The 113,099-nt window shown below is 72.5% G+C and carries 99 protein-coding genes, 1 other RNA gene and 2 pseudogenes (1 of these 102 running past the window's edge); 48 read left to right on the forward strand and 54 right to left on the reverse strand.

The window, feature by feature from the left end; all coding sequences use genetic code 11:
- Positions 1–103 precede the first annotated feature (103 nt).
- Both AB0M76_RS28745 and AB0M76_RS28750 read right to left on the reverse strand, forming a co-directional pair.
- Positions 104–697: a hypothetical protein gene (locus tag AB0M76_RS28745; RefSeq protein ID WP_365955631.1), complete on the reverse strand. Its 594-nt coding sequence runs from the start codon at positions 695–697 to the stop codon at positions 104–106.
- Complete coding sequence (locus tag AB0M76_RS28750; protein WP_365955632.1) at positions 694–963, reverse strand: hypothetical protein; 270 nt, start codon at positions 961–963, stop codon at positions 694–696. Before AB0M76_RS28750 ends, AB0M76_RS28745 begins: the two co-directional genes overlap by 4 nt.
- A 309-nt stretch (positions 964–1,272) precedes the next feature.
- On the opposite strand from AB0M76_RS28750, the gene AB0M76_RS28755 reads away from it, so the two are divergent.
- Positions 1,273–2,514 (forward strand): ROK family transcriptional regulator, encoded by a 1,242-nt coding sequence (locus AB0M76_RS28755; RefSeq protein WP_365955633.1) that lies wholly within the window; start codon positions 1,273–1,275, stop codon positions 2,512–2,514.
- On the opposite strand, the gene AB0M76_RS28760 is transcribed toward AB0M76_RS28755, so the two are convergent.
- Positions 2,450–3,514: a hypothetical protein gene (locus AB0M76_RS28760; RefSeq protein WP_365955634.1), complete on the reverse strand. Its 1,065-nt coding sequence runs from the start codon at positions 3,512–3,514 to the stop codon at positions 2,450–2,452. The two genes, AB0M76_RS28755 and AB0M76_RS28760, sit on opposite strands and share 65 nt — an antisense overlap.
- Before the next feature lie 338 nt (positions 3,515–3,852).
- Between AB0M76_RS28760 and AB0M76_RS28765 the strand changes: the two genes are divergently transcribed.
- The 3 genes from AB0M76_RS28765 to AB0M76_RS28775 are packed head-to-tail and all read left to right on the forward strand — an operon-like array spanning position 3,853 to position 6,781.
- Positions 3,853–4,710 carry a Nif3-like dinuclear metal center hexameric protein gene (locus AB0M76_RS28765; RefSeq protein ID WP_365955635.1) on the forward strand — a complete coding sequence of 286 codons (858 nt, stop codon included), beginning with the start codon at positions 3,853–3,855 and terminating at the stop codon, positions 4,708–4,710.
- On the forward strand, positions 4,707–5,450 hold the full coding sequence (locus AB0M76_RS28770) for a C4-type zinc ribbon domain-containing protein (protein ID WP_365955731.1): 744 nt from the start codon (positions 4,707–4,709) through the stop codon (positions 5,448–5,450). Before AB0M76_RS28765 ends, AB0M76_RS28770 begins: the two co-directional genes overlap by 4 nt.
- A complete protein-coding gene (locus tag AB0M76_RS28775; RefSeq protein ID WP_365955636.1) occupies positions 5,450–6,781 on the forward strand; it encodes a bifunctional RNase H/acid phosphatase in 1,332 nt (443 codons plus the stop codon). Before AB0M76_RS28770 ends, AB0M76_RS28775 begins: the two co-directional genes overlap by 1 nt.
- An 86-nt stretch (positions 6,782–6,867) precedes the next feature.
- Here AB0M76_RS28775 and rnpB read toward each other — a convergent pair.
- An RNA gene (gene rnpB / locus AB0M76_RS28780) (RNase P RNA component class A) lies at positions 6,868–7,269 on the reverse strand.
- Between the two features lie 79 nt (positions 7,270–7,348).
- On the opposite strand from rnpB, the gene AB0M76_RS28785 reads away from it, so the two are divergent.
- Together AB0M76_RS28785 and yaaA are read left to right on the forward strand one after the other, a co-directional pair.
- Entirely contained in the window at positions 7,349–8,083 is a 735-nt protein-coding gene (locus tag AB0M76_RS28785) for a MerR family transcriptional regulator (protein ID WP_365955637.1), read from the forward strand.
- 382 nt (positions 8,084–8,465) lie between these two features.
- On the forward strand, positions 8,466–9,266 hold the full coding sequence (gene yaaA / locus AB0M76_RS28790) for a peroxide stress protein YaaA (RefSeq protein ID WP_365955638.1): 801 nt from the start codon (positions 8,466–8,468) through the stop codon (positions 9,264–9,266).
- A gap of 55 nt (positions 9,267–9,321) precedes the next feature.
- On the opposite strand, the gene AB0M76_RS28795 is transcribed toward yaaA, so the two are convergent.
- Positions 9,322–10,068: a bifunctional DNA primase/polymerase gene (locus AB0M76_RS28795; RefSeq protein ID WP_365955639.1), complete on the reverse strand. Its 747-nt coding sequence runs from the start codon at positions 10,066–10,068 to the stop codon at positions 9,322–9,324.
- A 205-nt stretch (positions 10,069–10,273) separates the two neighbouring features.
- The gene (locus AB0M76_RS28800; protein WP_365955640.1) at positions 10,274–10,903 is read right to left on the reverse strand and encodes a TetR/AcrR family transcriptional regulator; all 630 of its coding nucleotides are present in this window, start codon (positions 10,901–10,903) and stop codon (positions 10,274–10,276) included.
- Positions 10,904–11,014: 111 nt separating this feature from the next.
- Here AB0M76_RS28800 and ddaH point away from each other — a divergent pair, with 111 nt between their 5' ends.
- Positions 11,015–11,845: a dimethylargininase gene (ddaH, locus tag AB0M76_RS28805; protein ID WP_353962356.1), complete on the forward strand. Its 831-nt coding sequence runs from the start codon at positions 11,015–11,017 to the stop codon at positions 11,843–11,845.
- A gap of 3 nt (positions 11,846–11,848) precedes the next feature.
- Here the strand turns inward: ddaH and AB0M76_RS28810 are convergent, their stop codons facing one another.
- A complete protein-coding gene (locus AB0M76_RS28810; RefSeq protein WP_365955641.1) occupies positions 11,849–12,856 on the reverse strand; it encodes a small ribosomal subunit Rsm22 family protein in 1,008 nt (335 codons plus the stop codon).
- Between the two features lie 129 nt (positions 12,857–12,985).
- Complete coding sequence (locus tag AB0M76_RS28815) at positions 12,986–14,323, reverse strand: Bcr/CflA family multidrug efflux MFS transporter (protein WP_365955642.1); 1,338 nt, start codon at positions 14,321–14,323, stop codon at positions 12,986–12,988.
- A 108-nt stretch (positions 14,324–14,431) separates the two neighbouring features.
- On the opposite strand from AB0M76_RS28815, the gene AB0M76_RS28820 reads away from it, so the two are divergent.
- Genes AB0M76_RS28820 through AB0M76_RS28830 form a run of 3 tightly spaced genes read left to right on the forward strand, consistent with a single transcriptional unit; the run spans position 14,432 to position 16,689 of the window.
- Positions 14,432–15,193 (forward strand): SDR family oxidoreductase, encoded by a 762-nt coding sequence (locus AB0M76_RS28820; RefSeq protein WP_365955643.1) that lies wholly within the window; start codon positions 14,432–14,434, stop codon positions 15,191–15,193.
- 60 nt (positions 15,194–15,253) lie between these two features.
- The gene (locus AB0M76_RS28825; protein ID WP_365955644.1) at positions 15,254–16,114 is read left to right on the forward strand and encodes a PhzF family phenazine biosynthesis isomerase; all 861 of its coding nucleotides are present in this window, start codon (positions 15,254–15,256) and stop codon (positions 16,112–16,114) included.
- Positions 16,111–16,689 carry a GNAT family N-acetyltransferase gene (locus AB0M76_RS28830; protein ID WP_365955645.1) on the forward strand — a complete coding sequence of 193 codons (579 nt, stop codon included), beginning with the start codon at positions 16,111–16,113 and terminating at the stop codon, positions 16,687–16,689. The genes AB0M76_RS28825 and AB0M76_RS28830 overlap by 4 nt, the downstream gene beginning before the upstream one ends.
- 59 nt (positions 16,690–16,748) lie before the next feature.
- Here AB0M76_RS28830 and efeU read toward each other — a convergent pair whose 3' ends face one another.
- The 6 genes from efeU to AB0M76_RS28860 form a co-directional block, all read right to left on the reverse strand.
- On the reverse strand, positions 16,749–17,618 hold the full coding sequence (gene efeU, locus AB0M76_RS28835; protein ID WP_365955646.1) for an iron uptake transporter permease EfeU: 870 nt from the start codon (positions 17,616–17,618) through the stop codon (positions 16,749–16,751).
- A gap of 25 nt (positions 17,619–17,643) precedes the next feature.
- Positions 17,644–18,960, reverse strand: coding sequence for an iron uptake transporter deferrochelatase/peroxidase subunit (gene efeB, locus AB0M76_RS28840; protein ID WP_365955647.1), 1,317 nt, complete (start codon positions 18,958–18,960; stop codon positions 17,644–17,646).
- A gap of 21 nt (positions 18,961–18,981) precedes the next feature.
- Positions 18,982–20,130, reverse strand: a complete 1,149-nt coding sequence (efeO, locus tag AB0M76_RS28845) for an iron uptake system protein EfeO (RefSeq protein WP_365955648.1) — start codon at positions 20,128–20,130, stop codon at positions 18,982–18,984.
- Between the two features lie 190 nt (positions 20,131–20,320).
- Positions 20,321–21,214, reverse strand: coding sequence for a heme ABC transporter ATP-binding protein (locus tag AB0M76_RS28850; RefSeq protein ID WP_365955649.1), 894 nt, complete (start codon positions 21,212–21,214; stop codon positions 20,321–20,323).
- On the reverse strand, positions 21,211–22,212 hold the full coding sequence (locus AB0M76_RS28855) for an iron ABC transporter permease (RefSeq protein WP_365955650.1): 1,002 nt from the start codon (positions 22,210–22,212) through the stop codon (positions 21,211–21,213). Before AB0M76_RS28855 ends, AB0M76_RS28850 begins: the two co-directional genes overlap by 4 nt.
- Before the next feature lie 133 nt (positions 22,213–22,345).
- Positions 22,346–23,383 (reverse strand): ABC transporter substrate-binding protein, encoded by a 1,038-nt coding sequence (locus AB0M76_RS28860; protein WP_365955651.1) that lies wholly within the window; start codon positions 23,381–23,383, stop codon positions 22,346–22,348.
- 125 nt (positions 23,384–23,508) lie between these two features.
- Here AB0M76_RS28860 and AB0M76_RS28865 point away from each other — a divergent pair, with 125 nt between their 5' ends.
- The 3 genes from AB0M76_RS28865 (at position 23,509) to AB0M76_RS28875 (ending at position 27,150) form a co-directional block, all read left to right on the forward strand.
- Positions 23,509–24,969, forward strand: coding sequence for an HtaA domain-containing protein (locus AB0M76_RS28865; protein ID WP_365955652.1), 1,461 nt, complete (start codon positions 23,509–23,511; stop codon positions 24,967–24,969).
- 80 nt (positions 24,970–25,049) lie between these two features.
- On the forward strand, positions 25,050–26,459 hold the full coding sequence (locus AB0M76_RS28870; RefSeq protein WP_365955653.1) for an HtaA domain-containing protein: 1,410 nt from the start codon (positions 25,050–25,052) through the stop codon (positions 26,457–26,459).
- A 19-nt stretch (positions 26,460–26,478) separates the two neighbouring features.
- Positions 26,479–27,150: a PhzF family phenazine biosynthesis protein gene (locus AB0M76_RS28875; protein WP_266667536.1), complete on the forward strand. Its 672-nt coding sequence runs from the start codon at positions 26,479–26,481 to the stop codon at positions 27,148–27,150.
- 60 nt (positions 27,151–27,210) lie between these two features.
- Here AB0M76_RS28875 and AB0M76_RS28880 read toward each other — a convergent pair whose 3' ends face one another.
- Both AB0M76_RS28880 and map read right to left on the reverse strand, forming a co-directional pair.
- The gene (locus AB0M76_RS28880) at positions 27,211–27,858 is read right to left on the reverse strand and encodes a biliverdin-producing heme oxygenase (RefSeq protein ID WP_365955654.1); all 648 of its coding nucleotides are present in this window, start codon (positions 27,856–27,858) and stop codon (positions 27,211–27,213) included.
- A 173-nt stretch (positions 27,859–28,031) separates the two neighbouring features.
- A complete protein-coding gene (gene map, locus AB0M76_RS28885) occupies positions 28,032–28,889 on the reverse strand; it encodes a type I methionyl aminopeptidase (RefSeq protein ID WP_365955655.1) in 858 nt (285 codons plus the stop codon).
- An 82-nt stretch (positions 28,890–28,971) separates the two neighbouring features.
- Between map and AB0M76_RS28890 the strand changes: the two genes are divergently transcribed.
- Positions 28,972–29,211: a hypothetical protein gene (locus AB0M76_RS28890; RefSeq protein ID WP_365955656.1), complete on the forward strand. Its 240-nt coding sequence runs from the start codon at positions 28,972–28,974 to the stop codon at positions 29,209–29,211.
- Between the two features lie 18 nt (positions 29,212–29,229).
- Here AB0M76_RS28890 and AB0M76_RS28895 read toward each other — a convergent pair whose 3' ends face one another.
- On the reverse strand, positions 29,230–29,835 hold the full coding sequence (locus tag AB0M76_RS28895) for a hypothetical protein (protein WP_365955657.1): 606 nt from the start codon (positions 29,833–29,835) through the stop codon (positions 29,230–29,232).
- 115 nt (positions 29,836–29,950) lie between these two features.
- Between AB0M76_RS28895 and npdG the strand changes: the two genes are divergently transcribed.
- Positions 29,951–30,679, forward strand: coding sequence for an NADPH-dependent F420 reductase (gene npdG, locus AB0M76_RS28900; RefSeq protein ID WP_365955658.1), 729 nt, complete (start codon positions 29,951–29,953; stop codon positions 30,677–30,679).
- A 182-nt stretch (positions 30,680–30,861) separates the two neighbouring features.
- Here npdG and AB0M76_RS28905 read toward each other — a convergent pair.
- Positions 30,862–31,530: pseudogene (locus AB0M76_RS28905) on the reverse strand (TerD family protein); the annotation flags it as partial.
- 190 nt (positions 31,531–31,720) lie between these two features.
- Here AB0M76_RS28905 and AB0M76_RS28910 point away from each other — a divergent pair.
- The gene (locus AB0M76_RS28910; protein WP_365955659.1) at positions 31,721–31,906 is read left to right on the forward strand and encodes a hypothetical protein; all 186 of its coding nucleotides are present in this window, start codon (positions 31,721–31,723) and stop codon (positions 31,904–31,906) included.
- 23 nt (positions 31,907–31,929) lie between these two features.
- Here AB0M76_RS28910 and AB0M76_RS28915 read toward each other — a convergent pair whose 3' ends face one another.
- Positions 31,930–32,730 carry a site-2 protease family protein gene (locus tag AB0M76_RS28915; RefSeq protein ID WP_365955660.1) on the reverse strand — a complete coding sequence of 267 codons (801 nt, stop codon included), beginning with the start codon at positions 32,728–32,730 and terminating at the stop codon, positions 31,930–31,932.
- A 73-nt stretch (positions 32,731–32,803) separates the two neighbouring features.
- Between AB0M76_RS28915 and AB0M76_RS28920 the strand changes: the two genes are divergently transcribed.
- On the forward strand, positions 32,804–36,136 hold the full coding sequence (locus AB0M76_RS28920) for a BTAD domain-containing putative transcriptional regulator (RefSeq protein WP_365955661.1): 3,333 nt from the start codon (positions 32,804–32,806) through the stop codon (positions 36,134–36,136).
- Between the two features lie 59 nt (positions 36,137–36,195).
- On the opposite strand, the gene AB0M76_RS28925 is transcribed toward AB0M76_RS28920, so the two are convergent.
- The 3 genes from AB0M76_RS28925 to panB form a co-directional block, all read right to left on the reverse strand.
- On the reverse strand, positions 36,196–37,047 hold the full coding sequence (locus tag AB0M76_RS28925; RefSeq protein WP_365955662.1) for an ABC transporter permease: 852 nt from the start codon (positions 37,045–37,047) through the stop codon (positions 36,196–36,198).
- On the reverse strand, positions 37,044–38,078 hold the full coding sequence (locus AB0M76_RS28930) for an ATP-binding cassette domain-containing protein (protein WP_365955663.1): 1,035 nt from the start codon (positions 38,076–38,078) through the stop codon (positions 37,044–37,046). The genes AB0M76_RS28925 and AB0M76_RS28930 overlap by 4 nt, the downstream gene beginning before the upstream one ends.
- Before the next feature lie 112 nt (positions 38,079–38,190).
- Entirely contained in the window at positions 38,191–39,051 is an 861-nt protein-coding gene (panB, locus tag AB0M76_RS28935) for a 3-methyl-2-oxobutanoate hydroxymethyltransferase (RefSeq protein WP_266629775.1), read from the reverse strand.
- Positions 39,052–39,391: 340 nt separating this feature from the next.
- Between panB and AB0M76_RS28940 the strand changes: the two genes are divergently transcribed.
- Complete coding sequence (locus AB0M76_RS28940) at positions 39,392–40,420, forward strand: endonuclease/exonuclease/phosphatase family protein (protein WP_365955664.1); 1,029 nt, start codon at positions 39,392–39,394, stop codon at positions 40,418–40,420.
- 63 nt (positions 40,421–40,483) lie between these two features.
- Here AB0M76_RS28940 and AB0M76_RS28945 read toward each other — a convergent pair whose 3' ends face one another.
- The 4 genes from AB0M76_RS28945 to AB0M76_RS28960 form a co-directional block, all read right to left on the reverse strand.
- A complete protein-coding gene (locus tag AB0M76_RS28945; protein ID WP_365955665.1) occupies positions 40,484–42,238 on the reverse strand; it encodes an NAD+ synthase in 1,755 nt (584 codons plus the stop codon).
- A gap of 64 nt (positions 42,239–42,302) precedes the next feature.
- Positions 42,303–43,526, reverse strand: a complete 1,224-nt coding sequence (locus tag AB0M76_RS28950; protein WP_365955666.1) for a DUF4190 domain-containing protein — start codon at positions 43,524–43,526, stop codon at positions 42,303–42,305.
- A 125-nt stretch (positions 43,527–43,651) separates the two neighbouring features.
- On the reverse strand, positions 43,652–45,271 hold the full coding sequence (locus AB0M76_RS28955; protein WP_365955667.1) for a multicopper oxidase family protein: 1,620 nt from the start codon (positions 45,269–45,271) through the stop codon (positions 43,652–43,654).
- Positions 45,272–45,384: 113 nt separating this feature from the next.
- Positions 45,385–45,921 carry a hypothetical protein gene (locus AB0M76_RS28960; RefSeq protein ID WP_365955668.1) on the reverse strand — a complete coding sequence of 179 codons (537 nt, stop codon included), beginning with the start codon at positions 45,919–45,921 and terminating at the stop codon, positions 45,385–45,387.
- A gap of 71 nt (positions 45,922–45,992) precedes the next feature.
- Between AB0M76_RS28960 and AB0M76_RS28965 the strand changes: the two genes are divergently transcribed.
- Together AB0M76_RS28965 and AB0M76_RS28970 are read left to right on the forward strand one after the other, a co-directional pair.
- Complete coding sequence (locus tag AB0M76_RS28965) at positions 45,993–46,721, forward strand: DUF998 domain-containing protein (protein WP_365955669.1); 729 nt, start codon at positions 45,993–45,995, stop codon at positions 46,719–46,721.
- Positions 46,718–47,680, forward strand: a complete 963-nt coding sequence (locus AB0M76_RS28970) for an alpha/beta hydrolase (RefSeq protein WP_365955670.1) — start codon at positions 46,718–46,720, stop codon at positions 47,678–47,680. Before AB0M76_RS28965 ends, AB0M76_RS28970 begins: the two co-directional genes overlap by 4 nt.
- Here the strand turns inward: AB0M76_RS28970 and AB0M76_RS28975 are convergent.
- The 4 genes from AB0M76_RS28975 to AB0M76_RS28990 all read right to left on the reverse strand — a co-directional run bounded on the left by AB0M76_RS28975 (position 47,665) and on the right by AB0M76_RS28990 (position 50,044).
- Positions 47,665–48,084, reverse strand: a complete 420-nt coding sequence (locus AB0M76_RS28975) for a CBS domain-containing protein (protein WP_365955671.1) — start codon at positions 48,082–48,084, stop codon at positions 47,665–47,667. The two genes, AB0M76_RS28970 and AB0M76_RS28975, sit on opposite strands and share 16 nt — an antisense overlap.
- A 122-nt stretch (positions 48,085–48,206) precedes the next feature.
- Positions 48,207–48,938 carry a DUF305 domain-containing protein gene (locus tag AB0M76_RS28980; protein ID WP_365955672.1) on the reverse strand — a complete coding sequence of 244 codons (732 nt, stop codon included), beginning with the start codon at positions 48,936–48,938 and terminating at the stop codon, positions 48,207–48,209.
- Positions 48,935–49,588, reverse strand: coding sequence for a DUF3105 domain-containing protein (locus AB0M76_RS28985; RefSeq protein WP_365955673.1), 654 nt, complete (start codon positions 49,586–49,588; stop codon positions 48,935–48,937). Before AB0M76_RS28985 ends, AB0M76_RS28980 begins: the two co-directional genes overlap by 4 nt.
- A 72-nt stretch (positions 49,589–49,660) precedes the next feature.
- Positions 49,661–50,044: a hypothetical protein gene (locus AB0M76_RS28990; protein ID WP_365955674.1), complete on the reverse strand. Its 384-nt coding sequence runs from the start codon at positions 50,042–50,044 to the stop codon at positions 49,661–49,663.
- Between the two features lie 218 nt (positions 50,045–50,262).
- Here AB0M76_RS28990 and AB0M76_RS28995 point away from each other — a divergent pair, with 218 nt between their 5' ends.
- Positions 50,263–51,624 (forward strand): glutamine synthetase family protein, encoded by a 1,362-nt coding sequence (locus AB0M76_RS28995; RefSeq protein ID WP_266629799.1) that lies wholly within the window; start codon positions 50,263–50,265, stop codon positions 51,622–51,624.
- A gap of 86 nt (positions 51,625–51,710) precedes the next feature.
- The gene (locus AB0M76_RS29000; protein ID WP_365955675.1) at positions 51,711–52,379 is read left to right on the forward strand and encodes a histone deacetylase; all 669 of its coding nucleotides are present in this window, start codon (positions 51,711–51,713) and stop codon (positions 52,377–52,379) included.
- Between the two features lie 62 nt (positions 52,380–52,441).
- Here the strand turns inward: AB0M76_RS29000 and AB0M76_RS29005 are convergent, their stop codons facing one another.
- Positions 52,442–54,541 carry a PIG-L family deacetylase gene (locus tag AB0M76_RS29005; RefSeq protein WP_365955676.1) on the reverse strand — a complete coding sequence of 700 codons (2,100 nt, stop codon included), beginning with the start codon at positions 54,539–54,541 and terminating at the stop codon, positions 52,442–52,444.
- A gap of 207 nt (positions 54,542–54,748) precedes the next feature.
- Positions 54,749–56,788, reverse strand: a complete 2,040-nt coding sequence (locus tag AB0M76_RS29010; RefSeq protein WP_365955677.1) for a PIG-L family deacetylase — start codon at positions 56,786–56,788, stop codon at positions 54,749–54,751.
- Between the two features lie 577 nt (positions 56,789–57,365).
- Between AB0M76_RS29010 and AB0M76_RS29015 the strand changes: the two genes are divergently transcribed.
- Positions 57,366–60,353 (forward strand): bifunctional [glutamine synthetase] adenylyltransferase/[glutamine synthetase]-adenylyl-L-tyrosine phosphorylase, encoded by a 2,988-nt coding sequence (locus AB0M76_RS29015; protein ID WP_365955678.1) that lies wholly within the window; start codon positions 57,366–57,368, stop codon positions 60,351–60,353.
- 43 nt (positions 60,354–60,396) lie between these two features.
- On the opposite strand, the gene AB0M76_RS29020 is transcribed toward AB0M76_RS29015, so the two are convergent.
- Positions 60,397–61,839: a hypothetical protein gene (locus tag AB0M76_RS29020; RefSeq protein ID WP_365955679.1), complete on the reverse strand. Its 1,443-nt coding sequence runs from the start codon at positions 61,837–61,839 to the stop codon at positions 60,397–60,399.
- Positions 61,840–61,910: 71 nt separating this feature from the next.
- Positions 61,911–62,708 (reverse strand): helix-turn-helix domain-containing protein, encoded by a 798-nt coding sequence (locus AB0M76_RS29025; protein ID WP_365955680.1) that lies wholly within the window; start codon positions 62,706–62,708, stop codon positions 61,911–61,913.
- A 409-nt stretch (positions 62,709–63,117) separates the two neighbouring features.
- Here AB0M76_RS29025 and AB0M76_RS29030 point away from each other — a divergent pair, with 409 nt between their 5' ends.
- The 5 genes and pseudogenes from AB0M76_RS29030 to AB0M76_RS29050 all read left to right on the forward strand — a co-directional run.
- Positions 63,118–63,966 (forward strand): helix-turn-helix transcriptional regulator, encoded by an 849-nt coding sequence (locus AB0M76_RS29030; protein ID WP_365955681.1) that lies wholly within the window; start codon positions 63,118–63,120, stop codon positions 63,964–63,966.
- A complete protein-coding gene (locus tag AB0M76_RS29035; RefSeq protein WP_365955682.1) occupies positions 63,963–64,220 on the forward strand; it encodes a DUF397 domain-containing protein in 258 nt (85 codons plus the stop codon). Before AB0M76_RS29030 ends, AB0M76_RS29035 begins: the two co-directional genes overlap by 4 nt.
- Complete coding sequence (locus tag AB0M76_RS29040; protein WP_365955683.1) at positions 64,217–65,392, forward strand: hypothetical protein; 1,176 nt, start codon at positions 64,217–64,219, stop codon at positions 65,390–65,392. The genes AB0M76_RS29035 and AB0M76_RS29040 overlap by 4 nt, the downstream gene beginning before the upstream one ends.
- A gap of 28 nt (positions 65,393–65,420) precedes the next feature.
- Positions 65,421–66,020 (forward strand): hypothetical protein, encoded by a 600-nt coding sequence (locus AB0M76_RS29045; RefSeq protein WP_365955684.1) that lies wholly within the window; start codon positions 65,421–65,423, stop codon positions 66,018–66,020.
- An 82-nt stretch (positions 66,021–66,102) separates the two neighbouring features.
- Positions 66,103–66,360: pseudogene (locus tag AB0M76_RS29050) on the forward strand (amidohydrolase family protein); the annotation flags it as partial.
- Between the two features lie 7 nt (positions 66,361–66,367).
- Here AB0M76_RS29050 and AB0M76_RS29055 read toward each other — a convergent pair.
- The 3 genes from AB0M76_RS29055 to AB0M76_RS29065 all read right to left on the reverse strand — a co-directional run bounded on the left by AB0M76_RS29055 (position 66,368) and on the right by AB0M76_RS29065 (position 70,080).
- Positions 66,368–67,258 (reverse strand): phosphatase PAP2 family protein, encoded by an 891-nt coding sequence (locus AB0M76_RS29055; RefSeq protein ID WP_365955685.1) that lies wholly within the window; start codon positions 67,256–67,258, stop codon positions 66,368–66,370.
- Between the two features lie 93 nt (positions 67,259–67,351).
- Complete coding sequence (locus tag AB0M76_RS29060; protein ID WP_365955686.1) at positions 67,352–68,425, reverse strand: LacI family DNA-binding transcriptional regulator; 1,074 nt, start codon at positions 68,423–68,425, stop codon at positions 67,352–67,354.
- A 26-nt stretch (positions 68,426–68,451) separates the two neighbouring features.
- Entirely contained in the window at positions 68,452–70,080 is a 1,629-nt protein-coding gene (locus tag AB0M76_RS29065) for a glycoside hydrolase family 13 protein (RefSeq protein ID WP_365955687.1), read from the reverse strand.
- Between the two features lie 222 nt (positions 70,081–70,302).
- On the opposite strand from AB0M76_RS29065, the gene AB0M76_RS29070 reads away from it, so the two are divergent.
- From AB0M76_RS29070 to AB0M76_RS29090, 5 genes are all read left to right on the forward strand, one after another.
- Positions 70,303–71,574 carry an extracellular solute-binding protein gene (locus AB0M76_RS29070; RefSeq protein ID WP_365955688.1) on the forward strand — a complete coding sequence of 424 codons (1,272 nt, stop codon included), beginning with the start codon at positions 70,303–70,305 and terminating at the stop codon, positions 71,572–71,574.
- Between the two features lie 8 nt (positions 71,575–71,582).
- Positions 71,583–72,611, forward strand: a complete 1,029-nt coding sequence (locus AB0M76_RS29075) for a sugar ABC transporter permease (protein ID WP_365955689.1) — start codon at positions 71,583–71,585, stop codon at positions 72,609–72,611.
- Entirely contained in the window at positions 72,608–73,480 is an 873-nt protein-coding gene (locus AB0M76_RS29080; protein WP_266667613.1) for a carbohydrate ABC transporter permease, read from the forward strand. The genes AB0M76_RS29075 and AB0M76_RS29080 overlap by 4 nt, the downstream gene beginning before the upstream one ends.
- 75 nt (positions 73,481–73,555) lie before the next feature.
- Positions 73,556–75,166, forward strand: coding sequence for a glycoside hydrolase family 13 protein (locus AB0M76_RS29085; RefSeq protein WP_365955690.1), 1,611 nt, complete (start codon positions 73,556–73,558; stop codon positions 75,164–75,166).
- On the forward strand, positions 75,154–76,170 hold the full coding sequence (locus AB0M76_RS29090) for a LacI family DNA-binding transcriptional regulator (protein WP_365955691.1): 1,017 nt from the start codon (positions 75,154–75,156) through the stop codon (positions 76,168–76,170). The genes AB0M76_RS29085 and AB0M76_RS29090 overlap by 13 nt, the downstream gene beginning before the upstream one ends.
- Positions 76,171–76,306: 136 nt before the next feature.
- On the opposite strand, the gene AB0M76_RS29095 is transcribed toward AB0M76_RS29090, so the two are convergent.
- A complete protein-coding gene (locus tag AB0M76_RS29095) occupies positions 76,307–77,194 on the reverse strand; it encodes a hypothetical protein (RefSeq protein WP_365955692.1) in 888 nt (295 codons plus the stop codon).
- Between the two features lie 54 nt (positions 77,195–77,248).
- On the opposite strand from AB0M76_RS29095, the gene AB0M76_RS29100 reads away from it, so the two are divergent.
- A complete protein-coding gene (locus AB0M76_RS29100; protein WP_365955693.1) occupies positions 77,249–77,479 on the forward strand; it encodes a hypothetical protein in 231 nt (76 codons plus the stop codon).
- 20 nt (positions 77,480–77,499) lie between these two features.
- Here the strand turns inward: AB0M76_RS29100 and AB0M76_RS29105 are convergent, their stop codons facing one another.
- A complete protein-coding gene (locus AB0M76_RS29105) occupies positions 77,500–78,576 on the reverse strand; it encodes a gluconolaconase (protein ID WP_365955694.1) in 1,077 nt (358 codons plus the stop codon).
- 520 nt (positions 78,577–79,096) lie between these two features.
- On the opposite strand from AB0M76_RS29105, the gene AB0M76_RS29110 reads away from it, so the two are divergent.
- Both AB0M76_RS29110 and pulA read left to right on the forward strand, forming a co-directional pair.
- Positions 79,097–80,806: a carbohydrate-binding module family 20 domain-containing protein gene (locus AB0M76_RS29110; protein ID WP_365955695.1), complete on the forward strand. Its 1,710-nt coding sequence runs from the start codon at positions 79,097–79,099 to the stop codon at positions 80,804–80,806.
- A 96-nt stretch (positions 80,807–80,902) separates the two neighbouring features.
- Positions 80,903–86,245, forward strand: a complete 5,343-nt coding sequence (pulA, locus tag AB0M76_RS29115) for a pullulanase-type alpha-1,6-glucosidase (RefSeq protein WP_365955696.1) — start codon at positions 80,903–80,905, stop codon at positions 86,243–86,245.
- On the opposite strand, the gene AB0M76_RS29120 is transcribed toward pulA, so the two are convergent.
- The 8 genes from AB0M76_RS29120 to AB0M76_RS29155 form a co-directional block, all read right to left on the reverse strand.
- Entirely contained in the window at positions 86,232–86,768 is a 537-nt protein-coding gene (locus AB0M76_RS29120; RefSeq protein WP_365955697.1) for a GNAT family N-acetyltransferase, read from the reverse strand. The two genes, pulA and AB0M76_RS29120, sit on opposite strands and share 14 nt — an antisense overlap.
- Before the next feature lie 61 nt (positions 86,769–86,829).
- The gene (locus AB0M76_RS29125) at positions 86,830–87,558 is read right to left on the reverse strand and encodes a TetR/AcrR family transcriptional regulator (protein WP_365955698.1); all 729 of its coding nucleotides are present in this window, start codon (positions 87,556–87,558) and stop codon (positions 86,830–86,832) included.
- A gap of 30 nt (positions 87,559–87,588) precedes the next feature.
- Positions 87,589–88,635, reverse strand: coding sequence for a PDR/VanB family oxidoreductase (locus AB0M76_RS29130; protein WP_365955699.1), 1,047 nt, complete (start codon positions 88,633–88,635; stop codon positions 87,589–87,591).
- Positions 88,632–89,528 carry a metal-dependent hydrolase gene (locus AB0M76_RS29135; protein WP_365955700.1) on the reverse strand — a complete coding sequence of 299 codons (897 nt, stop codon included), beginning with the start codon at positions 89,526–89,528 and terminating at the stop codon, positions 88,632–88,634. Before AB0M76_RS29135 ends, AB0M76_RS29130 begins: the two co-directional genes overlap by 4 nt.
- Before the next feature lie 121 nt (positions 89,529–89,649).
- Complete coding sequence (locus tag AB0M76_RS29140; protein ID WP_365955701.1) at positions 89,650–91,116, reverse strand: hypothetical protein; 1,467 nt, start codon at positions 91,114–91,116, stop codon at positions 89,650–89,652.
- Positions 91,117–91,273: 157 nt separating this feature from the next.
- Positions 91,274–93,226, reverse strand: a complete 1,953-nt coding sequence (locus tag AB0M76_RS29145) for a hypothetical protein (protein ID WP_365955732.1) — start codon at positions 93,224–93,226, stop codon at positions 91,274–91,276.
- A gap of 88 nt (positions 93,227–93,314) precedes the next feature.
- A complete protein-coding gene (locus AB0M76_RS29150) occupies positions 93,315–94,112 on the reverse strand; it encodes a tyrosine-protein phosphatase (protein ID WP_365955733.1) in 798 nt (265 codons plus the stop codon).
- Between the two features lie 95 nt (positions 94,113–94,207).
- A complete protein-coding gene (locus tag AB0M76_RS29155; protein ID WP_365955702.1) occupies positions 94,208–94,810 on the reverse strand; it encodes a rhomboid-like protein in 603 nt (200 codons plus the stop codon).
- A gap of 65 nt (positions 94,811–94,875) precedes the next feature.
- Between AB0M76_RS29155 and AB0M76_RS29160 the strand changes: the two genes are divergently transcribed.
- A complete protein-coding gene (locus AB0M76_RS29160; RefSeq protein ID WP_365955703.1) occupies positions 94,876–95,646 on the forward strand; it encodes a hypothetical protein in 771 nt (256 codons plus the stop codon).
- 85 nt (positions 95,647–95,731) lie between these two features.
- Positions 95,732–97,252 carry a PepSY domain-containing protein gene (locus AB0M76_RS29165; RefSeq protein WP_365955704.1) on the forward strand — a complete coding sequence of 507 codons (1,521 nt, stop codon included), beginning with the start codon at positions 95,732–95,734 and terminating at the stop codon, positions 97,250–97,252.
- Between the two features lie 93 nt (positions 97,253–97,345).
- On the opposite strand, the gene AB0M76_RS29170 is transcribed toward AB0M76_RS29165, so the two are convergent.
- Together AB0M76_RS29170 and glnII are read right to left on the reverse strand one after the other, a co-directional pair.
- Positions 97,346–97,942, reverse strand: coding sequence for a winged helix-turn-helix domain-containing protein (locus AB0M76_RS29170; RefSeq protein ID WP_365955705.1), 597 nt, complete (start codon positions 97,940–97,942; stop codon positions 97,346–97,348).
- 513 nt (positions 97,943–98,455) lie between these two features.
- The gene (gene glnII, locus AB0M76_RS29175) at positions 98,456–99,475 is read right to left on the reverse strand and encodes a glutamine synthetase (RefSeq protein ID WP_365955706.1); all 1,020 of its coding nucleotides are present in this window, start codon (positions 99,473–99,475) and stop codon (positions 98,456–98,458) included.
- 236 nt (positions 99,476–99,711) lie between these two features.
- Here glnII and AB0M76_RS29180 point away from each other — a divergent pair, with 236 nt between their 5' ends.
- A complete protein-coding gene (locus AB0M76_RS29180; RefSeq protein WP_365955734.1) occupies positions 99,712–100,656 on the forward strand; it encodes a Gfo/Idh/MocA family oxidoreductase in 945 nt (314 codons plus the stop codon).
- Between the two features lie 48 nt (positions 100,657–100,704).
- Here the strand turns inward: AB0M76_RS29180 and AB0M76_RS29185 are convergent, their stop codons facing one another.
- From AB0M76_RS29185 to AB0M76_RS29195, 3 genes are all read right to left on the reverse strand, one after another.
- Entirely contained in the window at positions 100,705–101,313 is a 609-nt protein-coding gene (locus AB0M76_RS29185) for a hypothetical protein (RefSeq protein WP_365955707.1), read from the reverse strand.
- A gap of 45 nt (positions 101,314–101,358) precedes the next feature.
- Positions 101,359–102,894, reverse strand: a complete 1,536-nt coding sequence (locus tag AB0M76_RS29190; protein ID WP_365955708.1) for a PLP-dependent aminotransferase family protein — start codon at positions 102,892–102,894, stop codon at positions 101,359–101,361.
- A 191-nt stretch (positions 102,895–103,085) separates the two neighbouring features.
- Positions 103,086–103,451, reverse strand: a complete 366-nt coding sequence (locus AB0M76_RS29195; RefSeq protein ID WP_266994073.1) for an ArsC/Spx/MgsR family protein — start codon at positions 103,449–103,451, stop codon at positions 103,086–103,088.
- Between the two features lie 107 nt (positions 103,452–103,558).
- Between AB0M76_RS29195 and AB0M76_RS29200 the strand changes: the two genes are divergently transcribed.
- Positions 103,559–103,816, forward strand: a complete 258-nt coding sequence (locus AB0M76_RS29200; protein ID WP_266629880.1) for a hypothetical protein — start codon at positions 103,559–103,561, stop codon at positions 103,814–103,816.
- A gap of 157 nt (positions 103,817–103,973) precedes the next feature.
- Here the strand turns inward: AB0M76_RS29200 and AB0M76_RS29205 are convergent, their stop codons facing one another.
- Positions 103,974–105,062: a PP2C family protein-serine/threonine phosphatase gene (locus AB0M76_RS29205; protein ID WP_365955735.1), complete on the reverse strand. Its 1,089-nt coding sequence runs from the start codon at positions 105,060–105,062 to the stop codon at positions 103,974–103,976.
- A 164-nt stretch (positions 105,063–105,226) separates the two neighbouring features.
- Between AB0M76_RS29205 and AB0M76_RS29210 the strand changes: the two genes are divergently transcribed.
- The 3 genes from AB0M76_RS29210 to AB0M76_RS29220 all read left to right on the forward strand — a co-directional run bounded on the left by AB0M76_RS29210 (position 105,227) and on the right by AB0M76_RS29220 (position 108,457).
- Positions 105,227–105,928, forward strand: a complete 702-nt coding sequence (locus tag AB0M76_RS29210; RefSeq protein ID WP_365955709.1) for a VIT family protein — start codon at positions 105,227–105,229, stop codon at positions 105,926–105,928.
- Between the two features lie 166 nt (positions 105,929–106,094).
- On the forward strand, positions 106,095–106,988 hold the full coding sequence (locus tag AB0M76_RS29215; RefSeq protein ID WP_365955710.1) for a TIGR01777 family oxidoreductase: 894 nt from the start codon (positions 106,095–106,097) through the stop codon (positions 106,986–106,988).
- A 212-nt stretch (positions 106,989–107,200) separates the two neighbouring features.
- The gene (locus AB0M76_RS29220) at positions 107,201–108,457 is read left to right on the forward strand and encodes an FAD-dependent oxidoreductase (protein WP_365955711.1); all 1,257 of its coding nucleotides are present in this window, start codon (positions 107,201–107,203) and stop codon (positions 108,455–108,457) included.
- 77 nt (positions 108,458–108,534) lie between these two features.
- Here AB0M76_RS29220 and AB0M76_RS29225 read toward each other — a convergent pair whose 3' ends face one another.
- Complete coding sequence (locus AB0M76_RS29225; protein ID WP_365955712.1) at positions 108,535–109,998, reverse strand: regulator; 1,464 nt, start codon at positions 109,996–109,998, stop codon at positions 108,535–108,537.
- A gap of 173 nt (positions 109,999–110,171) precedes the next feature.
- Between AB0M76_RS29225 and AB0M76_RS29230 the strand changes: the two genes are divergently transcribed.
- From AB0M76_RS29230 to AB0M76_RS29250, 5 genes are all read left to right on the forward strand, one after another.
- Entirely contained in the window at positions 110,172–110,477 is a 306-nt protein-coding gene (locus AB0M76_RS29230; RefSeq protein WP_365955713.1) for a hypothetical protein, read from the forward strand.
- 77 nt (positions 110,478–110,554) lie between these two features.
- Complete coding sequence (gene lipB, locus AB0M76_RS29235) at positions 110,555–111,352, forward strand: lipoyl(octanoyl) transferase LipB (RefSeq protein ID WP_365955714.1); 798 nt, start codon at positions 110,555–110,557, stop codon at positions 111,350–111,352.
- A gap of 112 nt (positions 111,353–111,464) precedes the next feature.
- Complete coding sequence (gene lipA / locus AB0M76_RS29240) at positions 111,465–112,412, forward strand: lipoyl synthase (protein WP_266667683.1); 948 nt, start codon at positions 111,465–111,467, stop codon at positions 112,410–112,412.
- Positions 112,413–112,693: 281 nt separating this feature from the next.
- Positions 112,694–112,891, forward strand: coding sequence for a hypothetical protein (locus AB0M76_RS29245; RefSeq protein WP_030291684.1), 198 nt, complete (start codon positions 112,694–112,696; stop codon positions 112,889–112,891).
- Positions 112,892–112,901: 10 nt separating this feature from the next.
- Positions 112,902–113,099 carry the 5' end (the start) of a DUF4191 domain-containing protein gene (locus AB0M76_RS29250; RefSeq protein WP_365955715.1) on the forward strand. The gene runs 501 nt beyond the window's last position, so 198 of the gene's 699 nt are visible here — the first part of the coding sequence; it begins with the start codon at positions 112,902–112,904; its stop codon lies off the right edge, out of view.

Genomic DNA, 113,099 nt, shown 5'->3' on the forward strand with positions numbered 1-113,099 from the left:
CGAGATACGACAAACTCGCCGTCCGCTACGAGGCAACCGTGCTGGTCGCAGCCATCAACGAGTGGCTGTGATCAGCACTTTCGCAACAGACCCTAGTGCAGCACTAGCCGGTGGGGCGGAGGGGCCGCTTGTAGTACCGCCACGGAAACCATCCCACGCCGACCGGAATCCAACCTTCCGATTCCATCCGCCGGTGTCGCGCGATGGAGGGGAGCGTCACCCGGCAGTGCTCCCAGGGGTGGGTGGAAGCCTCCACCTCGTGGAAGAAGGGGCCGTAGCCGACCATGTGCCAGCCGTCGCGGCCGGCCTCGTCCAGGGCGGCCATCTCGTTGAACGCGGTCAACCCGCTGAGGGTGCGGCGCTTCGGGGCGTTCGGTCCCTCGGCGGGCGGCGGCGACGAGCCCGCACCCGCAGCCTTGCCCGCGAAGCGCTGCTGGGCGGCCTGGCGGCTCACTCCCAGGACGCGGCCCACCGTGTCCCAGCTGTGGCCGGCGGCCCTGGCGCCCTGGACGGCCTCGCGCAGCAGCCGGCTCGCCTCCTCGGCTCCGACGCGCGAGGCGTCCACCAGGCGCAGGTAGCCGTGCGCGTCGTGCTCGAGCGAGTCGGCCAGTCCCTCGGGCGCGCCGAGGACGGCTGCGGCGATCCCTTCCCGGATCCGGGCGGTCTCCACCGGGTGGAGCAGCGGTTCGTTGCTCATCGGTGCAGTCCGGCAAGGGGTTCGAGGGCGTCGAGGACTTCCTCGTCGCGGCGCACCTGCTCGGCTTTGCGGGCGGTCAGGCCGGCCGTGCAGGCGATGAGTGCGAGGCCCGCGACGATCAGGGCGACGGTGGCGGAGGTACCGAGCCCGTCGCCGAACATCACCGTCACGGCCGGCAGGCTCAAGGCGAGCGGCAGTACGGCGGCCATGGATGGGGTGGTGGGAAAGGCGACCCGGTGCCGGGCCTTCGAATTCAAGATCGACATGCGTCAAGGAAACCTTGACACGGTCGAGTTGTCAAGAATTCCTTGACACCCTTCCCGGGTCCGCCGCACCGCCGCACCGCCGCACCGCGCTGACGCTCTGCGGCGTCCCCGCCGCCCGCTCCAGCTCGGCCGGCGCGTCGGGTCGTAGAAGCGGATCACGTTGTCGAGGTCGCACAGCGCCGCGTCGAAACGCCGCCCGGCGGTGGAACTCCTGGAAGTCGTCACCACCCCTGAACAGCACGGCAGATGTCGCCCGTCCCCTGGACCCGCAGATCCGTCACAGCGCCCCCGCTGCGCGAGAATGGCCTGATGACCAGCAGCGACGAGGGCGCCGAGCAGCCCTGGAACCCCCAACGGCAGCGCAGTGCCAACGAGCGGCTGCTGTGGGACCGGCTGCGGTCCGGCGGGGCCGCCTCGCGGGCCCAGCTCGCGCGCGAGACGGGGCTGTCCAAGCCCACCGTCTCCAGCGCGCTCGCCGCCCTCGAACAGGCCGGCCTGGTCCGGGAGGCCGGTACGCACGCACCCGAGCGGGGCCGGATCGCCGTGCTCTACGCCCCCGATCCGACGGCCGGTTACGCCCTCGGACTCGACATCGGCCGGAGCTGGCTGCGCGTCGCCCTGGCCGACCTCGACGGCACCGTCGTCGCCCGCTCCGACGTCCGCAACCAGGCCCGCACCGCGAACAGCATGGCCGACCTCGCCGTGTCCGCCGCCCGCGGGCTCGTCGCCGACTCCGCACTGGACCCGGGCAAGGTCACCCAGGCCGTCGTCGGCACGCCCGGCGTCTACGACGAGGACGAGCGCCGGGTCCGGTACGCCCAGCAGCTGCCCGGCTGGGGCCGCCCGGGGCTGCTCGACAGGATCCGCGACGGGCTCGGCCTGCCCGTCGCCGTCCAGAACGACGCCAACCTCGCGGCGCTCGGCGAGTACACGTACGGCGTCGGCGCGGGCAGCCGGCTCTTCGTCTACGTCATGATCGGGACCGGCCTCGGCATGGGCATCGTCAATGAGGGCCGGCTGTTCACCGGGGCGCACGGCGGCGCCGGCGAGATCGGCTTCCTGCCGTGGGCGGGCCACCGGGAGCCGGAGCCCGAGGCCGACAGCATGGAGGACGCCGTCTCCGCCGGGGCCGTGGTCCAGACGGCCCGCGCCCACGGGATGACCGGTCCCCTCACCGCCAAGGACGTCTTCGACGCCGCCCGAGCGGGAGACGCGGCGGCCGCCCGGGCGGTGGAACTCGAGGGCGAACGCCTCGCCCACACCGTCGCGGCGGTCTCCGCCGTCCTGGACCCGGACCTCGTCGTCCTCGGCGGCGGGGTGGGCCACAACGCCGACCTGCTGCGCACGGTCCGGCGGACGCTGCGCACCCTCACACCGCTGCGGCCGAAGGTGGCGCCCAGCAGCCTGGGGGAGGACGCGGTCCTGCTGGGCGCGGTGGCCACGGCGCTCGACGCGGCCCGCGACCTGGCCTTCGAAGGCCGCCGAGTTACAGCGGAGCCTGCTGCAGCGGTACGGGCCGCGGCGCCGCCGCCGGCGGCGGGTCCAGCCTGACCGGGGGCGGCGGGGCCACCGGCAGGGTCAGGCTCGTGATCCCGCACGGGACCTCGGGGGTGGCGTACGGGAGGTGCAGACGGCCCTCCCGGCTCCACAGCCCCGTACCGAGCCAGCCGTCGGGGGCCCCGAGGCGGAAGACGTGCCGGTCGGCGGGCCGCCACAGGCCGATCCCACCGTCCTCCAGCCGGAGCGCGACCCCGCAGGTCTCCGGCATCAGGGCCTGGCCCGGCTGCACCGCGAACGGGGTCCCCGCCTCCCCGCGCAGGCACTCCGGGAAGCGCACCGGGAGGGAGCTGCCCAGCACCCCCCAGCCCAGGCGCGGTTCGCCCGGGGCGTCCGAGCGGATCAGGAGCAGCCCGCTGTCGGGGTCGGCCAGCAGCAGCCGGTCGTCGCTGCCCTCCGCGATCTGGAGCAGCGGGGACACCTCGCCGCCGCGGCCCAGGTCCACCGCGACGGCCTTGGTGGTGCCCTCCAGCTCGCGGTCCAGCGCCAGCATCCGGCCGGCCCGGTCGAGCCAGACGCCGCCCGAGCACCGGCCCGGGATCCGGGCGACCTGTCCGAAGACGCCCCCGGCCACCCGCCAGACCGTGGTCCCGGCGTCCGAGGCGGCCAGGGCGAAGGCGCCGCATCCGTCCGGCGGCGGGGGCAGCAGGGACACCCGTACGCCGTCGTCCCCCGGCTCCACCGAGCCCAGCGGGAGCTCCCCGGTCCGGGGCCCGGCCGCGGCGCCGCCCGTCGGGTACAGCAGCGCGAAGGCGTGCCGCTGCGCGACCCGACGGTGGATCAGCACCCGCCCGTCGGCCAGCGCCAGCACCTCGCTGTCGGCCTCCTCGGGCTGCGCGAGCGGCAGCGGCACCGCGTACGGCTCGGGCCCGGCCAGCGTCCAGCGCTCGGGGTAGCGGGCCTCACCGTCCCCGGCCAGCCGGGCAGCGTACGACCCGTCCGCGGCGATGGTGAACGGGGCCGTCGTCGTGATCTCGATGGCACAGACAGTCATCCGTGCGTCACCTCCGGGGAGGAAAGCTAGTTATCGCAGTTCGGCCCGAACAGCGCGACCTTCCCCGCTTCACACATACGGGTGGCCGCCCGGCGGTTCGGCTGTGGTGGCGGGGGCGGTTGTGCTGTGCGATACCGGGGCGTTTGGGGTGAGTGGGGTCGGTTAGGTTTACCTAACTGACCTCGTGCCCCCCACCCAGGAGATCCGGCGGCAGGTCGAGGACCTCGCCGAGTAAGTCGTCGGGCAAGCCGTCGGGTAAGTCGTCGGGCAAGTACGGAGCAGACGTACGGGGTCCCGTACGGACTCTGCCGCTCCCGTACGGACGGTAGCCTTGGCCTGTGCCCCGTCTCTCCGAAGTCATCGCCGCGCTGGACGCTCTCTGGCCCCCCTCGCGGGCCGAGCAGTGGGACGCCGTCGGAACCGTCTGCGGCGATCCCGACGCCGAGGTCTCCCGGGTCCTGTTCGCCGTGGACCCCGTGCAGGAGATCGTCGACGAGGCCGTGAAGCTGGGCGCCGACCTGGTCGTCACCCACCACCCCCTCTACCTGCGCGGCACCACCACCGTCGAGGCCGGCACCTTCAAGGGCCGCGTCGTGCACACGCTGATCAAGAACGACATCGCGCTGCACGTCGCCCACACCAACGCGGACACCGCCGACCCCGGCGTATCCGACGCCCTCGCCGGCTCCCTCGACCTGCGGATCACCGGCCCGCTGATCCCCGATCCGAGCGACCCCGAGGGCCGCCGCGGCCTCGGCCGGATCTGCGAGCTGGACCACCCCGAGACCCTGCGCGCGTTCGCCGCCCGCGCCGCCGCCCGGCTGCCGCAGACCGCGCAGGGCATCCGCGTCGCCGGCGACCCCGACATGCTCGTCCGTACCGTCGCCGTCAGCGGCGGCTCCGGCGACGGCAACTTCGCGGCCGTCCGCGCCGCCGGCGTGGACGTCTACCTCACCGCCGACCTGCGCCACCACCCCGTGTCCGAGGCCCGCGAGCAGAGCCCGCTCGCCCTCGTCGACGCCGCGCACTGGGCCACCGAGTGGCCCTGGTGCGAGCAGGCGGCCGCGCAGCTCGACGCGATCTCCGAGCGCCACGGCTGGGGTCTGCGCACCCACGTCTCGCGCACGGTCACCGACCCGTGGACGGTGCACGCGCCGTCCGTCACACCCCCTTCTATCTCTGGAGCCCCCAACTGAACGCCGAGCCCGCCGACCAGATCCGACTCCTCGACATCCAGGCCCTGGACGTCCGGCTGTCTCAGCTCGCCCACAAGCGCAAGTCGCTGCCGGAGCACACCGAGGCCGAGTCCCTGAGCAAGGACCTGACGCAGCAGCGCGACCTGCTCGTGGCGGCCCAGACGCAGGCGAGCGACGCCGCCCGCGAGCAGACCAAGGCGGAGCAGGACGTCGACCAGGTGCGCCAGCGCGCGGCCCGCGACCAGCAGCGGCTCGACTCCGGCGCCGGCATCTCGGCCCGCGACCTGGCGAACCTGCAGAGCGAGGTCGTCTCCCTCGCCAAGCGCCAGGCCGACCTGGAGGACGTCGTCCTCGAGGTCATGGAGCGCCTGGAGGGCGCGCAGGAGCGGGTCACCGAGCTCACCGAGCGGGTCTCCGCCCTCGAGGCCAAGCTGACGGACGCCACCGCCCGCCGTGACGCGGCCACCGGCGAGCTCGACGCCGAGGCTGCGAAGATCACCAAGGACCGCGAGGTCATCGTCGCCTCGATGCCGGCCGACCTGATGGCCCTGTACGAGAAGATCCGCGTCAAGCAGGGCGGCGTCGGCGCAGCCCGCCTGTACCAGCGCCGCTGCGAGGGCTGCCGCCTGGAGCTCGACCTGGCCGAGGTCAACGAGATCAAGGCCGCGGCCCGCGACCAGGTCGTACGTCACGAGAACTGCGGCCGCATCCTGGTCCGTACGGCCGACTCGGGCATCTGATGCAGAGGCCTGTCCGGTTCGTCGTGGAGGCGGACGGGGGCTCCCGGGGCAACCCGGGGCCCGCCGGCTACGGCGCCGTCGTCCTGGACCCGGCGACGGGCGAGACGCTGGCCGAGCGCGCCGAGTACATCGGCGTGGCGACGAACAACGTGGCCGAGTACAAGGGGCTGATCGCCGGCCTCAAGGCCGCCCGCGAACTGGCCCCCGACGCCGTGGTCCAGGTCCGCATGGACTCCAAGCTGGTCGTCGAGCAGATGTCGGGCCGCTGGAAGATCAAGCACCCGGACATGAAGCCCCTCGCGGCGGAGGCGGCAACGATCCTGCCCCGCTCGCAGGTCACGTACGAGTGGATCCCGCGCGAGCGGAACAAGCACGCGGACCGGCTCGCCAACGAGGCGATGGACGCGGGCAAGCGCGGCAAGCAGTGGGAGCCGTCGGCTTCCTCGGCCGCCCTGGACACCTCGGCGGCCCGCGCCCTGGCCACCCCGCCGGCGGGCCCTCCGGGAGATGCCGCGAAGGGTGCCGCGGCCGTACGCGCCGCCCTCGCCTCCACCTCCCGTACGTCGGCCACCGCACCGGCACGCGAGGAGGCCGGAGCCGACGCCCTGTTCGCGGAGCCCGGCGCCACCGCCCCGGGACAGGTCCCCGCCCCGGCGGCCACCGCGGCCCAGGCCCCGACCGCCACGCCGGGCTGGGGCCCCGACATGGGGACCCCGGCGACCTTCGTCCTGCTGCGCCACGGCGAGACGGCTCTGACTCCGCAGAAGCGCTTCTCCGGCAGCGGCGGCGCCGACCCGGAGCTGTCCCCGGCCGGCCGCCGCCAGGCTTCGGCGGTGGCCGAGGCGCTGGCCGCGCGCGGCACCGTCCAGACGATCGTCAGCTCCCCGCTGCGCCGCTGCCGGGAGACCGCGCAGGCCGTCGCGGACCGCCTCGGGCTGGAGGTCACCGTCGAGGAGGGCCTGCGCGAGGTGGACTTCGGCGCCTGGGAGGGCCTGACCTTCGCCGAGGTGAAGGAGCGCTTCCCGGACGACCTCCAGGCCTGGCTCGACTCCCCGAGGGCAGCCCCGACGGGCGGCGGCGAGAGCTTCACGGCGGCCACCCGCCGGATCTCGGCGACCCGGGACCGGCTGCTGGCCGTGCACACGGGCCGTACGGTGCTGCTGGTCACGCACGTGACCCCGGTCAAGATGCTGGTGCGCCTCGCGCTCGGCGCCCCGCCGGAGTCACTGTTCCGGATGGAGCTCTCCGCGGCCTCCCTCTCGGCGGTGGCCTACTACGCCGACGGCAACGCCTCGGTCCGCCTCCTGAACGACACCTCGCACCTGCGGTAGCCGACGGGAAAGCCCCCGCCCCCCGGATTCGCCGGGGGCGGGGGCTTTTTCGCGGCGCCGCGCATGCGCGGATCGAAGAGGTACGGCAGACGAGCCGGCCTGTACGCCGGGTTCTGTCTCCCGGTGACCTCGCGGTCGCCGGGGAGACGGCCATCCATCTAGGACCGGCGTTGCCGCCGGCCTCGTGCGGTCTACCCGCGAACTCGGGCGAGCAGCCCTCAAGCGTTCGCGCAGAGCCGTCCGAAGACGGCTCCTCTTGACCTTGCTCCGGGTGGGGTTTACCTAGCCGCCTGGGTCACCCCAGGCGCTGGTGGTCTCTTACACCACCGTTTCACCCTTACCGCGGACCGAAGTCCCCGGCGGTCTGCTTTCTGTGGCACTGTCCCGCGGGTCACCCCGGGTGGCCGTTAGCCACCACCCTGCCCTGTGGAGCCCGGACGTTCCTCGGCGGGATCCGGAGATCCCGACGCGGCCGCCCGGCCGACTCGTCTGCCGTGGCGACCATGTTACCGGCTGTGCCACCCGCGGCTTGACCTTGACGCAGCGGCAGGGTTTCTACTGGACGGCATGCGGATCGGAGAGATCGCCGCGCTGGTCGGGGTCACCACCCGGGCCGTCCGGCACTACCACCATGTCGGCCTGCTCCCGGAGCCGGAGCGCAGGTCCAACGGCTATCGCGCGTACAGCGTGCGCGACGCCGTCCTGCTGGCGCGCGTACGCCGGCTCACCGAGCTCGGGCTCAGCCTCGACGAGGTGCGCGACGTCCTCGCGGACGACGCCGGGCGCGAGCCGGCCGACGTACTCGAGGAGCTCGACGCCGACCTGGCCCGGCAGGAGGCGGAGCTGGCCGAGCGCCGGCGCCGGCTCGCCGTGCTGCTGGCCGCGCCGCCCGGGGAGACCGAACCGGTCTCGCCCGCGCTCGCCGCGCTGCTCGCCAAGGCGCCGAAGACCGCCTCGCCGAGCGCCGCGATGGACCGCGAGCACCTGACGCTGCTCGACGTGTCCGGCGCCGCCGGCGAGGAGCTCTACGCCGCTTCCACGCCGACGACCCGCACACGCTGGTGGCCGCGCTGCGCCGGTCCGGCCCGGACGGGGCCCCGCCACGGGCGGGCGCCCGGGGCGAAGCCGGCGCCGAGGCCCGGTGACGCCGGGGCCTACTGCACCACGAAGTGGCAGGTCACGGAGGGTTGGCCGCGTACCGGCAGGCGCCGTTCGCGGCGCCGCCCGCCACGCCGGCCGCGGTCAGGGCGCTCACACAGCCCTGCAGGTCACCGTGCACACCCTGGACGCAGGCCGACGTGACGGCGTCCGAGACGTCGACTCCCGACTTCGCGACCAGGTTCGTGCAGGCCGGGATGTCCGCGTGGGCGGCGAAGGCCCCGCCGCCGAGTGCGAGGGTCAGGCCGGTGAGGACACCGGCGATACGAACCGACATGCGCATGGGAGGCACCTGCTCTCCGGGCGGTCGGGGGACTCGCGGATCCGGTCGCTCGCGGGTCCGGCAGGGGGCGCCGGACGGCTGCCCCTCTCCTATCGACGCTAGGGCAGCCCGCCGCCGCACGCACGCCGGCCCCGCGCAGGGCCGTGCACCCTGGGGCCGGTGGCTCGGGGTGGCATGGCGAGAGCCTTACCCTGGCTCGGGGGCCGCACCCCCTGCGCCGTGTCGTACTGAAGGAGAACCGCCGTGCTCGTGCTGCTGCCGCCGTCCGAGGGAAAGGCCGCCGGCGGCTCCGGCGCGCCCCTGGAGCCGGAGACGCTGTCACTGCCCGGACTGGCCGAGGCGCGGGCAGCCGTGCTGGCGGAACTGGTCGAGCTGTGTGCGGGGGACGAGCTGAAGGCCCGCGAGGTGCTCGGCCTGAGCGAGGGGCTGCGCGGCGAGGTGGCGAAGAACGCCGGGCTGCGGACCGCGGTGGCCCGGCCGGCGGGGGAGATCTACACCGGCGTGCTGTACGACGCGCTGGGCCTGGCGGACCTGCCGGCGGGCGCGCGGGCGCTGGCGGAGCAGTCGCTGCTGGTGTTCTCGGGCCTGTGGGGCGCGGTCCGGGTGACGGACCGGATCCCCTCGTACCGCTGCTCGATGGGCGTGAAGCTGCCGGCGCTGGGTGCGCTGGGGGCGTACTGGCGGGAGCCGATGGCGGCGGTCATGCCGGCTGCGGCGGGGGACGGGCTGGTGCTGGACCTGCGGTCCTCGGCGTACGGGTCGGCGTGGAAGCCCAAGGGCGAGGTGGCGGGGCGGACGGCGACGGTGCGGGTGCTGCACTCGCAGGTCGTGGACGGGGTGGAGAAGCGGTCGGTGGTGAGCCACTTCAACAAGGCGACGAAGGGGCGGCTGGTGCGGGACCTGCTCGTCGCGGGCGCCGTTCCCTCGACCCCGGCGGATCTGGTCACGGCGCTGCGCGACCTGGGCTACGCCGTCGAGGGCGAAGCCCCCGCAAAGCCGGCCAAGGCCTGGTCCCTGGACGTGGTGGTCACCCAGATCCACTGACAGCCGCCGGTCCGTGACCCGGGCCCGCTGCGCTTCGCGCAGCGGCTCGCCCGGGTCAGCGGCTCAGGGGCCAGGCCGCTGAAGGGGTCCGGTCGGACGCGCCCGCGTACGTGGCGCAGGCGTCCGTCAGCGTTTCCAGGAGGGTGAGGGGATCCGGGAGCGGGTGCTCCATACCGCGGATCCAGCTCACCGCGAGGTCGCCGGGGAGGGCGGCCGGGGGAACCAGCACGTAGCTGCCACGGCAGTGCCACCGCAACCCCGGGTGCTCGTCCATCGTCTCCGGGTGGCAGTCCAGCTCGCACGGCCACCACTCGTCCTCGTCCTCGGGGGTGCCGCGCGTCGCCGTGAAGAAGAGCATCCGGGCCTGGTCGCCCGTGCCGCCCGATTCCGCGACCGGGCCGACCTCGACGCCCGCCGCCAGCAGGCGGGCCAGTGCGCTCGCCCCGGCTTCGAGGGGGACGTCCAGTACGTCGTGGACCATGCCCGTCGCGGTGATGAAGTTCGCCTGCGGCTGGTTGCGTGCCCAGCGTTCGATCTGCGCGCGGTCGGTCGACGACTGCGTCTGCCAGGCGAAGGAGAGGGGGTGCCGCGCGGGCGTGGGACAGCCGATCCGCTCGCACGAACACCGGTAGCCGGCGGGGTGGGCGGCGGGGGCGAGCGGCAGGCCTGCGGCGGCCACGGCCAGGAGAAGGGCCTCGCGTGCGCGCTCGGGATCTTCGGGGGAGGGTTTGGGCCGCCGGCGCAGCCACTGGGAAATCCTGCTCTGCTCGCCGCGTTTGACGCGGCCGGACTCAGACCCCATCTATCCCCTCACCTCACCGTTTCCCCGGCAGACCCTCACATGGTCCCACCATCCTGCGGTCCGGGTGACCGCACTCCCCAACCGGGGGGTGGTGGAGAGGTGCACGGAGCGTGCGGAACGGTAGGCGGAATACCGTCACATTCCAGTTAAATTCGGCCAATTGTCCCCGCCGCCACCCGCCGACCACCGGCCGGTCACCCTCCCGTCAGCCGGCGGTGACCTTCGCCACCCCGCCCAGCACCCGGTCCACCAGTGCGTCCGTATAAGCGTGCGTCAGCGGCGCCGTCCGCAGCAGCCAGCGGTACGTCAGCGGCCCTACCAGCATCTCCACCGTCAGGCGCAGGTCCACGTCCGCCGCGAGCTGCCCGGCCTCCCGGGCCGCCCGCAACCGCGCCTCGTACAGGGCGAGCTGCGGCTCCAGCAGCTGCTCGGTGAAGCGGGCGCTCAGCTCGGGGTCGGTCGCCCCGGCGGCGGTCAGGGCGCGCGTGGGGGCTTCGTACTTCTCGTCGTTGAACTGGTCCACCGTCACCCGCAGCACCAGCTTGAGGTCCGCCGCGAGGTCCCCGGTGTCCGGGAAGCCGGTCCAGCCGGCCTCGGTCTCCGCGTCCCCGTAGAGCGCGAGCGAGGCGTCCAGCAGGACCGCCGCCTTCGACGGCCACCAGCGGTAGATCGTCTGCTTGCCGACGCCCGCGCGGGCGGCGATGGCCTCGATGGTCAGCTTGCCGTAGCCGACCTCGCCGACCAGTGCGAGCGCCGCGTCGAGGATGGCCCGCCGGGAGCGGTCGCTGCGGCGGGCGGGGTCGGGGGCTTTACCGTCGGACGTTCTGCTGCTCATTCGGACAAATTATCAACGCGAGACGTCTCGTCTTTGTGTCATTCCGTAAATCACCCCATCAGTTCACTGCGCGGTCTCCGCCGAGGAGAGACGATTCTCTCCACATCTCCCGTGAGTCGTGAGGAGCCTTCTTTGCGCAGAGACGCCACACCCCGGCGCTACTTGATGTGCCCACCCGCACACTTCAAGGTCACGTACTCCATCAACCCGTGGATGGATCCCACGAAACCGGTGGACCTGCCCCTCGCACACGCCCAGTGGGAAGACCTCCGGGACCGCTACCGCTCCCTCGGCCATACCGTCGAGACGCTCGTACCGGACCCCGAGCTGCCCGACATGGTCTTCGCCGCGAACGGCGCCCTCGTCGTCGACGGCCGGGTGCTCGGCGCCCGGTTCGCCTACCCGGAGCGCGCCGCCGAGGCGGAGATCCACCTCGACTGGTTCCGGACCCACGGCTTCCAGGACGTCCACGAGCCGTCCCATGTCAACGAGGGCGAGGGAGATTTCGCGGTCACCGCCAGCTACATCCTGGCCGGCCGGGGCTTCCGCTCCAGCCCGCTCTCGCACGACGAGGCGCAGGAGTTCTTCGGCCGGCCGGTCATCGGCCTCGACCTGGTGGACCCGCGGTACTACCACCTGGACACGGCGCTGTGCGTGCTCGACGGCGACGAGGTCATGTACTACCCGCCGGCTTTCTCGCCCGGCAGCCAGGCGGTGCTCGGGCGGCTGTTCCCGGACGCGCTGATCGCCGGCGCCGAGGACGCGGCGGCCCTCGGCCTGAACGCCGTCTCGGACGGCCGGCACGTCCTGCTCCCGCAGGCGGCGGCCGGGCTGTTCGCACCCCTGCGGGACCGGGGCTTCGAGCCGGTCCCGATGGACCTGGGCGAGCTGCTCAAGGGCGGCGGCAGCGTGAAGTGCTGCACCCAGGAACTGCGGATGTAGCGGCTACGGGGTGGCCGGCGGCCACTCATGGCCCCAGTCGGCGTCCCGCGCCGCCTTGTACAGGTCACCGTGGCGCTTGGTCACGTTGACCCGGGTCAGTCCCTCGCTCTCCGGACCGCACAGGTCCAGCAGGACGAGCCCCTTCCGGATCTGCGGCCTCCGCGTGATCCGGGAGGTGGCCGGCTCCACCGGGAAGCGGGTCGCGGCCACGTAGCTGAACTTCTCGTCCTCGTACGGGAGGGACCCGCCCTTGACCTGCCGGTGCAGGGAGGACCGGCTGACCCGCGCAGAGAAGTGGCACCAGTCCTGCCCGACCTCGATCGGGCAGGTGCCGTCGTGCGGGCACGGGGCGGCGACCTTCAGTCCCGCCCCGATCAGCTGGTCGCGGGCCTCGCGGATGCGCAGGTACCCCTCGGGCGTGCCCGGCTCGATCAGCACCACCGCCTGCCCGGCGCGGGCCGCCTCGGCGACCACGGCCCGGCGGGCCTCCGGCGTCAGCTCGCCGAGTACGTACGACACCGTCACGAGGTCCGCGTCGGGGAGGGCCAGCCCGGATCCGATGACGGCCCGCCGCCACTCGGCGGTGCGCAGCACCTCCGAGCCGGAGGACGCCGCGAGCTCCTTGCCGAGGGCCAGCGCCGGCTCCGCCCAGTCCAGGACCGTGGTGCCGCGCGGGCCGTCCCAGATGGCGTCCACCGCCCAGGTCGCCGCGCCCGTGCCGCCGCCCACGTCGACGTGGGAGGCCGGGGACCACTGCGGCGCGGCCTCGGCGAGCGCGTCCAGGGCGGACCGTACAGCCTCGAAGGTGGCCGGCATCCGGTACGCCGCGTACGCCGCCACGTCGGAGTGGTCGCGCAGGACGGGCGCGTCGGTCGGGGTCCGGCCGCGGTAGTTGGCGATCAGCCGGTCGACGGCGGCGGTGGCCTGCTTCGGCGGGAGCCCGTCGAGCAGCCCGCCGAGTGCGGACCGCAGGGTTTCGGCGCTGGTGGGGACGGAGGCGAAGGCGTTCACCTGCGAAGTTTACGGCGCCCGGGACACCCCGGACGCCGTGCCGACGCCCCCGCCCGAGCCCCCGCCTCCGCCCGGGCCCGGGCCGTCCGGCTCACACCCTGCCGTCCGGCCGGGGCCCGGGCGTCCGGCTCAGACCGCGGACTCCCGGTTCTGCCAGGGCCGGCACATGCCGGCGAAGCAGGCGGCCGCCAGCAGCGAGCACACCAGCTGGACCACCGCCATCGGCACCGCCGTGCCCTCGCCCGCGATGCCGACCAGCGGCGAGGCGATCGCCCCGACCAGGAAGGAGGAGGTGCCCAGCAGCGCCGAGGCCGACCCGGCCGCGTGCGGGGTGCGCATCAGCGCCAGCGCGTTGGTGTTCGGCAGCACCACGCCCATCGCCGACATCAGCACGAACAGCGCGGCGGCGATCGGGACCAGCCCGACCTCCCCGAACACCCCGGCCGCTATCAGCAGCAGCGCCACCGAGGCGGCGGTGATGACGGCGATCCCGCCCGCGAGCACCTTGTCCAGGCGGACCCGGCCGACCAGCAGCTTGCCGTTGACCTGTCCGGCGGCGATCAGGCCGACCGAGTTGAGGCCGAACAGCAGGCTGAAGGCCTGCGGTGAAGCCCCGTAGATCTCCTGCACCACGAAGGGCGAGGCGGAGATGTACGAGAAGAGCGTGGCGAAGGCGAAGCCGCCGGCCAGGGTGTACCCGGCGAAGACCCGGTCGGCGAGCAGCCTGCGCATGGTCCGCAGCGCGGAGCCCACGCCGCCGGTCTGCCGCTGCTCGGGCGGCAGGGTCTCGCCGAGGCTGCGCCAGACGACGAGGGTGAGCAGGGCGCCGACGGCCGTGAGGACGACGAACACCCCGCGCCAGTCGGAGAAGCGGAGCACCTGGCCGCCGATGAGCGGGGCGACGACCGGGGCCACGCCGGATATGAGCATCAGTGTGGAGAAGAACCGGGCCATCTCGACCCCGTCGTACAGGTCGCGTACGACGGCCCGGGCGATGACGACCGCGGCGGACCCGGCCAGGCCCTGGAGCAGCCGGAAGCCGATCAGCAGCTCGGCGGTCGGGGCGAGGGCGCAGATCGCGGTGGCGAGTACGTAGACGACCATGCCGAACAGCAGGGGCCGGCGGCGGCCCCACTTGTCGCTCATCGGGCCGATGACGAGCTGGCCCAGCGCCATGCCGGCGAGGCAGGCGGTGAGGGTGACCTGGATGGTGGCGGCCGGGCTGTCCAGGGCGTCGGTGACCTCCGGCAGGGCCGGCAGGTACATGTCCATGGACAGCGGGGGGAGGGCGCTGAGCCCGCCGAGTATGAAAGTGACGAGCAGTCCGGTACGGCGGGCGGACGTGAGCGGGGCGGAAGCGGGCCCCGGTACGGAAGGGGTCTGCGGTGCGGAAGCGGTCTGCGGTGCGGAGGGCGTCTCGGGCGACGGCTCGTGCGAGGGGGCCGTCGCGGGGCCTCTCTCCGGCATGCGGAACTCCAGTCTTTTCGTCGTCTTTTCACACCCCCGGCCGACCCATGCTCTCAGCTGTCGGAACGTCCGTGGACCGATGCGACATGTGACGTAGCCTGCGGCCCCATGAACGCAAGTGGGAAGAAGATCGCCCTGGTCACCGGGGCGGGCTCCGGCATCGGCCGCTCCGTGGCGCTGACCCTGGCGGCCGCCGGCTGGTCGGTGGCCGTCGCAGGCCGCCGGAGCGAACCGCTGGAGGACACGGCGAAGGCGGCCGGGGCCGGCGCGGACGTGCTGGGCGTACGGGCGGACGTGAGCGATCCGGACGACGTGGCCGCGCTGTTCGCCGCGGTCCGCGAGCACTACGGGCACCTCGACCTCCTCTTCAACAACGCCGGGACCTTCGGCCCGGGCGGCGTCCCGCTGGAGGACCTCACGTACGAGGCCTGGCGCTCGGTGGTCGACGTCAACCTGACCGGGTCCTTCCTGTGCGCGCAGGCAGCCTTCCGGCAGATGAAGGCGCAGGACCCGCAGGGCGGCCGGATCATCAACAACGGCTCGATCTCCGCGCACGTGCCGCGGCCGAACTCGGTCGCCTACACCGCGACCAAGCACGCGATGACGGGCCTGACGAAGTCGCTCTCGCTGGACGGGCGGCCGTACCGGATCGCCTGCGGGCAGATCGACATCGGCAACGCGGCCACCGAGATGACCGAGCGGATGCAGACCGGGATCCTCCAGGCGAACGGGCAGCTGGCGGTGGAGCCGGTGATGGACGCCGCCGACGTGGCGCGCACGGTGCTGCACATGGCGGAGCTGCCGCTGGAGGCGAACGTGCAGTTCGCGACGGTGATGGCGACGACGATGCCGTACATCGGGCGCGGCTGATCCCCTGGCCGGGGTCGGGGCAGTGGGAATGCGGGCGGCGGGCCGGGAGTTGGGGTGATCATGACTGACGTGCTGCGTTACACGGCCTTCTCCGACGACCCGGCCGGGGGCAATCCCGCCGGGGTCGTGCTCGATGCGACCGGGCTGGACGAGGCCGACATGCTCGGTATCGCCGCCGAGCTGGGCTACAGCGAGACGGCCTTCCTCACCGCCCCGCCGGAGGGCCTCGGCGGGGAGGCCGGACGGGCCTTCACCGTGCGGTACTTCAGCCCGAAGGCGGAGGTCCCCTTCTGCGGGCACGCCACCGTGGCCACCGCCGTCGCGCTGGGCGAGCGGATCGGGCCGGGCGAGCTGGTCTTCGCGACCCGCGCGGGCACGGTGCCGGTGTCGGTGACCCGGGACGGGCAGGGCGGCCTGCGGGCTGTCCTGACCAGCGTCGAACCGCACGTCGAGGACGTCGACCCGGCCGACCTCGCCGAGGCGCTGGCCGCGCTGGACTGGCCGGAGGCCGACCTGGACCCGGCCATCCCGCCGCGGATCGCCTATGCCGGAAACCGCCACCTGGTGCTCGGCGCCGCCACCCGGGCCCGGCTCGCGGACCTTGCGTACGACTTCCCCCGGCTGGAGGCGCTGATGCGGCGCCTGGACCTGACCACCGTCCAGCTGGTGCACCGGGCGGGCCCGGCGCTGTTCGACGTACGGGACCCCTTCCCGGTCGGCGGCGTCGTGGAGGATCCGGCGACCGGAGCCGCCGCGGCCGCCTTCGGGGCGTACGCGCGCGAGCTCGGCCTGGCCCCGGCGGACGCCGTCCTCACCCTCCACCAGGGCGAGGACATGGGCCGCCCGGGCGTCCTCACGGTGGAACTCCGCGCCGGCGACCCCCGGGTGCGGGTGGGCGGCAGCGGGGTCCGCATCGCATGAGCCCCGCCCCACATGCGGCGACGGTGCTGACGTACGCGGAAGCCGAGCTGCCGGCCGGGCTCGCCGCGCAGGTCGCGGCGCTGGAGGCGCAGGCCTGGCCCGGCGCCGGCGCCGGGCACGACCCCGCGCTGGCCCCCCGGGTGATGCTGCTGCTGGACGAGGACGGCACGGTGGCCGCCTCGTTGGCGCTGCTCCACAAGCCGGTCCGGCACGCGGGGCGTACGTACCGCGCCGCCGGGCTGAGCACGGTGGTGACCCGGGACACCGCGCGGGGCCGCGGGTACGGCGGCCGGCTGGTGGCGGCGGCCCGCGCGGCGCTGGCCGCCGACCCGGCGGTGGACCTGGTGCTGTTCAGCTGCGACAGGCCGCTCGTCCCCTTCTACGAGGCGGCCGGCTTCACCCGGCTGCCCGGGACCGTACTGGTCGGCGGGACGCCCGAAGAGCCGCTGGCCACGGACGCGCCCGGCTTCGCCAAGGAGGTCCTGGCCGACTTCCCCTGCCCGGACACCGATGCCGCGGCCTTCGCGGGAGCACGGATCGCCTTGTACCCGGGGCTCGTCGACCGCCTCTGGTGACCCGGCCCGGACATGCCGAAGGGGCCCGGATCATGTCGATCCGGGCCCCTCCGCATGCCTTACGGGCCGCTGGTCCCGGCCTCCGCGGAGACCGCCTTCGGCGTGGCCGCCGGGGCCGCCGGGGCCGCCGTACGGCCGAGCACCCCGAGGAACAGGAGCAGCGTCGGGACCAGGTACGCCGCCCACACCGCGACCTGGAGCCAGGTCGGGTCCGGCTGGAAGTTGAACGTGCCCTTCAGCAGCGTCCCGTACCAGCTGTCCGGCGGGACCACCGAGGTGACGTCGAAGGCCTTGCTCATGAGGCCGGGCAGGAACTCGGCCTCCTGGAGGTCGTGGACCCCGTACGCGAGCACGCCCGCGGCGACCACGACCAGCATCCCGCCGGTCCAGGTGAAGAACTTGGACAGGTTGATCTTCAGCGCCCCGCGGTAGAACAGCCAGCCCAGCAGGATCGACGAGCCGATCCCGAGCAGCACGCCCACCAGCGGACCCGCGCCGTTTCCGGCCGCGTGCACCGACCGCCACACGAACAGAGAGGTCTCCAGGCCCTCCCGGCCGACGGCCAGGAACGCCGTCGTGACCAGGGCGCCCGTGCCCATCGCGAGGGCCGCGTCGAGCTTGCCCTGCAGCTCGGTCTTCATGTGCCGCGCGGTGCGCTTCATCCAGAAGACCATCCACGTCACGAGGCCCACCGAGACGATCGACAGGCTGCCGCCGATCGCCTCCTGCGCCTGGAACGTCAGCTCCGAGGTGCCGAATTCGAGGCCCGCGCCGAAGGCCAGGCTGAGCGCGGCCGCGAGGCCGACGCCGAGCCACAGCGGCCCCAGCTTGTCCTTGTTCCCGGTCTTCACCAGGTACGCGATGAGGATGCAGACGACCAGGCTGGCCTCGAGCCCCTCGCGCAGGCCGATCAGATAATTGCTGAACACGTCGGTTCCTTTCCGTGCCGCGGAACTACGCGAACAGCGCCCGGCCCCACCAGTCGTCCTTGTCGCGGACGCCCGGCGGGACGGCGAAGAGGGCCGAGCTCACGTGCTGGATGTACTCGTTGAGCCCGTCGTTCTTGGACAGGTTGCGCTGGATCGGGACGAAGCCCTTGCGGACGTCCCGCTGGTAGGCCAGGAAGAACAGGCCGGCGTCGAGCCTGCCCAGTCCGTCCGAACCGTCGGTGAACGAGTAGCCGCGGCGCAGGATCGTGGCACCGCTGTTGGTGTCCGGGTGCGCGAGGCGGACGTGCGCCTCCGGCTTCATCGCCTTCAGGAACGGCTCGTCGCGCTCCTTCGACTTGCCGACCGGCGCGCCCTCGGCCTTGTCCCGGCCGAAGATGTCCTCCTGCTCCTGGAGCGGAGTGCGGTCCCAGGTTTCGATGTGCATGCGGATCCGGCGGGCGACCAGGTACGAGCCGCCGGCCATCCACGCCGAGCCGTCCTTGGCCTCGTCCCCGACCCAGACGTGCTTGTCGAGGGCGGCGTTGTCGGTGCCCGCGACGTTCCGGGTGCCGTCCTTGAAGCCCATCATGTTGCGCGGGGTCTGCTCGTCCGGGGTGGTGGACGAGGTCTTGCCGAAGCCGAGCTGCGACCAGCGCACCGCCGTCTTGCCGAAGCCGATCCGGGCGAGCTGGCGGATCGCGTGCACCGCGACCTGCGGGTCGTCCGCGCAGGCCTGCACGCAGAGGTCGCCGCCGCTCTTGGCCGGGTCCAGGTTGTCGCCGGGGAACTGCTCCAGGTCGACCAGGGCCTCGGGGCGCCTGCCCTCCAGGCCGAACCGGTCCTTGGCGAAGAGCGAGGCGCCGAAGCCGATGGTCAGCGTCAGCCGGGACGGCTTGAGACCGAGGGCCTCGCCGGTGTCGTCCGGCGGGGCCTCGGGGAGTCCGCCGACGGCGCCCTCGCCGACGGGGAGTCCTGCGGTCATCCGCTCTGCGGCCCGCGTCCAGTCCTTGAGGAGCTGGACGAGCTCGGCGCGGTCCTTCGTCTTCACGTCGAACGCGGCGAAGTGCAGCCGGTCCTGGACGGCGGAGGAGATACCGGCCTGGTGCTTGCCGTGGAAGGGCACGGCGGAGCCGCTGAGCGCAGCCGGAACGGCGTCCGTGGTGTCGGTGAGTGCGGCGACCGTACCGCCCGCCGCGGCGGCGCCGAGCGCGAGCCCGGCACCGCCCCAGCCGAGCACGGCCCGGCGGGACGGCCCGCCGGTTGCCTCACCGGTGGCGGCCTCGGCGGTGTCCAGGGCAGCGGCCTCGGTGGCCGCGCCGGTGGTGCTGGTGTCGTCAGACATGTCGGTTACCCCTGATCCGCGTTACTTGGCGACGGCGGCGGCAAGCTTGGACAGCGGCTCCCCGAGGGCGCTGACCGCGTCCGAGAGCTCCTTGCGCTGGTCCTGGCCGACGGTCTCGTACGACGTGAAGTCGTAGGTGTTCTTGTCGGCGCGGTACTTGTCGAGCAGCGTGTTCATCGCGGCGAACTGCTTGTCCAGCTCAGCGGACAGGGCCGGGTCGTTCTTCGCGGCGACCGGCTTGAGCAGCTCGTACGCCTTCTGGGCGCCCTCGACGTTGGCCTTGAAGTCGACCAGGTCGGTGTGGCTGTAGCGCTCTTCCTCACCGGTGACCTTGCCGCTGGCGACCTCGTCCAGCAGCTCCTTGGCACCGTTCGCCATCGAGGTGGGGGTGATCTCCGCCTGACCGACCTTCTTCTGCCAGTCGTTGAGGTCGGTGATCAGCTGGTCGGCGAGCTTCTTCTCGTCGTCGCCGATCTTGTTGTCGGCCCACAGGGCCTTCTCCAGGCGGTGCCAGCCGGTCCAGTCCTTCGCCGGGTCCTGGCCGGCCTCCAGGCCGTCCTCGCGGACGTCGACCTTCGGGTCGATGTCGCCGAAGGACTCGGCGACCGGCTCGGTGCGCTCCCAGCCGATGCGGGACGCGGCGTACGCCTTCTTGGCGGCCTCGACGTCGCCGGCCTTGACCGCGTCCGCGAAGGCCTGGGCCTTGGGGAGGGTCTGGTCGGCCTGCTCCTGCACGTACTTGCGGTACTCGGCGACCGCGGCGTCCAGCTCGGGGCTGCGCTTCTCGGCGGCGCCGTTGCCCGTGGCCTTGACCTTCTGGCGGATGCCGTCGCCCTTCATGCCGGGCTTGCAGGCGATCTCGTACTCGCCGGCCTTGATCTCCGCGGTGATGGAGGCCTTGGTGCCGGGGCCGATGTTCTCGCGCTCGGCGACGATGCGGTCGTCCGGGAAGAGGACGTAGACCTCGGTGACCTTGGAGCCCTTGTTCTCGACCTCGAGGGTGACCTTTCCGGCGGGGAACTCCGTCTTGGAGACCTCGCAGGCGCTGTCGGAGGCTGCGACCTTGACCGCCCCGTCGCCGGCGCCGCTCTTCTCGGCGCAGCCGGTGACGGCGGTGAGCGCGGCCACGGCGGCGACCGCGGTGAGGACGGTGAGGCGGGCGGGACGCATGCGGGCTCCTGGCTGTCTGGCGTTCGGCAGACGGCCGCCCCGATCAGGAGGGCGGCCGGTGAGGCGGACCTAACTTAACCGAGGCTTACCTGACCCATACCCGCGCGTCCAGTGATTCAGCCCACACGTACGGCCGCCGGACACGGGGCCGTCACGGGACCTTCAGGAGCAACCCATGGGACGGTCAAGCCTAGGTCAAACCGAGGTCCACCCTTCCGTGCGGCGGAAGGGCCGTCGCCATGGCGGAACGGCCGTCGTCCCGTACGGGGACCACGAGCGGGACCCCGGTCCGCGGATGCGGGAGGACCTCGACGGCCTGCCGGTAGACCCGGCTCAGCAGCTCGTCCCCGAACACCTCCGCCGGCGGTCCGTCCACCGCGATGCGCCCCTCGTGCAGTACGGCGGCCCGGTCGGCGTACGCGGCGGCCAGGCCCAGGTCGTGCAGGACGACCACCACCGCGTCCCCGGCCGCGGCCCGCTCCCGGCAGATCCGCAGCACCAGCTCCTGGTGGCGCAGGTCCAGGGCGGCGGTCGGCTCGTCGAGCAGCAGCAGCGGGGCCTGCTGGGCCAGCACCCGGGCCAGCGCGACCCGGGCCTGTTCGCCGCCGGAGAGCGCGGAGAAGGGGCGGGCGGCGAAGCCGGCCACCTCCGTCGCGGCCATGGCGGCGGCCACCGCCTCCTCGTCGGATTCGGCGAGCGGGGTGCCTGCCCAGGGGGCGCGGCCCATCCGAACGACGTCCCCCACCGGGAACGGGAAGGACATCTCCGCGGACTGGGGGAGCACGGACCGGCGCAGGGCCAGATCCGGGGCCGCCCAGTCGCCCACCGGGCGCCCGTCGATCCGTACGAGGCCCTCGGCGGCGGGCAGATCGGCCGCGAGGGCGGCCAGCAGGGTGGACTTGCCGGCGCCGTTCGGGCCGACCAGGGCCAGCACCTCGCCGGCCCGCGCGGTCAGGTCGATCCCGGCCAGCACCGCGCGCTCGCCGAGCCGGACACGGAGGCCGACGGCCTCGGCGAAGGCGGCGCCGGGGGACGGCCGGGCGGGGACACTGCGCCTGCTGCGCCGGAAGAAGGGGATGCTCACGCCCAGCCTCCCTGCTTGCGGCGGGTGCGACGCAGCAGCCAGAAGAAGAACGGGCTGCCGATCAGGGCGGTCAGCACACCGAGCGGCAGCTCGGCGGGCTGGGCGATGGTCCGGGCGGCCAGATCGCCGCCGAGCAGGACCACGGCGCCGGCGAGGGCGCTGCCCGGGACCAGGAAGCGGTGGCCGGGGCCGTTCGCCATGCGCAGCAGATGCGGGACGAGCAGCCCGACGAAGGTGATGACGCCGGCCACGGCGACGGCGGCCGCGGTGAGCAGCGCGACGACGAGGATGAGCGTGAGGCGCAGCCGCTCCACGTCCACGCCGAGATGGCGGGCGGGCCGCTCGCCGAGCGAGAGCAGGTCCAGCTTGCGGGCGTAGAAGGGGGCGACCAACAGGCCGGCGAGCGCGCAGGGCACGACGGCGAGCACCTTGGGCCAGGTGGCCTGGGCGAGGGAGCCGAGCTGCCAGAAGGTGATCTGGTTGACCTGGCCGCTGTCCGCGAAGAAGACGAACAGGCCGATCAGGGCGCCGGCGAAGGCGTTGACGGCGATGCCCGTGAGGATGAGGGTGACGACCTCGGTCTTGCCGCCGTTGCGGGAGAGGAGGTAGACGGAGCCGACGGTGACGAGCCCGGCGACGAACGCGCAGGCGGTGACGGTCCAGTTGCCGAAGAAGCTGAGCCCGAGTCCGATGGCGGCCACCGCGCCGACGGCGGCGCCCGCGGAGATCCCGATGACGCCGGGCTCGGCGAGCGGATTCCCGAACACCCCCTGCATCAGGGCCCCCGCGCAGCCCAGGCTCCCGCCGACGAGCAGCGCGAGAACCACCCGGGGGAGCCGTACGTTCCACAGCACGCTCTCGCCGACCCGGTCGAGCGCGGCTCCGCCGAGCCCCAGCCGGTGCTGCACGGAGCCGAGCACGTCCCCGACGGGAATCCCGTAGGCGCCTACCCCGGCGGACACCAACGCCAGCCCGCCGAGCACGAGGACCAACGCCACGATCAGCCAGTCACCGGTGCGGCGGGGTGCTTTGCCCGCCTGCGGCAGATCCGGCTCCGCCGGCGTTTGCGGCGCGGCCGTTCGGGGGCCGGCCCCCGACAACCCGGCCGCACCTGTGTTCCGTCCCGTCACGTCACGCGGTCTTTCCGTACAGCTGGGAGATCAGCGAGCTCAACACCTGGTCGGTCCGGGGGCCGTAGTTCAACAGCACGCCGTCGTCGACGGTGACGACCCGCCGGTCCATCCCCGCCGGGGTCTGTGCGACGCCCGGGATCTTCACCAGGCCGTCCGTACCGCCCACGGACTCCAGCCCCTTGGACATCACCAGGATCGCGTCGGGCGCGGCAGCCGCCAGCGCCTCGCTCGTGATCGGCGTGAAGTCCTTGCCGAGCCCCGACTCCTTGCCCGTGTCCACGGCGCCGGCCGCTTCGAGCAGCGAGGCCGCGCCCGAGTCGGAGCCACCCATCAGGTACACGGAGGCGGTGCCGCGCAGGTACAGGAAGGCCACCCGCGGCTTCTTACCGGTGGCCGCATCGGCGGGGATTCCCTTGCGGGCGGCGGAGATCCGGTCCGCGGTGCGCTGGTTCAGCTGCGTCCCGGCGTCTTTGACGCCCAGCGCGCCGGCTACCGTCCCGATCCGCTTCGGTACGTCCTCCAGCGACTTGGCCGGAGCCACCACCAGCAGCGGGATGCCCGCGTCGCGGATCTGCCCGATCGCCTCGGCCGGGCCGGAGGTGGTCTCGGCCAGTACCAGCGTCGGGCGGAGCGACAGCACGCTCTCCGCCGAGACGTCGTGGCCCCGGGTCACCACCGGCAGCTGCGCGGCCTGTTCGAACGTGGCCGTGATGTCGCGGGCGACGACCTGGGGGCCGAGGCCCAGCGTCTGGACGATCTCGTTGAGGCTGCCCGTCAGCGGGACCACCCGCTCCGCCGAGGTCACCGTCACCTCGCGGCCGTCCGCGGAGGGCACGGTCACCGGGAGCGCCGGCAGTGGCGCCGGGGAGAGCGGCTCCACGCGGTCCGGCGCGGCGGCCGGGCGGGCGGCGGCGCCGGGTCCGGTGCCGGACGTGCCTGCGCAGCCCGTCAGGGCGGCCAGGGCCAGCGCGGAGAAGGTGAGCGCGAGGGCAAGGGTGCGGCGGGGGGCGCGGGTTGACGCGGCGGGCGTAGGCACGAAGGCACCGTCCTGATCGTCCGGCTGGAGGTCGGGCTGAGGTTCCGGGGAGTCGGGGGTTCCCCTCCGACTGGAGGTAGCTTAGGTTAGCCTAACCTTATTAACCAGACCCGGAAGGGGCATTCATGCCCTCGCGACCCGCCCGCGCATCCGCAGTCGCCCTGTTGGCGGCCCTGGCGGCCCTGTTGGGCGCCTTGCTCCCGGCCACCGCCGCCCATGCGGCCGGCCGCACCGTGCAGGGGGGCCGGCTCGACTGGGGCGTCAAATCGTCTTTCCAGAGTTATGTCACCGGTCCGGTCGCGAAAGGCTCTTTCAAGCTGAAGAACGGTGCCGCCACGGTCGGCGGCAGCCTGTTCCGCTTCCACTCGGCCACCGGTTCCTACGATCCGGACACCGGCGCCTTCGAGGCCGCCTTCACCGGCGGCGTCGGCTTCCAGGGCCACCAGAAGCCGGACGGCTCGTATGAACTGGACCTGACGGTCAGCCGCCCGACCATCAAGATCAACGGCGGCAGCGGCACCCTCTACGCGGACGTCTCCAGCAAGGCCAAGGACACCGGCGCGGTCAGCACCCAGACCCAGGTGCCCTTCGCCACCCTCGGTCTCGGTGGCGTCGACATGAAGGGCGGCGGCAGCCCGATCGCCCTGACCAACATCCCGGCCACCCTCACCGACCAGGGCGCCAAAGCCTTCGCGGGCTACTACTCGGCGGGCGCGCAGCTCGACCCCGTCTCGCTCTCCGCCGACGTCAAGGCCGCCCCGGCCGCCGAGACCCCGCCGTCCCCGAGCGCCCCGGCCCAGGCCCCGCAGGACCCGCAGGCCGCCCAGGGCGCGTTCGCCGACGCCGCCGTCGACTGGGGTGTCCGGCGCACGTTCCGCGAGTACGTCACCGGTTCCGTCGGCCAGGGCAAGTGGGTCCTCGCGGAGGGGGCCCAGGACGGCGGCGCGCTGTTCCGCTTCCCGCAGGGCAAGGGCGCGTACGACGGCCGGAAGGGGACCCTCGACGCCGCCTTCGCCGGCACGGTCCACTTCACCGGCGCCCATCTGGACCTGAAGCTCGGCAAGCTGGGCGTCAAGGTGGAGAACGGCAAGGGCGTCCTGTCCGCCGACGTCACCACCGGCGGCGAGACGAAGAACGCCGTCGCGCTCGTCGAGTTCGACGCCAAGGGGCTGAAGACCGAAGGCGCCCTCGCCACCCTCACCGAAGCCCCGGCCACCCTCACCGAGGGCGGCTCGCAGGCCTTCAAATCCATGGCCATTTCTTCTGTGTATGCGGCGGGCACCGAGATGGACCCCGTCTCGCTCGCCGTCGCACTCGACGCCACTGCCAAGCTGCCGGCCCTGCCCGACCTGGGCTCCACGGCCTCGCCCGCCGCGCCTGCGGCCCCCGGAGCGTCCGCCGCTCCCGCCGCGAGGGAGGAGGAGTCCTCGAACACCGGGCTGTACGCCGCCCTCGGGGTGGCCGTCCTGGTCCTGGCCGGCGGCGCGGCCTACCTCGTGCTGCGCCGCAACCGCCGTACGGAGGCCGCACCGGCCGCACCGGCCGGCCCGGCCGAGTCCGCGGACGCGCAGCAGCCCAAGCCCTGACCGCCTGCTCGCCCGCCCCGACAGCCCTTGCACCTCACCCCCGTCAGCCACCCCCCGTCGCCTTTCAGGAGGCTCCTGCAATGTCCTCGTCCCACCGCCGTCCGCTCGTCCTCGCGGCCGCCGTTGCCGCCGCCACCGCACTCGGCGCCACCGCCTTCGTCCTGCCCGCCACGGCGGCGGACGGTCCCCCGACGTCGCCGGTGAAGATCGTCGGCGGCACCCTCGACTGGGGTGTGCTCGCCGGCTACCGCGCCTACGTGACCGGCATGGCCAAGGGCACCATCACCGTGGCGGACGGCGCCAAGCAGAACGAGGACGGCAGCCTGCGCCTCGGCGAGCCGACCGGACAGTACGAGCCCGCCGCCGGCCACGTCGTGAAGGCCGCCTTCAAGGGCAGCGTCACCTTCTCCTCGCCCGCCCCGCCGGCCGGCCACGGCTTCGAGGTCAAGCTCTCGGACTTCCGCATCGACACCGGGACCAAGAAAGTCACCGCGGACGTCACCAAGGGCAGCGCCACGACCCAGGACGTGCCGCTGGCCGCGGTGGCCTTCGCCGGCCAGTCGATGAACGGCCTCGCGACCACCCTCACCAAGGAGGCCGCGGACGCGCTCGGTTCGGCCTCGTACGAGAACAAGGCGGGTGACCCGCTCACCGCGAAGCTGGAGTTCGAGAAGCCCGCCCCGACCGCCCCCTCACCGACCCCCACGAAGTCGGAGTCCCCCTCCCCGACCCCGACGAAGTCGGCAACCCCCTCCGCAACGCCCACGGTTCCGGCCGACGGCCCGCAGAAGATCCTCAGCGCCAAGCTGACGTGGGGCGTGAAGGAGTCCTTCCGCAAGTACGTCCTGAGCACGGGCTCGATCACCCCGGCCGGCGGCGCCGCCAAGAACGGCGATCTCTTCGACTTCGCCCTCGGCAAGGGCGAACTCGACGCGAAGAAGCAGACGCTGAACGCCTCCTTCGAGGGCAGCCTCCGCTTCCAGTACGCGGCCCACGGCATCGACATGACCTTCGCCAACCCCCGCGTCGCCGCCGTCGGCAAGACCGGCACCCTCTACGTGGACGTCAAGAACGCCTCCGGCAGCAAGACGGACGTCCCGTTCGCCACGCTCGACCTGTCGAAGACGGACTACAAGACCAAGGGCGGCGTACTGGCGCTGAACGCGGTTCCGGCCGCCTTCACCGCCGAGGGCGCGGCCTCCTTCGCCAACGACACCACCGGCTCCATGTACAAGGCGGGGGACGCGGTGGACCCGCTCAACCTCTCCGTGGCGGTGGACAAGGACGCCACCCTCCCGACGGGCGGCCCCACCCCGAACACCGGCAGCACGGGCGGTACGGGGGTCGCGGCCGCCACCGTCGGCGGGAGCCTCGCCAGCACCGGCGCCGAAGTCCCGGCCGGAGCCCTGCTCGCCACTTCGGGTGCGGTCGTCGCGGCCGGTGCCGGCGCGGTCTTCCTCGCACGCAGGCGGCGCGCCGTCCAGATCTGAACCGTGTTTCAATTTCAGCGTGAACGATCTCGATGTGCTCAAGGTCTTCTGCGCGGGGGACGGGCGGCACGGCAACCTGCTCGGCGTCGTCCGTGACGGCCGGACCTGCCCCGACGACGCGTCGCGGCAGGCGCTGGCCGCCGAACTCGGCTACAGCGAGACGGTGTTCGTCGACGACCCCGAGCGCGGGGTCGTCGACATCCGCACACCCGGGACGCGGATGTCCTTCGCCGGCCATCCGCTGGTCGGGGTCGCGTGGCTGCTCGACGTAGAGGAGCTCCAGCCGCCGGCCGGCTCCGTATGGGCCCGTGACGACGGGGAGTTCACCTGGATCACGGCCCTCCCCGAGTGGGTCGAGGGCAAGCGCACCGAGCAGTACGCGAGCCCCGCCGAGGTCGACGCGCTGCCCGCGCCGCCGCCCGGCGAGGGCTGGCTGTACGCCTGGGCCTGGGAGGACGAGACCGCGGGCCGCATCCGGGCCCGCGGCTTCCCGCGCCGCCCCGACGGGGTCATCGCCGAGGACGAGGCCACCGGATCGGCCGCGATACTGCTGACCGCCGAGCTGAACCGCGCCCTGAACATCACCCAGGGCGCGGGCTCCCAGATCCTCACCGCGCCCGGCCCGGACGGCACCGTCGAGATCGGCGGCCGCGTCCGCTTCGCGAAGCTGCCCGAGGCGCGGACCGAGTAGGCACGCACCGCGGGGTCCGCACCGAGTCGGTGCGGACCCCGCGGTGGAAACCGGAGCGCGTCAGGCGCTCAGCGGGAACTCCCTGCCCAGTTCGCGGAAGACCGCGCCGTTGAAGTCGAAGGCGCGCTTGCACTCGTCGATGATGCGCTGCTTCTCCAGGTCGTCCGCGGCGATCGCGTCCAGCAGCTCGCGGTAGGTCCGCTTGAAGGCCGCGGGATTGGCGATGTCCGCGAAGACGTAGAACCGGACACCGTCGCCCTTGCGCGTGAAGCCCCACGTCCGCTCCGCCTTGTCGCGGATGATCTGGCCGCCGGAGAGGTCGCCCAGGTAGCGGGTGTAGTGGTGCGCGACGTACCCGCCGGGCCAGGTGGCCGCGCACTGCGCCACGCGGGCCGCGTAGGACTCGGTGGCGGGCAGCGCGATCAGGGTCTCGCGCCAGGACGGCCCGCGCAGGTGCGCCAGGTCGCGCTCGATCTCGGCGACGCGCATGAGCTCGGGCTGTATGAACGGGCCGGCCACCGGGTCGTCCTTCAGGGCCTCGGCCGCGTCCTCCAGGGCCCGGTACACGAACCACAGCTGCTCGGTGTAGCGGGTGTACGCGTCCACCCCGAGCCGGCCGCCGAGCAGGTCGCTCATGAAGGTCGAGGTCTCTGCCTCGGTGTGCTGCTCGTGCGACGCGACGCGGATGACCGTAGAGAAGGCGTCCAAGACAATCCTCCGGAGACGGGACGAGGAGGCGGGCGGGCCCACCGGGCGTGACGGCACGTCCGTCACGCCCGATCCTCGTGCTTAGGCTTACCTAAGTCAATGTCTTCCCGACGCCTTGTCGGTAAAACACATCCGGCGAAGATTCTCCGACGGGTACTCCGGCTCTCCGGTGTTTACGGCAGGGTGAGGATCTCGGCTCCCGTGTCCGTCACCACCAGTGTGTGCTCGAACTGCGCGGTGCGCTTGCGGTCCTTCGTCACGACGGTCCAGCCGTCGGCCCACATGTCGTACTCGTGCGTGCCCAGGGTCAGCATCGGCTCGATCGTGAAGGTCATCCCGGGCTCGATGACCGTCGTGGCGTGCGGGCTGTCGTAGTGCGGGATGATCAGGCCGGAGTGGAAGGACGAGTTGATGCCGTGCCCGGTGAAGTCCCGGACCACGCCGTAGCCGAAGCGCTTCGCGTACGACTCGATGACCCGGCCGATCACGTTGATCTGGCGGCCCGGCTTCACGGCCTTGATCGCCCGGTTCAGGGCCTCGCGGGTGCGCTCCACCAGCAGCCGCGACTCCTCGTCCACCTCACCGCACAGGTACGTGGCGTTGTTGTCGCCGTGCACGCCGCCGATGAACGCGGTGACGTCGAGGTTCACGATGTCGCCGTCGCGCAGGACGGTGGAGTCGGGGATGCCGTGGCAGATGACCTCGTTGACCGAGGAGCACAGGGACTTCGGGAAGCTCCGGTAGCCCAGCGTCGACGGGTAGGCGCCGTGGTCGCACATGTACTCGTGCGCGACCCGGTCCAGCTCGTCGGTGGTCACCCCCGGGGCGATCAGCTTGGCGGCCTCTTCCATCGCCTGGGCGGCGATCCGGCCGGCGGTGCGCATGGCCTCGATGGTCGCGGCCGACTGCACCTCCGGTCCGGTGTACGGAGTGGGCGCGGGCCTGCCCACGTACTCGGGCCGGCGGATGTTTCCGGGAACGGAACGGGCGGGAGAGAGCTCGCCTGGTACGAGCAGCGACTGGCCAGACATGCAAGCGAGTGTATCCAGCGGGGATGGGGCAGCATGGCGGCAGAGAGCGGTATCGAGAGGTATCGAGAGGAGCCCGAGGACGATGGCCCTGTTCAAGAAGCGTCAGGTGGGCAAACCCGGCGAGTGGTACTACTGCCTGGTCCACCACAAGGTCGAGGAAGGCCCGGAGTGCCCGGCGAAGGACCGTTTCGGCCCGTACGAGTCGCCGGAAGAGGCGGCCCGCGCCATGGAGACCGCGCAGGAACGCAACCTCGAATGGCAGACCGACCCCAAGTGGAACGACAAGTCCCGCGACGAGGACGAGGGCACGGCCGCCCCCTAGGGCCGGGGGCCCGAAGGTCTACCAGCGGCTGGGCGGCGGCGCGGTCAGCTGGTCGGCCAGCCGCGCCAGCCGGTCCCGCAGCCGCCGCGGCCCTCGCTGCACCGGCGGGCCGTTCTCCCCGGCCGCCGCGCTGACCAGGTGCTGCACGGTGTCCAGGTCCAGCTCGCCGGCCCCTTCCCGTACGGACAGGGCGTCGTGCGCGAGCGCGGCGAGATCCGGATCCCCACCGTCCAGGGACAGTACGGTCGCCCCCGAGCGCCGGGCGTCGTGCACCCGCTCCAGCAGCCCCGCCCCGGGCTCCTCCGGCGCCACCACCAGCAGGGTGTGTCCGCGCCGGGCCGCCTCCAGCCGGCCCAGGCCCACCGACAGGTGCGCCGGCTCCCCGGGCAGCACGCGGTGGCGTACGAGCGTGGGCGCCAGCTCCGGCAGCCCGGACCAGGCGGCCTCGTCCACCAGGTGCGCCGCCAGGTGCCAGGGCTCGTACTGCTCGGTCCCCACCAGCAGCAGATTCCCGCCGGCCGGTGCGACGGAGCGCCGCAGCGATCCGGCGAAGCGGCGCGCGGCACCGGGCCACTGCGTACCGGCGAGCACCTCACGCAGCAGCGCGACCCTCACGGCGTCCATATCGGCATCCTGCCGCACGGAGGGGACATACGGGAGTGCTTCGCCCCGCTTCGCCCGGCCGGGTGCGGCCCCGTTCCCGTTCGACTCTGCGGATCCCGGCATTACCCTCGCCCCCATGACCTCCTCAGACAGCACTCAGACTTCCCCCGCGACGGCGCCGGCCAAGGCGCCGGCCAAGGACCCGTGGGACCTGCCGGACGTCTCCGGCCTCGTCGTCGGCGTCCTCGGCGGCACCGGCGACCAGGGCCGGGGCCTGGCCTACCGGCTCGCCCGGGCCGGCCAGAAGGTGATCATCGGCTCCCGCGCCGCCGACCGCGCGCAGAGCGCCGCCGACGAACTGGGCCTCGGCGTGGAGGGCACGGACAACGCCGAGTGCACGCGCCGCAGCGACATCGTGATCATCGCGGTGCCGTGGGAGGGCCACGCCAAGACCCTCGAAGCCCTCCGCGAGGACCTCGCGGGCAAGCTCGTGGTGGACTGCGTCAACCCGCTCGGCTTCGACAAGCAGGGTGCGTACGCCCTCCACGTCGAAGAGGGCAGCGCGGCCCAGCAGGCCGCGGCCCTGCTCCCCGACTCCCGGGTGACGGCGGCCTTCCACCACCTCTCGGCGGTCCTGCTCCAGGACGAGTCCGTCGAGGAGATCGACACCGACGTGATGGTCCTCGGCGAATCCCGCGCCGACACGGACATCGTGCAGGCCCTGGCCGGCCGTATCCCGGGCATGCGCGGGGTCTTCGCGGGCCGCCTGCGCAACGCCCACCAGGTGGAGTCCCTGGTCGCCAACCTGATCTCCGCCAACCGCCGCTACAAGGCCCACACGGGCCTGCGCGTCACGGACGTCTGAGGCGGCCGCCCCTGTGCCGGGCGGCCTTTGAAGCGGCCGCCGGTCACAGGGGACTCCGTCAGCCCCGGCTGCTGCCGGCGCGCGCCTCGACGGGGCCCAGGTGCGCCACCACCCCCTGGTAGAAGCGGTCCACGGCCTCGTCGACGCTGCGGATGAACCCGGACTCGGTGTTGCCGCGGGTGCTCCTTGTCGCTCTTCAGCGTCGGGACGGGGAACAGCCGGGCCGGGCGCCAGGAGTCGTTCTCGGCGAGCGAGTTCCTGGCCACCTTGGGCAGGGTGACCTTCTTCCTGGTCGTACGGGGGCTCCGGCCACGGGTCTGGGCGGGCACGGCGGCGGTGCCCTCGGCCGCCGGCGCGACGGGCCCGGCCGGGGCTGCGGGCGGCACCGGCCCGGCCTTCGCCGCAGGCGCGCCCTGGGCCGCGGGTTCGGCATCGCCGTCGCCCGCACCTTCGCCCTTCGCGCTCTCCCCGCCCTCCCCGCCCTCCCCGCTGTCCTCGGTCTCCTCGAGGACGGAGATGCCGAAATCCGTGGCCAGACCGGCCAGTCCGGTCTCGTAGCCCTGCCCGACCGCGCGGAACTTCCACTCCTCGCCGCGGCGGTACAGCTCACCGAAGATGAACGCGGTCTCCACGCCCGCGTCGTGGATGGAGAACCCGACGAGCGGTTCGCCGGCCCGGTCCGCGACCGTCATCCGCAGGTCGTCCAGGTCACCGAAGCGTGCGCCGCCGTACTGACTGGCCGCCACCACGATCCGGGCGACCCCCTCGGGGACGGCGGTGAGATCCACACTGATCCGGTCCTCGTCACCGCTGCCGGTCGGCGTCTTCCCCAGCAGCTGCACGCTGCTGTTCCGTCGTGCTTGTCGCGCGAGATGTGCGGCGCGCCCCCGGCGAACCGTAGCGGCGTGCTGCGCGGGAGATGGGGAAACGACGAAAAAGGGGTCGGAAGCGGAATGCGCGGGGCTTTACGGGAGCACTGCAGGGCATGGGGGACACTGGAGGGGCTCGACCCCGTACCGTGTCGCCGAGGAGCTGTTCCCCATGCCCCGCCTTGCCCTGTTCGCCATCGTCGTCTGCGCGCTGTCCGTGGCCGCGGCCGTGGTCGCCTTCGTGGAGGGCAGCTTCCTGGGGATCATCTGGGTGCTGCTGGCCGGGCTCACGTCCAACATGGCCTGGTACTACCTGCGCAAGGCGAAGGCCGAGAAGGCCGCGCGCTCCGTGGGCTAGGCAACGGCTAGGCAGGCGCGGTCCTACGACTGCGGGGCCGTGCAGAAGCCGTTCGCGTCCTGCCAGAAGCGGTAGAGGTCGCGGCCGCAGTAGGTCTCCAGGTCGGACACGCCCAGCGTGGACAGCAGATTGCGCACCACGTCGAAGAAGGACTCGTTGACCTCCGGGATCCACAGCAGCGCGAAGACCGCGATCAGCCCGAACGGCGCCAGCGGCGCCACCTCGCGGCGGATCCGGTACGAGAGCCAGGGCTCGATGATCCCGTAGCCGTCCAGGCCCGGGACCGGCAGGAAGTTCAGGATCGCCGCCGAGACCTGGAGCAGCGCGAGGAAGGCGAGCGCGAAGCGGAACGGCAGCGGGACGCCGTCGAGGGCGTTCAGCCAGAACGGCGCCGTGCAGACGATCGCGAAGGCCACGTTGGTCAGCGGGCCCGCCGCCGAGATCAGGCTGTGCTTCCAGCGGCCCTGGATCCGGTCGCGCTCGATGTACACGGCGCCGCCGGGCAGGCCCAGTCCGCCCATGATCACGAAGATCACCGGCAGGACGATGCTGAGCAGCGCGTGCGTGTACTTCAGCGGATTCAGCGTCAGGTAGCCCTTGGCCCCGACCGAGAGGTCGCCGCTGTGCAGGGCCGTGCGGGCGTGCGCGTACTCGTGCAGGCAGAGCGAGACGATCCAGGCCGAGGTGACGAAGAGGAACACGGCGAGCCCGGTGCTCGTCGAGTACCCCGTCCACACGGCCCAACCGGTGACCGCCATGACGGCGAAGATGCCGAGGAATACGGAACTGATCTGCCGCTCGCTGCGGACGCCCTGATGACCCATGCGGCGAAACCTACCCCGGACACGGGGCCAAAAGGAGTACGGGGCCGGGGGCGAGGCCAGCGACAATGGGCCGGTGCGTTACGCGATTCTCGGCAAGGCCCAGGCCATCCGCGACGACGGGACCCCCGTCGCCGTCGGCGGAGCGCGCCTGCGGGCGCTGCTGACGGCGCTCGCGCTGCGCCCGGGGCGGGCGGTGCCGGTGCACCTGCTCGTGGCCGAGGTGTGGGACGGGGACCGGCCGGCGGATGCGCCGGCCGCGCTGCAGGCACTGGTGGCCCGGCTGCGGAAGGCGCTGGGACACGGGGCGGTGCGGTCGGCGGAGGGCGGATACCTGCTGGTCGGGGCGCGCGAGGACGTCGACCTGTACCGCTTCGAGCGGCTCGCGCGGGCCGGAGCCGCGGCGCAGGACCCGGCCGAGGCGGCCGCCCTGTACGACGAGGCCCTGGCGCTGTGGCGCGGCCCGGCACTGGCGGATCTGCCGGACCCGGCGGCCGAGTCCGCCCGGTGGGAGGCCGTATGCCTGGACGCGCGCCGGGGCCGGCTTGCGGCGGCCCTGGCCCTGGGCGAGGCCGAGCGCGTCCTCCCGGAGCTGACCGCCCTGTGCGAGCAGCACCCGCTGGACGAGCCGCTCCAGGTCCTACGGATCCGCGCAATGCAGGACGCGGGCCGCCCGGCGGAGGCACTGGCCGCCTACGACACCGTCCGCCGCACCCTCGTCACCCGCCTGGGCACCAACCCGGGCCCCGCCCTCCAAGCCCTCCACGCATCCCTCCTGGCCCCGGCCCCGAGCCCTGCACCGCCCTCCGCCCCGCGCGGCGCGCAGCATCCGGCCGCCGGCCCGGCGCAGCCGGGCCAGGGGCCGGGCGCCGAGCCGGCCGGTGGCCCCGTACCCCCCGGGCAGGGGAACCTGCGGGTGCGGTTGACCAGTTTCGTGGGGCGGGAGGGGGATATCCGGGTCATCCGGGAGGATCTGGCGCGGGCCCGGCTCGTGACGCTGCTCGGGCCCGGTGGGGCCGGGAAGACACGGCTGTCCCAGGAGGCCGCCGAGCGCGCCGCCGTGGCCTGGCCCGACGGCGTGTGGTTCGTGGAGCTGGCTCCCGTGGACGATCCCGAGGACGTCGCCGAGGCCGCGCTCACCGCGCTCGGCGCGCGGGAGACCAAGCTGCGCGGCGCCGCCGCCGAGGAGCTGCGGGTGCTGACCGACCGGGCCGGGGACCAGCCCCTCGACCGGCTCGCGGAGCACTGCGCGCGGCGGCGGATGCTGATGATCCTGGACAACTGCGAGCACGTCGTCGGCGCCGCCGCCGAGCTGGCCGAGGAACTCCTCGCGCGCTGCCCCGGCGTCCGGATCCTGGCCACCAGCCGCGAACCCCTCGGCGTGCCGGGGGAGTTGCTGCGGCCGGTGGAACCGCTGCCCGACCCCGTCGCGCTCCGGCTCCTGGGGGACCGGGGTGCCGCCGCCCGGCCCGGGTTCAGCGTCGAGGACGACCCGGCCGCCGCCGCAGAGATCTGCCGCCGCCTCGACGGGCTGCCGCTCGCCATCGAGCTGGCCGCGGCCCGGCTGCGGCTGCTCACCCCGCGCCAGATCGCCGACCGCCTCGACGACCGGTTCCGGCTCCTGACCAGCGGCGCCCGTACCGTCCTGCCCCGCCAGCAGACCCTGCGCGCCGTCGTCGACTGGTCCTGGGACCTGCTGGACGAGCCCGAGCGCGCCGTCCTGCGCCGGCTCTCCGTCTTCGCCGGCGGCTGCGACGTGGCCGCCGCCGAAGCCGTGTGCGCCGACCCCGACACCCTCGACGTCCTCGGCTCCCTCGTCGACAAGTCCCTCGTCGTCGCCGCCCCCGGCCAGGGCGCCGGCATGCGCTACCGGCTCCTCGAGACCGTCGCCGAGTACGCCGCCGAGCGGCTGGCCGAGGCCGCCGGGGACCGTGCCGACACCGAGCGCCGCCACCTCACGTACTACCGCGAACTCGCCCGCACCACCGAGCCGTTGCTGCGCGGCCGCCGCCAGCGCGAGGCCACGGAGCGGTTCGCCGCCGAGTACGAGAACCTCCGTACCGCCCTGCGCCGCGCCATCGCCGCCCGCGACACCGGCGAGGTGCTCTGCCTGGTCCACTCCCTCACCTGGTACTGGCAGATGCACGAACTGCGCGCCGAATCCCGGCACTGGTCCGATGCCGCCGGCGCGCTCGGCCCCGACCCGTTCCGAGCGCCGGTCACCCCCGCCGAGCCGGTGTACGCACGGCTCGTGGACACGCCCCCGCCGTACACGGGGGAGCTGCTCACCGAGGCCTGGCGCGGCATCCGACTGATCCAGCTCGCCTCCCGCGACCAGACCAACGAGAGCTGGAACGCGCCGGAGATCCGGGACCGGGTCGAGGGGGTCCTCGCCGCCTACCGGCCCGGCCTGCCGCAGACCTGCCGCTACCCCGCCGGCCTGTGGATCTACGCCGTGATGATCGCCGGGGACTCCGGCCTGCTCCAGCAGGTACTCGACGCCAGCGTCGGCACCGCCCGGGAGCTGGACTACCGCTGGGAGCTGGCCGGCGCCCTCGGGGTACGGGCCAACTGGCTGGCCAACCGGGCCGCCTGGTCCGGAGACGCGGCCCGCGACGCCGATGAGAGCCACGCCCTGTTCGAGTCGCTCGGCGACGACTGGGGCTGCGCCGAGGCACTCTCCGCCCGCGCCGAATCCCGCGAGAAGCGGGGCGAGTACGCGGCGGCCGCCGACGATTTCCGAGCCGCGATCGAGCACGCCGAGCGGCTCGGTGCCCTGTCGCAGGTCACGATCCTGCGCGTGCGGATGGCCGGGACCCTCGTCGAGAGCGGCGCGGTCGCCGAGGCCGAGGAGATCCTCACCGGGATCGTGAGCACCCCCCTCGGCTACGCCAACGAGGCCATGCCGGCCGCCCGGATGTTCCTCGCGGGCGTCTACGGCCGCACCGGCCGCATCCCCGAGGCCCGCCGCCAGCTCCAGCTGCTGCGCGAGGAGTTCGCGTTCGGCGCGTTCGCCATCTTCGACGGGTTCCTGCTCGGCACGATGGCCTGGCTGGAGAACCGGGAGGGCAAGTACGCGGACGCCCTCGCCCTGCTGCGGCAGGCCATGGAGACGGCCCACGACCCCCTCGCCCTGATGGTCGCCCCGCAGATGCCCGCCGTGTACCTGATGACGGCAGCCCTCTCCCACGCCGGCCTCGGCGGCCCGCAGCACGCGTACGACGCCGCCCGGCTGCTCGGCGCGTACCGAGCCCTGCTGCCGTCCCAGCACTTCCCGGTCAGCATGGAACGCGAGGACGCCGCCCGGGCCGAGGAGCTGACGCGCGCCGCGCTCGGGGACGCCGCGTACGCGTCCGCATACGCCGAAGGCGGCGGCCTCACCCTGGAGGAGGCCACCGCCCTCATCTGACCCACCCCCCGTGCGGGGCCCGTCCGGGACGCGATCCGGAACGGACCGGTCGTCCCGGATCAGGTCTTCTGGCGGAACTTTCGGACCGCGAGCGGCATGGTGACCGCCGTGATGGCCACCGACCAGATCAGGGTCACCGTCACCGGGTGGGCGACCGCACCGCCGTTGATCAGGCCACGGGCCGCGTCCGCCAGGTTGGACAGCGGGTTGTAGTCCGTGAAGGTCTGCAGCCAGCCGGGCATCGTCGAGGGCGGGGCGAAGATCGAGCTGCCGAACTGCAGCGGCATCAGGACCAGCATCGCCATGCCCTGGACTGCCTGCGCGGTCTTCATCGTGAGACCGAGCAGGATGAAGATCCACATCAGCGAGGCGCCGAAGACCGCCGACAGGCCGATCGACAGCAGCAGGTCGAACACCGAGGTCTTGATCGACAGGCCGAGCATGAAGCCCACGGTGAGCAGGATCGCGATGGCGACCATCATGCGGCCGAGCTCGACGACGATCTTGGCGATCAGGACGGACGACCGGGCGATCGGCATGGACCGGAAGCGGTCCATCACACCCTTCTTGAAGTCGTCATTGACGCCGGTGCCGACGCCCATGGCGATGTTCATGCCCATCATGGCCATCAGGCCCGGGACGACGTAGTTGACGTACGCCTCCTGCTGGCCCTTGCCGGAGATCGCACCGCCGAAGACGAACACGAACAGCAGCGTGAAGATGATCGGCATGAACAGGACGTCGAACATCGACTCGGGGTCCTGCTTGATCTGCAGGGCGTTGCGGCGCACCAGGGCGCCGATGTGCCGCAAGTTGGCGCGCAGGCCGATCCGGCCCTCGCCGGAGCGGACGTCCACCGGGGCCGGAGCGGGCGCGGTGGGAGCGGGCTTCGTCGTGGTTACGGTGCTCATGCCGCGACCTCCTCGGTCTGCTCGGTGGGAACGGAGTCCTCGACGGAGGTGGGCCGCTGGCCGGTGATGGCCAGGAACACCTCGTCCAGGCTGGGCAGGTACGTGCCGAGATCGGCGATCGCGTACCCGCGGGCGGCCAGCAGGCCGACCACGGCGGTCAGCTGCTCGTCGCTCAGGATCGGGACCAGCAGCACGCCCTCGTCGGGCACGGCCTGCGAACCGGCCACGCCGTCGAGCCCGGCCTCCGCCAGCGCACGGGCCATGCCCGGCAGGTCGGACGCGGCGACGGGGCGGATCTTCAGGGTCCGGCCGCCGACCCGGGCCTTCAGCTCGTCGACCTTGCCGTTGGCGATGACCTTGCCCTTGTCGATGACCGTCAGCTCGCTCGCGAGCTGCTCGGCCTCCTCCATGTACTGGGTGGTGAGCAGGACGGTGGCCCCCTCGGCGACCATCCGCTGCACCTCGTCCCACACCTCGTTGCGGGTACGGGGGTCCAGGCCGGTGGTCGGCTCGTCCAGGTACAGCACGGCCGGGCGGCCGATCATGGAGGCGGCCAGGTCGAGCCGGCGGCGCATGCCGCCGGAGTAGTTCATCGCGGCCTTCTTGGCGGCGTCGGTGAGCGAGAAGCGCTCCAGCAGCTCGTCGGCGCGCGACCGGGCGTCCTTGCGGGACAGGTCGAGCAGCCGGCCGATCATGTAGAGGTTCTCCCAGCCGGAGAGCTTCTCGTCGACCGAGGCGTACTGGCCGGTCAGGCCTATGGTGCGGCGCAGCTGCCGCGGCTGGCGGACCACGTCGTAGCCCGCGACGGTCGCGGTCCCGGCGTCCGGGACGATCAGGGTGGAGAGGCAGCGTACGAGGGTGGTCTTGCCGGCGCCGTTGGGCCCGAGGACCCCGAGGACGGTGCCCTCGCGGACGTCCAGGTCGACACCGTCCAGGGCTTTGGTCTCGCCGTAGTGCTTGACCAGTCCCCGTACCTCGACGGCGTTCGAGCCGTTCAGGGGATTCTTGTCGTTTCGCGTCATGGGCACCATGGGACCACCCGCCACCGACAACGCACCGACAGCGGACCGACAGGCAACCGACAGGAAGCCGACAGCCCGCCGACGACGCGTCGGCGGGCTGTCGGACAGGGCGCTTATTCGATCAGTGGAAGCTGTGCTCGGCCTGCGGGAACGTTCCGCCGACCACGTCCTCGGCGAAGGCCTTCGCCGCGTCGCCCATGGTCGCGCGGAGGTTCGCGTACTGCTTCACGAACTTCGGCATCTTCCCGCCGGTCAGGCCCATCATGTCGGTCCACACCAGCACCTGCGCGTCGCACTCCGCGCCCGCGCCGATGCCGACCGTCGGGATGTGCAGGGACCGGGTGACCTCGGCGGCCAGCTCGGCCGGAACCAGCTCCAGCACGACCGCGAAGGCGCCCGCGTCCTGCGCCGCCTTGGCATCGCGCAGCAGCTGGTGCGCGGCCTCGTCGCCGCGGCCCTGCACCCGGTAGCCCATGGCGTTCACGGACTGCGGGGTCAGGCCCAGGTGGGACATGACGGGGATGCCGGACTGCACGATCAGCTCGGTCTGGTGCAGCGAGCGCTCGCCGCCCTCCAGCTTCACGGCCCCGACGCCGGCCTCCTTCACGAGGCGGGTGGCACTGCGCAGCGCCTGCACGGCGCCTTCCTGGTACGAGCCGAACGGCATGTCGCCGATGACCAGGGCCCTGCTCGTGCCGCGTACGACGGCCGCCGAGAGCATGGTCATCTGGTCCATCGTCACCGGGACCGTGGAGTCGTAGCCGAGGTGACAGTTGCCCATGGAGTCGCCGACGAGGATGACCGGGATGCCGGCCTCGTCGAAGACGGACGCGGTCATCGCGTCGTAGGCGGTGAGCATGGGCCACTTCTCGCCGCGCTCCTTGGCGAGGGTGAGGTCGCGGACGGTGATCCGCCGGGTGCCCGTGCCTCCGTACAGGGTGGGGGAGGCGGCTTCGCGGGCAGGCGAAACGGCATGCGTCATTGCAACTGCTCCTTGATGTCATCTCGAGGCGCCCTTACGGCGTCCCCGGACTCACCCACCATGGTGGCACCTGCCCGGGCCGTGGCGAAAGTGGCGCGAAGACCTGTGCGTCACACTCCTGGCTCACACCAGGACCACTCCTGGCCCCTTCATGGTCCCCTCTGCGGCGGTTCGACGCGCGCGAGAGCCAATGTACGCGTTTCGTGACAAGCGGAACCTCGGCCACACGGCCGTTCGTCCTCCCGGACGTACGGCCGGAACAACGGCACGGAAGGCTGCGTCCATCGCCTAGGGTCAAGGAGCGGGGACGGAGCGCAAGCACGGCAGCGAGGGCAGTGGCATGGCACAGGCGTACATGACGGAGACGGGGAACGGCGGCTCGGAGCCCGAGCCCTCCGGATCCCGCCTCCGGCGCCGACTGGCCGGGCTGCGCAGAGACCGGGGCATCTGGCGGCGCGGGATCGTGACCGCGGCCCTGGCCGCCCTGACCTCGCTCGTCATGATCTTCCACGCCGAGCTGCCGAACGACGTGGGCAACCTCGGCAGCCTCACCGAGACCTTCCTGCCCTGGCTGGGGCTGGCCGTGCCGCTCCTGCTCGTCGCCGCCGTCGTCCGCAAGTCCGCCACCGCGCTGATCGCGATACTGCTGACGGCCGTCGTCTGGGTGAACCTCTTCGGCAGCCTGGTCCTCGACAAGTCCGGCTCCGGCGGCAACCTGATGGTCGCCACCCACAACGTCGACGCCGACAACCCCGACCCGCGCGGCACCGCAGCCCGGGTCGCGAAGTCCGGGGCCGACATCCTGGCCCTGACCGAGCTCAAGGGCAGTGTCGTCCCCGTCTACGAGGAGGCCCTGGCGGGCACGTACAAGTACCACTCGGTCGAGGGCACGGTCGGCGTGTGGAGCAAGTACCCGCTGAGCGCCGCCTCGCCCGTCGACATAAAGATGGGCTGGACCCGCGCCATGCGCACCACCGTGGACAGCCCGTACGGCCAGATGGCCGTCTTCGCCGCCCACCTGCCCTCCGTCCGGGTCAAGCTCAACGCCGGATTCACCGCCAACCAGCGCGACAACAGCGCCGGGGCCCTGGGCGCCGCGCTCGCCGCCGAACCGCTGAAGAAGGTCATCCTGCTCGGCGACCTCAACGGCACCATGAACGACCGCTCCCTGTCCGAGGTCACCTCGCAGATGCGCTCCACCCAGGGCGCGGCGGGCGACGGATTCGGATTCAGCTGGCCGGCCCGGTTCCCGATGGCCCGCATCGACCAGATCATGGTCCGCGGGATCACGCCGGAGGGCTCCTGGACCCTCCCGCGCACCGGCAGCGACCACCTGCCGGTCGCTGCGCGGCTGACGGTGAAGAAGTAACCCGCACCTGTTCCGGAAGGGGCCTCGCCGCATCGGCGGCGGGGCCCCTTCGCCGGACACCCCTTACGCCTGTTCGCGCCAGCCGTTCGTGATGGGCAGCCGGCGGTCCTTGCCGAAGCCCTTCGCGGAGATCTTCGTGCCCGGCGGGTACTGGCGGCGCTTGTACTCCGCCGTGTCCACCATCCGCAGCGTCCTGGCGACCAGCTCGCGGTCGAATCCGGCCGAGACGATCGCCTCCATGCCCTGGTCGCGGTCCACGTACAGCTCCAGGATCGCGTCCAGCACCGGGTAGTCCGGCAGTGAGTCCGTGTCCACCTGGCCCGGGCGCAGTTCGGCGCTCGGCGGCTTCACGATGGAGTTCTCCGGGATCGGCGGGGTCTCGCCGCGTTCGGCCGCGGCCCGGTTGCGGTACTGCGCGAGCCGGAACACGTCCGACTTGTAGACGTCCTTGATCGGGCCGTACGCGCCCACCGAGTCGCCGTAGAGGGTGGAGTAGCCGACGGCCAGCTCCGACTTGTTGCCCGGGGCCAGCACGATGTGGCCCTCCTGGTTGGAGACCGCCATCAGCATCGTGCCGCGCAGCCGGGACTGGAGGTTCTCTTCCGCCAGGCCGGTCAGGCCCAGCGAGCCCATGTACGCGTCGAACATCGGCTCGATCGGCACCGTACGGAAGTTCAGGCCGGTCCGGTCGGCCAGATCGGCCGCGTCGCCCTTGGAGTGGTCCGAGGAGTACTTCGAGGGCATCGAGATGCCGTACACGTTCTGCGCGCCGATCGCATCGCAGGCGATGGCGGCGACCAGCGCGGAGTCGATGCCGCCAGAGAGCCCGATCAGGACGGAGCGGAATCCGTTCTTCTTGACGTACGCGCGCAGGCCCACGACCAGCGCGTCGTAGATCTCCTCGTCATCGTCGAGGCGGTCGGCGTAACCGCCGGTGACCACCGGCTCGTACGGCTCCACCGGCTCCTCGGAGAGGACCACGCGGTCGATCCGCAGGCCGTCGTCGACCACGCCCTCGGGGGCGTCGGCCCGCGCCGCGGGCAGGTCGAGGTCGACGAGGACGCAGCCCTCCGAGAACTGCGGGGCGCGTGCGATGACCTCGCCGCTGCCGTCGACGACGATCGAGTCGCCGTCGAAGACCAGCTCGTCCTGGCCGCCGATCATGGCCAGGTAGGCGAGGGTGCAGCCGGCCTCCTGGGCGCGCTTCCGGACCAGTTCGAGGCGCAGGTCGTCCTTGTTGCGCTCGTACGGGGAGGCGTTGACGGAGATCAGCAGGCCGGCCCCGGCGGAGCGGGTGGCCGGGACGCGGCCGCCCTCCTGCCAGAGGTCCTCGCAGATCGCCAGGGCCACGTCGACGCCGCGTACCCGGATCACCGGCTGGGTGTCGCCGGGGACGAAGTAGCGGAACTCGTCGAACACGCCGTAGTTGGGGAGGTGGTGCTTGGCGAAGCGGAGGACGACCTTCCCTCCGTACAGCACGGCGGCCGCGTTCTCCGGGGAACCGGCGGGGCGGCCGAGCCGCGGGGCGGCCTTCTCGGAGCGGTCGAGGTAGCCGACGACGACCGGCAGTTCGCCGAAGCCCTCGGCAGCCAGCCGCTCCGCGAGTTCGAGCAGCGCCGTGCGGGAGGCGTCGACGAAGGAGCTGCGCAGGGCGAGGTCCTCGACGGGGTACCCGGTCAGCATCATCTCCGGGAACGCCACCAGGTGGGCGCCCTGCTCGGCGGAGTGCCGGGTCCAGTGGACGACCGAGTCGGCGTTGGCGGCGATGTTGCCGACCTGCGAGTCGATCTGATTCAGAGCGAGGCGAAGTTGAGGCACGGGGCCCAGTCTAATCGTCTTTCTGACGCGATGTCCTGGGCCCCGCACTTCTCGTGCGTTTCCGTCAGCCGATCGAGCCGCTGAACTTCGCGTTCGGCATCATGATTCCGGGCGAGATGTCGGCGCTGATGCGCTCGGTGCCCTCGGGCACCTCGAAGGCCACGACCCCGCTGGCGGACTCGCCCGGCAGGATGTCGCCCTTGATCATCTTCGGGACGTCGCCGTCGAAGACGAGCTTGGCGGTCATGCCCTTCTCGTCGCGGACGTTGGGCATCGCGTAGATGACGTTGTGCGCGGCGGACGAGCCGTTGGTGATGGTGAGCGTCATCTCGACCGCGTTGCCGACCTGGGAGTACTTGCTCTTCGTGACGTACTTCTTCGGCGTCGAGAGGGTCACCTTGATGCCGTTCGGGTACGTGTACGTCTCGCCGAACGGCAGCGGGGTCGTGATGCCGGGGACCTGCGAGGGCGAAGGCGTGGGCGAGGCCTTCGGGCTCGGCGGCATGCTGCGGCGGAGGTCGGCCGGCGGGTCCCAGTCGTCGTCGAACCGGCCGCCGGCCCTTTCGAGGACGAGGCCGGTGAGGAGGAAGCCGCCGACGGAGGCGCCGAACCCGAGTACGGCGAGGACGGTGCCGACGACGGCCATCGTCTTGCGGCCGGCGCCGTCCGAGGCGCGGACGAGGGCGCCGATGCCGATGCCGATGCCGACCACGGCGAGGAGGGAGCCCGCCCAGAAGACGAACGGGATGAGCCCGACGACCACGGCGGCGATGCCGATGACGAGGGCGGCGACGGCCAGGCCGTTGGTGGCGGACCCGGCGGGCGTGCCCCACGGGTTGCCGGGGCCGGCACCGGGGCCGGCGTGGGCACCCCAGGGGTTGGCGGGCGGCACGGGCGCACCGGGACCGCCGGGCGGCACGGGCGCACCGAAGGAGGGGGCCGGGGGAGCCGCGTGCAGGGGCGCGGTCGGCGGCGCGAAGCCGTCGGTGGGCGCGGGCGGCGCGAAGGCGTCGACGGGGGCGGGCGCGGGTATGGGCTCGTGCTCGGGCTGCGGCGCGGGGGCCGCGGCCGGCTCGGGCTGCGCTTCGGGTTCCGGCGTCGGCGCGGGCTCCGGGGCCGGCTGCGGCGTCGGCTCCGGGGACTTCTGGAGCGAGAGCGGCTGCGCCGGCTCGGGCGTGGAGGGCGTGGAGGGCGCGGAGGGTGCGGAGGCCGGCTCCGGTATGGGCGTGCCCGCGGGCTCCGTCGGCGGACCGGACGGGTTGCTGGGCGGGTTCGGGGGCGTGCTCATACCTGGCGGAAGTCCTCACGGGGGGTGGTGTGCGCGGTGATCACCAAGCGTGCCATGTGCCCCGCATCGCTCCAAGGGGGTTTGGCCCCCGGCCCGCAGGCCGGGGGCCAGACCCCGCGCAGCGGCTACCGCCGATACCCGAGCACCGTCATCATTCCGGCCTCCGCGTGGTACACGTTGTGGCAATGCACCATCCACAGACCGGGGTTGTCGGCGTCGAAGTCGACCGTCAGACTCCTGTTCGGCAGGATCAGCGCGGTGTCCTTGCGCGCGCCGCCCCGGCCGCCGCCGAGCGCGAAGGTGTGCCCGTGCAGGTGCAGCGGATGCCACATCGTTGTCGAGTTGTTGAACTCCAGCCGGACCCGCTCGCCCGCCTTCACCGGGTGCCGCTGGTCCGCCGTGTACGGCTTGCCGTCGAAGGCCCAGTCGTACTTCTCCATCCCGCCGGTCAGCTTGATCCCGATCGTGCGGTCCGGCTCGCGGGCCGCCAGTACGGCGGGCTCGGCGGCGCGCAGCCGGTCCGCCGTCAGCGGCTTCCCGGCCAGCTCGGCGGGCCGGGTCGCGGTGGTGGGCGCGGCCCCCGCCCCCGTGCGCAGCAGGGCGAGCGCGGATGCCGACCCGCCCTTGCCCTCCTTGCCCTCGGCGAGCGCGGTCAGCGGGAACACCCCGTCCTGCGCCGTGACCAGTACGTCGTACCGCTCGCCCATGCCGAGCAGCAGCGAGCCGGTCTTCGCGTGCTCCACCGGGTAGCCGTCGGTGTGGGTGACCGTCAGCTCGTGGCCGCCGAGGGCGATCCGGAAGGCGGTGTCCCCGCCCGCGTTGACGATCCGCAGCCGGATGCGGTCGCCGGGCCTGGCCGTGAAGACCGACGGGTCCTGCGCCGTCCGGCCGTTGACCAGGTAGTGCGGGTACGCGACATCGCCCGGGTCCTTGCCGAGGACGTCGCTCTCCCCGCCCATGAGCAGGCGCGAGGGCCCGCCGCCGGCCGGGGGCTGCGAGGCCGCGCCGCCGTGGCCCGCGTGCCCGCCGCCCGACCGCATGTCCATGCCCTTGCGGAGTTCGGCGAGGACCGCGTCCGGGGTGGAGCCATCGACTCCGTCGAGCCAGTCGTCCAGGACCACCACCCACTCCTTGTCGTACGCGAGGGGCTCCTTCGGGTCCTCGACGATGAGCGGGGCGTACAGGCCGCGGTCCTGCTGGACGCCCGAGTGCGGGTGGAACCAGTACGTCCCCGGGTTCGGGACGGCGAACCTGTACGTGAAGGACCCGCCCGGCGCGATGTCCCGCTGGGTCAGGCCCGGGACCCCGTCCATGTCGTTGCGCAGGGCGAGGCCGTGCCAGTGCAGGGAGGTGGCCTGCGGGAGGTTGTTGGCCAGGGTCAGGGCGAGGGTGCCGCCCGCGGTGACCCGGACCTCCTGGCCGGGCAGCCGGTCCCCGTACGCCCAGGAGCGGACGGTGAGCCCGCCGCCCAGGTCGAGCGGGGTGGCGGTGGCCGTCAGCTTGACCTCGGAGACCGGTCCGGCGGCCTTGCGGGCTGCCTCGGCGGCCTGGACCTCGGGCCCGGCGGGGTCCACGTAGCCGCCCGGCGAGGCGGCGGGGGAGGAGCCGCCGTGGTTCATGGAGCCGTGGTCCGGGCCGGAGCCGTCGGAGCCGTCGGAGCAGGCGGCGAGCAGCGCCGAACCGGCGAGGGCGGCGGAGGCGCCGAGAACGGCGCGGCGGGTGGGACGGCTGGGAAGAGAGCGCATGGAAGCACCTCGTGGTGTGGTCGTACGAGCAGATGGGCGCCGTCTGCTGCCGCCGCTCGGGCCCGGCGCGCGGGGCGCGTGCGGGCATGCGGGAGGCGGCAGCGGGCCCGTCGCTATACGCGCAGTACCGCCAGCCTCGTGAGGAGTTCGCGGGGCGAGGGCGGGTCCGGCCCGCCGGACCGGCCCGGCCCGCGGGCCGCGCCCCCGAGCGGCGCGGCGTCGCGGAGGCCGGCCGGTCCGGCGCCCAGGATCAGCAGGGTGAGTCCGCCGAGTACGGCCAGGCACACCGACATGGGGTCCATGCCGGAGCCGGGCGGCGGGGACTCGGCGGCGGGCCCCCGGTCGTGGGAAGCGTGCGCCGGGACGGTGACCGTGCCCGCGCCCGTGACCATGCCTGTGCCTGTGCCTGTGCCCGCGACTGTGTCTGTCCTGTCTGCGGACGCGTGGTCCGGCGCGTGGACCGGCGTGTGGTCGGCGGCACGCCCGGCCGAGGCAACGGCGACGGCCGGAGCCGCGTCCTCCATGGTGTGGGACCGACTCGGATGGCCCAGGGTGTGCATGGTGACGATGCCCAGGAGCAGCGCAGCGAGCAGCAGCAGCCGGGGCCACCGGGCCGCTCGCCGGTCGGTGCGCAGGGCAGGGCGCGTCATGGGCGGAACCCTACCCCGGGTGGGTATCCGATCGCAGGACCGGGTCCGCCGTGTTGAGGATGATGCGCAGTATGTCCACAGAAGCTGAAAAGGGGCTGAAGGGGCTGAAGGGGCTCTTCGCGAACAGTGCGTGGCCGGTCGCCCTCCTCATCGGCCTGGGCGCCGCCGCGTACACCGCGTGGGTGCTCGAAGTCGTCCTCTCGACCGGCCTGAACCCCATCGAGACGTACGTCAGCGAGCTCGCCGCCCAGGACCAGCCGCTCGGCGGCCTGTTCCGGGCCACCGACTTCACCGCCGGACTGCTCGCCTTCGCGGGCGGCCTGTCGGCCCTGGCCGGGCTGCTGCGCCGCGACGGATCCCGCCGCCCCTGGTCGGTCGTGGGCTGGGCGGGCGTCACCCTCTTCGGCGCGGCCACCGCCGCCGACGCCTGGCTGCCGCTGAGCTGCACACCCACCGTGGACCCCGTGTGCGCGGCCCGGGAGACCGCCGGCCTGGTCCCGGCCACCCATCAGGCGCACGCCGTCAGCAGCAGCCTCGCCATGACCGGCGCCCTCGTCGGGATCGTCGCCCTCACCGTCGCCGCCCGCCGCTACGGCCGGCTCGCCCCGCTCGCCCGCTACGGGCCCGTCCTGGTCGGGCTGGAGCTGCTCGCCACCGCCTGGACCCTGTCCGCCATCGCGCTGTTCACCGCCGGGCGCGGGACCTGGGCGCTCGGCGCCGGGCAGCGGCTGCAGGTGCTGTTCGTGGCGCTCTGGCTGGGCCTGCTCGCGTACTCGGTCCACAAGGAGCGCCGCACATGACACCGCATACGACCGCACAGGGAATCGGCACCGCCCGGACCGGCCGCTTCGTACGGGTGGACGGCGTCCCGCTGCACGTCCTCGTGGTGGGCAGCGGGCCGCCCGTGGTGCTGAGCGCCGGGCTCGCCATGGCCTGGTTCGACTGGGACCGCGTCGCCGCGCTGCTCGTCGCGCAGGGCCGCACCGTGGTCCGCTTCGACCGCCCCGGGCACGGGCTGAGCGCCCCCGCCACCGCTCCGGCGACCGCCGCCGGGGAGGCCCGCCGCATCGCCGGGCTGCTCGACGCGCTCGGCCTGCCCGGTCCGGTCACCGTCGCCGGGCACTCGATCGCCGGGTTCCACGCAGAGGCCTTCGCCCGCCTGTACCCCGAGCGCACCGCCGCCCTGGTCCTGGTCGACACCAGCATCGAGGAGGACCCCCGTACGGTCTGGCCCGCCGGGCTGCGCACCGCCGCCGCCCGCCTGCTCGGCCGGGCCCTGACCGCCGCCGGGCTGCCCGCCGCGCTGGGTCCGCTCGCCCGCCGCGCCGCCGTACGGGCCTCCCGCACCGGCGGCTGCGACCAGGCCCCGCGGGACCTCGTACGCCGCTGCTACCGCACCGGCCGGGTCTGGCGCGGCGCCCTGCTGGAGAACTCCCGCTACCCCGACACCGCCGCCGAGGTCCTCGCGCTGCGGACCGGGCGCCCGCCGGCCGTGCCCGTCACCGTCCTCACGGGGTACGACGGCTCGGCCGGGCGGGGGGCCCTGCGCTGGTGTGAGCGCCAGGCGAAGCTGGCCGACCGGCTCGGCGCCCGCTTCGAGGTCTCCGAACCGGCGGGGCACCTGGTCATGCTGGACCGCCCGGGCCGGGTGGCACGGGCGATCCTGGACGCTGCGGAAAGGGAGCCGGGCCGGGCGGATCAGCCGGGCCGGGCGGATCGGCCGGCTCGGCCGGATCGGCCGGGTCAGCGGCTCGCGTAGACCTTCTCCACGAAGCCCGCCAGCTGGTGTTCGTCGAGGTGCTGGGCCAGGTCGGCCTCGCTGATCATGCCGACCAGCTTCTTGTCCTTGATGACCGGAAGCCGCTTGATCCGGTGGCTCTCCATCTCACCCAGAACGTCGGACACGTCCGCGCCCGCGTCGATCCAGCGCGGGGTGCCCTGGGCCAAGTCGCCGCAGGTCATCTCGGACGGGTTCAGACCCTGGGCCACACAGTTCACGACGATGTCGCGGTCGGTGATGATGCCGCAGAGCCGCTCGGCGGCGTCGCTGATGGGCAGGGCGCCCACGTTGAGCCGGCTCATCAGCTGAGCCGCCTTGTCCAGAGTCGCGGTGGCGGGGATCCACTGGGCCCCGGGGTGCATGATGTCTGCCGCGGTGGTCATTGGTTACCTCCCTGACTGCCGATGCGGCCGGGCGCGGATGCGCCCGCCTTGGCACCCTCCGCAGGCCGGTGGTGGGAGGGCCTGATGAGGGCGCCCTCCCACCACCGTACGGGCGTGGCCCGTCACCCGCGCGGCGCAGCTCCGCGCTGTTTCAGCATGTCCGCCATGAGGGTGAGCTCCGACTGCTGCGCCTCGACCATCCCCCGCGCCAGATCCCGCTCGGCGGGGGTCTTGCACTGCGTCGCACAGCCCTGGGCCATCGCGACCCCGCCCTTGTGGTGGTCGGTCATCAGCTGGAGGTAGAGCACCTCGGCGTCCCGGCCCTCGGCGGCGCCGAGCTGCGCGAGCTCCTCCTTGGTGGCCATGCCGGCCATCAGCGCGCCGGGCTTGGCGGCGGCACCGCCCATGTCGTGCCCGGCCATGTTGGGTCCGCCCGCGTCGTGCCCGCCCGCGTCGTGCCCACCCGTGCCGTGCCCGGTGTGGCCGCCGTGCTGGTCTGCGGATCCCATCCAGGACATCGGCGGCTCGTCGGCCACCACCTTCGGCAGCCCCCACAGGTCCAGCCAGCCCAGCAGCATGCCCCGCTGGTTGGCCTGCGTGTTGGCGATGTCGTACGCGAGCCCGCGCACGGGCTCGTCCTTGGTGCGGTCCCGCACGATGAACGACATCTCGACCGCCTGCTGGTGGTGCACGGCCATGTCCCGGGCGAAGCCCGCGTCCGGTGAGTAGAGGCCCGGCGCGCGGGCCGACGTACCGTCGCCGTCACTGTCGCTCGCGGCGGTGACCGTGGCCCCCGCCGCGAACAGCAGCGCGAGCAGGACGGCGGTCCCGGCCGCCCAGTACGTACGGGTCACTTCTCGGCCAGCCCGCTGGTGCAGGCCGCACCCGGCTCGGGGGTCTGCGGGCCCTGCACGTACTTGGTGAAGAACTGCGCGACGCGCGGGTCGTCCGCCTTGTCCACCGTCAGCTGCTTGCCCCAGGCGCTCAGCATGATCGTGCCGGCCTGCTCCTTGACCGGGCTCATCAGCGTGTACGGGGTCTTGGCCACGGTCCCGGCGAGCGCGTCGAGGTCGCCCTTGGCGGCCTTCTCGTTGTACGTCACCCAGACCGCGCCGTGCTCCAGCGAGTGGACGGCGTTGACCTCGGGGACCGGGTTCTTGTAGACGTCGCCGTTGCAGTTCATCCAGCGGGGGCTGTGGTCGCCGCCGACCGGCGGGTTCATCGGGTACTTCACCGGGGTTTCGACGTGGTTGCGGCCCAGCGCCTTCGCGTCCCAGGTCTGCTCGCCGTTCACCGGGGCCTTGCGGGCCGCCGCCTCGGCGTCCTTCTTCTCCTGCTTGTCGATCAGCACCCACGCGCCGAAGCCGATGAGCCCGGCGGCGACGGCCACCGAGACCGTGATCGCGATGGCCGCGTTGCGCCGGTCGCGGGCCCGCTCGGCGCGGCGCATCTCGGCTATGCGGGCCTGGGGGGAGTTGCTGTCGTACGGGGTCCTGCTGGCCATGTGCCCTGAATCCTTCTGCTGAGGGGGGTGGAGGGATGGATCCGGTGGAGCGCGGTACGGCGCCCGGACCCGTCAGGTCCGCAGCACTTGCAGGGCATGGAGGTCGGGGGCCCGGGCGAGCGTCCCGTGCGGCCGGGCCGGCCCGCCGCCGGCGGCGCGCCCGACGGGATCCGGGGCCGAGCCCGCCACGGTCACGGCGGGCGGCGGGGCGGTCAGTACGCCGGGGGCCACGTGCGAGAAGGGGGAGCAGCCGGGCGGCTCGTCGGGGGACACGCAGACGGCGCGTGTCCCGTGCCCGCCGGCGGGCCCTCGTACGGCCGACACGCCGGTCGGGGCCGTCGCGGCGGTCGCGCCGGACACGGCGGTGACGGCGTGCGGCTCACCCGGCCGTACGCACAGGAACAGCGCTCCGAGCAGCACGCAGAGGGCGACCGTGATGACGGCGCGCCGAGGCATCCGACGCCCTGCGCGCCCGCGCCGCATGTGCTCCCAGCCCCCCATGGGCGCAGATGGTAATGCTCATGACGGGCCTGAGGTCAGTGCGGGGGTGCCACGAGGTTTCGGAGGTGCGTAATGTGGCGGAAACCACGGCTGGCGATACTGGGCCCGCCCGACTGTGCCCCCGCCCTCGGGGGAGGTGGTGCACAGGCCGTCTGAACTGCGAGGATGAAGGCATGGACAAGCAGCAGGAATTCGTCCTCCGGACGCTCGAGGAGCGCGACATCCGGTTCGTGCGCCTGTGGTTCACCGACGTACTGGGCTTCCTGAAGTCCGTCGCGGTCGCCCCCGCCGAGCTGGAGCAGGCCTTCGACGAGGGCATCGGCTTCGACGGATCGGCCATCGAGGGCTTCGCGCGGGTGTACGAATCCGACATGATCGCCAAGCCGGACCCCAGCACGTTCCAGATACTGCCGTGGCGCGCCGAGGCCCCCGGGACCGCCCGGATGTTCTGCGACATCCTGATGCCGGACGGGTCGCCGTCCTTCGCGGACCCGCGGTACGTCCTCAAGCGCATCCTGAACAAGACCTCCGACCTGGGCTTCACCTTCTACACCCACCCCGAGATCGAGTTCTTCCTGCTGAAGGACAAGCCGCTGGACGGGACCCGCCCGGTACCGGCGGACAACTCCGGCTATTTCGACCACACTCCGCAGAACGTCGGCATGGACTTCCGCCGCCAGGCGATCACCATGCTCGAATCCATGGGCATCTCGGTCGAGTTCAGCCACCACGAGGGCGCCCCGGGCCAGCAGGAGATCGACCTCCGCTACGCGGACGCGCTCTCCACGGCGGACAACATCATGACCTTCCGCCTCGTCATGAAGCAGGTCGCGCTCGAGCAGGGCGTCCAGGCCACCTTCATGCCGAAGCCGTTCTCCGAGTACCCCGGCTCGGGCATGCACACCCACCTCTCCCTCTTCGAGGGGGACCGCAACGCCTTCTACGAGTCGGGCGCCGAGTACCAGCTCTCCAAGGTCGGCCGCTCCTTCATCGCGGGCCTCCTGAAGCACGCGGCGGAGACGGCCGCGGTCACCAACCAGTGGGTCAACTCCTACAAGCGCATCTGGGGCGGCTCCTCCCGCACGGCCGGTTCCGGCGGTGAGGCCCCCTCGTACATCTGCTGGGGCCACAACAACCGCTCGGCCCTGATCCGCGTCCCGATGTACAAGCCGGGCAAGACGGGCTCCTCGCGGGTCGAGGTCCGCTCGATCGACTCGGGCGCCAACCCGTACCTGACGTACGCCGTGCTCCTCGCGGCGGGCCTCAAGGGCATCGAGGAGGGCTACGAACTCCCGGCGGGCGCCGACGACGACGTGTGGGCCCTTTCCGACGCGGAGCGCCGCGCGATGGGCATCGAACCCCTCCCGCAGAACCTCGGCGAGGCCATCGCCCTGATGGAACGCAGCGAACTGGTCGCCGAAACCCTCGGCGAGCACGTCTTCGACTTCTTCCTCCGCAACAAGAAGCAGGAGTGGGAGGAGTACCGCAGCGAGGTCACGGCCTTCGAACTCCGCAAGAACCTCCCGGTGCTGTAAGGGCAGGTCAGAGCCTTGTCCGGGCCGGAACACCACTCGGGGCCGACGGCGCGACGCCGTCGGCCCCGAGGTGCGAGGACACGCGTATGACCGTGCACACCGCGACGCCGCTCGACGGGGCGCTGCCCGTGCCCGAGCGGGTCTGGTACGCCTCCTACGGCTCCAACATGCACATGGACCGCCTGGCCGCGTACATCGCCGGGGGGACCCCCGCCGGCGCGGCGCGTACCTATCCGGGCTGCCGGGACCGGCGGGCGCCGGAGCGCTCGCTCGCGGTCGAGCTGCAAGGCCGCCTGTACTTCGCCACGGAGTCCGCTGTGTGGGGCGGGGGCCGCGGGCTGTACGACCCGACGGCTCCGGGGTGGATGCGCGGGCGGGCGCACCTGGTGACGGTCGGCCAGGTGTCCGACATCGCCGCGCAGGAGATGGGCGACGAACCCGGGACGGACCTCGACCTCACGGCGGCGCTGCGGCACGGCCGCGATGAACTCGGGCCGGGGCGGTACGAGACGCTGATCTGCCCCGGCACGATCGAGGACATCCCCGTCCTGACGTTCACCGCGCCGTGGACGCTCGGCGAGGTCGACGTACTCCCGCCCTCTGCCGTGTACCTGCGCTACCTGGCCGGCGGCCTCCTGGAGTCCGGCCCCTGGGAGGAGCAGGACATCGCCGAGTACCTGGCCGCCTGCCCGGGCGCCGCCGGTCACTGGACGCCCGAGCAGGTACGGGAGTTGCTGATCTCCGGGAGCTGCTGATCTCCGGGAGTTGCCGACTTCCGGGAGTTGCCGACTCCGGCCTCGACCGGTGACGGGCGGGGTTACGCCGGCGGGACCGCCCGGTGCCAGGTGGTGCGGGAGGGGTGGGCGGGGTCCGGGGTGGCGGGCGGGGTCGTGGTGATGTGGAGTTCGGCGTCCAGGCCCAGGACCGCCGTCGTCGTCGCGCCCGCCGGTTCGAGGATGCCGGCCGGGGCGCCGGCGAAGAGCATCTTCGATTCCGTCCACGCGGGCGGGCCGCCGAGGCCCGTCGTGCTGACCGTGCCCGTGTCCGCGCGGCCCGACAGGAGGCGGCCCGCGACGCCGACCGCGCCGTAGCCCGCCCGGCCGCCGGCCTCCGAGACGCTGGAGACCTGCGGTTTGCCGGGGCCCGCCGTGACCAGGGCCGTACGGACGACCCCCGAGTCGGGGCGGCGGAAGTAGAGCCGGATGCCCGCGCCCTCCGGGGCCGCCGAGAGCGGGACCGTGGTGGCGGGCAGGCCCGTCTGGAACGGTCCCTCGAGCGGGGCCCCCGGGGCGGGCTGGGTCCAGGCCAGGACCGACTTGGTGGTGGTCGCGTACACCTGGCGCCGCCCGGCGGCGTCGACCGCCGTCACCGGGTCGCTCTGCAGGTCCTCGCCGCCCAGGCGCTGCCAGGGGCCGAAGATGCCGTCCGGCTGCTGTTCGCGGGCGCGCAGCGTGCGGCGGGAGTCGCGGACGTAGACGGTCAGCCGGCCGTCCGCGGCGACGGCCGCCGAGGGCGCGCTGATGGAGGAGGTGCCCTCTTCGTCGGCCTCCTCGGGGGTGCCGAGCGACTGCCACGGCCCGAACGGGCCGTCCGGCGCGGCCTGGACGGCGTACACGATCTCGCGCCGGTAGTCCGCAGGCGCCGGGCCGAAGCTCGTACGGGTGGCGAGGACCGCTATGCGGCCGTCGGGGAAGCGGGCGGTGCTCGCGCCCGGGTCGATGCCGGTGCCGGGGAGCAGGACCGGGCCGGTCCAGCCGGCCGGGCCGTCCTGCCGGGTCCAGACGGCCATCCGGCCGTCCAGGGCGGCGAAGGCGTAGAGCCGGCCGGGGGCGCCCGCCACCAGCCAGGAGGTGGTGTCGGCGCGGGCGTAGCGCAGCGACTGGGCCCAGTTGCGGCCGGTGGGGCTGCTCGCGACCTTGCGGTCGCCGCAACCGGAGGGGCTGCCGCAGTAGTTCTGGTGGTCGAGCCAGGCGTACGTCTTGAGGTAGCCGATCTTCATCTCGGCCGTCTGCGGGTCCAGGGCGTGCGGGAGGGTGCCGTTGTGGTAGCCGAGGTAGTTCTGCACCGAGAACCGCGGGCGGTCGCCGACCTGGGCGGCGTACGCGGCGGTGGCGGCCTGCACGAAGCGGGCGCCGTACATGTGGTCCTGGTGGTCGGTGTACTTGCCGGTGTCGTGGTACCGGCCCGGCGTCGGGTCCTGCATGCGTATCGTCGTCGGCTTGTAGACCCCGAGCAGCCCGGCTATCGCCTGTATCACCTGGTCCTTGGTGTACGTGTACGGCTGTTTGGCCGGGCTTCCGGAGGACAGCTGGGCGCCGAGCGCGGGTATCTTGCCGTTCCACAGGCCGCGCAGGCTGTCCGGGTTCTCCGCGGTGGGGTTGCGGGCCTCGCGCAGCTGCAGCCAGACCAGGTTGACCTGCGGCCGGGCGATCAGCACGTCGAGCTCGGCATGGCCGCCGCCCGCGGTGGGTATGACCGTGCGCTTCCACGGGCTGGTGCGGTCCCCGGTGGCCATCTGGGCGTACGCGGAGCGGATGCCGTTCTGCCGGGCCTCCGCGTAGTGGGCGCGGTCGGCGGGCTGCTCCGGGTCCTTGGCGCCGGCCCCGTTGGCCTCGTTGCGGCCGTCGGCCTCGCCGGAGGTCAGGTAGACGGTGGTGAGTTGGAGCCCGGCCGTCAGCGAGCGGCTGAGGTCCGGGTTCATGAAGAACAGGTCGTCGTCGGGGTGGGCGACGACCTGGACGACCGATCCGGAGGTGGTGCTCGCCGGGAGTGCGACGGCACGGGACCCGGTGCCCTGTTCCTGGGTGGCCTCGGCCGACGTCTGCTGGCCGGTGGCGACGGCGAGCACGCCGGTGGCACCGACGGTGAGTACGGGAAGGAGGGCCGCGAGGAGGAAACGGCGACGGGCAATCGGCATCGGTCACGCCTTGGGGTCGTTCCGGGCGGGAAGAACGGCAGTTCAGTCAGCTCAGTCAGTGAGAGGCCAAATCGGGGGACTTGGTTCACCGATGGGCCCGATGACTCCTGCTTTCCGGAAACGACCGGATGCGATTGTGGCGTGTGACCTTTTGATCCGTGTAAGTGCCCAGGATGTGGACGCACTTGGTCCGCCGGAGAAGGACTCTCAGCGGCCCGTGTTCCGCGGCCCCACCGGCAGCCACGGCGCCAGGTGCGCGTTCGCGTCGTCCGCCGAGGAGGTCACGTACAGCCGCGCGTCGAGCCCCACCACCGCCAGGCTGACCGTGTTCCGGCCGGTCGTCGTGGAAGACGGGGCCCCGACGAACATCAGCGGCGACCGCTCCCACGGCCGCCCCGACCCGAGGTCCGAGCCCAGCTGACCGCCCGCCGAGCGGCCGGCCAGCACATGCCCGCTCGCCGCCACCGCGCCGAAGCCCTGGAGCCCGCCGAGGTCGGTGAGGTGGTTGACCTTCAGCCCGCCGTCGCCCGTCACCAGGGCGGTACGGACGTTGCCCGAGCCCGGCTTGCGGAACCACAGCCGCACGCCGCCCTCGCGCCCCTCCGCGGTGAGCGGCAGCGTCGTGTCCGGCAGCCCCGTGGGCGTGGCCGGTCCCAGCGGCGCGCCCGGCTTCGGCTGCGCCCAGCCCAGCACCGACTTGGTCGTGGCCGCGAACACCATGCGCCGCCCGGCGCCGTCCGTGGCGGTGACCGGCGTGCCGTGCAGGTCGGCGCCGCCGAACTGCGCCCACGGGCCCCAGGTGCCGTTCGCGAGCTGCACGCGCCCGCGCAGGGCGGACGCGCCGTCGCGGACGTACGCCGCCAACTGGCCCGTGCCGTCGACCGAGACGGCGGGGGCGCTGATGTCGGAGGTCCAGTTCTCGTCCGCGCTCTCGGGCGTGCCCAGCGACTGCCAGTCCCCGAACTCCTCCGTGCCCGGGCCCTTCTGGACGACGTACCCGACCTCGCGCCGGTAGTCCGTCGGCCGCGCGCCGAAGGAGGTACGGGTGCCGAAGGCGGCGATCCGCCCGTCCGGCAGGGTGACGGTGGAGATGCCCGGGTCCATGCCGGTGCCGGGCAGCAGGCGCGGCCCGCTCCAGGCGCCGATCGGGCCGGACCGGTGCCAGACGGCGACCTGGCCGTCGAGCACCTTGAAGGCCCACAGGCCGTGCTCCTTGTCGGAGGTCAGCCAGGAAGTGCCGGTGCCGCGGGCGTAGTTGACGGTCGAGGTCCAGCCGTTTCCGGCGGGGTGGTCGGCCACCTTGAGGTCGCCGCAGCCGGCGTCGCTGCCGCAGTGGTTCTGCCGGTCCAGCCAGGCATAAGTGTCAAGGATGTCCAGCTTCGCCTTGGCCTCGTCCGGGTCCAGGGCGCTGGGCAGAGAGCCGTTGGAGTAGCCGAGGTAGTTCTGCACCGCGAAGTGCGGGCGGTCCTTGACGTCGACGCCCTTCGCGTACGCGGCCAGGGCGGCCTGGACGAAACGGGCCCCGTAGAAATGGTCCTGATGGTCGGTGTACCGCTTGTCGGGGAACCGGCCGGGCGTGGGGTCCTGGGCGCGGACGGTGGTCGGCTTGTACTGCTCCAGGACGCCGGCGATCGTCTGGACGACCTGCTCCTTCGAGTACGAGAACCGCTGTTTGACGGGGGTGCCGGAGGCGAGCTGCGCGCCGAGCGCGGATATCTTGCCGTCCCACAGGCCGTGCAGGCTGTCCGGGGCGCTGTCGTAGACGGTGCCGGCCTCGCGCAGCTGCAGCCAGACGAGGTTGACCTCGGGCTTGGCGACGAGCACGTCGACCTCGGCGTGGCCGCCGCCCTTGGTGGGGACGACGGTGCGCTTCCAGGCGCTGCTGCGGTCGCCGGTGGCCATCTTGGCGTAGGCGGCGCGGATGCCGTTCTGGCGGGCCTCGGCGTAGGCGGGCTTGTTGGGCGGGGTGGAGGCCTGCTTGCCTTCGGTGGCGTTGATGCCGTCCGCCTCGCCGGCGGTGAGGTAGACCGTGGTGACGGGGTGGCCGGCGGCTATGGAATACCGCAGGTCCGGGTTCATGAAGTACAGGTCGTCGTCGGGGTGGGCGACGATCTGCAGCACCCGGCCGGGGTCGGGCGCGTCGGCGGTGGCCGCGGGGGCGGCCTTCCCGTCGGCGATGCCTCCGCTCGCCTCGCCGGCGCGGAGCACGAACACGCCGCAGGCGGCGATGGCGGCACAGAGCCCCACGCCCTTGACGACCCGCCCCCCATTGCGCCGCCCCCGGCGTCGCGAGGATCCGGCCCTGCCGGCACGGTGGGAGGCCCGCCCGCTGCCCGATCCGGCGTCGGCGCGGCGGCCGGCGGCTGCGGCTGCGTCTGCGGGGACGGCGGTACGGGAACGCCGTGCGGCTCGGCGGCCGCCGGGAGTGGGCGGCCGGTCGGTGTCGGAACGGCGCGAAGCGCGCCCGGTGGGCTGGTCGGTGGCCCCCGACCGGTGGCCCGGCCGAGCGGCTTCGGGCCCCGCCGGGCCCCATGACCCTCCGGCCTGTCCCGGATACGGCGAGGCTCCCGGGTCGTTGGGAAGCCAGGGGCCCGGGGCGGGGGGTCCGTCGGGCATGTGCGTCCTTGGGGGCGGTCGGGCGGGGAGCGGGCCCGAAGGAGGGGCACGTAAACGGAATGGGATGTTCCGAATAAATATTCAGATAATCCGATAATCCGCCCCATGATACGTGTCCACCCACGCCGGTGAGTCGAACGCCTGCTCCGGCTAGGCTCCTTCCAGGCACGCTTGGGCAGTGGCGGCGACGTACGCGGGAGGCGGCGGGATGACAGTCCCGGGACGCAGGAGCAGCACCTTCATCCGGCTGCTGCGCAGCGGCTTCACCGACCCCTCGGCCGCGGCCCGGCTGCTCGACTCCGAGGCGCTGGCCTCCGTACGCACCGACCCGGTGCTCCTCGACGCCCTCGGGGCGACCGCCGATCCGGATCTCGCCCTCCTCGGGCTGGTCCGGCTCGCCGAGGCGCAGAGCGACGACGAACGGCCCGTACTCCTCGACACCCTCGTCAGCGCCAAACCGCTCCGCGACCGCCTCCTCGGCGTGCTCGGCGCGTCCGAGGCGCTCGCCGACCACCTCGCCCGCCACCCCCGCGACTGGCACGCGCTCGTCACGTACGAGGCCGCCGACCTGCATCCCGGCCTCGCCGAGTTCGAGCACGGGCTGAGCCAGGCCCACGACCCCATCGCCCTGCGCGTGGCCTACCGCCGCTGCCTGCTCTCCATCGCCGCCCGCGACGTCTGCGGCACCATCGACGTCGCCCAGACCGCCGCCGAGCTCGCCGACCTCGCCACCGCAACCCTCCGCGCGGCCCTGCGGATCGCGTCCGCCGCCGCCCCCGGCGACGCCGCCGCCTGCCGGCTCGCCGTCATCGCCATGGGCAAGTGCGGCGGCAACGAGCTGAACTACGTCTCCGACGTCGACGTCATCTTCGTCGGCGACGCGCCGAACGGAGCCGACGAGGCAAAGGCCGTCCAGGCCGCCACCCGCCTCGCCTCCCACCTCATGCGCATCTGCTCCGAGACCACCATCGAAGGCACCATCTGGCCCGTCGACGCCAACCTGCGCCCCGAGGGCCGCAACGGCCCCCTCGTCCGCACCTTGGCCTCCCACCTCGCCTACTACCAGCGCTGGGCCAAGACCTGGGAGTTCCAGGCCCTGCTCAAGGCCCGCGCCGTGGCCGGCGACCCGGACCTCGGCGCCCAGTACATCGACGCCATAACGCCCCTCGTCTGGCAGGCCGCCGAACGCGAGAACTTCGTCGCCGACGTCCAGAAGATGCGCCGCCGCGTCGTCGACAACATCCCCGCCTCGCAGGTCGACCGCGAGCTCAAGCTCGGCCCCGGCGGCCTGCGCGACGTCGAGTTCGCCGTCCAGCTGCTCCAGCTCGTCCACGGCCGCAGCGACGCCGGCCTGCACTCCGGCAGCACCCTCGACGCCCTGCACGCCCTCGCCGCCGGTGGCTACGTCGGCCGCACCGACGCCGCCCAGCTGAACGACGCGTACCGCTTCCTGCGCGCCATGGAACACCGCATCCAGCTCTACCGGCTGCGCCGCACCCACCTCGTCCCCGAGGACGAGGCCGACCTGCGCCGCCTCGGCCGCTCCCTCGGCCTGCGCACCGAACCCGTCGTCGAGCTCAACAAGGCCTGGCGCCGGCACGCCTCCGTGGTCCGGCGCCTGCACGAGAAGCTCTTCTACCGGCCGCTCCTCGACGCCGTCGCCCAGCTCACCCCCGGCGAGACCCGGCTCTCCCCGCGCGCCGCCGGCCAGCGGCTCGAAGCCCTCGGCTACGCCGACCCGGCCTCGGCCCTGCGCCACCTCGAAGCCCTCGCCTCCGGAGTCACCCGCAAGGCCGCCATCCAGCGCACCCTGCTCCCCGTCATGCTCGGCTGGTTCGCCGACTCAGCCGACCCGGACGCCGGCCTGCTGAACTTCCGCAAGGTCTCCGACGCCCTCGGCAAGACCCCCTGGTACCTGCGTCTGCTCCGCGACGAGGGCGCCGCCGCCGAGAACCTGGCCCGCGTCCTGTCCGCCGGCCGGCTCGCCCCCGACCTGCTGATGCGCGCTCCCGAGGCCGTCGCCCTGCTCGGCGACCCCGGCGGGCTCGGACCCCGTACGCACGAGGCCCTGGAGCAGGAGGTGCTAGCCGCCGTCGGGCGCGCCGACAGCCCCGAGGCCGGCGTCGCCGCCGCCCGCGGGGTCCGCCGCCGCGAGCTCTTCCGTACGGCCGCCGCCGACATCATCCGCTCCTACGGTACGGAGGACAGCCCGGCCGAGGAGGACCCCGGCGCCCTCGTCGACCGGGTCGGCAACGCCGTCTCCGACCTCACCGCCGCGACCATCGCCGGAGCCCTGCGCGCCGCCGTCCACGACCACTGGGGCGAGACCCTGCCGACCCGCTTCGCGATCATCGGCGTCGGCCGCTTCGGCGGCCACGAACTCGGCTACGGATCCGACGCCGACGTCCTGTTCGTCCACGAACCCCGCGAGGGCGTCGACGAACAAGAAGCCGCAAAAGCCGCCCAGGCCGTCATCGCCGAAATGCGCAGGCTGCTCCAACTCCCCACCGCCGACCCGCCGCTGCTCATCGACGCCGACCTGCGCCCGGAAGGCCGCTCCGGCCCGCTCGTACGCACCCTGTCCTCGTATGCCGCGTACTACCGGCGCTGGTCCCTGACCTGGGAGAGCCAGGCCCTGCTGCGCGCCCAGTCCGTCGCGGGCGACGCCGAACTCGGCGCCCGCTTCATCGAGCTCATCGACCCGCTGCGCTACCCGGCGGAGGGCCTTGGCGAGGACGCCGTACGGGAGATCCGCCGCCTGAAGGCCCGCATGGAATCCGAGCGGCTGCCACGCGGCGCCGACCCCACGCTCCACACCAAACTGGGCCGCGGCGGCCTCAGCGACGTCGAGTGGACCGTGCAGCTGATCCAGATGCAGCACGCCTGGTCGGAGCCCGGCCTGCGCACCACCCGTACCCGCGAGGCCCTGGCCGCCGCCCACGCGGCCGGGCTGATCCCGGCCGAGGAGGTGCAGATCCTGGACGAGGCCTGGGTGCTCGCCACCCGGGTCCGCAACGCGGTGATGCTGGTCCGCGGCCGGGCCGGGGACACCTTCCCCTCGGAGGCCCGGGAACTGGCAGCCGTCGGCCGCTACCTCGGCTACGCGGAGGGCACGGTCGGCGAACTGCTCGACGACTACCGCCGCATCACGCGCCGCGCGCGGGGGGTCGTGGAGGACCTCTTCTACGGAGCCTGAGCGTTGTCCTGAGCCCGACCCGAGCCGGGCTCCCCAGCCGGACTCAGGAGCGCTTCGCGGCCAGCAGCGAGGCGTAGGGGATCGCAGTGTTCCCCGAGAAGTACTCGTCGACGCCGTACCTCTCCGCGGACTCGGCGTCGGACGACAGATGGCCCCTGGAATCGAACGAGGAAATGCTGGTGGCGAAGCCGCTGTCCGTCTTGGTGATCCATCGGTCCGAACTGATGTAGCGCGGCCTGCGTGTCACGTTGAGGATGTTGTTGTTGTGGTGCACCCTCGCGTGGTTCATGACGTAGTCGGGGCAGGGGGTGGCGGAGCAATCGAAGAACCTGTCCGTCTTCTCGCGCCATGAGAAGATCGGAAACTTGAATCTTTCGTCCATCTTTCCGCGGTCCGCCCTCAGGAATGCGACCGATGCGGAGGTCGAGACGAGGTCGTACGTTGCGTCCGTGGGGATGTGGACCACTCGCTCGGTGGTGAAGGTGGTTCCGGGCGCGATCCAGGCGCCCGTCGGGGCGACCGGTCCGGCATCGACATTCCGGTACCCGACGGGCCGCATGTGAAGCTCCGTGTTGATCCCCAGCTCCGCATCGGCCCGCCAGTCCTTCTGGTCCGGCTCGGTCTTCTTCCCGTCGAATACGGACTGCCGTCCCTGAACCCGGTAGTTGCTGTTGAGGATGTAGGCGGGAACGACCCCGTCGTTCACCACGCGGAGCTTGACCGGAAGATAGATGAGGGGGAGTTCGGGATCCCGGGTCGGCGTCCCGAATTTCGCCTCCACCTTGAAATGGAAGAGCGCCGCGTAGGGCTGGTACAAGGCCGAGTAGGAGAAGTTGGCCAGGGTCAGCAGAGCGGTCGCCACCACACCCGCGGTGAAACTCTTCGGATGGGCGATCCCTTTCCAGGCCCGCTCCCGCCAGATCGCCCACACCGCCCACAGACACCAGAGCGAGAGCGCGACGAACACCGGCAGGTACGGAGTCCACTCCCGCTCTTCGAACCAGACCGCCAGCAGCAGGCCCTCCGTCGCCACCGCGATGAGCACGCCCACCATCACCAACGCGCCCGAGTACCGCAGGGTCCGCTTCCCCCAGAAGTCGAACACCGCAGCCGCCGCGACCGCCTGCACGGCTCCCGAGAGCACGAACAGGAATCCGGTCAGACGCCCCGCGAAGGTCAGTGCGCCCAGCGCGTCCACCATGCCGATGTCGGCGAGGAGGAGCGCGGACACGATCAGCCCGGCGGCCATCAGCGCGATCGTGGCGCGCCGGCGTCCCGCGTGGTCGGGCCAGGTGGCGCTGTCCGCCCCGCGCCAGGACACGGCGGCCCGGTCCTCCAGGTCCATGTCACCCGGCAGTCCCGCGCGGTGCAGCTGCCTGCGCAGATCACGCTGCGACCAGGCGCTGCCCGCCGGTGCGCCGTCGATGGTGACCTGACGCAGACCGCGCTCGTCGGGCGCCTGCACCACCACCCTGCGCCTGCTCATGCACCCACCCTCAGGGCCCCGCCGGGGGAGCGCACCCGGGGTTACTCCAACCGCCCACACACCCGGCGGGTCTACGCCGCCCGCGCGTCCGCGGGCGGGCAGTCGCGGCAGCGGCCCGGGACGGGTGAGCGGAAGGCGCGGTCGCAGCCGTCACAGGTACGGAGGGGATGGATCTCGCGGTCCGTGGGTACGGGGTGCGCCGGGGCGGGGTCCGGAAGCCGGGGCGGGACCAGTTCCCGTAGACGGTGGGCGAGCAGGGCCGCCGGGGAGTGGATGGACACCACCGGCAGCGAGCGGGTCAGGACGGCGGCGACGGCGCTCGGGGTCAGCCCGCGCTCCAGCCACACGGCCGCCGCGGGCGCCAGCCGTACGGTGTCGCGCGTGGACAGCACCAGCCGGGGATCGCGCAGCCGCAGCCGGGCCAGCAGTTCCTGGGCTTGGAGCTCGACTTCGGAGGCGGCCGGGGCGGGTTCGGGTTCCGGTTCAGGCTCCGGGTCGGGGTCCGGAGTCTGCCTCCGGGCCGGTGCGGGTGCCGTTGCGGGGGGCGGGACAGGGCGCTCCGCCGCCTTCAACCGCCTTGCGGGCGGGTTGTTGTACGACACCGTACGGGTGACGATCTGTCCCGAAGGGAGCCGCTCCCGGGTACGGGAGAGGTAGCCGTGGGCTTCCAGTTCCCGCAGGGCCGAAGCGATGCGGGTCTCGCCCTCGGTGAACCGCTGCGCCAGGGCCTTGATCGACACATCGGCGCCGGTGGGCAGGGACTGGATGTAGGTGGACAGGCCGATCGCCGTCAGGCTCAACTCGCTGTGCTGGGCGAGGTGGTTGCCGATCTTGACGTAGCGCTCGGGCTGCCGGTCTTTCTCGTGCATGACACCGGGCCTCGCAATGCGGTACGGAGCGCACGAGGGCGCGCTAAGCTGCTGTTCAGCCACGGGAAGACTCCTACTTCCTCAGCGGCGAGGCCCTCGGGCGGGATTGCCGTCCCGTGCGGGGGCCGTTCGCGTTTATGGGGGTTGTCTAGAGCCAGACTGCCTGGTGAATTGTCATATGCGCCAGCCAGGTTGGGGTGATTCACCCATCCGGGTGAGAGGGGGAGGGGGGAGGTTGGGAGAGGTCATTTCCCCCGGTTGTTTATCTTTAGGCGTCGAGCGGTTCCGGATATTGGCCCACCGGGTCGTGGAAACCTCGATCCGGTGAAAACGGATTTCCTGATTCACGTGACTCGGCGCGGCCACCCGTGCGTAGCCTGAACGGAGTTGAAGGCCAACGGAGGTGGCAGTGAGCGCAGAGGGCACCGATGAGTCGAGCTGGGCACTCGACCCGGATGACGAATCGGGGGCGGTCGTGGCGGCGGTGGGACGCCAGTTGAAAATGTGGCGGGAGGCGGCCGGACTCGACCGATCCACTTTCGCTGAACAGATGGGTTACGGGGCGGACCTGACCCGCAAGATCGAGAGTGGCACCCGCATTCCGCGTCCGGAGTTCCTGGACAAGGCGGACAAGGTTCTTGGAGCGGGCGGGAAGATCGCCGCGATGAAGGTGGACGTCGAAAAGGCCCACTACCCCAAGAAGGTGCGGGATCTGGCCAAGTTGGAATCCGAGGCTGTCGAGATCGGATCCTACGAATACGTGGTGGTGACAGGGCTGCTCCAGACAGAGGAGTACGCTCGCGCCCTATTCGGCCTCAGGCGCCCCATGTTCTCGGAGGATGAGATTGAGCGCCTGGTCACGGCGAGGATGCAGCGTCAGAAGATCCTCCGGCAGCATCCGGCCCCGCTGCTGAGCGTCGTGCAGGAAGAGGCTGTTCTCAGGCGGCCCATCGGGGGCAAGATGGTGCTGCGTCGCCAACTGGAGCACCTGTTGGAGGTCGGCAGCCTGCGGAACGTGGAGATCCAGGTCATGCCCATCGCGGTGGAGGAGCATTCCGCGCTCGCCGCTTCGTTCAAGGTCATGCGACTCAGGGACGGGACGACGGTCGGGCACAACGACGTTCAGATGGCCAGTCGTTTGATCACCGATCCCAAAGAGGTCCAGATCCTCGACATGCGATATGGCATGATCCGGGCACAGGCTCTGACGCCTCGTGAATCGCTGACGTTCATCGAGAAGGTCCTGGGGGAGACATGAGTATCAAGCCATCGGCCGAGGGCCCTTCCGTACTGACTTGGGCGAAGAGCAGCTACAGCACCAACGACGGGCCTGAGTGCGTCGAGGTCGCCTGGACCAAGAGCAGCTACAGCACCGCCGACGGAGCCGACTGCGTCGAGGTCGCCCGGATCCCCGGGACCATCCTCGTCCGGGACTCCAAGAGGCCCGAAGACGGGCGGCTGGCCGTCACTCCGGCTGCCTGGATCGGGTTCGTCACTCACGCCACCGCGTGACGGCACTGGGTTCGGCCGTCAAGGCCGTTGTCCGCTACCGGCGGCCGGATCCGGAGTGCTGGGAGGTCGTCGTCAGGGCCGCCTGCAATCCCCTGGGCAGCAGCTGGGACGCAGCCAAGACGGTGGCCCAGGCCGGCTCCGCCGTTTCCGCGCACGCCGATCGGTTGGCCAAGGCCCTCGCCACGCGGCTCGGGAACGTCGAGGAGCTCGCGCTCGCCCTGGCAGGGATGGGTGACGTCCGGGCGCTGCCGGCGCTGGGGCGCATTGCGAAGGACAACCGGCTCCCGTACAACCGCCCTTGGGCCCCCCGCCTCGCCGCGCTGCCCGCCGCGGACCTGCTCCCCTCGATCCTGCCCGGCCTGCGGAGCGAACCGCCCCCGCACCAGGCGGGCTTCATGCTCGAACTCCTCGCGCTCTTGGGCCCGGCCTCCGCGCCCGCCGTGCCCGAGGTGGTCCGGTACCTGGAGACGCCGTACGCCTACGACGCCCTGCGCGTCCTCGGCCGGATCGGTCCCGCTGCGGCCGTCGCCGCGGACCGGCTGGCCGAGTACGCCACCGGCCGGGCCGAGCTCGCGGGCCGCCACCACCCACGGATGGCCGCCTGGGCGCACTGGAGGGTCACCGGCGACCCCACCCTCGCCCTCGACGTGTGCGGGGCGGCCGTGGGATCCGGGAGCGGCAGCCACGGTCTGCCCTTCCTCGCCGATCTCGGCCCGCTGGCCGCCGCGCACGCGGACACCGTGCGCGGCCTGTTGGAATCCCCCGGCGCGTGGACCCGGGTCGCCGCGGCGCACGCGTACTGGCGGATCACCGGAGACCCGGAACCCGCCGTACCGGTGCTGCTGGCGGAGGTGGACCCGGTCTGGACCGGGAACCCGGCCCTGCCGACCCGGGAAGCCGTCCGCCGTCTCGGCGCGATCGGCGCCCCAGCCGCCGCCGCGGCGCCCCTGCTGCGCCGGATCCTGGCAGCCGAGAAACGTCTCAGCCACCCCTACGACGGCGTGCGGATCCTCGCCGACGAGGCCTACGTCCGCACCCTCACCGAGGCCCTGGAACGGATCGGCCCGAGCGCGGGCCCCGTACCGGCATCCGCGGCGCCCGTGCCCCCTGCCCGGCGCGGGCTGCTGGAGCGATGGCGGGGGCCGCGCACGGCAGGTCGTCCCCGCTCCTGAAAGCGCCCGCTGCCGTCCGGAGCGACCATTGCCTCATGGACGCCGTTGCGTCGGCGTTCGCAAACGACGCGATCTCGAGGCTCTCGAAGAACCCCTGGTCCCGTTCCGCCGACCGCACGTCACCACCCTCCAGCGCTCCGTCCGCACCACCGACCTGGACCGCGCGTACGACGCCGTCCACCGGACCCTGGCCGCGACCGACACGAGCACCCTCTCCTACCGGGCCGTCGCCATCGGACACGCCGACGGGGGCGTGCCCGGCCAAGGCCTCGCGGTCATCCTGCTGCGACCCGGTCCGCAGGTCCTCGCCTTCCAGGCCGCGCTGCCGGCCGCGATCACCCCGTTCACCGGGTCCGGCGGCACGCCCGCTGCCTTCGTCACCGACCCCGGCGAGTCCATCAGCCAGAGCACCCTCGACTGGGTCGACGGCTACGTCCCCGCCCAGATCGGGCCCGGCCGGTACACCGCCCACATCACCGTCGGCTTCGCCACCCTCGACGACCTCGAGGCCATCGAGGCCGAGCCGCTCGACGCCTTCACCGTCCGCCCGGCCGCCGTCGCCGCCTACCAGCTCGGAAACAGCGGAGCCGCCCGCAAGCTCCTGCGGACCTGGCCCACTCCGGCCTGACCGATGCCCACAGGCACCCCGTCTGGGGTATCGAGATGGCCACCGGAACCGACCTCTCCGCCGTCCGGGACCTCGACCAGCTGTGGCCATCGCCCGCAGCCCGCTGGGCGCGGCCGCCGCCGGACCCGCCCTGACGGGGCTGATGGCCCTGGAGGGCATGACCTCGCACGCCGCGCTCGCGGCCGGGGAGCAGCAGGTGGCGGGCCGGATCGCGGCCGGCTTCCGGGCGGATCTGACGGCCTTCGCGCTCGACCCGGTGGACACCGCCCCGGACGAACTGGCCGAGGCCCCGATCCGGCTCACGATGTCGGGCGGCCGGATCACCCACCGCGGGGTCTAAGCCGGGTCTAAGCCCTGCGGAACCGGTTCAGCAGGGCCGCCGTCGCCGGGTGCGGGTCGGTGGTCTCGGGCTCGCGCGGCAGCCGGTGCGGCAGCGAGCCGTACCAGCTGCGCGAGACCGTGTAGCCGAACGCCAGGCAGAGCATGCCGCCCACGGCGTCCAGCCAGAAGTGGTTGGCGGTGGCCACGATCACCACGAGGGTGGCCGTCGGGTAGAGCAGGCCGAGGATCCGGGCCCAGGGGGCGGAGGCGACCGCGAAGATCGTCAGCCCGCACCAGAGCGACCACCCTATGTGCATGGAGGGCATGGCCGCGTACTGGTTCGACATGTGCTTGAGGTTGCCGGAGGCCATGGAGCCCCAGGTGTGGTGGACCAGCACGGTGTCGACGAAGCTCTGCCCGTTCATCAGCCGGGGCGGCGCGAGCGGGAAGAAGTAGTAGCCGACCAGGGCCACGCCCGTGGTGGCGAAGAGGACCAGGCGCGTGGCCGCGTAGCGCCCCGGATGGAAGCGGTAGATCCAGACCAGGACGCCGATGGTCACGACGAAGTGGAGCGTGGCGTAGTAGTAGTTCATGCCGACGACCAGCCACGTCACCGAGTTCACGGCGTGGTTGACCGATTGCTCCACCGCGATCCCGAGGGTGCGCTCGAGGTCCCACAGCCAGTCGGCGTTCGCGAGGGCGTCCGTCTTCTGCTCGGGCACCGCGTTGCGGATGAGCGAGTACGTCCAGTAACTGACCCCGATGAGCAGGATCTCGAACCAGATCCGGGGCCGGCGCGGGGCTCGCAACCGGGACAAATGGGTGCGCTGATCGCCCGGACGAGTCTGGCTCTCGGTCACCTCGGGTGACGAGACTTCCGTCCGGGTTTCCAGTGTCTTCACGCTCGATTCACCCATGGGGAAAGAGTCTGCCAGATGCGTTCTCGCCTCCGATCATCCCTCGGGAGGGTCTCCGGCGCAGCGGCTCACCCCTGGGGACGAGACGGTCCCCTACTCCCCCAGCCTTCGGCCGGGAGGTGCCCCCAGCCTTCGGCCGGGAGGTGCCCCCAGCTGCGGACCGGAGGCGGTGGATCCGCGGACCACCAGTTCGGGCAGGAAGACGAACTCGCTGTGCGGGGCCGGCGTACCGCCGATCTCCTCGAGGAGCGTGCGGACCGCGGCCTGCCCCATGGCCTGCACGGGCTGCCGGATGGTGGTGAGCGGCGGATCGGTGAACGCTATGAGAGGGGAGTCGTCGAAGCCGACGACCGAGACGTCCTGCGGCACCCGCAGCCCCTGCTGCCGGGCCGCCCGGATCGCCCCGAGCGCCATCATGTCGCTCGCGCACACGATGGCCGTGCAGCCGCGCGAGATGAGCGCGGCCGCGGCGGCCTGCCCGCCCTCCAGCGTGTAAAGGGAGTGCTGGATGAGCTCCTCGACCTCGGCCTCGTCGAGGCCGAGCCGCTCCTTCATCCCGAGCCGGAAGCCCTCGATCTTGCGCAGGACGGGCACGAACCGCTTGGGTCCGACCGCGAGCCCGATCCGGGTGTGCCCGAGCGCGGTCAGGTGGGTCACGGCGAGCTGCATCGCGGCGCGGTCGTCCGGCGAGACGAAGGGGGCCTGCACCTTGTCGGAGAACCCGTTGATGAGGACGTACGGAACGCCCTGCCCGCGGAGTTGGTCGTAGCGGCCCATGTCGGCGGTGGTGTCGGCGTGCAGCCCGGAGACGAAGATGATGCCGGAGACCCCGCGGTCGACCAGCATCTCGGTGAGCTCGTCCTCGGTGGACCCGCCGGGCGTCTGCGTGGCCAGCACCGGCGTGTACCCCTGCCGGGTCAGCGCCTGGCCGATGACCTGCGCGAGCGCCGGGAAGATGGGGTTGTCCAGCTCGGGGGTTATCAGGCCGACGAGCCCCGCGCTGCGCTGGCGCAGCTTGACGGGGCGCTCGTAGCCGAGCACGTCGAGCGCGGCCAGCACGGACTCGCGGGTGCCTGCGGCCACACCGGGCTTGCCGTTGAGCACGCGGCTGACTGTGGCTTCGCTGACCCCCGCCTGGGCTGCGATGTCGGCTAGCCGTGCGGTCACGGGATTGGACTGTACCGGTCCCCGGCTCACAACGCCCACCACGTGCACGAATCCGGGGGTAGCAGCACGGTCCGGCCGTCCGTCTCCACCGGCGCGCTGGAGAGTACGGGGCGCCCCGGCGAGGGCAGTTCCAGCGGCTCGGGCCGGCTGTTGAGGGTGCACGCGAAGCCGGGCCGGGTGAAGAGGAGGACGCCTGCGGGTGCGGACAGCCAGGTCAGCGGGCCCGCGTCGGGGGAGCCGAGGCCCGGCAGTGCGCGGCGCAGCTCCAGGGCGGCGCGGTACAGCTCGAGGGTGGAGTGGGGGTCGCCGGTCTGGGAGGCGACGCTCAGCGGGGCCCAGTCCGCGGGCTGCGGGAGCCAGCTGCCGGCCGGGCCGAAACCGTACGGGGGCCGCTCGCCGGACCAGGGCAGCGGGATCCGGCAGCCGTCGCGCAGGCCGTCCTGCCCGGCGGTGCGGAGGAAAGCGGGGTCCTGGCGTACGGCGTCGGGGAGGTCCGCGACCTCCGGCAGGCCGAGCTCCTCGCCCTGGTAGAGGTACGCCGACCCGGGCAGCGCGAGCATCAGCAGCGCGGCGGCCCGCGCCCGGGCCAGGCCCTGCGCGCCGCCGCCGTAGCGGGTGACATGGCGTACGACGTCGTGGTTGGACAGCACCCAGGTGGTGGGGGCGCCGACGGCGGCGGTGGCGGCCAGGGACTCGTCGATGACGGTCCGCATCGCCCGGGTGTCCCACGGGCAGTTCAGGAAGCGGAAGTTGAAGGCCTGGTGCAGCTCGTCGGGCCGGACGTACAGGGCGAGCCGCTCAGAGGTCGGCGCCCAGGCCTCGGCGACGCCGATGCGCGGGCCCGGGTAGGAGTCGAGCAGCCGCCGCCAGGAGCGGTGGATCTCGTGGACGCCGTCCTGGTCGAAGAAGGGGAGCGGCTCGGTGCCGATCAGGGTGGCCTGGGCGCCGCGGCCGATGTCGGGCAGGCCGGAGGCCTTGACCATGCCGTGGGCGACGTCGATGCGGAAGCCGTCGACGCCGAGGTCGAGCCAGAAGCGCAGGACGGAGGCGAACTCCTCCGCGACCTCGGGGTGCTCCCAGTCCAGGTCGGGCTGCTCGGGCGCGAAGAGGTGCAGGTACCACGCGCCGTCCGGGGTCCGGCTCCAGGCGGGCCCGCCGAAGACGGACTCCCAGTCGTTGGGCGGCCGCTCCCCGCGCGGTCCGCGCCCGGGGCGGAAGTGGTACCGGGCCCGGGCCGGGCTGCCCGGCTCCGCGGCGAGGGCCTCCTGGAACCAGGCGTGCCGGTCGGAGGTGTGGTTGGGGACCACGTCCACGATGACCCGCAGCCTCAGCGCGTGGGCGGCCCGGACGAGCTCGTCGGCGTCGGAGAGGTCCCCGAAGAGCGGATCGACGGCCCGGTAGTCGGCGACGTCGTAGCCGCCGTCGGCCTGCGGGGAGACGTAGAAGGGGGTGAGCCACACGGCGTCGACCCCGAGCCGGGCCAGGTGGGGCAGGCGCGTGCGCACCCCGCGGAGGTCGCCGATGCCGTCGCCGCCGCTGTCCGCGAAGGACCGTACGTACACCTGATAGATGACGGCATCGCGCCACCAGCCGACACTTTCGGTCGCCTTGCTGGAAGCGCTTGCAAGCCGGGATGCGGTCAGCTCATGGGTCATACCGGTGTCAACGCGGGTACATGCCCCCTGGTTGCGGGCCTGATGACCCGAAGGAAGTTCGAACAACCAGCAAGCAGCGGCAACCGTCAGGACACACGGATGTAACGATCGGCCCTGCTTGCAGAAAATTGCCGCAAGCTCTTTCGGTCGGCTTTCAGGCTTGTTACGTTCCCTGCAACTCGGGACCGCGAGGGCGCGGCCGGGATCATCGAAGGAGTTCATATGCGGCGTGGCATAGCGGCCACCGCGCTGGTCGCGACCCTGGCGCTCGCGGCGACGGCTTGCGGCGGTGACACCAAGGACGACAGCGGGACCAAGGCGGGCGGCGAGCTTTCCGGCACGGTCACGTGGTGGGACACCTCGAACGACGCCGAGAAGGCCAGCTTCCAGAAGATCGCCGAGGCGTTCACCGCGAAGCACCCGAAGGTCACCGTCAAGTACGTCAACGTCCCGTACGGCGACGCGCAGAACAAGGTCAAGAACGCCTTCAGCAGCGGTTCCGAAGCCCCTGACGTGATCCGTGCGGACGTCGGCTGGGTCGCCGACTTCGCCTCGCTCGGCTACCTCGACGAGGTCCCGGCCGAGACGGCCAAGAAGGTCGACGCCGAGTTCCTGCCCCAGGCCGCGGCCAGCGGCAAGTACGAGGGCAAGACCTACGCCGTCCCGCAGGTCATCGACACCCTCGGCCTCTTCTACAACAAGAAGATGCTCGCCGACGCCGGCGTCCAGCCCCCCAAGACGCTGGAAGAGGTGAAGACCGCCGCCGCCGCCATCAAGGCCAAGACCGGCAAGGCCGGCCTCTACCTGCGCGGCGACGACTCCTACTGGTTCCTCCCCCTCATCTACGGAGAGGGCGGCGACCTGGTCGACGCGAAGAACAAGACGGTCACCGTCGACAACGCGGCCGGCGTCAAGGCGTTCAAGACCGCCCGCGACCTGGTCACCTCGGGTGCGGCGATCACCAACGCCACCGACGGCTGGGTCAACATGCAGACCGCCTTCAAGTCGGGCGAAGCCGCGATGATGATCAACGGTCCGTGGGCCGTCGCCGACACCTACGCCGGTGACCAGTTCAAGGACAAGGCCAACCTCGGCGTCGCCGCCGTCCCGGCCGGCTCCGCCAAGGCCGGCGCCCCGCAGGGCGGCCACGACCTCGCCGTCTACGCCGGTTCCAAGAACCGCGCCGCCGCGCACGCCTTCGTCGAGTACATGACCTCGCAGGACGTGCAGGTGCAGTCCACCAAGGAGCTCAGCCTGCTCCCGACGCGGACCGCGGCCTACGAGCAGCCCGACGTCAAGTCCAGCGAGATGGTCCAGTTCTTCAAGCCGGCGGTGGACAAGGCCGTCGAGCGCGCCTGGATCCCGGAGAACGGCTCCCTCTTCGAGCCGCTGAAGGTCGAATACACCAAGGCGATCACCGGGGCCTCGAGCCCGGAGGACGCGGCCAAGGCGGCCGGCGTCGAGTTCCGCAAGATCCTCAAGGGCTGGAAGTAGAAAAGACAATGGCTGCTCACACCAGCCAGTCGGTGGCGAAGGCCGCGGGCAGCGACGGGGAAGACACCGTCGCCGCCCGCGGCCGGAGCCGCAGGACTGACAGCGCGAAGCGCGGTGGACTGGGGCGCGCCCTGGCCACCCACTGGTACGCCTGGGCCATGGTCGCCCCGGTGGTGCTCGTCCTCGGCGTGATCATCGGCTGGCCGCTCGTCCGCGGCGTCTACCTGTCGCTGACCGACGCCAACGAGCGCAATGTCGCCCGTACCATCGGCGCCAACCACATCGAGGCCACGTACAAGTTCGTCGGCCTCGACAACTACGCGGACGTCCTGGCCGACCCGGTGTTCCTGCAGCGGCTGGTGTGGACGGTGATGTGGACCGTCCTGTGCGTGTCGATCACGTTCACGCTCGGACTGGCCCTCGCCAACATGCTCAACCGGGACTTCCGGGGCCGCGCCGCCTACCGGATGGCGCTCATCCTGCCCTGGGCCGTCCCCGGCTTCGTCTCCGTCTTCGCCTGGCGATTCCTGTTCAACCGCGACAGCGGCATCCTGAACAAGATCCTCGACGGTGGCGGCATCTCGGCCGTCCCGTGGCTCGACGACCCGACGTGGGCGAAGGTCTCCGTCGTCGCCGTCAACGTCTGGCTCGGCGTCCCCTTCATGATGGTCGCCCTGCTCGGCGGGCTGCAGTCGATTCCGGGTGAGCTGTACGAGGCCGCCGAGATGGACGGCGCCACGGCCTGGCAGCGGTTCCGGCACATCACCCTGCCCGGGCTGCGCACGGTGAGCATGACCGTGATCCTGCTCTCCACCATCTGGACCTTCAACATGTTCCCGGTGATCTTCCTGCTGACGCGGGGCGGACCGGGCGACTCCACCGAGATCCTGGTGACCCAGGCGTTCCGGGAGGCCTTCGTGGCCAGCCCGCGCGACTTCGCGGGCTCGGCGACCTGGGGCGTGCTCATCCTCGCCCTGCTCATGATCTTCGCGCTGGTCTACCGGCGCTCGCTGCGCAAGCAGGGAGAGGTGTGGTGACCGTGACGACCGACACCGTGGCAACCGAGGTTTCCGTACGCAAGCGGGGCGAGCGCTCCCCGCTGGCCTCCGCCGGACTGCACGTCACCCTGATCGTCGCGTCCGTGATCGCCGTCTTCCCGGTGCTGTGGGTCCTGCTGACCTCGATCAAGCCCGCGAAGCACGCCATCTCCACGGACTTCGTGAAGGAACCGACCCTCGAGAACTACCGCTACCTGGTGGAGTCGACCTCCTTCTTCACCTGGTTCGGCAACTCCGTGCTCGTCGCCGGCATCACCACCGTCCTCGGTGTGTTCATCGCCGCCACGACGGGCTACGCGGTCAGCCGGTTCAAGTTCCCCGGCATGAAGCCGCTGATGTGGACCCTGCTCATCACGCAGATGTTCCCGATGGCCATCCTCATCGTCCCGCTCTACAACCTCATGGGACAGCTGGGGCTGCTCAACCAGCCGCTCGGCCTGATCATCACGTACCTCACCATCGCGGTGCCGTTCTGCGCCTGGATGATGAAGGGCTTCTTCGACACCATCCCGGTCGAGATCGACGAATCGGGCCGTGTCGACGGGCTCAACCCCTTCGGCACCTTCTGGCGCCTCATCCTCCCGCTGGCCAAGCCCGGCCTCGCCGTCACCGGCTTCTACTCGTTCATCACCGCCTGGGGCGAAGTCGCGTACGCCTCCGCCTTCATGGTCGGCGACGAACACCTCACCCTCGCCGGAGGCCTGCAGACCTTCGTCACGCAGTACACCTCCAACTGGGGTGCGATGAGTGCCGCTTCGGTCCTCATCGCCATCCCCGCGGCCATCTTCTTCCTCTTCGCCCAGCGTCACCTCGTCGCCGGGATGACGGCAGGCGCGACCAAGGGCTGACGCCCCTGTCGCGACCCAGGGCTGACCCCCCTGCCTGCCCCCTCTCACCCCCGGCCCGATCTCTCCAAGGACGACATGACCCAGCACCTCGCCGACGCACTTCCCACCACCACCGGCACCCGGCCCGGTTGGTGGAGAGAAGCGGTGATCTACCAGGTCTATCCGCGCAGTTTCGCCGACTCCAACGGGGACGGCATGGGGGACCTCGAAGGCATCCGCAGCCGACTGCCCTACCTCAAGGAGCTGGGCGTCGACGCCGTCTGGCTCAGCCCGTTCTACGCCTCCCCGCAGGCCGACGCCGGCTACGACGTCGCCGACTACCGGGCCATCGACCCCATGTTCGGCACCCTGCACGACGCCGACGCCGTGATCCGCGAAGCGCACGAGCTGGGCCTGCGGATCATCGTGGACCTCGTCCCGAACCACTGCTCCGACCAGCACGAATGGTTCAAGCAGGCGCTGCGGGAAGGCCCCGGCTCCCCGCTGCGCGAGCGCTTCCACTTCCGTCCGGGGCAGGGCGGCGACGGCTCGGAGCCCCCGAACGACTGGGAGTCCATCTTCGGCGGGCCCGCCTGGACGCGCGTCGCCGACGGCGAGTGGTACCTGCACCTCTTCGCCCCCGAGCAGCCCGACTTCAACTGGGAACACCCGGCCGTCCAGGACGAGTTCCGCTCGATCCTGCGCTTCTGGCTCGACCTCGGCGCCGACGGCTTCCGGATCGACGTCGCCCACGGCCTGGTCAAGGCCCCCGGCCTGCCCGACCTCGGCCGCGACGAGCAGCTCAAGCTGCTCGGCAACCAGGTGCTGCCCTTCTTCGACCAGGACGGCGTCCACGAGATCTACCGCTCCTGGCGGACCGTGCTCGACGAGTACGCTGGCGACCGCATCGGCGTCGCCGAGGCCTGGACCCCGAGCGCGGACCGTACGGCCCTGTACCTGCGGCCCGACGAGCTGCACCAGGCGTTCAACTTCCACTACCTGAACACCGGTTGGGACGCGGCTGCGCTGCGCGGCACCATCGACGACTCGCTGGACGCGATGCGTCCGGTGGGCGCGCCGACGACGTGGGTGCTGTCCAACCACGACGTCGTACGCCATGTCACCCGCTACGGCGGCGGCGCGCAGGGCCTGGCCCGGGCGCGGGCCGCGGCGCTGCTGATGCTGGCGCTGCCCGGGTCGGCGTACGTCTACCAGGGCGAGGAGCTCGGCCTGCCGGAGGTGACCGACCTGCCGGACGAGGTGCGCCAGGATCCCTCCTTCTTCAAGGAGAACGGCCAGGAGGGGCTGCGCGACGGCTGCCGCGTGCCGATCCCGTGGTCGGGCGACCAGGCCCCGTACGGCTTCGGCGACGGCGGCAGCTGGCTGCCGCAGCCGGCCGAGTGGGCGGGCCTGAGCGTGGCGGCCCAGACGGGCGACCCCGCCTCGACGCTGGAGCTGTACCGGGCGGCGCTGCGGATCCGCCGGGAGCGGGCTGACCTGGGCGCGGGCGACGCGGTGGAGTGGCTGGAGGCGCCGGAGGGCGTGCTGGCGTTCCGGCGCGGTGACTTCGTCTGCACCGTGAACACGACGGGGGAGCCGGTGCGGATGTCCCCGCCGGGGACGGTGCTCCTGGTGAGCGGCGACGTGGCGGACCAGGCGGATCCGGGAGTCCTCGGGGCCGACACGGCGGTGTGGTGGCAGGGGTGACCTCCCCGCTCCGGCTGACGGACATCGCCGCGCAGGCCCAGGTCAGCGAGGCGACGGTCAGCCGTGTGCTCAACGGCAAGGCGGGCGTGGCGGCCGGCACCCGGCACAAGGTGCTCGCCGCCATGGACCTGCTCGGCTACGAGCGGCCCGTGCGGCTGCGCCGGCGCAGCAACGGGCTGGTGGGGCTCCTGATCCCGGAGCTCACCAACCCGATCTTTCCGGCGTTCGCGCAGGTCATAGAGCAGGCGCTGGCCGGCCACGGCTACACGCCGGTGCTGTGTACGCAGACGCCGGGTGGGGCCACCGAGGACGAGCTGGTGGAGCAGCTCGAGGAGCGGGGGGTCACGGGGATCGTCTTCCTGTCCGGCCTGCACGCGGACTCGACGCTGGACCCGGCCCGCTACCAGCGGCTGTCCGCGAGGAATGTCCCCTTCGTCATGATCAACGGCTTCAACGAGCACGTGAACGCCCCGTTCATCTCCCCGGACGACCGGGCGGCGGCGGACATGGCGGTACGTCACCTGGCGGACCTGGGGCACCGGCGGATCGGCCTGGCCATAGGGCCGACGCGCTATGTCCCCTCGGCCCGCAAGGAGCAGGGGTTCGTCGCCGCTGTGCCGGATGCGGAGTCGGAGGGGCTCATCCAGCGCACGCTGTTCACGGTGGAGGGCGGCCACGCGGCGGGCGGAGCCCTGCTGGACCGCGGCTGCACCGGCATCGTGTGCGGCAGCGACCCGATGGCGCTCGGCGTGATCCGCGCGGTGCGTGAGCGGGGGCTGCGGGTACCGGAGGACGTGTCGGTGGTCGGCTTCGACGACTCGCCGCTGATCGCCTTCACGGACCCGCCGCTGACGACGATCCGCCAGCCGGTCCGCGCGATGGCGACGGCGGCGGTCGGAGCCCTCCTGGAGGCGGTCGGCGGCACCCCGGTCCAGCGCACGGAGTACGTGTTCCAACCGGAACTGGTGGTCCGGGGCTCTACGGGGCAGGGGCCGGGGGAGTAGGTCGGATCGCTACGCGCTTCGCCCGGCGTGGCGTCCGGCGGCCGTCCGGGGCGGGGTGGGGGCGTCGGCTGCGGAGGCGGGGGTCCCCATGGTGCGGGGACCCCCGCCGTCACATGTTCACCGGTATGGCCGGGCGCTACGCCACGACCTTGCCGACGCCGCCCAGGGGCTGCGTGGCGCGTTGGGAGATCTGCCAGAGCTGGCCTTCACGGTTGCTGACGTAGATCTGGCCGTTGGCGGTGTCCAGGGCGAGGCCTTCGCAGGTCGCCAGGCCGCTGGCCACCACGCGCTGCGCGCCGTCGGCCAGGGTGATCTCGTACAGGCGCCCGTTCAGATAGTCGATGGCGTACGCCTTGCCGTCGCCGGTGAGCTCCACGCGCGTGGCGCTCGCCCCGGGAAGGTTGGTCACGAGGCGCTTGGCGCCGTCGGCCAGGCTGACCTCGTACAGGTTGCCGCCGTGGTCCTTCTGGCCGACGTACGCCTTGCCCTTCCCGTCCAGTGCCACTGCGGCGATGCCGACCGGCAGGCCGCCGGCGACCGTGGTCTTCTGTCCGTTCTGCAGGTCGACCGCGGTCAGCTTCCCTTCGCTGTGGCTGACGACGTAGGCCTTGCCCGCTCCGTCCAGCGCGAGGCCGTACGCGCCCGGGACGGCGGCGACCACGCTGGAGGTGCCGCTGGACAGGTCCACTGCGAGCAGGCGCCCGCTGGCGTAGTCGGTGGTGTAGGCCTTGCCGTTCCCGTCCAGCTTCACATCGCCGATGTCGCCCAGGGCGCTCGCGACCACGCGCTGGGCGCCGGTGGCGATCTTCACCGCGGACAGCTTCACGCCGCCTCGGTCGGCGACGTACGCCGTGTTCTGCGACGGGTCCACCGCGAGGCCTTCGGACGTCCCCAGACCCGTCGTGACCAGGGCATAGTCCCTCTTGTTGCCGATGGTCTTCGCGAGGTCTTCGGCCTTCGGCATGTCCTCGTCGCTGATGTCCACCTTCAGCGGTCCGGCCGCCTTCACGGTCGACGACGCCATGCCGGACGTCGAACCGGGGTTCCCGGAGACCTGAAGCTGATCGGCGGATGCGTCATGGATCTTCTGGAAGAGGGGGTTGAGGAAACCCATGACATCGAACGCCCCGTGCGCCGTCTGACGCACGAGCCACGGGTCGAGCTGACTCTCCATTTTGCGCACGGCCTCCGAGATGTTCCCGGCGCCAGGAGTATCTTTGTTGAGCGATTCAGCGGACTGTTTGGCGGAGTCGGCTTCACTTCCGCCACTGTTGAAGATGTTTTCAAAGGACACGAGTTTTTCTCCTGATCTGCCCGGCGGTTGTGGAGTCATCCCTTGTAGAGAGGCTGTTTCTGGCTCGAATAATCAAGGGTTTCAGGCTGGAAGACTCGGTGTTCCCCGGTTCGGACAGCGACGATTTCGGCCGCCCCCTTCTGCATGAATCGCTTGCCTTCGTCGGCCAGATCGAAATTGCCGCCATCCGTGATGGAATCGCCGAGTTTCCATGCGATGACCTGAGAGTATTTCGGTTCCTTGGACTGCGGGGGAGTCTCCTTCACCGCTACCGGCTTGGGGTAGTACAAGGCGACCCACCCGCCGAAGGTGACCGGGAATTCATAGTCGAACTGCCTCACCTGGCGTCGTGTCGTGGCCATGACGTCTGCCCGGCTCATGACTTCCAGGCTGATCGATGACTGATGTTTCCATTCAGTGGTCAGCGAACCGCTGACAGAGGCGGTGATCCCGAGCAGGAGATCTGCCCACAATTCCCCGGTACCGGTGACGGAAGTCGAGGCCGTTGTCGTGTTCGTCGCTTCCGTGTGGGACTCGTTGTCGACGCCCTGATTGTCTTTACTGTTCTTCAGGGTGGTCTTCTGGTACTGCATCATCGCCATGCTCTTCTGTAGCTGCTCCTGCAGAGATGCGGTGGATTTCGCCCCGAAGGTGAGCTTCACCTCCCCTTGGAGCGACCAGCTGATCGTGTTCGAAATCCCGAATTCGACCGTGTCCGTCACGGTGATTTTGACGGGGTCGGTTCCATTGATGTACGTCTGCTTGGAGATCATGTCGGGCGGGGGCTGTGTAATGTCGCTTCGCTCTTCGACGATCGGCACACCCATGTTCATGTACGCGCGCCACCCGCGCTCGTGCGCCGCCTTCTCCTCCTGGGGGAAGGCGCCGTATCGCACCTTGTTCAAGCAGAACCCGATGGGGCTGACCGTCTCTCCCCCTCGTTCGGTGGTCCTCTTCAGTGCGGCATTTCTCAGGAGATTCCGCTTCAGGATTTCTTCGGCCTTGGCGGCAATTTCGAGCTCCTCTTGGTTCCGGGTCGTGAGCGGATGGCGCATGAATACATCGTTGATATAAGCCTTGCCCACATCGCTCGTCATGCTGTTTGCCGACATGCTCTTGAGGCCTCCTTACGCTGCGGAATGGAATAATTTCGTTGCGGCCCCTCTGGGTGCAGGGTGAAACTACGTGGGTGACGCCGGATGACCTCTACACCGAAATGGCCATGGTGGCGAAAACTGGACGGATCCCGTTGACCACCTGCTTAGTCGATCTTCAGGTGGGCACCTGACCGGCCTGTCTGCCGTCACCTGCACAGCCGTGGACGCGGAATGTGGCTGGATCCGTCGCTTTGGGCGGTTCGCTTGGTTGCGGGGCGTGAGGAAGTGGCCGGGATGTGGTGCCTGTCCGGGGCGCGGACCTGATCGTGCAGGCGCGGGGCGGCGTCGCCGGGGTCCTCGCGCGGGGGGCGTGCCGGACCTGAGCGGGCGGTCTGTGGTCCCTACGCGGCCTTGCTGTCCGGCAGGACACGCCCCGGAAACAATTCTGCAATCTCTTGCGCAAACTCTTGCAGGGCTCTTACCTGGCCCCTACGGTCGCTGCAATCCCCACCTCTTCCGCCAGGAGGCCCCCCGCATGCCTGCCAGAGCTGTCAGAGCTGCAACTCTTTTCGCCGCGACCGCACTTGCCGCCGCCGCCCTCACCGGCCCGGCACCGCAGGCCGTTGCCGCCGCGCCCGGCGACAAGGACGTCACCGCCGTGCTGTTCGAGTGGCGCTTCGAGTCCGTCGCCAAGGCCTGCACCGATTCGCTCGGGCCCGCCGGGTACGGGTACGTCCAGGTCTCGCCGCCCCAGGAGCACATCCAGGGCTCGCAGTGGTGGACCTCGTACCAGCCCGTCAGCTATAAGATCGCCGGGCGGCTCGGGGACCGGGCTGCGTTCAGGGCCATGGTCGACACCTGCCACGCCGCCGGGGTGAAGGTCGTCGCCGACTCCGTGATCAACCACATGGCGGCCGCCGACGGTGTCGGGACCGGTGGATCTTCGTACACGAAGTACGGCTATCCCGGGGTCTACTCCGGCTCCGACATGGATGACTGCCGCGCGACCATCTCCAACTACCAGGACCGGGCCAACGTCCAGAACTGCGAGCTCGTACAGCTGGCCGATCTGGACACGGGCGAGGACTACGTGCGGGGCCGGATCGCCGGATACCTGAACGACCTGCTGTCGCTGGGTGTCGACGGCTTCCGGATCGACGCCGCCAAGCACATGCCCGCCGCCGACCTGGCCAACATCAAGGCCCGGCTGACCAACCCGGGCGTGTACTGGAAGCAGGAAGCGATCTACGGCGCCGGTGAGGCCGTCTCGCCCTCCGAGTACCTCGGCAACGGCGACGTGCAGGAGTTCCGTTACGCCCGGGACCTGAAGCGGGTGTTCCAGAACGAGAACCTCGCCTACCTGAAGAACTTCGGCGAGGCCTGGGGGTATATGGCGAGTGGGCAGTCCGCCGTCTTCGTCGACAACCACGACACCGAGCGGGTCGGCGACACCCTCAACTACAAGGACGGCTCCGCCTACACCCTCGCCGGCGTCTTCATGCTGGCCTGGCCGTACGGGTCCCCCGACGTGCACTCCGGGTACGAGTGGACCGACAAGGACGCCGGCCCGCCGAACGGCGGTACGGTGAACGCCTGTTACACCGACGGGTGGAAGTGCCAGCACGCCTGGCGGGAGATCTCCTCCATGGTCGGCTTCCGCAACGCGGCCCGCGGCCAGGCCGTCACCAACTGGTGGGACAACGGCGGCGACCAGATCGCGTTCGGGCGCGGCGCCAAGGCGTACGTCGCCATCAACCACGAGGGCGCGGCCCTCACCCGGACCTTCCAGAGCTCGCTCCCGGCCGGCGACTACTGCGATGTGCAGAGCGGGCGTGCGGTCAGCGTGAATTCGGCCGGGCAGTTCACCGCCACCCTCGGGGCCGGTACCGCCCTCGCCCTGCACGTGAACGCCCGTACCTGCAGCGGCGGCGGGACCACTCCGCCGCCGGCGCCCGCAGGTGCCTCGTTCGCCGTCAACGCCACCACCGCCCTCGGGCAGAACATCTACGTCACCGGGGACCGCGCCGAGCTCGGCGGCTGGAACACCGGCAGCGCCCTCAAGCTCGACCCGGCGGCCTACCCCGTCTGGAAGCTCGACGTGTCGCTCCCGGCCGGGACCGCCTTCTCGTACAAGTACCTCCGCAAGGACGCCGCCGGGAACGTCACCTGGGAGAGCGGGGCCAACCGCGCCGCCACCGTCCCGGCGAGCGGCAAGGCCGTGCTGAACGACACCTGGCGCAACTGAACCCCTCCCTCCGCAGACCAGGGCCGCCCGGCACCCAGAACCCGCCATCCGCCGGGCGGCCCTTATCCACGTGCCACGTACACAAGGAGACCCGCCTTGATACGCCCCGCCGCAGGAGTGCTCGCCGCCGCCCTGGCCGTGACGCTCCTGCCCGCCCTCCCGGCAGCGGCCGCCGCGCCGCCCGCCCCGCCCTCGGATGCGAAGCTGGCCGCCGAGCCCGCACGCCACGACCTGACCCGGGAGCAGTTCTACTTCGTCCTCCCGGACCGGTTCGCGAACGGCGACCCGCGCAACGACACCGGCGGCCTGACCGGCACGCGGCTCGAGACCGGGCTGGACCCGACGGACAAGGGCTTCTACCAGGGCGGCGACCTCAAGGGGCTGACCGACCGGCTCGACTACGTCAAGGGGCTCGGCACCACCGCCATCTGGATGGCGCCGATCTTCAAGAACCAGCCGGTGCAGGGGAAGGGGGCCGATGTCTCCGCCGGGTACCACGGGTACTGGATCACCGACTTCACGCAGGTCGACCCGCACTTCGGCACCAACGCCGACCTGGAGCGGCTGATCGACAAGGCGCACGCGAAGGGGATGAAGGTCTTCTTCGACGTCATCACCAACCACACCGCCGATGTCGTCGACTACCGGGAGCAGTCGTACTCCTACCTGTCGAAGGGGGCCTTTCCCTATCTGACCAAGGGCGGGGTCCCGTTCGAGGATGCCGACTACGCGGACGGGAAGAAGAAGTTTCCGCAGGCCGACGCCGAGTCCTTCCCGCGGACCCCGTTCGTGCCCGATGCGAAGAAGGGGCTGAAGGCTCCCGCCTGGCTCAACGATCCGACGATGTACCACAACCGGGGCGATTCCACCTTCGCCGGGGAGTCCTCCGACCAGGGTGACTTCTTCGGCCTCGACGACCTGTGGACCGAGCGCCCCGAGGTCGTCGGCGGGATGGAGAAGATCTACGAGAAGTGGGTCAAGGACTTCGCGATCGACGGCTTCCGCATCGACACGGTCAAGCACGTCAACACCGAGTTCTGGACCCAGTGGGCCACCGCCCTCGACAAGTACGCCGCCCAGCGCGGCCGGAAGAACTTCTTCATGTTCGGCGAGGTCTACTCCGCCGACACCGCCGTCACCTCCCCGTACGTGACGCGCGGGCGGCTCGACGCCACCCTCGACTTCCCGCTCCAGGACGCGATCCGCGCGTACGCCTCCCAGGGCGCGGCGGCCTCGCGGCTCGGCTCCGTACTGGGTGACGACTACCGGTACACCACGGACAAGGCGAACGCGTACGAGCAGGTCACCTTCCTCGGCAACCACGACATGGGCCGCTTCGGGAGCTTCCTGAAGCAGGACCGGCCGGGGGCGGGGGAGCAGGAGCTGCTGGACCGGTACCGGCTCGCCAACGAGCTGATGTTCTTCTCCCGGGGCAACCCGGTGGTCTACTCCGGCGACGAGCAGGGCTTCACGGGCGCCGGCGGCGACAAGGACTCGCGGCAGCCGCTGTTCGCCACGAAGGTCGCCGACTACCTGGACGACGACCAGCTCGCAACGGTGCGCACGCATGCGAGCGACGCCTATGATCCGGCCCATCCGCTGTACCGCCAGATCGCCGCGCTGTCCCGGCTGACCAAGGCCCACCCGGCGCTGCGCGACGGCGTCCAGACCGAGCGGCTCGCCCGCGACTCCGTCTATGCGTTCACGCGCACCGACGCCCGCTCCAAGGCGGAGTACGCGGTCGCGGTGAACAACGCTGCCGAGCCGGTCACCATCGACATGCCGGTCGGCAGCGCGCCGGGTACCGAGTTCAGCGCCCTGTACGGGGGTTCGGGCTCGTCACGGGTCACGCCCGCCGGCATCCGTGTGGTCGTCCCGGCCCTTGGATCCGTCGTACTGCGCGCGGGCGCGCCCATCGCCACGCCCGCCACGGCTCCCGGAATCACCCTCAAAGCCCCGGCGGCAGCCACCGGCACCGTCGAGCTCGCCGCCGACCTCACCGGCGGCGGCCTGAACCGGGTCGTCTTCGCCGCCCAGACCGGCACCGGGAAGTGGCAGGTCCTCGGCTCCGCCGACCACGCCCCGTACAAGGTCACCCAGCACATCACGGCCCCGGCCGGCACCGCGCTGCGCTACAAGGCCGTCGCCGTCGACTCCGCCGGCCGTACCGCGAGCGCCCTCGCCGAGTCCGTCGCCGGCCAGGCCCCGCCCGTGCAGCCCCCGACCGCCACCCAGCGCGACTACGCGGTCGTCCACTACAACCGCCCCGACGGCGACTACACCGACTGGCGGCTCTACGCCTGGGGCGACATCGCCGACGGCGAAGCCACGCCCTGGCCCGCCGGCCACGATTTCACCGGCCGCGACGCGTACGGCGCCTTCGCCTACGTCAAGCTCAAGCCCGGTGCCTCCTCCGTCGGTTACCTCGTCATCGACAAGGACGGCAACAAGGACGTCGCCGCCGACCGCACCATCGACGTGACGAAGACCGGCGAGGTCTGGCTCGAGCAGGGCAAGGAAGCAGCCCGCACCGACCGCCCCGCCTACCCGCCGCAGGACCAGACCAAGGCCGTCCTCCACCACCGGCGCGCCGACGGCGCCTACGACGGCTGGGGCCTGCACGTCTGGACCGGCGCCGCGACCCCGACCGACTGGTCCAAGCCGCTGCTGCCCGTCCGCACCGACTCCTACGGCGCGGTGTACGAGGTCCCGCTCGCGGCCGGCGCGACCAGCCTCAGCTACATCCTCCACAAGGGCGACGAGAAGGACCTCCCCTCCGACCAGTCCCTGGACCTGAAGGCCACCGGCCACGAGGTCTGGATGCTGGGCGGCCGGGCCCCGTACCTCCTCCCGCAGCCCGCCGGCTCCTCCGCCGCCCTGGACCTCACCAAGGCCCAGGCCGTCTGGATCGACCGCGACACCCTCGCCTGGAACGCCCCCGCTGCCGCCGCCTCCGTCCAGCTCCTCGCCTCCCGCGAAGGCACGATCACCGCGGAGAACGGCATCCTGCGCGCGGACGGCGCGCAGTGGCTGCGCCTGTCCAAGGCCGAGCTCACCGCCGCCCAGAAGCAGAAGTTCCCGCACCTGGCGACGTACGCCGCCTACTCCGTCGACCCGCGCGACCGGGACCGCGTACGGGAGGCCCTGCGCGGCCAGCTCGTCGCGAGCGCCCGCGCCGCGAACGGCGCCGTCCTGGCCGCCACCGGCGTGCAGCTCGCCGGCGTACTCGACGACCTGTACGCGAACACAGCCGCGCTCGGCCCCGTCTTCAAGGACGGCCGCCCCACCCTCTCCGTCTGGGCCCCCACAGCCCAGCAGGTCGCCCTCGAGCTCGACGGCCGCACCGTCGCCATGCACCGTGACGACACCACCGGCGTCTGGTCGGTGCGCGGCGAGCGCAACTGGACCGGCAAGCCGTACCGCTACGCCGTGACCGTGTGGGCCCCGAGCATCCGCCAGGTGGTCCGCAACCTGGTCACCGACCCGTACTCCACCGCCCTGACCACCGATTCCACGTACAGCCTGGCCGTCGACCTGGCCGACCCGAAGCTGGCCCCGCCCGGCTGGGGGGCCCTGCGCAAGCCCGCGCCCGTCCCCTTCACCTCGGCGCAGATCCAGGAGCTCCACATCCGCGACTTCTCGGTCGCGGACCGTACGAGCACCCACCCCGGCCAGTACCTGGCCTTCACCGACACCGGCTCGGCGGGCATGCAGCACCTGCGCGCGCTGGCCGCGTCCGGCACCTCGTACGTCCACCTCCTGCCCGCCTTCGACATCGGGACCATCCCGGAGAAGGCCTCCGACCGCACCGAGCCCGCCTGCGACCTGAAGGTGTACGCGCCGGACTCGCCCGAGCAGCAGGCCTGCGTGGCCGCCGCCGCCGCGAAGGACGCCTACAACTGGGGCTACGACCCGCTGCACTACACCGTCCCGGAGGGCTCGTACGCGAGCGACCCCAACGGCACGGCCCGTACGGTCGAGTTCCGCAGGATGGTCCAGTCGCTGAACGGGGCCGGCCTGCGCACGGTGATGGACGTGGTCTACAACCACACCGTGGCGTCCGGCCAGTCCGACAAGTCGGTCCTCGACCGCATCGTGCCGGGCTACTACCAGCGGCTGCTGGCGGACGGCTCGGTCGCCAACTCCACCTGCTGCGCCAACACGGCTCCCGAGAACGCCATGATGGGCCGGCTCGTCGTGGACTCGATCGTCACCTGGGCCAAGGAGTACAAGGTCGACGGCTTCCGCTTCGACCTGATGGGCCACCACCCGAAGGCGAACATCCTGGCCGTCCGGGGGGCCCTCGACGCGCTGACCGTCGCCAAGGACGGCGTCGACGGCAAGAAGATCATCCTCTACGGGGAGGGCTGGAACTTCGGCGAGGTCGCGGACGACGCCCGCTTCGTCCAGGCCACGCAGAAGAACATGGCCGGCACCGGCATCGCCACCTTCTCGGACCGCTCGCGCGACGCGGTCCGCGGCGGCGGCCCCTTCGACGAGGACCCGCGCGTCCAGGGCTTCGCCTCCGGCCTGTTCACGGCCCCGAACGCCTCACCCGCCAACGGCACCGCGGACCAGCAGCGGGCCCGGCTCCTGCACGCCCAGGACCTGATCAAGGTCGGGCTGTCCGGCAACCTCGCCTCGTACGCCTTCACGGACACCACGGGCCGGCGTACCAAGGGCTCCGAGGTGGACTACAACGGCTCGCCGGCCGGCTACGCGGCGGCCCCGGGCGACGCCCTCGCCTACGCGGACGCCCACGACAACGAAACCCTGGCCGACGCCCTGGCGTACAAGCTGCCGGACGGCACCTCCACCGCCGACCAGGCCCGTATGCAGGTCCTGGCGATGGCCGTCGGCACCCTCTCGCAGGGCCCCTCGCTGTCCCAGGCGGGTACGGACCTGCTCCGCTCGAAGTCCCTGGACCGCAACTCGTACGACAGCGGCGACTGGTTCAACGCCATCCACTGGGACTGCCGCGAGGGCAACGGCTTCGGCCGCGGGCTGCCGCCGGCCGCCGACAACGGCTCCAAGTGGCTCTACGCGAAGCCCCTGCTGGCCGGCCGCCCGGCACCCGCCTGCGCCGACATCACCGGAGCCTCGGCGGCCTACCGCGACCTGCTGCGGATCCGTACGACGGAACCGGCCTTCGCCCTCACCACACCCGAGGCGGTCCAGGCCGCGCTGGCCTTCCCGCTCTCCGGCAAGGACGAGACCCCGGGGGTGATCACCATGACCCTCGGCGACCTGGTGGTGGTCTTCAACGCCACGCCCGCCGCCCAGACCCAGCGCATCCCGGCCCTCGCGGGCACCGGCTACGCCCTGCACCCGGTCCAGGCGACCGGCTCCGACCCCGCGGTCAAGCAGGCGGCGTACGACGCACGGACAGGAGAGTTCACGACCCCGCCCCGCACGGTGTCGGTCTTCATACGACGGTGAGCTGATCGAGCCGCTTCTCGAGCAGGATCACCCCGTACACCCGGCCGTCCTTGCCCTCCTTGTGGGGGAACTCCCCGACCACCCGGTAGCCCGCACCCCGGTAGTACGCGAGCAGCCGGGGGTTGGTGGAGACGCAGTCCAGCCGCGCCCGCGGCAATCCTGATCCGGCGATCCGGCGCTCGGCATGTTCGAGCAGCCGGCGCCCGGCTCCCGCGGGCGCGGTTTCGCGTTCCACCATCAGCCGGTGCACGTAGCCGGCGACCGGCGGCTGCACGCCCCAGGCCTCCTCGTCGGACCACCACAGCTCGTACGCGCCGATGATCCGCCCGTCGCTGTCCCCGGCGAGCCACACCTCGCCCTCGCGCATCTTCGCCAGGAAGTGCGCGGCGTTCTTGTCCCCGGGCTTCCACTGGTCGATCCCGTGCTTGCGCATCCACCGGGCGGCCTGGTCGTGCAGGGCCACCAGGGTGGCGGCGTCCTTCTCCACGGCCCGCCGGAACAAGATCCCGTCATCAATGATCACGCGGGTATTATCACGCGGATGATCACCGGGGGAGGGTCAGGTCGGGCCAGGTCAGGTCAGGTCAGCGCGGGCCGGGCACCGCGTGCCCGGCGGCGGTGGCGGTGGGGACGAGCCCCCCGAGCCGCCCGACCAGCTCCCCGAACGGCCCGTCGGCCGGCTCGTCGGCGAGGATCCGCCCGAGGATCCCGGCCATCTCCCCGTCGTACGCGGCGCTTACGGCGGCCAGCGCGGCGAAGTCGTGCACCAGCTGCAGCTCCAGCTCGGCCCGCGGGATCTTCCGCCCCTCCAGCCAGATCAGCGCGGTGGATTCCGCCAGCGACACCCAGGACCGCACCACGAGCTCCAGCCGGGCAGGCGGCTTCTCGATCCCGATGTGCGTCACGATCTGCTCGTACGCGGCCTGCCGGACCTCGTCGATCATCGCGTTGGTCCGGTTGCTCCCGACCGCCGGCCCGCCGCGCATCAGCGCCGAGAATCCGGGCCCGTGCTCGTCGACGAACGCGAAGAACCGGCCCATGACGCGCACCAGCCGCGCCCCGAGCGGGCCCTCCTGCGGCTCGACGAACCGCTGCGCGAGCTCATCGGCGGCTCGCCGCAGCGCGGCCTCGTACAGGCTCAACTTGCCAGGAAAGTAGTGGTAGACGAGCGGCCGGGATATCCCGGCGGCCGCCGCGATCTCGTCGATCGACACATCGTCGGGCGACCTGTGGCTGAACAGCTCCAGGGCCACCCCGATCAGCTGCTGCCGCCGCTCCTCGACACCCATCCTGCGCCGCGTCCCGGTAGTCATGCGGACACCCTACTGGGCGCGCAGCAGGGCTCAGAGATCGAGGACCAGGTGGTTGTCCTTGGCGCGGGAGACGCACAGGAGCATCGAGTCCTCGCGCTCCTGGTCCGTGAGGAGGGTGTCGCGGTGGTCCACCTCGCCTGCCAGGACGCGGTGTTGGCAGGTGCCGCAGAAGCCCTGTTCGCAGGAGTACGGGGTGGCGGGGAGTTCCCGGCGGACCGCGGCCAGGGTGGATTCCTCCGCCGCGACCTCGATCGTGCGGCCCGAGCGGTGGAGTTCCACCGTGAAGGGGTGTGAGGTCCCGGTCGTGGAGGGTGGAGCGAAGCGTTCCAGATGAACGGCCGACGGGGCCGGGGCCGCCGCCTGGACCGCCTTCATCAGGGGGCCCGGGCCGCAGCAGTAGATCAGGGTGCCGGGGGCCGTCGCGGTGAGCGCGGTCAGGTCGGGGAGGCCCGCCTCGTCCTCCGGGATGAGGGTGACCCGGGAGCCGTACGCGTCCAGTTCGGCGGTGAACGGCATGGAGGAGCGCGAGCGGCCGCCGTACAGAAGGGTCCAGTCCGCGCCCGCCGCCGTGGCCTCGCGCAGCATCGGGAGGATGGGCGTGATGCCGATTCCGCCCGCGACGAAGACGTACGAGGAAGACGGCTCCAGCTCGAAGCGGTTGCGGGGCGGGCGTACGGACAGTTCCGCGCCCTCCAGCAGCTGGGCGTGCGCCTCGCGGGAGCCGCCGCGGCCGCCCTCGATCAGGCGGATCGCGATCGTGTAGCGGCCCGCGTCGGCCGGGTCGCCGCAGAGGCTGTACTGGCGGATCAGGCCCGAGGGGAGCCGTACGTCCACGTGCGCGCCCGGGGTCCACGGCGGGAGCTCCGGGGATTCGAGGGTCAGCATCAGGACCCCGTCCGCGGGCTCCGTACGGGACACGATCAGGGCCGGCAGCCAACGCCGCGGGGAGTGGCCCGAGACCGGGGTCTCCAGCGCCGGGAGGGGCCACAGGGGGGAGCGGGCGATGCGCCCCCGCAGGGCGCGGCGGGTCAGCAGGGCCGCGCCCGCCAGCGCCGCCACCTTCAGGGCGCGGCTCATGCGGTGGCACCGCCGTTCGCGCCGGGGGAGGAGGCCAGGTAGGCCACGGCCTGGGCCGTCGAGCCCTCCTGGGAGGGGTGGTACGTACGGGAGAGGTACGTCGGGATCGACTTGAGCATGGCGCCCGTCGAGGGGAGCGTGCCCTGCCGGCCCGCGCGGAAGAACTGGCCGAGGGAGGCCTTGGCACCGGCCCGCTCCGGGTCGTTCTCCATGAAGAAGCGGGCGCCCCGCTGCCACAGGAAGACGAGGGCCGTGAAGGCGGTGGCCCAGGTCCGGGCCCGCCGGCGGTAGCCGCCGTCCACGTGCATGAAGAGGTCGAAGGCCACCGAGCGGTGCTCCACCTCCTCCGCGCCGTGCCAGCGCAGCAGGTCCAGCATCATCGGGTCCGCACCCCGGCGGTCCAGTTCGTCCGCGTTGAGCACCCAGTTCCCGAGGAACGCCGTGTAGTGCTCGATCGCCGCGATCATCGCGACCCGCTCCATGAGCCACCAGTGCCGGGCCTTGCCCGGGGGCAGCGTCCGGTCGCCGAGCAGCTTCTCGAAGAGCCAGTCCACCTGCGCCGTGTACGGGGTCGGGTCCAGGCCCAGCCGCTTCAGGTGGGGGAGCACGTCGTCGTGCGCAGCGGCGTGCATGGCCTCCTGGCCGATGAACCCGACGACTTCCGCACGCAGTTGCTCGTCCTTGATGTACGGGAGCACCTGCTTGTAGACGTGTACGAACCAGCGCTCGCCCGCGGGCAGCAGCAGGTGCAGCACGTTGATGGTGTGCGTGGCGAACGGGTCGCCGGGCAGCCAGTGGAGCGGGGTGTCCTCCCAGCCGAAGGACACGTTCCGCGCCTTGAGCTCTATGTGTTCCGACGCCACGGGGGCGGGCGTGAGCGGCGTATTAGACATGGCGTCAATGTACTGAGGGGTAGGACAGAGGAAAACCCCTCTGCGCCCACCACTTCACGCAAGAGTCCCCCGGGCGCGCACCGCGCCCGGGGGACTCAGGTCTGCCGTCCGGCCCGTCCGGCTAGCGCTCGGCGTGGCCGCTCGCGAGGGCCCACTCGCGGTTGAGCGTGCCCAGCGGGATCTTGCGCTCGAAGAGCGGCGTGCCGAACAGGGAGAGCTGCAGGTGCAGGTTCCCGCTCAGGTCGAAGCCGCCGTACAGCGCCCAGGAGCCGCTGAGGGAGGTCTTGCCGTCGCTGGACGCGCTCGCCTTGGCGTCGGCCTCGCCGCGCAGGTACGGGGCGAAGTCCGCGCTGACGCCCACGGCTCCGTACAGGCCGACGGAGGCCTCGGCGCCGAGCGCGCCCTTGACCTTGCCGGAGGCGGTGACGCTCGCCTTGACCGGCGTGCTCTGCACGTTCGACGTGCTGACCGGCGTCCAGCCCTTGCCCGTCGCGTAGCTGCCGCCGACCTTGAAGTCGCCCTTGACGTCCTGCTGGACGTCGAGGGTCACGCGGCCGTCGGCCTCCACCTGGACGTAGCAGGTCAGGTCGAGGTTGACGACGACCGGCACCGGGCCGACCTGGATGACCGGAGCGCTGTGCAGCTTGGCGAACGGGATCCGCTTGGCCGCCCCGGTGCTCGCGGCGGCGCGGCCCTGGAGCTTCCACTGCGAGGACCAGTCGCCGCTCATGCCGAGGAAGGCGGACCGCGGACCGGTGGCGCCGCCTCCGTCGTACGAGAACTCCACCTGGGGGGCGAGCTGGACGAACCCGGACACCGAGGCGCCGGCCGAGGCGGGGGCGTCCGGGGCGGTGTCGACGGCGGCGTTCACGTCGAGCCGCAGGTTGCCCAGGGGCAGCTTCGCGCCCTCGGGGCCGAACTTCACGCCCTGGCTCTTGGCCCAGGAGAAGGTGACGCCCTTCATCAGGGGCTCGACGGTGACCGACGAGGGGTCGACGGGGACCTTGCCGTCGGCCTTGTCGTCGTTCAGGACGGAGGCCAGCGTCGTGGAGGCGGTCTTGACCTCGGTGCCGCGGTCGGTCTTCCCGACGACCTCGGTGACCTTGGCGAGCAGGCCGTTGGGGGCGCCGGGCGCCGGCGCGCTGGCGATGACGTCGCCCACGGCGACGGGCTTGTCGGCCTCGGGGGATGCGCCCGACTCGGGCGCCGTACCCGCAGCGGGGGCCTTGCCCGCCTCCGGGGACTTGCCCGCATCCGGCTTCTTGCCCGGCGCGGGGGACTTGGCGGGCCCCTGCGGGGCCTTGGCTATGACGGCCCGTCCGCTCGCCTGGTCGTACGAGGCGACCTTGAGCGAGGACTTCTCGGTCTTGCCCTTCCCGCCGGCGCGGGCCACGGCCGCCGGTGTGGGGGTCCCCTGCGGGGCCGCGGCCACGTCGAGCTGCTGCGACGTGCCGTCGCCCGCGGGCGCGAGGGTGGCGGGGGCGGCCGCGTCTGCGGCGCCGGTGTGCGGTGTGGAGGAGCAGCCGGTGGCGGTGAGCGCCAGGGTGGTCAGGCCGGGGAGGAGGAGCCGTCGGGCGAGCATGCGCACGTGGGTGAACCTTCAGTACGTGAGGGGGGTGTTGGTGGGTTACCGCGTGGTAACCGGAACCGATCATGCCATGTGCGCACTGCGGCAGTCATGTCCGGATCCCGCCAACTCCCCGACCGTTCTTGACGGTTGAAGATTCACTCACCCTGCTGCGCGGCTACCGGAGCACCCCCGCCTTCGTACCGTCCGTGAGCTTGCCCGTCAGCTCCACCTGCGCGCCCGCCGGCGCCTTCACCGCCAGCCGGTTGGCGTTCGCCGACCCGTTCACCCCGCCGCCCGACACCGACAGCGACGCGAACTGCGCACTGCCCGCCGCCAGCACGTACCACTGGCCCGCCTTCGACTTCCACAGCACGCCCGCCAGCACCCGCGGCTCCCGCGGCCCGCACGCGGGCGAGCCCTCCGCCTTCGCCGCCTGCGCCGCCAGCGGGGCGCCCGGGGTCAGGAACTGCGCCTGCACCCGGTCCTCCGTGCCCGCCCAGGTCTCCGCCCGGGTGCACAGCCAGGTCGCCGTGCCGTCGCCTTCGGGCAGCGGCTGCTTCGCGTACGTCCAGGCGTTGACGCTGCGGACGCCGTGCGAGCGGACCGACGGCAGCAGGCACGCGATCCGCGACCAGTCGCCGAGCTCCGCACCCTCCGCCACATCGCGCTCCGCGCCCGGCGCGCCCGAGGTCAGCCGGGCCGGGGTCAGCTCGCCGAGGTCGGTGACCAGCCGGGTGGAGCCGTTGCCGGTCAGCGCGAGGGCGTTCCAGCCGGTGCAGTTGCCCGACGGTGCGGGGCTCGCCACCGGCGGGGTGATCCCGTCCTGGCCCGGCTTCAGCGCCGTCGGGGCGTCACCGGGCTTCAGCAGGTCCCGCAGCCCCACTCCGGTGACCCACGGCGCGGTCAGGTAGCGGACGTTGCCGTCAACCCGGCTCAGCACGAGCGCAGCCGAGTTCTCCGCCGAGGCGCCGTCGGTCCGGGCGAAGTCGAGGGCGGCGACCGAGGTCCCGGTGCGCGGTTCGGCGTACCGGACCACGCGCAGGCCGTCGTACAGCAGGACCACGACCGCCTGGTCGACGGTGCCCGCGAACAGCAGCTGCGGCGGGCCCATCGGCGGTCCGGGCGGCGTGCCGGGGGTGGCCGACGCGACGACCGTCGAGCCCGGCCGGGCCCAGACGGCCAGCGCCCGGCGCAGCAGCTCGGCGTCGTCGGCCCGGTCGCCGCGCGCGGGCCAGGTGGAGAAGCCCGTACGGGAGGACGTACGCCAGAGCGTGGGCGCGACCCGGACCAGCTTGCCCGGATCCAGGGCCTGCTCCGCCGCCGCGTTGCGCGCGTACGGCGGGGCCGCGGCTCCGTCCGCGCCCCAGCCGCCGCCGGGCAGCGCGAGCAGCGCCCCGCACACGGCGAGGGCGGCCGCGGCGGCCAGCCCGGCCCGGACGAACCGCCGTCGGCGCAGCAGGTCGGTGGGCCGCGCCTGGAGTACGCACGGATCGAACTCGGGGGAGGCGAACAGGGCGTCGTTGGCCGGATCCCCCGATTCCGCGACCGCGGCGGCGGGGTTCGCGACTCCGGCCTCGGTCAGTACCCGGAGCACCTCGGGCTCCGGCAGCCGCTCGAGGGCGCGCAGGACGCAGGCCGCCCGGCCGGGCCCGTCGAGGGTGGCCAGCCACTGGTCCAGGGCCAGCTCCTCGGCCCCGCCCGAGCGCGGGAACAGCCGCAGCCCCCACACCTGGGGGAGCAGCGGAGGCAGCTGCGCCCGCCGGGGCAGCGCCCGGAACGTCAGCGGAATTCCGGCCTCCAGGGCGGCGCGCAGCACCCGCAACCGGACGTACGCGTACCCGGACTCGGCGCCCGAGGTCCCGCGCTGGCCCGGAACCCCGCCCTGCACGGCGGCTGCGGCGGCGGCCTCCGCACCGGCGCCGCGCCGCCCGCGCGGCAGGGCCCGCTGGGCCAGCGAATGGGCGGTGAGCACCCGCCGGTTGCGGCCGAGGGCGGGCGGCAGCACCAGATAGGCGAGCCGCACCAGCCGCGGGTAGTGCTCGACGATGGCGGCCTCGGCCAGCTCGACGTCGGGCGGCACGGGAGACGGGGGGCGGGTGGCGGTATCCGGCGCAGTCACGTTCAGCAGAACGAGCGAATCGTCGGATGGTCACCCGTCCCCAGGTCACACGTTCGGGTCGAATGCCGGCCGCGGAAGGGGTCGGGCCAGGTCCGGATCAGGCCGCGAGGCGGGCGCGGAGCGCCTCGACCGTCTCGTCGGGGACGCCGAGGCCCTCGCGCACGTACTTCTCCATCGAGCCGTACCGCGTGTTCACCTCGTCGAGGGCGGCCTCCAGGTACGAGGGGAAGACGCCGATCAGGCCCAGCGCGATGTCCGGGTTGCCGCCGGCGACGGTGAAGCCCTCGATCAGCGGCGCGAAGGCCTGCTTGACCGCCGGATTGACGGAGAGGTACTCGGCCATCAGGGTCTCGTCGTCCGCGCCGAGCAGCGAGAGGACGACGGTCGCGCCCCAGCCCGTACGGTCCTTGCCGGCCGTGCAGTGGAACAGCAGCGGGCCCGAGTCCGGGTCCGCGAGCTCGGTGAGCAGGGTCCGGTACGCGGCCTGCGCGGAAGCGGTGTTCACGAAGGACCGGTAGGTGTCGGCGAACAGTTTCTGCACCTTGCCGCCGCCCAGGTGCTCCTCCGCCATCGCCGGGTCGGACAGCAGATCCTTGAGCTGCGTGGCGGCCGGCATCCTGCCGGAGCTCAGCTTGTCGGCGAGGACGTCGCCGATCAGGAGGCGGGCGCCCGCGGGTATCCGGTCCGGGTGGTCGGCGCGCTCGGCGTCGGTGCGGAAGTCGATGACCGTACGCAGGCCCAGCGCGGCCACGACCGGGTCGGCGTCGACGTCGAGCCGGTCGAGCTGGCCGGAGCGCAGGGCCAGCCCGGGGCGGACGGTGCGACCGCCGGAGAGGGGGGTGCCGCCGAGGTCGCGCAGGTTGGCGACGGTGGTGGAGGGGGTGGTGGTGGTCATCGTGGCGGCTCCAGCGGTGTGCAGGCGGTGCGAGCGGTGCAGAGGGTGGTGCGGGTGGTGCGGGTGGTGCAGGTGGTGCTGCGGATGGTGCGTGTTCACCCGATTTTCGGATGTTTCGCCCCCGATAGGTAATCGAGGGCGAGCGAAAGCCCGACCCCGATCCCCAGGGCCGCCAGGTGCCCGGCGTCCGTGAAGGTCCGGTCCCGCTTCAGCACCGGGCCTGCGGCGAGCGCCAGCAGCCCCACCCGGGCGGCCGTACGGACCGGTCCACGCGGCAGTGCGGAGGTCAGTGCGCCGAGCACGGCGTTGAACCCGTAGCTGGTCCCCACGTCCAGGGCCCGCCGGGTCAGCGGATCGGCCGTACGGCGCAGGACGCCGTGGACGAGGAGCGTCGCCGTGGCGTGCCCGAACACGAACACCGCGGCCGTCCACCAGGCCCCGTACGCGTACTCCGCGTACCCGAGGACCGCGACGAGCAGCAGCGCGTACGGCAGCGGCATGGGCTCCTCGACGACGAAGGCGCTGCTCAGCAGGGTCTCCCAGCGGCCGGCGGCGAGGTTGTCGACATTCGTCGAGCAGCCCTGCAGCACCCGGTCCCGCTCCGCCGCCCCCAGCCGGTCCAGTGCGTACGCACCGAGCTGGACCCCGCCCGCGTACACCACGCCGAGCGTCGGTGGCGGCCATGGCAGTGAATTCATCCGATCATGATCGGATACGGCCCTCGGACTGGCGGAACCGGGTCCCGTGCGAGCATGTTCCTGCCATGCCAGAGATCCCCGCGCCGATGCGCACCGCACGGGCCGCGATGTTCGCGGCGGTGTGCACCGCATTGGGCGCTGTGGGGCATTCGTACATGTCCGGCACGGATATCCCACTGATGGGCCTTCTGGGTGCTTTCGGGGTGACCGGCGGGCTCGCACGGCTCGCAGCCGGGCGCCGCCGCGGGCCCGTCGCGATCAGTGCGGCGCTGCTCGCCGTCCAGGGCGTACTGCACCTGGTCTTCTCCGGCAGCCAGGCGGGTCACGGCGGCCACACCGGTCACACCACGAAGTCCATGCCCCTGCGCATGTCCATGCCCGAGCCGATGCCCGGGCACCACCACCTGGCGGGCACGGCGCTGCCGGAGGCGGCGGCCGGTACGGACGGCATGGCCGGCATGGCCGGGATGGCTGACATGAGCGGCATGGCGGGCATGGCCGACATGGCCGGGCACGGCGGCCTCGGCATGATCGCCGCGCACGTGCTCGCCGGGCTGTTCTGCGCCGCCTGGCTGGCGTGGGGCGAGGCCGCCGTGTTCCGGCTGGCCGCCGTCCTCGGCTCCGCGGCGCTGCTGGCGGCCCGGCCGCTCGCCCGCGCGGTCGCCCTGGTCCGGGCCCGCGTGGCCCCCGTACCGCCGCGGCCCGCGCCCCGCCCCGCGTACGAACCCCCGCGCAGGCTGCGCGGGGCCGTGCCCGCGCACGCCCTGGTGCGCCGTGGGCCGCCCGGGTGGCGAGACACCCGCGCCACGGCCCCCGGCCGTCCTGCCTGCGCCTGACCGGCGCACCTCCTTCATCGGCGAGGTGGCGGGACCCGGGGCTTCACCCGAGTCTTCGCCCACAGGGCCAACACCTAGGACCCACATGTCCCTTGAAGAGGTTCAGGACGTCCGCACCCCGGACGCCGACACACCCGCTGCACCCATCGCACCTGCCACTCCCGCAACGGACGGGGCGGTCGCTTCGGCCGAAGCGCCCTCGAAGCCCGGCACCTGGGCGGCGCTGCGGCCGCTGCTCCTGCGCATGCACTTCTACGCCGGGATCCTGATAGCCCCGCTGCTGTTCCTCGCCGCCGCCACCGGCCTGCTGTACGCCGCCTCCTGGCAGGCCGAGAAGATCATCTACTCCGACGAACTGACCGTCACCCAGGTCCGCGAGAGCACGGCGCCGCTCAGCGCCCAGGTCACGGCCGCCCGGGCCACCGTTCCCGAGGGCAAGGTCGTGGGCGTGTGGCCCGCGCCCGACGCCGAGGCGACCACCCGCGTGATCATGGAGGTCCCCGGGCTGGAGGAGGGCCGGACGCAGACCGTGTTCGTGGATCCGTATACGGCCCACGTCAACGGACAGCTGACCACCGAGGGCGACGCGCTGCCGCTGCGCGCCTGGCTCAGCGAGTTCCACTCCAGCCTCCAGCTGGGCGAGTTCGGCCGGAACTACAGCGAGCTCGCCGCGAGCTGGCTGTGGGTCGTCGCACTCGGCGGACTCGCCCTGTGGATCGGCCGCCGCCGGTCCCGCAAGGCCCTGCTCGTCCTGCCCGACCGCGCCGCCACCGGCCGCCGCAAGACCCTCTCCTGGCACGGGGCCGTCGGCCTCTGGGCCGTCGCCGGACTCGTCGCGCTGTCCGCCACCGGCCTGACCTGGTCGAAGTACGCGGGTGAGAACATCGGGCAGCTCCAGGACGGCCTCGGCGGCGCCACCCCGTCCGTGTCCGCGGCCCTCGCGCCCGGTTCGGATTCCGGTTCCGGCTCCGGCTCCGGTTCCGGCTCCGGCGAGCACGCCGGGCACGGCGGGACCGGCGGCATGGAGATGCCCGGGACGCCGTCCGCCGCGGACATCGGCATCGACAAGGCCGTGGCCGCCGCCCGCGCCGCCGGGGTCACCGAGGAACTCCGCATCACCCTGCCCGCCAAGGGCAAGGGCTACGTGATCAAGGAGCAGGACAAGCAGCTGCCGGTCCACCTGGACTCCGTCGCCGTGGACCCCGCGGACGGCCGGATCATGGACGAACTCCGCTTCGCCGACTACCCCGTCCTCGCACAGCTGACGCGCTTCGGCATCGACCTGCACATGGGGAAGACCTTCGGCCTGGCCAACCAGATCGCGCTCGCCGCGCTCGCGGTCGCGCTGATGTTCCTGGTCTTCTGGGGCTACCGGATGTGGTGGCTGCGCCGGCCCACCAAGGACCGCACCCTCTCGGTCGGCCGCGCCCAGCCGCGCGGAGCCTGGCGCAAGGTGCCGCTGACGATGCTGCTCCCGCTGGCCGCTGTGATCGCCGTGGTCGGGTGGTTCGTACCGCTGCTGGGCAGCAGCCTCGTCGCCTTCCTTTCGGTCGACGTGCTGCTGGGGCTGTTCGCGGCGCGCCGGACCAAGGCGGCCACCGCTTAGCCCGGACGGTCCGTCCCGATGCGCACGGTGGGCCCGTACTCCTTCACGGAGCACGGGCCCACCGTCGTGCGCGGTGCTGTGCCGAACCGGCACTCAGGGCGCGTACTTGTAGCCCACCCGGCGCACCGTCTGGATCGCACCGCGGTGCGCCGCGCCCAGCTTGCGGCGCAGGCGGGCGACGTGGACGTCCACGGTCCGGCCGTCGCCGACGTGTCCGTAGCCCCAGACCGTGGTCACCAGCTGGTCCCGGCTGTGTACCCGGTGCGGGTGCGCCACCAGGTGGGCCAGCAGCTCGAACTCCAGGTACGTCAGGTCGAGTACGCGGCCGTCGACCTCGGCGGTGCGCTGCGCCGCGTCGATGCGGACGAGCTCGTCCCCGGTGGTGGCCGGGGTCGGCCGGGGAGCGGCCGGGGCGGGAACGGACTGGGGGGCGAAGGCGATCGGCGGCTGCTGGTCCGCCGGTACGAGGACGAGGTAGCCGACCATCGGCGGCTGGCCCGGCAGCGCCGGCAGGGTGTGCTGCGGCGCGGGCAGCCAGGTGGCGCCGGGCGGCAGGAGGTCGACGACGCGGGCGACCTCGTCGCGGTCCACGGCACGCAGCCGGTGGCGCGGACTGGGCGGATAGGCGAAGGGCGCGGTCGCAGCGGTCGCGGCGGAGGCGGCGGACGTCAGGGAACGGGTGTGGGACATGAGTGGTCAGCTCTTTCACGCGGAGTGGTCGGCAGGAGACGTACGTACGTCATCGCGTTCCGCGCAGACCGAAGGCCTCGGGGAAGGTCCGGTGGGAGATCCCGGAAGGCTTTAGAGGGTCGGCGCGTTCTTCACGCGGCGACACACCCGGTCGAAATCGTGGTCCTGACGGGAGGGCCAGAACGGCTCGAGGTCGCTGCGACCGTTCGAGGTGTGCGAGTGGCTGGCCATGAGCTCATTGAAGCAGACGTAACGGGTGCGGGGCAGGCCCCGTCTCAGGTTGTGGAGCGGAATCTCAAATTCCGCGATCATTCCTCGACTTGTGATGGACAATGCCGGATAAAACATCACCGGGTGGCGCCGGTCCGGGCGTCCCTACCGGCGCCCCGTATCGCATGCTGGTCGGCTTCGTGGACGCACGACGCAAGACGCCCGCCGGGCCACGGGGGCTCGGCGGGCGTCGCGCTTCGTGTCGCAGTGTCGGCTGCGGGAGGGGGGAGGGGAGGCCGGGTCCTAGACCAGGCCCTCCTTCTGCAGGCTCGTGCAGCAGGTGTCCGTGATCAGACGGGTCACCACGTACGGGTCCACGTTCGCGTTCGGGCGGCGGTCCTCGATGTAGCCCTTGCCGTCCTTCTCCACCTGCCACGGGATGCGGACGGAGGCGCCGCGGTCGGAGACGCCGTAGCTGAACTCGTTCCACGGGGCGGTCTCGTGCAGGCCCGTCAGGCGCTCGTCGATGCCGGCGCCGTAGTTCTTGACGTGGTCCAGCGGCTTCGAGCCCTCGCCCAGCGACTCGCACGCGGTGATGATGGCGCGGTAGTCCTCGCGCATCGCCTTCGTGGAGAAGTTGGTGTGCGCGCCCGCGCCGTTCCAGTCGCCCTTCACCGGCTTCGGGTTCAGCGTCGCGGAGACGTTGAAGTCCTCGGCGGTGCGGTAGAGCAGCCAGCGTGCGATCCACAGCTGGTCGGAGACCTCCAGCGGGCCCACGGGGCCGACCTGGAACTCCCACTGGCCGGGCATGACCTCGGCGTTGATGCCGGAGATGCTCAGGCCCGCCGCGAGGCAGTGGTCCAGGTGCTTCTCGACGATCTCGCGGCCGAAGATCTCGTCCGAGCCGACACCGCAGTAGTAGCCGCCCTGCGCGGCCGGGAAGCCGCCCACCGGGAAGCCGAGCGGCCGGATGCCGTCGAAGAAGGTGTACTCCTGCTCGATGCCGAAGATCGGCTCCTGGTCCGCGAACTGCGCGGCGATCGGACGCAGCAGCGCGCGGGTGTTCGACTCGTGCGGGGTCATGTCGATGTTCATGACCTCGCACAGCACGAGGAGGTTGTCCCCGCCGCGGATCGGGTCCGGGCAGGAGAACACCGGCTGCAGCACGCGGTCGGAGGCGTGACCCTCGGCCTGGTTGGTGCTCGATCCGTCGAAGCCCCAGATCGGCAGCGCGTCGCCCTCGGCCAGGATCTTCGTCTTGGAGCGCAGCTTCGCCGTCGGCTCGGTGCCGTCGATCCAGATGTACTCAGCCTTGTAGCTCACGGGCCCCATCCTTCGGTGCGTCGCTCCGGCGCAGACTCTGCGGGTGCTGCGTTCGTGGTGTTGCGATGTCGCTGCGGTGTTGACCGCAGCGTGCCCGTTCGCGATTTCTCTTCCGTTGCCCGGGTGTGAACCCCGTGTTACCGAGGTTTACGCCGCAGGTCGGGTGGGTTGTGCGGGTTGGTGGCAGCACACCCGTCCGAGTGGGGCACACTGAGCAGGTGAGCATTTCGTACGATTTGACCTCGGCCGCCGCCCCCACGGACTCCCCCCGCCTGCCGGCCCGCCCCCGGGTCGGCCTGCTGGGTACCGGCCCCTGGGCCCACCGCACCCATGCCCCCGCCCTTGCCGCGCACGCCGCCTCCGAGTTCGCCGGCTCCGAGTTCGCCGGAGTGTGGGGCCGCCGCCCCGAAGCCGCCGCCGAGCTGGCCGACGCGTACGGCGTGAAGGTGTACGAAGACCCCGACGAGCTGTTCGCCGACTGTGACGTCGTGGCCTTCGCCCTGCCGCCCGACGTACAGGCCCCGCTCGCGGTGCGCGCCGCCGCGGCAGGCTGCCAGCTGCTGCTCGACAAGCCCGTCGCCACGACCGTCGAGGACGCCCGGGCCGTGGCCGACGCCGTCGCCCGGCACGGCGTCGCCTCCGTCGTCTTCCTCACCCTGCGCTTCGCCGAGCCCGCGGCCGGCTGGGTCGCCGAGCAGGCGGGCCGCTCCGGCTGGTTCACGGCGAGCGCCCACTGGCTCGGCGCCGTCTTCCCGCCCGACGGCACGCCCAGCGCGTACGCCGCCTCGCCCTGGCGCAAGGCCAAGGGCGGGCTCTGGGACGTCGGCCCGCACGCCCTGTCCGTCCTGATCCCGGTCCTGGGCGACGTCACGTCCGTCACCGCCACCCGCGGGCCCTCCGACGTGGTCCAGCTCGCCCTGCGCCACGCCTCGGGCGCCGCCAGCACCGCCGTGCTCAGCCTCGGCGCGCCGACCGCGGCGGCCGGGGTGGGGCTGGAGCTGCGCGGGGCCGAAGGCGTGTTCTCGCTGCCCAACTGGACCGACGTACCCGGTGCGTACGGGCGCGCCCTGGACGCGCTGCTCGCCGCGGCCCGGACGGGGGTCGCGGACCCGCGCGACGCGGAGTTCGCGGCCCGGCTGACGGAGATCCTGGCGGAGGCGGAGGCGCAGCTGCCGGGCTGAGGTGGCGGTTCGGGGCGGGCCGGGGGTTCGCGGGCGAGCCGGCCGGGCCTACTTGATGACGGCGTTGGCCACGATGATGGCCAGCCCGATGGTGGCGTCCGCGAGGCCCATCAGCAGGGCCGAACCGAACCGGTAGCCGACGCGGAGTGCCACGAAGGAGCCCCAGGCGAACAGCAGCGCGGTGTTCAGGCCGAGCCCGACGGCGGTCACCCCGTACGAGTCCCAGTCGGTGAGCCCGGCGACGACCAGCAGCAGGACGGTGGGAAGAGCGGCCACGATCATCGGCCACTCGTTCCACAGCGCCCGCGAGAGCACCCGCCAGCGGTGGGCGGCGGAGCCGGCCTGATGGGTGGTCATGTGGTGCGAGTAGCCGTGCGCGAGGGCGGCCGCGCAGGCGGTGACCAGCACCCAGCTGGCGTCGTAGAACGGGGTGAACGCGTCGCCCGCCTGATCGAGCGCGGCCAGCAGTCCGGACGCGAGCACCGTCCCGTAGACCCCGCCGAACATCCAGTCGGCCCCTCGGCGCGGCGGGGGGAGGCGGGGCGCGGCGGCGGGTTGCTGGGACGGGGCGTCGGGCCGGGGATCGGCCGGGAGGGGCTGTGCCTGCTGCCGGTTCGGCTCGTTCTCTTCGTTCGGGTCGTTCTGTCCGTGGTTCATCCCGGTCCTTCGATCCAATACATCCCATTTGCTTGGTTTCACACCCTATGGGGTGCGGAGGTGAGGGCGGGATGAGTACGCGTGCGAGCGGCCCGTGTGCGGGCTCATCGCTTCCGCCAGTGCTTCCACCGCTCGGCCGAATGCCGCTTCCGGTGGCGCCGCGTACCCCACCACCAGTCCCTCCCTGCCCGCCCCGGCCGCGGCCGGGTGCCGGTATTCCGACAGGCCGTCCAGCGCCAGGCCCGCCGCGCGGGCCGCCTCCAGCGCCGCCGCCTCCCTCCCCGGCGGGAGCTCCAGGACCGCGTGCAGCCCCGCCGAGATGCCCGTCACCCGCAACTCCGGGGCGCGGGACGCCAGTACGGAGACCAGCTGGTCGCGGCGGCCGCGGTAGCGGTGTCGCATGCGGCGGATGTGGCGGTCGTACGCACCGCACGCGATGAAGTCGGCCAGTGCCAGCTGGTCCAGGGCGCTCGCCCAGGACTCCCGCAGGCCCTTCGCCGCCAGGACCCGGTCGACCAGGTGGTCCGGCAGTACCAGCCAGCCCAGGCGGATGGCGGGGGAGAGGGACTTGCTCAGCGAGCCCGCATAGACGATGTGCCCGGGGTCCAGGCCCTGTACGGCGCCGACCGCCTTGCGGTCGTAGCGGAACTCTCCGTCGTAGTCGTCCTCCACGATCAGCCCGCCCGTCGTACGGGCCCACTCCACGGCGGCGGCCCGCCGCGCCGGAAGCAGCGCGGCGCCCGTCGGGAACTGGTGCGCCGGGGTCAGCAGCAGGGTGCGCGCCCGGGCCGGGATCTCGTCCGGGCGGGCGCCGTCCTCGTCGACGGGGACGGGGTGCGGGCGGACCCCGGAGGCTTCGAGGATGCCGCGGTGGAAGGGGAGTCCGTACTCCTCCACGGCCCAGTCGCGGGGCCGCAGCGACGCGAGGAGCCGCAGGCCGTTCGCGAAGCCGGAGCAGACGACGACGTTCTCCGGGCCGGTACGCACGCCACGCGCCCGGGACAGGTACGCGGCCAGCGCCCGCCGCAGCTCCGGGCGGCCCCGGGGATCGCCGGGCCCGAAGGCCTCGGTGGGGGCCTCGGCGAGGGCCCGCCGGGCACTCGCGGACCAGGCGCCCCGCGGGAAGGACGCGGGGTCGGGCTTGCCCTGGAGCAGGTCGTGGCGGGGACCCTCGGGGACGGCCGGGGTCGCCGGGGCGGCCGGCGCGGCGGCGGTGGCCGCCCCCTCGGCGACCCGGGTGCCGGAGCCCTGCCGGGCGGTGAACCAGCCCTCGGCGACGAGCTCGGCGTAGGCGTCGGCGACGGCGTTGCGGGCCAGCCCGAGGTCGGCGGCCAGCGCCCGGTAGGGCGGCAGCCGGGTCCCGCCGGCGAGCCGCCCGCTGCGCACGGCTTCGCGGAGGGCCTGGGCGAGGGCGGTACGCCGGGCGCCGTGCGGGGGCAGCTCGAGATGCAGGTCGGCGCCGGCGCCGGCGCCGTCACCGGTGCCTGAGCGCGGGCCCGTGCCGTCGCCGGGTCCGGCGGTGGTGGTGCCGGTGTCCGTGCCGGATGCGGTGGCTGCGGGGGCCGTGTGGTCGGACGTCATACCGGGAGCGTAGGCGGGCGCGCCGAACCACCGACGGGGTCGCCCGCGCAGGTCGGCCCGGGTTCCGGCACCGCCGCCGCGCGGAGGCGGCGCATCGGCTCAGCCCCGGGGCCGGCCTTCCGGATCATGCTCCCCCAGGCCCGTGCCGCTCGGCGCCGCGGGCCGATCCGGCCTGATCCGAAAGGCAGGCCTTAGCGGGACATGGCCTCGCGGACCGCTTCCTCCGAGCGGGCGATGACCGCCGTGCCGTCCTCCGCTGTGATGATCGGGCGCTGGATGAGCTTCGGGTGCGCCGCCAGGTGGGCGATCCAGCGGCCCCGGGCCTCGTCCGTCTCCTCGCGCGGCAGGTCCCGTACGCCGGTCTCCTTCGCGAGCGGGTCCGAGGTGCGCGTGATGTCCCACGGCTCCAGGCCGAGCCGGCCCAGGACCTCGCGGATCTCGTCCTCGGACGGCACGTCCTCCAGGTAGCGGCGCACGGTGTACTCGGCGCCCTCCGCGTCCAGCAGGGTCAGCGCGCTGCGGCACTTCGAACAGGCGGGATTGATCCAGATCTCCATGGCCCTCAGCCTAGCCAGAGCCTGTCTGGCCAGGGGCTTCTGTCAGTGGTCCCCGGTAAAATCGAAGGAGAACGACAGGAAGCCAACTACCGTTTGGGAGGCTGTAGATGGCCACTGCCACGACCATTGAGCCCGTCAAGAAGAAGCCGCTGCCGGCGGGGCTGCCCCGCGAGTGGTACGAGAGCCACAACCGCCGTCTGAAGGCGATGCGGCTGGCGATATCCCTGCTCGACTCGGGGACGTACGACGCCCGTCGCGCCACCAACCGGAAGATCCGCACGATGGCCGTCCGCACGGGGATCCACCGCCCGTCGAACGTCACGTGCAAGCTGGTCCGCGCCTTCATCATCAGCAACGGAGCCTGAGCAACCGACCGGGTCGACGGTCGACCGCGCCGGGCAGAGCGTTCTCGAACGCTCTGCCCGACGATGCAGAACGCCGTGAGGGGGGCGGCGCAGTGAACGGGGTGGGGGCCACGGCCGTCGCTCTCGCGAGCGCCGTGATGCGCGTCAGCCCACATGATCAGGACTGCTCGGTCATCGAGGGGCCCGCCGCGTCCGGGAGGGACAGCACCAGCAGGGCCACGTCGTCGCGCGGGCCGCCGTCGGTGAACGCCACCAGGTCCTGCCACACCGCCTCCACCAGCTCGGCCGGGTCCTTGGCCAGGGCCGGGATCCGGGTGGCCAGGGGGTAGAAGTCACCCGCCGCGTCCCGGGCCTCCGTCACCCCGTCCGTGTGCGCGAGCAGCCGGTCGCCCGGCAGCAGCGGTACGTCGGCCACCACCGCGAGGTCTGCGCCGGCGAGCCCGAGCCCCAGCGGAGGCCCAGGTTCCACGGCCACCTCCGACACCGTGGACGCCCGCAGCAGCAGCGCCGGCGGATGCCCGCACGAGACGATCCGTACGAGGTCCAGCCCGGGCGGGAACTCCAGCAGCAGCGCCGTTGCGAACAGCTCCGGATGCTCGACGGCGGCGTCGGCCGGGTCGGCCGAGCCCGCCGAGCCCGCCGAGTTTGCGGAGCCCGCCGCCCCCGCGGTGTCCGCCAGCAGTCTGCGGTCCAGCCGGGCGGCCACGCCCGCGAGCTCCGGATCGTCCAGCACCCCCTCACGGAAGGCGCCGAGCAGCGCCGCCACCGTGCCGACCGCCGCCAGGCCGTGCCCCTGCACGTCGCCGACCAGCGCCCGCACCCCGTACGGCCCGACCCGTACGTCGTACAGGTCGCCGCCGACCAGCGTGCCGCGCTGGGCGGCCCGGTACAGCCCGGCGCAGCGCACCGGACCGACCTGTTCCGGAACTGGCGGCAGCACCGCCAGCTGCGCCGCCTCTGCGACGGTCCGTACGCTGACCAGCTGCGCGTCGCGGCGCCGCCGGACCCAGGCGATCACCACGCTGAGCAGCGCGACCACGGCCACGGTGGCCAGGTCCGCGCCCTGGGCGTGCCCGATCCCGAGCGACGACACGCCGAGCAGCAGCAGTACGATCCCGGCGAAGACGGCGGTGCCGGCCGCCCCGTACGCGAAGGCCGCGACCGGGGGCAGGCCGGCCAGGAAGTAGCCCAGCTCGATGTCGCCCGGGGTGGCGGTCTGTGCGAGCACCAGCGCCACCAGCGCCACGGGAGGCGCGAGCCGCGCCCAGCGTGGTGGCGGCTTCCCGTGCAGCCAGCCAGGCTCCTCGCGTCGGCGTCTCACCCCTCCACCCTGGTACCGGGGCACGGGCCGCGCACGCCGGACCGGCCTGCCGGGTGGACCTGCGGGGTCCGGGCGCCGACAGTGGTCCCGTGACGGACACGGACGGGGTGGGGCAGAGCGCGGCGATCAGCACGCGGCTGAACTGGCTGCGGGCGGGGGTGCTCGGCGCGAACGACGGGATCATCTCCACGGCCGGCCTCGTGGTGGGCGTGGCCGGGGCCACCACCTCGCGGGCCTCGATCCTGGCGGCGGGGGTGGCCGGGCTGCTGGCGGGGTCACTGTCGATGGCGGCGGGGGAGTACGTCTCGGTGAGCTCCCAGCGGGACTCGGAGCGGGCCGCGCTGGAGACGGAGCGGCAGGAGCTGGCGCAGGAGCCGGAGGCGGAGCTGGCGGAACTGACCGAGCTGCTGGAGGCCAGGGGGCTGAGCCGCGAGCTGGCGAGGGAGGCGGCGGAGCAGCTGACGGAGCGGGACGCGCTGAAGGCGCACGCGAGGGTGGAGCTCGGGATCGATCCCGACGAGCTGGTCAACCCCTGGCACGCGGCGTTCGCGAGCCTGGTCGCGTTCACGGTGGGGGCGCTGCTTCCGCTGCTGGCGATCGTGCTGCCGGGGCCGTCGGAGCGGGTGCCGGTGACGGTGGCGGCGGTGCTGGCGACGCTGACGCTGTGCGGGGTGATCAGCGCCCGCCTCGGCGGCGCACCTCCCCTCCGGGCGGTCCTGCGCAACGTCGCCGGCGGCGCCCTGGCGATGACGGTCACGTACGCGGTGGGCACCTGGCTCGGCACCACCTGACCCCACCCGTACGGGCGCAGCCCGGCGGAGGGCCCTCGGGCGGGGCTCGGGGCGGAGCCCCGAGGCGCGTCCGGGCGGGCCCGGGGAACGGGGGAAGGGTGGGGCGGGGAGGAAGCCCGCGCAGCGCCGCCGGATGCACCGCGCAGCGGACCTGCATCATGGGCCCATGCGTATCGCCATCACCGGCTCCACCGGCCTCATCGGCCAGGCCCTCGTACGGTCCCTGCGCGCAGACGGCCACGACGTCGTCCGCTTCGTGCGCCGCACGCCCGCCGCGCCCGACGAGGCGGCCTGGGACCCGCGGCGCGGCTACGTCGACCCCGCCGGACTCGCCGGCTGCGGGGCCGTCGTCCACCTCGCCGGGGCCGGGGTCGGCGAACACCGGTGGACCGCCGCGTACAAGAAGGAGATCCGGGACAGCCGGGTGGCGGGGACCGAGGCGATGGCCCGTGCGATCGCCGCGCTCGACGCGCCGCCCGCCGTCTTCGTCTGCGGCTCCGCCATCGGCTACTACGGCGACACCGGCGACCGCGCCGTCGACGAGCACGCCCCGGCGGGGCAGGGCTTCCTGCCCGAGGTCTGCATCGAGTGGGAGGCGGCCGCAGCCCCCGCCCAGGAGGCCGGCGTACGGACGGTCTTCGCCCGGACCGGACTGGTCGTCGCCGCCGAGGGCGGGGCCTGGGGCAAGCTGTTCCCGATCTTCCGCGCCGGGATCGGCGGCCGGCTCGGCAACGGCCGGCAGTACTGGTCCTTCATCTCCATGTACGACGAGATCGCCGCCCTGCGGCATGCCATCGACACCCCGGAGCTGTCCGGCCCCGTCAACCTGACCGCCCCCGAGCCGCTGACCAACCGTGAGGTCACCGCCGCGATGGGCCGCGTACTGCACCGGCCGACGCTGTTCCCCGTACCGGCGCCCGCCCTGCGCGTGGTGCTGGGGGAGTTCGCGGGGGACGTGCTCGGCAGTCAGCGGGTGCGGCCCGCCCGGCTGTTGGAGACGGGGTTCACGTTCCGGTACCCGGGCATCGACGAAGCGATCCGCGCCGCGCTCGCCCGATAGCCCCGGCCCCGCCCCGCCGTGTCGCGGCCCCCCGGCCCGCCCCGGAACCCCACCGCGGCGCGCGGTTGGGCGGTGTGCGACCGGTTGTGACCCGGATGCGACCGGTGTGCGACCGGAGTTGGGCGTAATACGCCACCGAACTCGGGTTCCCCTGGAGCTCGTTGGGGGAAGGAGGATTCCCACACAGCCGCGCCGACCTCGGGGAGGGGCACGTGCTCAGCAGCTCACACCGCGCCGCACAGCATGCGGACGTCGTCATCGTAGGAGCCGGGGTCTCAGGACTCGCGGCGGCACACCACCTGATCGCGGCAGGGGTCACGGTCACCGTTCTGGAGGCGGCCGACGATCCCGGCGGCCGGATGGCCACCGAGCACGTCGACGGATTCCGGCTGGACCGGATCGGGCAGCTGCTCAACACCTCGTACACGGAGCTCGACCGGACCCCCGGCCTGGCCGGCCTGGTCCTGCGGCCCTTCGCTCCGGGGGTGCTCGTCCACACGGACGGCAGGCAGCTCCGCGCCGGGGCGCTGACCCCGGCCCGCGCGCTGGCCAGCGGCTCCTTCGACCAGGCCCGGCTCAGCGCCTACCTCGGCCGGCTCGCCGCCGTGCCCGTGGAACGCGTACTGGCCCGCCCCGAGCGCACGGCACTCGCCGCCCTGCGCTCCCGGGCCCACGGCACGACCCTGCGGCCCCTGCTCGCCGCCCTGCTGCGCGATCCGGAACTCACCACCTCCAGCCGGGTCGCCGACCTCGCCCTGCGCACCTTCGCCCGCGGCCGGCTCGCCGTGCCCGAGGGCGGCGCCGCCACCCTGCCCGAGCTGCTCACAGCCACCCTGCCGCCCGGCACGGTGCGCACCGGGGTCCGGGTCCGCTCGGTGGCGACCAACCTGGTCACCACCGAGGAGCACGGCGACTTCAGCTGCCGATCCGCCGTTCTGGCCACCGGCGCGCGGGCCGCCGCCGAACTGCTGCCGGGGCTGCGGGTGCCGGAGTTCCACGAGGTCACCGTCATCCACCACGCCACCGCCGCCCCGCTCCCGTGGGACGGCTCGCTCCTGCTCGACGGCGATCCCAGGTGGCCCGTCGCCCACACCGCCGTGATGAGCGGGGTCGACCCGACGCGGGCCCCGGCCGGCCGGAGCCTGGTCACCACCACCGTGCTCGGCCCGCCGCCGCCCGCACGTACGGTCGCCTCGCGCCTCGCCCGGCTGTACGAGACCGGCACCCGGGACTGGGAGCTGCTGGCCGTCCACCACGCCCCGGAGGCCGTCCCCGCGATGCCGCCGCCGTACGACCTGCGCCGTCCGGTCCGGGTCCTGGCCGGGCTGTACGTGTGCGGCGACCACCGCGACTCCAACACGGTCCAGGGGGCGCTGCACTCGGCCCGCCGCGCCGCCACGGCCGCCCTGCGCGACTTCGGCATCCGGCTCCCGGCGAGCGCGGAACCCGCCCTTCCGGCGGTGGCCTGAGAACCACCACGGGTCCAGGGCCCGGTTCCCCCCAAGGAACCGGGCCCACGCCCCACCCCTGACCCCGTATCAGCAGCTCACGACAGTGCCGCCACCCGGTCCCGGTACGTCCGCACCGCCGAGGCGTCCCGGTACGGCTCCAGCCGGCGCTCGAAGTCCCGTACGTACTCCACCGCGCGCACCGACCGCATCTCCATCGCCTGCTGCGCCGCCTCCGCACCCAGCGCGCACGCCTGGTCCAGCTCGCCCAGCCCCAGCCGCGCCGTGGCCAGCACCACCCGGCAGAACAGCCGCGAGCGCGCGAACCCGGGCGCCCGCAACTGCAGGGACCGTTCCGCGTGCTGCGCCGAGGCCCGGTACTGCTGGAGGTCCCGGTGGCAGTGCCCGAACTCGTCCGCCAGCTGCGCCTCGTCGAACAGCCGCGCCCAGTGCGGTACGTCGTCCCCCGGCCGGGCCGCGCCCAGCGCGCGCTCGGCCCGCACCAGCGAGGCCGTCGCCGCCCGGACCTCGCCGAGCACCGCGTGCCCGCGCGCCTCGGCCGAGTGCAGGAGCGCCTGCACCACCGGCGGCGGGCCGGAGCCGACGCCCTGCTGCGCGACGCGGGCCAGCTGCACGGCCTCCCGGCCGTGGCCGAGGTACACCGCCTGCCGGCTCATGGTCACCAGCACGTACGAGCCGTACGGCCGGTCCCCGGCGGCCTGCGCGAGGCGCAGCGCCTGCACGAAGTACCGCTGGGCGAGCCCGTGCGCGGCGATGTCGTACGAGGTCCAGCCCGCGAGCCGGGTCAGGTCGGCGGCGGCCGAGAACAGCCGCCGCCCGGTGGTCTCCCCGTAGGTGCCGCGGAGCATGGGCTCGGCCTCGTGCTCGAGGTAGCGCACCAGGGCCTGCCGGGCGTGCCCGCCGCCGTAGGTCTGGTCCAGGGTCCGGAACAGCTCGCCCACCGACCGCAGCGCCGCGATGTCCCCGCTGGTCACCCGCTGGCCGGGGCCCCGGTCGATCTGCCGCTGCCGGGGCACCGAGCTGCGCCCCTGCACCGGCACGCGGGCCGCCGCCGCGGCTGCCGAGGCCGCGGCAGCCGGGTCCGCGCCGCGGCCCACGCGCTCGTCGGCCCGCCCGATGAGCCAGTCCCGGCTGGGCACGACCAGCCCGGCCGGGGTGAACGCGATCTTCCGCAGCTCGGCGTGGGAGCCGGAGTCCTTGCGCCAGAGCCCGCTGGCGATGTCCACGGCCTCCTCCGGGGTGGCCGCGAACTCCAGACCGGCGTAGACGGGCGCACAGGCGTCCAGGCCCAGGTCCTGTGCGGAGAGCCGCCGGCCCAGGCGCCGGGTGAAGACCTCGGCGATCAGCGCCGGGGTGGTCCCGCGCGGCTGCTGCCCGCGCAGCCACCGGGTCACGGAGGTCTTGTCGTACCGCAGATCGAGACCGTGCTCCAGGCCGAGCTGGTCGACGCGGCGGGCCAGACCGGCGTTGGAGAACCCGGCTTCCGCGATCAGCGCCGCGAGCTGCCGGTTGGGGACGCGCTGGGCAGGTCGTTCCGTCATCGGCTCCACGGTTTCCTGACGTGACGGACCGGAGTCCCGGCCCTGTGAACGGCGTGAATGTAGCGGCGAACTCCGCTCATGCCGCCCCCTCTGCCCCACATTCATCCGATCGTGTGCAGAATCGGTAGGGCCCTTTACGGACCGACCCCTTCCGTCCGCGTACGCTGCGCGACATGACCCGCAGGCCCACCGCGGCGGAGCCCTCCGCCGACGCCACCGCGCCACCGACCGCGCCCGAGCTGCCCGCGCCGCTGACGGCGCCCGAGCTGACCGAGGCCGAGTGCCGCCGGTGCGGCACGTACATCGCGGGTCTGGACGGCCGGTACGCGTGCGGGGTCTGCGGCTGGGTCAACGACCACTCGGAGGGCCACCGGCGGCTGCCGCGGGCGGACGAGGACCCGGACCGGCCGCCCCGGGGCCGCAGGCGGCCCAGGCCGCTGCCGCCGGGCCCGGAGGACGGGCCGCCGCCGGGCGACTGAGGGGGCGGAAACCGGCCGCCGTACTCTTGGCTGGGTGCGATACGTGCACACGGCAGGTTCGACGAGGAGGCGCTGCGGTGGCTGAGCTTGGGTTTGTCCGTCTGGGCTTCGGACCCGATTACGTCGAGTACACCCAGGCCTGGGAGGAGCAGCGGCGGGTTCACGCCGCGCGCTTCGCGGACGAGATCGGCGACACCTGCCTCCTGCTGGAGCACGAGCCCGTCTACACCGCCGGGCGGCGCACCGCCGACAACGAGCGGCCGCTGGACGGCACCCCCGTCGTGGACGTGGACCGCGGCGGCAAGATCACCTGGCACGGCCCGGGCCAGCTGGTCGGCTACCCGATCATGAAGCTGCCCCGCCCGGTCGACGTCGTCGCGCACGTGCGCCGCCTGGAAGAGGCGCTGATCCGCACCGCCGCCGAGTTCGGCCTGGAGACCACCCGGGTCGAGGGCCGCTCCGGCGTGTGGGTGCTCGGCGACCCGATCGAGGAGCGTCCGAAGGTCGGGGGCCTCTCGCTCGACTTCGACCCGCGGCTGACGGACGACGAGTTCGACCCGCGCCTGAACGGTCCCGAGTACGCCCCCTCCAACGCCGGCCAGCGCCGCGAGGACCGCAAGCTCGCCGCGATCGGCATCCGCGTCGCCAAGGGCGTCACGATGCACGGTTTCGCGATCAACGTGAACCCGGACAGCACCTGGTTCGACCGGATCATCCCGTGCGGGATCCGCGACGCCGGTGTGACCTCGCTCTCGTACGAACTGGGCCGGGAGATCACCATCGCCGAGGTGCTGCCGGTCGTCGAACGCCACCTGAAGGACGTACTGGAGCAGGCCGAGCTGCGGCCCCGGGAGACAGAGCCGGCCGCCGGCTGACAGCCGGGGGGGAATGTGTCCGCCCGCCCCCAGGTTGGCGGACGTAAGAGCGTATGAAATTACGGGCGTACCCTGGTGGGCGCCGAAGAATCGAAGTCACAGGGAGCCGGTCGTGTCCGCAGTCGCACCCGACGGACGCAAGATGCTGCGCCTCGAGGTCCGTAACGCCCAGACCCCCATCGAGCGCAAGCCCGAGTGGATCAAGACCCGGGCGAAGATGGGTCCCGAGTACACGAAGATGCAGGCCCTGGTGAAGGGCGAAGGACTGCACACCGTGTGCCAGGAGGCCGGTTGCCCCAACATCTACGAATGCTGGGAGGACCGCGAGGCCACCTTCCTCATCGGTGGCGACCAGTGCACCCGGCGCTGTGACTTCTGCCAGATCGACACGGGCAAGCCCGAGGCCCTGGACCGGGACGAGCCGCGCCGCGTCGGCGAGTCGGTCGTCACGATGGACCTGAACTACGCCACCATCACCGGCGTCGCGCGCGACGACCTGGCCGACGGCGGTGCCTGGCTGTACGCGGAGACCGTGCGCCAGATCCACGAGCAGACGGCGGGCCGTGAGGCCGGCCACACCAAGGTCGAGCTCCTGGCTCCCGACTTCAACGCGGTCCCGGAGCTGCTGGAGGAGGTCTTCGCCTCCCGCCCCGAGGTGTTCGCGCACAACGTCGAGACGGTGCCGCGGATCTTCAAGCGGATCCGCCCCGGCTTCCGCTACGAGCGCTCGCTCGAGGTGATCACCAAGGCCCGCGCGTACGGCCTGGTCACCAAGTCGAACCTGATCCTCGGCATGGGCGAGGAGCGCGAGGAGGTCTCGCAGGCGCTGAAGGACCTCCACGAGGCCGGCTGCGAGCTCATCACCATCACGCAGTACCTGCGGCCCTCGCCGCGGCACCACCCCGTGGAGCGCTGGGTGAAGCCGGCCGAGTTCGTGGAGCTGGCGAAGGAGGCCGAGGAGATCGGCTTCTCCGGTGTGATGTCGGGCCCGCTGGTCCGTTCTTCGTACCGGGCCGGGCGCCTCTACCAGCAGGCGATGGAGAAGCGCAGCCGAGTCTGAGCGCGCGACCGTGTGACGCGCACTACCGCACGGACTGTGTGAACTCACGCACAAAGTCTTACCAACGGGTAACACCGCATCGACGCGGCCCCTAGGCTCTTTTGTAACGAAGAGCCCGGCGGGCCGCGTAAATGTTTCATCACCGTTTGACCGGCCGGTCATGCCCTGGTAACACCAGTCAGTGACGGTAGGTCCACGCACCGCGCACACCGTCGCACACCGCTGACGCCCGCCCGCTGCCCACCCGGACCGACTTGAGCACCGTGAAAGGGATCGACATCATGCAGGCCGCGCCCGTACGCGCCATTGCCATTCCGTCGTTCACCGACGCCTTCCGGGGTATCGAGTCGCTGCTCATGAGCGGTGCCCGCCGCAACGCCTGGACCGCCGTCCTCGAGGACCGCCGCAGAGCCAAGGACCGGGTCGAAACCGAGCACGTACTCGAGGCCGCGGCGACCCGGACCTCGCAGGCCACGTAAACTTCGCTGTATGGCGAGGAAGTCAAACGCAGAGACTGCTGCGAACCCCGGGCGACTGAAGCAGATCGCCCTGACGTACAAGATGACGCGCAAGGCCGACCCGCAGGTCGGTCTGATCGTCGCGGGCGTGGGAATCGTCACCTTCGGTGTCTTTCTTGCGATCGGCTTCCTGATCGACCACCCGGTCTACCTGGGCATCCTGGGCTTC

It is taken from the genome of Streptomyces sp. NPDC051364 (assembly GCF_040682115.1).
Lineage (GTDB): Bacteria > Actinomycetota > Actinomycetes > Streptomycetales > Streptomycetaceae > Streptomyces.

Excerpts from the sequence above, each read along its gene's own strand:
- AB0M76_RS28755 (WP_365955633.1), top strand. The coding sequence starts at position 1,273 with ATGACCAGCAGCGACGAGGGCGCCGAGCAGCCCTGGAACCCCCAACGG.
- AB0M76_RS29085 (WP_365955690.1), top strand. The coding sequence starts at position 73,556 with ATGACCCAGCACCTCGCCGACGCACTTCCCACCACCACCGGCACCCGG.
- AB0M76_RS28930 (WP_365955663.1), bottom strand. The coding sequence starts at position 38,078 with ATGGTGCCCATGACGCGAAACGACAAGAATCCCCTGAACGGCTCGAAC.
- AB0M76_RS28970 (WP_365955670.1), top strand. The coding sequence starts at position 46,718 with ATGACACCGCATACGACCGCACAGGGAATCGGCACCGCCCGGACCGGC.
- AB0M76_RS28910 (WP_365955659.1), top strand. The coding sequence starts at position 31,721 with ATGCCCCGCCTTGCCCTGTTCGCCATCGTCGTCTGCGCGCTGTCCGTG.
- AB0M76_RS29095 (WP_365955692.1), bottom strand. The coding sequence starts at position 77,194 with ATGGCGTCGTCGACCGTGAAGGCGGCCGGACCGCTGAAGGTGGACATC.
- AB0M76_RS28750 (WP_365955632.1), bottom strand. The coding sequence starts at position 963 with ATGTCGATCTTGAATTCGAAGGCCCGGCACCGGGTCGCCTTTCCCACC.
- AB0M76_RS28775 (WP_365955636.1), top strand. The coding sequence starts at position 5,450 with ATGCAGAGGCCTGTCCGGTTCGTCGTGGAGGCGGACGGGGGCTCCCGG.
- AB0M76_RS28940 (WP_365955664.1), top strand. The coding sequence starts at position 39,392 with ATGGCACAGGCGTACATGACGGAGACGGGGAACGGCGGCTCGGAGCCC.
- AB0M76_RS29200 (WP_266629880.1), top strand. The coding sequence starts at position 103,559 with ATGGCCACTGCCACGACCATTGAGCCCGTCAAGAAGAAGCCGCTGCCG.
- AB0M76_RS29190 (WP_365955708.1), bottom strand. The coding sequence starts at position 102,894 with ATGACGTCCGACCACACGGCCCCCGCAGCCACCGCATCCGGCACGGAC.
- AB0M76_RS28760 (WP_365955634.1), bottom strand. The coding sequence starts at position 3,514 with ATGACTGTCTGTGCCATCGAGATCACGACGACGGCCCCGTTCACCATC.
- AB0M76_RS28925 (WP_365955662.1), bottom strand. The coding sequence starts at position 37,047 with ATGAGCACCGTAACCACGACGAAGCCCGCTCCCACCGCGCCCGCTCCG.
- AB0M76_RS29015 (WP_365955678.1), top strand. The coding sequence starts at position 57,366 with ATGACAGTCCCGGGACGCAGGAGCAGCACCTTCATCCGGCTGCTGCGC.
- AB0M76_RS29025 (WP_365955680.1), bottom strand. The coding sequence starts at position 62,708 with ATGCACGAGAAAGACCGGCAGCCCGAGCGCTACGTCAAGATCGGCAAC.
- AB0M76_RS29055 (WP_365955685.1), bottom strand. The coding sequence starts at position 67,258 with ATGGGTGAATCGAGCGTGAAGACACTGGAAACCCGGACGGAAGTCTCG.
- AB0M76_RS29075 (WP_365955689.1), top strand. The coding sequence starts at position 71,583 with ATGGCTGCTCACACCAGCCAGTCGGTGGCGAAGGCCGCGGGCAGCGAC.
- AB0M76_RS29215 (WP_365955710.1), top strand. The coding sequence starts at position 106,095 with ATGCGTATCGCCATCACCGGCTCCACCGGCCTCATCGGCCAGGCCCTC.
- efeO (WP_365955648.1), bottom strand. The coding sequence starts at position 20,130 with ATGCGTCCCGCCCGCCTCACCGTCCTCACCGCGGTCGCCGCCGTGGCC.
- AB0M76_RS28985 (WP_365955673.1), bottom strand. The coding sequence starts at position 49,588 with ATGGCCAGCAGGACCCCGTACGACAGCAACTCCCCCCAGGCCCGCATA.
- AB0M76_RS28950 (WP_365955666.1), bottom strand. The coding sequence starts at position 43,526 with ATGAGCACGCCCCCGAACCCGCCCAGCAACCCGTCCGGTCCGCCGACG.
- AB0M76_RS29100 (WP_365955693.1), top strand. The coding sequence starts at position 77,249 with ATGGATCTTCTGGAAGAGGGGGTTGAGGAAACCCATGACATCGAACGC.
- AB0M76_RS28975 (WP_365955671.1), bottom strand. The coding sequence starts at position 48,084 with ATGACCACCGCGGCAGACATCATGCACCCCGGGGCCCAGTGGATCCCC.
- AB0M76_RS28800 (WP_365955640.1), bottom strand. The coding sequence starts at position 10,903 with ATGAGCAGCAGAACGTCCGACGGTAAAGCCCCCGACCCCGCCCGCCGC.
- AB0M76_RS28825 (WP_365955644.1), top strand. The coding sequence starts at position 15,254 with ATGACTGACGTGCTGCGTTACACGGCCTTCTCCGACGACCCGGCCGGG.
- AB0M76_RS28830 (WP_365955645.1), top strand. The coding sequence starts at position 16,111 with ATGAGCCCCGCCCCACATGCGGCGACGGTGCTGACGTACGCGGAAGCC.
- AB0M76_RS29135 (WP_365955700.1), bottom strand. The coding sequence starts at position 89,528 with ATGTCTAATACGCCGCTCACGCCCGCCCCCGTGGCGTCGGAACACATA.
- AB0M76_RS28820 (WP_365955643.1), top strand. The coding sequence starts at position 14,432 with ATGAACGCAAGTGGGAAGAAGATCGCCCTGGTCACCGGGGCGGGCTCC.
- AB0M76_RS28995 (WP_266629799.1), top strand. The coding sequence starts at position 50,263 with ATGGACAAGCAGCAGGAATTCGTCCTCCGGACGCTCGAGGAGCGCGAC.
- AB0M76_RS29070 (WP_365955688.1), top strand. The coding sequence starts at position 70,303 with ATGCGGCGTGGCATAGCGGCCACCGCGCTGGTCGCGACCCTGGCGCTC.
- AB0M76_RS29000 (WP_365955675.1), top strand. The coding sequence starts at position 51,711 with ATGACCGTGCACACCGCGACGCCGCTCGACGGGGCGCTGCCCGTGCCC.
- map (WP_365955655.1), bottom strand. The coding sequence starts at position 28,889 with ATGTCTGGCCAGTCGCTGCTCGTACCAGGCGAGCTCTCTCCCGCCCGT.
- AB0M76_RS29225 (WP_365955712.1), bottom strand. The coding sequence starts at position 109,998 with ATGACGGAACGACCTGCCCAGCGCGTCCCCAACCGGCAGCTCGCGGCG.
- AB0M76_RS28960 (WP_365955668.1), bottom strand. The coding sequence starts at position 45,921 with ATGACGCGCCCTGCCCTGCGCACCGACCGGCGAGCGGCCCGGTGGCCC.
- AB0M76_RS29155 (WP_365955702.1), bottom strand. The coding sequence starts at position 94,810 with ATGAATTCACTGCCATGGCCGCCACCGACGCTCGGCGTGGTGTACGCG.
- AB0M76_RS28785 (WP_365955637.1), top strand. The coding sequence starts at position 7,349 with ATGCGGATCGGAGAGATCGCCGCGCTGGTCGGGGTCACCACCCGGGCC.
- panB (WP_266629775.1), bottom strand. The coding sequence starts at position 39,051 with ATGACGCATGCCGTTTCGCCTGCCCGCGAAGCCGCCTCCCCCACCCTG.
- AB0M76_RS29230 (WP_365955713.1), top strand. The coding sequence starts at position 110,172 with ATGACCCGCAGGCCCACCGCGGCGGAGCCCTCCGCCGACGCCACCGCG.
- AB0M76_RS28865 (WP_365955652.1), top strand. The coding sequence starts at position 23,509 with ATGCCCTCGCGACCCGCCCGCGCATCCGCAGTCGCCCTGTTGGCGGCC.
- AB0M76_RS29165 (WP_365955704.1), top strand. The coding sequence starts at position 95,732 with ATGTCCCTTGAAGAGGTTCAGGACGTCCGCACCCCGGACGCCGACACA.
- AB0M76_RS29185 (WP_365955707.1), bottom strand. The coding sequence starts at position 101,313 with ATGAACCACGGACAGAACGACCCGAACGAAGAGAACGAGCCGAACCGG.
- AB0M76_RS28890 (WP_365955656.1), top strand. The coding sequence starts at position 28,972 with ATGGCCCTGTTCAAGAAGCGTCAGGTGGGCAAACCCGGCGAGTGGTAC.
- AB0M76_RS28795 (WP_365955639.1), bottom strand. The coding sequence starts at position 10,068 with ATGGGGTCTGAGTCCGGCCGCGTCAAACGCGGCGAGCAGAGCAGGATT.
- AB0M76_RS29170 (WP_365955705.1), bottom strand. The coding sequence starts at position 97,942 with ATGTCCCACACCCGTTCCCTGACGTCCGCCGCCTCCGCCGCGACCGCT.
- AB0M76_RS29150 (WP_365955733.1), bottom strand. The coding sequence starts at position 94,112 with ATGACCACCACCACCCCCTCCACCACCGTCGCCAACCTGCGCGACCTC.
- AB0M76_RS28915 (WP_365955660.1), bottom strand. The coding sequence starts at position 32,730 with ATGGGTCATCAGGGCGTCCGCAGCGAGCGGCAGATCAGTTCCGTATTC.
- AB0M76_RS29020 (WP_365955679.1), bottom strand. The coding sequence starts at position 61,839 with ATGAGCAGGCGCAGGGTGGTGGTGCAGGCGCCCGACGAGCGCGGTCTG.
- AB0M76_RS28895 (WP_365955657.1), bottom strand. The coding sequence starts at position 29,835 with ATGGACGCCGTGAGGGTCGCGCTGCTGCGTGAGGTGCTCGCCGGTACG.
- AB0M76_RS28955 (WP_365955667.1), bottom strand. The coding sequence starts at position 45,271 with ATGCGCTCTCTTCCCAGCCGTCCCACCCGCCGCGCCGTTCTCGGCGCC.
- efeB (WP_365955647.1), bottom strand. The coding sequence starts at position 18,960 with ATGTCTGACGACACCAGCACCACCGGCGCGGCCACCGAGGCCGCTGCC.
- AB0M76_RS29160 (WP_365955703.1), top strand. The coding sequence starts at position 94,876 with ATGCCAGAGATCCCCGCGCCGATGCGCACCGCACGGGCCGCGATGTTC.
- AB0M76_RS28965 (WP_365955669.1), top strand. The coding sequence starts at position 45,993 with ATGTCCACAGAAGCTGAAAAGGGGCTGAAGGGGCTGAAGGGGCTCTTC.
- AB0M76_RS29195 (WP_266994073.1), bottom strand. The coding sequence starts at position 103,451 with ATGGAGATCTGGATCAATCCCGCCTGTTCGAAGTGCCGCAGCGCGCTG.
- AB0M76_RS29125 (WP_365955698.1), bottom strand. The coding sequence starts at position 87,558 with ATGACTACCGGGACGCGGCGCAGGATGGGTGTCGAGGAGCGGCGGCAG.
- AB0M76_RS28815 (WP_365955642.1), bottom strand. The coding sequence starts at position 14,323 with ATGCCGGAGAGAGGCCCCGCGACGGCCCCCTCGCACGAGCCGTCGCCC.
- AB0M76_RS28990 (WP_365955674.1), bottom strand. The coding sequence starts at position 50,044 with ATGCCTCGGCGCGCCGTCATCACGGTCGCCCTCTGCGTGCTGCTCGGA.
- AB0M76_RS29005 (WP_365955676.1), bottom strand. The coding sequence starts at position 54,541 with ATGCCGATTGCCCGTCGCCGTTTCCTCCTCGCGGCCCTCCTTCCCGTA.
- AB0M76_RS29110 (WP_365955695.1), top strand. The coding sequence starts at position 79,097 with ATGCCTGCCAGAGCTGTCAGAGCTGCAACTCTTTTCGCCGCGACCGCA.
- AB0M76_RS29105 (WP_365955694.1), bottom strand. The coding sequence starts at position 78,576 with ATGTCGGCAAACAGCATGACGAGCGATGTGGGCAAGGCTTATATCAAC.
- AB0M76_RS29130 (WP_365955699.1), bottom strand. The coding sequence starts at position 88,635 with ATGAGCCGCGCCCTGAAGGTGGCGGCGCTGGCGGGCGCGGCCCTGCTG.
- AB0M76_RS28745 (WP_365955631.1), bottom strand. The coding sequence starts at position 697 with ATGAGCAACGAACCGCTGCTCCACCCGGTGGAGACCGCCCGGATCCGG.
- AB0M76_RS29245 (WP_030291684.1), top strand. The coding sequence starts at position 112,694 with ATGCAGGCCGCGCCCGTACGCGCCATTGCCATTCCGTCGTTCACCGAC.
- npdG (WP_365955658.1), top strand. The coding sequence starts at position 29,951 with ATGACCTCCTCAGACAGCACTCAGACTTCCCCCGCGACGGCGCCGGCC.
- AB0M76_RS29065 (WP_365955687.1), bottom strand. The coding sequence starts at position 70,080 with ATGACCCATGAGCTGACCGCATCCCGGCTTGCAAGCGCTTCCAGCAAG.
- AB0M76_RS28870 (WP_365955653.1), top strand. The coding sequence starts at position 25,050 with ATGTCCTCGTCCCACCGCCGTCCGCTCGTCCTCGCGGCCGCCGTTGCC.
- AB0M76_RS29035 (WP_365955682.1), top strand. The coding sequence starts at position 63,963 with ATGAGTATCAAGCCATCGGCCGAGGGCCCTTCCGTACTGACTTGGGCG.